We start from the raw sequence: 112,310 nt of genomic DNA on the forward strand, positions 1-112,310 counted from the left end.
GCTGCAGCGCTGGAAGCAGGGAAGCCGGGCATTGCCCGGCTTCTTCGTTCACGGCTTCGGTGATATCAGAACGTGACCTTCACCGAGTCGGCGCTGTAGTTCGCCGGACCGTGATAGACCACTTCGATGTTGTTGCCGTCCGGGTCGAGCACGAAGGCGCCGTAGTAGCCCGGGTGGTAGGGGCGTTCGCCCGGCGCGCCGTTATCGGTGCCGCCGGCGGCGATCGCGGCGGTATGGAAGGCATCGACGGTGGCGCTGTCGCGGGCCTGGAAGGCCAGATGGTGCCGGCCGGTCAGCTGGCCGGCGGCGGCCTCGCTGCTGGCGCTGGAAATGAACAGCTCATCGGCCCAGAAGTAATCATCGCCTTCGCCGGCGATCGGGATGCCGATGGTGTCGAACACCGCCTGGTAGAAGCGGCGGCTGGCGGCCAGGTCACGCACCACCAGCTGCAGATGGTCGATCAGTCGGCCGCGGTGCAGTTCCATCGTTTCCATACGAACCTCGCAAAAAAGGGGACGGAGGGGATTAAGTCGCTTCCGGCCAATAGTGCCAGAAATGACTTAATCCCCTCCGTCCCCTTTTTGTCAGTTGGCGATGATTTCGACCCAGTAGCCGTCCGGGTCCTTGATGAAGGCCAGGTTCTTCATGCGGCCGTCGGTCAGGCGTTTCTGGAAGGTCACGCCGAGGTCCTCGAAGCGCTGGCAGGCGGCCTCGATGTCCGGCACCGACACGCAGATGTGGCCGAAGCCGCGCGGGTCGCTGTTGCCGTCGTGGTACACCGCACCGGCCTGGGTTTCGGTACCGTGGTTGTGGGTCAGTTCCAGCACGCCCGGCAGGCCGGCCATCCACAGGCGGCGCTGGCTGTCGTCTTCCGGCACCACTGCGCCGGCCGGCACGTAGGCCAGGAAGTACAGGCTGAACTGGGCGTCCGGGAAGTCGCGCTTGTCGATCAGCTGGTAACCCAGTACGCGGGTGTAGAAGTCCAGCGAGGCGGTGATGTCCTTCACCCGCAGCATGGTGTGGTTGAACACGAAGCCGCTGGTTTCGGCCGGGGCCTGGGCGGCGACGCCGGGGACATCGCGCAGGGCGGGAATGGTCATGGGGGAGGTCCTTCAGACGGGGCCGTTGCCGGCCGGATGGCGCCATTCTACCGGCCCGCACCTGACGGCACCGCGACGTACAATGGCCGGATCGCACCGTTCCGTCCTGATAACGATTGCCCGCCATGTCGCAGCGTGAATGGGTGGCCGCCGCCATCCGCAAGATCGAAGCCGATTTCAACCGTTCCGCCGATACCCATCTGATCCCGCTGGCGCTGCCCGGGTTCGAGGGCATCGACCTGTACCTGAAGGACGAGTCGAGCCATCCCACCGGCAGCCTCAAGCACCGGCTGGCGCGCTCGCTGTTCCTGTACGCGCTGGCCAACGGTTGGTTGCGCGAGGGCCGGCCAGTGATCGAGGCCTCCAGTGGCTCGACCGCCGTGTCCGAAGCCTATTTCGCGCGCCTGCTGGGCCTGCCGTTCATTGCGGTGATCCCGGCCACCACCTCGCCGGAAAAGATCGCGGCGATCGAGTTCCATGGGGGCCGCTGCCACCTGGTCGAGCGCGCCTGCGACCTCAACTGTGATTCGGAAAAGCTGGCCCGCGAAACCGGCGGCCACTTCATGGACCAGTTCACCTATGCCGAGCGGGCGACCGACTGGCGTGCCAACAACAACATCGCCGAATCCATCTTCAAGCAGATGGCCGAAGAGCCCAGCCCGGTTCCGGAATGGATCGTGTGCAGCCCGGGTACCGGCGGTACCGCCGCCACGCTGGGCCGTTATGTCAGCTACCGCCGGCATGACACCCGCATCCTGTGCGCGGACCCGGAAGTGTCGGTGTTCTTCGACGGCTACAAGGCTGCCGTGGCCGGTGAACAGGACTGGCGTGGACTGACCTGTAGCGGTGGCTCGCGCGTGGAAGGCATCGGCCGGCCACGGGTGGAGCCGAGTTTCATCCCGACCAGTGTCGATGCGATGGTGAAGGTGCCCGATGCGCTGAGCCTGGCCGCGATGCGCCATGTCAGCCGCCAGCTCGGCCGCCGTGTCGGTGGCTCCACCGGCACCAACTTCATCGGCGTGCTGCAGGCCGCGCAATGGATGCGTGAGGCGGGCCACCAAGGCAGCATCGTCAGCATCCTGTGCGACAGTGGCGAGCGCTATGCGCAGAGCTATTACGACCCGGCGTGGTATGGGCGACAGGGGATCGATGTCGACGGCGCCGATGCGCAGCTGGCGGCGGCGGTGGCCGGGCAGGGGTTGCCCGAACTGCCGTGGTGCAGCCTGGAAGCGTTGTAACGCGGCAACGCACGGCCGGCTGTGCATCGGCTGGGTAGCGTCGACTGTTGGTCCACTGCTCCACGTTCAGGTCGCCAGAATCCCGCGCTGCGCGTGAAAGTCGACCCACAGTCGACTCCACCCGGTCGCCGGGGCGTCTCAATACCCCGCTGCGGTGAACGCATCCAGCACCGCATCGCGCAGCGCATCAGGCAACGCCTCGATGTCCATCGCGCGGTCATCCAGGTGCAGGCTGGGGTCCAGGATGCTGGCGCGTCCCTGGGCCAATGCCTGCAGCCACAGCAGCAGGCAGATCACGAACTCGCGCTCGTGGCCCAGCTGCAACTGGCTGGCGCCGCGCTCGATCACCTCGAACGGGTACCACTCCTGGGCATCGTTGAACGTGCCGCCCTGCTGCAATACCGCCTGCAGCTGCTCCAAATGGCGGGGGGCGTCGTCGCCGGCATCGCACAGCGCGGCGATCCAGGCCAGTTCTGCCGGGCTGGCGGACAGCGCCAGCGAGCGCGCCGGTGAGATGGATGCCACTGCAGCCAGACCTTCCATGTAGGGCCTCGTTCGGTAAGTACCGCTGCGGACTCCCCCGCAGCCAGAGCTTCGGTGCGCGGCCGTCAGGCCGACGTGAACGCCGGCGCATGCCCCCTTGTCAGCCGCGCCTGTCAGCGCCATATCTGGGAAGCTGCCCGCCCGCCGGGCCCGTTCCCTGGAGATCTGCCGTGACCGTTGCCAACCCCCTGCTCGATTTTTCCGGACTGCCGCGCTTTGACGCGATCCGCCCCGAGCACGTCGCGCCGGCGCTGGATGTGCTGCTGGCCGAGGCCGAAGCTGCCGTCAGCGCAGCCGAGCGGGTGCAGCCGGTGCGTTGGGACACCTTCGCCACCCCGCTGGATGACGCCACCGAGCGCCTGTGGCGTGCCTGGGGCCTGGTCGGTCACCTGCAGGGGGTGGTCAACACCCCGGAACTGCGTGAGGCCTACAACGGCAACCTGCCGCGGGTGACCCGTTTCGCCAGCGCGCTGGGCCAGAACCTGGCGCTGTATCGCCAGTACCAGGCACTGGCGGCCAGCCCGGAGGCGGCGCATTTCAATGAAGCCCAGCGCAAGGTGCTGGGCAACACGCTGCGTGACTTCCGCCTGGGCGGTGCCGAGCTGGCACCTGAGGCGCAGCAGCGCTTTGCGGCGATCAAGGAGGAACTGTCGGCGCTGTCGGCGAAGTTCTCGCAGAACGTGCTCGACGCCACCGATGCATGGTCGCTGTACATCGAGGACGAAGCGCGACTGCTGGGCCTGCCGGAAGACGTGAAGGCTGCCGCGCGCGCTGCGGCAGAGAAGGACGGCAGGACCGGCTGGAAACTGACCCTGCAGATGCCGTGCTACCTGCCGGTGCAGACCTGGGCTGAAGACCGCGACCTGCGCGAGATCCTGTACCGTGCCAGCGCGCAGCGTGCATCGGAGTTCGGCGATGACGCGCTGGACAACAGTGGCAACATCGACCGTATCCTTGCCCTGCGCGCCGAACTGGCCGCGTTGCTCGGCTTCGATTCGTACGGCCATTACTCGGTGGCGACCAAGATGGCGCAGGATCCGGCCGAAGTGCTGGGTTTCCTGCGTGACCTTGCCGCGCGAGCCAAGCCGTTCGCGGCCAAGGACCGCGCCGAGCTGGAGCAGTTCGCACGCGAGCAGCTGGGCATCGATGCCCTGCAGGCCTGGGACCTGGCGTTCGCCGCCGACCGCCTGAAGCAGGCGCGTTACAGCTATTCCGAGCAGGAAGTGAAGCAGTATTTCACCGAACCGAAGGTACTGGGCGGCCTGTTCTCGGTGATCGAGCAGCTGTATGGCCTGCATGTGCAGGAAGACAGCGCACCGGTGTGGCACGAAGACGTGCGCTTCTTCCGCCTGGTCGATGCGCAGGGCGCGCTGGTCGGCCAGTTCTACCTGGACCTGTACGCACGCGAGGGCAAGCGCGGCGGTGCGTGGATGGACGATTGCCGCAACCGTCGCGTGCGTGGCGACGGCAGCGTGCAGACGCCACTGGTCTACCTGGTGTGCAACTTTGGCCGGGGCGCCAACGGCAGGCCGGCGACCTTCAGCCACAATGAAGTGACCACGCTGTTCCATGAGATGGGCCACGGCCTGCACCAGCTGCTGACCCGCATCGGCGAACTGGGCGTGGCCGGCATCAACGGCGTGGAATGGGACGCGGTGGAGCTGCCCAGCCAGTTCATGGAGAACTTCTGCTGGGAATGGGACCATCTGCAGGGCATGACCGCGCACGTGGACAGTGGCGAGCCGCTGCCGCGCGCGCTGTACGAGCGCATGCTGGCGGCGCGCAATTTCCATAGCGGCATGGCCACGGTGCGCCAGCTGGAGTTCGGCCTGTTCGACATGCTGCTGCACAGCCAGTTCGAACCGGCGCAGGACAGCGTGCTGGCGCTGCTGGACCGCGTGCGCGCGGAAGTGGCGGTGAACCACCCGCCGGTCTGGAACCGCTTCCCGCACCAGTTCAGCCATATCTTCGCCGGTGGTTACGCCGCGGGTTACTACAGCTACAAGTGGGCCGAAGTGCTCAGCGCCGATGCCTACGCCGCGTTCGAGGAAGCGCCGCAGGCACTGGCTGAAACCGGTGCACGCTTCCGCGATGAAATCCTATCGCGTGGTGGCAGCCGCCCGGCGGCGGAGAACTTCAAGGCCTTCCGCGGCCGCGCGCCGCAGATCGACGCGCTGCTGCGGCACTCGGGCATGGCGTAAGCGAAAAAAAGGGGACGGAGGGGATTAAGTCGTTTGTGCACAAACGACTTAATCCCCTCCGTCCCCTTTTTCTATTCGGCGTAGATCATCTTCCGGGTCATGCCGCCGTCGACGATGAAGTCCTGGCCGGTGCTGAAGCCGGACAGCGACGACAGCAGGTACACCGCCAGCGCGCCGATGTCCTCGGGGCGGCCGACCCGGCCGACCGGGTGCTGTGCCTGGTCGATGGCCGAGTACTCCGGTGCGTGTCGCCGCGAGGGGGCCTGCCAGGCCGTGGTGCCGATCCAGCCCGGACTGATGCTGTTGACCCGCACCGTTGGGCCGGCACTGATCGCCAGCGCATGGGTGAACGCCACCAGCCCGCCTTTGGCCGCAGCATAGGCCTCGCTGTGCGCTTCGGATTGCCAGGCGCGGGTCGAGGCGATGTTGATGATTGCGCCGGCGGCGCTGGCCGTCAGCGCCGGTAGTGCGTGCTTGCTGCACAGGAAGGCACCGTGCAGCGAGGACAGGCGGCGCTGCCACTCGTCCCAGTCCATGTCCTGCAGCTGCGTGCCATGCGGTCCGGCGATGCCCGCGTTGTTGACCAGCCCGTCGATACGGCTGAAACGCCGCAGGGCCACGGCGATGAAGTCGCGCACGCTGGCTTCGTCGGTGATGTCCAGGCGCTGGAATGCGGCCTCGCCACTACGCTGCCATTCCGCCAGGCACGCCTCGCCGGCCTCCACGTCCAGGTCGCCGATCAGCACGCGTCCGCCGGCACCGAGCACGGCCTGTGCGATGCCACGGCCGATGCCGTTGGCGCCGCCGGTGACCAGCACCACCTTGCCCGACAGCGGCGCGGCCGGCCATGCGGCAATCGGCGGCACCGTGCTCACGTCAGGTCTTCGCCACGCAGGCGGCGATGCCAGCCGTCCACGCCGATGCGGTCCAGGGTCTGGATGTTACGCTCGACGATCACGTCCGGGTCCGGATAGACATCCACTGCGCGCGCCACGCTGTCTTCGCGCAGCAGGTGCAGGGTGGGGAAGGGCGCGCGATTGGTGTAGTTGCTGGCGTCGTCCGCTGCCACGCCGTCGAACTGGTAGTCCGGGTGGAAGCTGGCCACCTGCAGGATGCCCTGCAGGTCCAGTGCCTCGATCGCGGCGTCGGCGTTGTCGAGGAAATCGTTGTAGTCGAGGAAATCGGTCAGCACCTGCGGATGCACGATCAGCGTCGTGTCGATCTGCTCGGCCGGCGTGTCGCGCAGCAGCACCAGCTCCTCGGCCAGCTGTTCAACCAGCGCTTCTGTCGTGGTCGCATCGCTGAGCACGATGCGGACCTGATCCTTCACGTATACCGCCTTGGCGAACGGGCACAGGTTCAGGCCGATGACGATGCGCTCCAGCCACAGGCGGGTGGCAGCGATCGGGTCATCGGTGGGCAGGGGGGAATCGGTCATGGCGGGCACGTCGGCTGGCGGGGCCGCCATTGTAGGCGCGTCGTTGGCAACGCGCCGTCGTGCCTGCCGCTGGCAGCGCCGGGGCATGCCCGGCGGATGCCTCAGTCGCGGAAGTTGTTGAACTGCAGCGGCAGCTCGAACTTGCCGGCCTTGAGCACGGCGATGGCGTCCTGCAGGTCGTCGCGCTTCTTGCCCTGCACGCGCAGCTTGTCGCCGTTGATCTGGCTTTCCACCTTCAGCTTGGCATCCTTCAGCGCCGCCGCGATCTTCTTGGCGATCTTCTGCTCGATGCCCTGCTTGACGGTGATCTTCTGCCGGGCCTGGGCCAGGTTGGTCTCGATGTCGCCGAACTCCAGGCTGAGCACGTCGATGCCGCGTGCGGCCAGGCGAGCACGCAGGATGTCGTTCATCTGCTTGAGCTGGAATTCGGTCGGCGCGGTCTGGTTGATGACATCGCCGTCGCGCTCGAACTTTGCGTCCACGCCCTTGAAGTCGAAGCGGGTGGCCAGTTCGCGGTTGGCCTGGTCGATGGCGTTGGTCAGCTCGTGGGTGTCGACTTCGGACACGACGTCGAAGGAAGGCATGGGCGGTGCTCCGCAGGTTTCAGTGGCGATCATTCTATCGCGAGGGCCCGCATGCCCGCCCTTTGTAGCGCCGAGCCCACGCTCGGCGGCTTTGTGAAGGGCAGCCGAGCGTGGGCTCGGCTCTACAGAAAGCGACGACCGGGCGATAATGGGCCATGAACGTGCAACGCTCCCCTTCGCGTGCGGTGGCCTGGATGGTCGCTGCGGTCGCCTGTTTCTCGCTGATGGACGCTGGCATGAAGCAGCTGTCGGCCAGCTATCCGACCCTGGAAGTGACCTTCCTGCGCGGCGCGGCCTCGTTGCCGTTCGTGCTGGTCTGGGTGTTGGCCAGCGCCGGCCCGCGCTCGCTGGTGCCGCGTCGCTGGGGCCTGCACCTGCTGCGTGGCGCGCTGGGCATGGCGATGATCGGCTGCTTCGTGTTCGCCCTGCGCGACCTGCCGCTGTCCACCGCCTACACCATCTATTTCGTCGCCCCGCTGCTGATCGCCGCCTTGTCGGTACCGCTGCTGGGCGAGCGGGTCGGGCCACGGCGCTGGGTCGCCATCGGCATCGGCCTGGTCGGCGTGCTGGTGGTGCTGCGGCCGGGCGTGGACGGTTTCATCTCGGTGCCCGGCCTGATGGTGCTGGCTGCGGCCACCGCCTATGCCGTGGCGGCGATCACGGTCAGCCTGCTGACCCGCACCGATACCTCGCAGTCGATGGTGGTCTGGTTCCTGGTGATCATGGCCATCGGTGCCGGCCTGCTGTCCCTTCCCGGCTGGGTGCCGCTGCAGCTGGCGCATGCGCCGCTGATCGCCGGCATGGGCCTGGCCGGGGCGCTGGGCCAGATCGCCCTGACCAAGGCGTTCCAGCTGGGCGAGGCCTCGATGATCGCGCCGCTGGAGTACAGCGGGCTGGTCTGGGTGATCGGCTGGGACCTGGCCTTCTGGGGCCAGCTGCCTGATGGCTATACCTGGGTGGGCGCCGCGATCATCGTGGCTTCGGGACTGTACCTGCTGCATCGTGAGCGCCTGAACCGGGTGCAGCCACCGAAGCCGCTGGACCATCCCTGAGCCGGTTGGGCCTGGGAATGGGGTCAGAGCCCCTGCGGGGATCCGACCCCGGGGTCGGATCCCCGCAGGGGCTCTGACCCCAGCCAACACCTCGGCGCGGGCGGCTTAGAACCAAAAGGAATAACATTCTGGCCCATGGCGCGGGCGCGCGACCGCCTGCGCTGGTAGGCTGCACGCCCCCTTCCGTCACCCAGCCGGTGAGCCACGCCCGTGATCGAGTTCCAGCGCCTGCACAAATCCTATGCCGTTGCCGGCCGCGAAGTCAGCGCGCTGCAACCGCTGGACCTGACCATCGAGGCCGGTGAGGTATTCGGCATCATCGGCCATTCCGGCGCCGGCAAGTCGACCCTGATCCGCATGATCAACCGCCTGGAAGAACCCAGCGGTGGCCGGCTGCTGATCGGTGGCGAGGATGTCACCGCACTGGATGCGGACGGCCTGCGCACGCTGCGCCGGCGCATCGGCATGATCTTCCAGCACTTCAACCTGCTGTCGTCGCGCACGGTGGCTGGCAATGTCGCCTTCCCGCTGGAGCTGGCCGGCACGCCGCAGGCGGAGATCGACGCGCGCGTGGCCGAGCTGCTGCAGACCGTGGGCCTGGAAGCGCATGCGCAGAAGTATCCGGCGCAGCTGTCCGGCGGCCAGAAGCAGCGTGTCGGCATCGCCCGTGCGCTGGCGACCCGCCCGCAGATCCTGCTGTGCGACGAGGCCACCAGCGCGCTGGATCCGCAGACCACCGCCTCGGTGCTGTCGCTGTTGTCGAAGATCAACCGCGAGCTGGGCCTGACCATCGTGCTGATCACCCACGAGATGGACGTGATCCGCCGTGTCTGCGACCGCGTGGCCGTGCTCGATGCTGGCCAGATGGTCGAGACCGGACCGGTTACCCGGGTGTTCCTGCATCCGCAGCACCCGACCACGCGGCGGTTCGTCAGCGAATCGGAGCACGTGGACGAAGGGGCGTTGCACCGCGATTTCGACGTGGTCGGCGGGCGCATCGTGCGCCTGACCTTCCTCGGCGGCGACACCTACGAACCCCTGCTGGGCAGCGTCGCGCGCCAGACCGGGGTCGACTACAACATCCTGTCCGGCCGTATCGACCGGATCAAGGACACCCCCTATGGCCAGCTGGTGGTCGCCCTGGTGGGCGGTGACCAGTCCGCCGCGCAGGCGGCCTTCGTGGCTGCCGGCGTGCATGTCGAGGAGCTGCGTCGATGATCATCGCCACTGCCGGCGGTTTCTTCCGTCACCTGGATGCGGGCAAGTGGGCCGACATCGGCCAGGCCACCATCGACACCCTGCTGATGCTGCTCGGTTCGCTGCCGCTGACCCTGGCCATCGGCCTGCCGCTGGGCGTGCTGCTGTACCTGTTCGGGGCGCCGCAGATGAAGCGCCGGCCGTTTGCCTATGGCGTGCTGGCTCTGGTGGTGAACCTGCTGCGCTCGGTGCCTTTCATCATCCTGATGATCGTGCTGATCCCGGTCACGCTGTTCCTGATGGGTACCTCGCTGGGCGTGCGCGGCGCGATCGTGCCGCTGGTGATCGGCGCGGCGCCGTTCTACGCGCGCCTTGTCGAGACCGCGCTGCGCGAAGTGGATCGTGGCGTGATCGAGGCGACCCAGGCGATGGGCGCCACCACCTGGCAGCTGGTCACCCGGGTGCTGCTGCCGGAAGCACGACCGGGGCTGATCGCCGGGGCGACGGTCACCACCGTGGCCCTGATCGGCTTCACCGCGATGGGCGGTGCGATCGGTTCCGGTGGCCTCGGCGACCTGGCGTTCCGCGATGGTTACCAGCGTTCGCACACCGACGTGGCGCTGGTCACCGTGGTCCTGTTGCTGATCCTGGTGCAGCTGCTGCAGATGCTCGGCGACCGCCTGGTCGCGCATTACAGCCGCAAGTAACAGAATGCCGGGCGGCAGCCGGCCAGCGGCCGGCTCTACCCGATTGCCGGGAAAAAAACGGTAGTGCCGGCCGCTGGCCGGCAATTCCAGGTGCGGTCAACGCGCGTTCGGTACTTCGTAGCCCAGCTTGCCGACCTGTTCCGGATGCTGAGGCACGCGCTTGAGCTTGTCGGTGTTCACGCCGTACTCGTCGCGCAGGCGCTCGGCCAGCTCCTTGTACAGGGCTTTGTCCATGTCCGGCTTGCGCGCGAAGATCCAGGCCATTTCGCGGCCCGGATAACCGATCAGTGCCCATGAATAGTCCGGGGCCACTTCCAGTACCCGCGAATGGGTCGGCACCACGCGATAGAACCAGGTTCGCCAGCCATGGTTGCCGCTGTCCGGATCGACGCTGGCACGTGCGCGAATTTCCTGCAGTGGTTCGCCGAAGCCATCACGGTAGCGGTAGGTGATGGCGACCTTGTGCTCGTCGCGCAGCTCGTACTCGTTGACGCTGGCGACATGCCCGCGTTCGATGAAGTTCGGCACGCGGCCGATCACATACCAGGTGCCCATGAAGCGCTTCAGGTCGATCGGCGCCCCCGGGTCGGCCGCGTCGGTGGCGCTGGCGCGGGGCGACGGCGGCTCACTGGCGGCCATGGCAGGACCTGCCAGGGACAGAGCCAGCAGCACGGCGCAGAACGGGCGGATCGAAGTCATGCGGGAGCGGGCTCCAGTGGGCTTGCACGCGCATGGTCGACTGTGTGCACGCGATCCGTCAATGGTGTCGCATCCTGTGAGAAGGGGCTTGCCCAAGCTGTGTTGCATTGTCTACCGGAGAAGCCCCCATGAACGCTCGTTCCGTCCGTCGCCCTGCAACTGAACGCGTCATCGAACGCGCCGACCCGCGCCTGCTGCGCGGCGTGCGGCAGCTGGCCCTGGCTGGGCTGGCGCTGGTACTGGTCTGGCCGGCGGCGCGTGGCAGCAGCGCATGGCTGGGCTGGCTGCCGATGTGGCTGGTGGGCATGCCGCTCGCGGCCTGGTGGGCGCTGCTGCGCTTTCCGCTGCCGCACCCGTCATGGCGATGGCGGGCGCGGCGTACCGGTGGACAGGCGCGCCGTCGGCCGGCTTCCGCCGCACGCGGCCGGCGCGGTCCGGCGGCCACGGCCTGACCTTCGACACGGGGGAGGCCGCGACATTCCGTGCTAGCGTTCCCCGGCTTATGACTGCCTGGAGCTGCAATGTCACGACTCGCTTCCGCCTGCCTGCTGGCCGGCATGATGACCGCTGCCTCGGTGGGGACCGCCGTGGCCGCTGAAGACACCGATCGCTACGCTTGGCTGGAGGACGTCACCGGCGACAAGCCACTGTCCTGGGTCAAGGAACAGAATGCCAGGTCCGAGGCGCGCCTGGCGCAGGCCCCGGCCTTCAAGCAGATGGAGACCAGCATCCGCGAGGTGCTCGACTCCGACGCCAAGATTCCCGGCGTGCAGAAGATCGGTGACTACTACTACAACTTCTGGAAGGACCAGCAGCACGAGCGCGGCCTGTGGCGCCGCACCACCCTGGCCGAGTACCGCAAGGCCTCGCCGCAGTGGGAGACCGTGCTCGACCTGGATGCACTGAACAAGGCCGAGGGCGAGAACTGGGTCTGGCACGGCGCCGACTGCCTGCGCCCGGATTACAGCCGCTGCCTGATCGCGCTGTCGCGCGGCGGCGCCGACGCCGACGTCACCCGTGAGTTCGACCTGGCCAACAAGACCTGGATCAAGGACGGCTTCTTCCGTCCGGAGTCGAAGGGCGGCCTCAACTGGGTCGATCGCGACACCGTGTTCGTCTACACCGACTTCGGTGCCGGCTCGATGACCACCTCCGGCTACCCGCGCGTGGCCAAGCTGTGGAAGCGCGGCACGCCGATGTCCTCGGCCACCGTGGTGTACGAAGGCAAGCCGGAGGACATGTACATCGCGGCGATGCACGATGACACCCCGGGCTTCGAACGCAACCTGGTCAGCCGCACCCTGGCGTTCTACAACAACGAGCTCTACCTGCGTGGCGACGACGGCACGCTGACCAAGATCGACGCGCCGAACTCGGCCGAGAAGGGTTTGCACAAGCAGTGGCTGACCCTGGAACTGCGCGATCCGTGGACCGTGGGCGGCAAGACCTACGCGTCCGGTTCGCTGCTGGCGACGAAGCTGGACGACTTCCTGGCCGGCAAGCGCGACTTCGACGTGCTGTTCACCCCGACCGCGACCACCTCGCTGGCCAGTGCCAGCTGGACCAAGAGCCACCTGGTGCTGAATGTGCTGGACGACGTCAAGAACCGCCTGTCGGTGCTGACCCCGGGCGCCGACGGCTGGCAGACCAGCCGCTTCGTCGGCGCCCCGGCCTTCGGCACGCTGGGCGTGGCTGCGGTGGACAGCAATGACAGCGACGCGGTGTGGCTGACCGCCACCGATTACCTGACGCCGACCACGCTGGCCCTGGCCGAGATCGGCCAGGCACCGGAAACGCTGAAGACCATGCCGGCCTTCTTCGATGCCAAGGGCAAGGTGATCGAGCAGCACTTCGCCACCAGCAAGGACGGCACCCGCGTGCCGTATTTCGTGGTGCACGACAGGGCGATGAAGCTCGATGGCTCCAACCCGACCCTGCTGTATGGCTACGGTGGTTTCGAGATCTCGCTGACCCCGAGCTATTCCGGTGGCATGGGCCGCGCCTGGCTGGAGAAGGGCGGCGTGTACGTGGTCGCCAACATCCGCGGCGGCGGCGAGTACGGCCCGCGCTGGCACCAGGCGGCGCTGAAGCAGAACCGTCACAAGGCCTATGAAGACATGGCCGCGGTGGCGCGGGACCTGGTCAAGCGCAAGATCACCAGCGCCAAGCACCTGGGCGTGCAGGGCGGCAGCAACGGTGGCCTGCTGACCGGCAACATGCTGACCCAGTACCCGGAGCTGTTCGGTGCGGTGGTGGTGCAGGTGCCGCTGCTGGACATGAAGCGCTACAGCCACCTGTTGGCCGGCGCCTCGTGGATGGCCGAGTACGGCAACCCGGATACCAGCGACTGGGAATTCATCAAGACCTTCTCGCCGTACCACCTGTTCAACGCGAAGAAGAACTACCCGCCGGTGCTGTTCACGACCTCCACCCGCGATGACCGCGTGCACCCGGGCCACGCCCGCAAGATGGCGGCGAAGATGATCGACGCCGGCAAGGACGTGACCTACTACGAGAACATCGAAGGGGGCCATGGCGGCGCAGCCAACAATGCACAGGCCGCGCATATGTCCGCGCTGGCCTACAGCTTCCTGTGGGAGCGGTTGGGCGGCAAGTAAGCAGAACGGAAAACGCCGCCCCAGGGCGGCGTTTTTCTTTGCCGGTAGTGCCGGCCGCTGGCCGGCAACCGCATCATTCAGGCATTCCCGGGTTGCTGGCCAGCGGCCGGCACAACCCTCAACGTGATCCCTGCCAACGCTTCAACCCGCGCGCGATCCGCGCCACCGCCTCCTGCAACCGCGGTACCTGCTGGGTATACGCCAGCCGCACATGCTGGTTGGCGCGATGGAAGCCGAAATCCAGGCCCGGGGTGAACGCCACGTGCTCGGTTTCCAGGAAGTGCGCGCAGAACGCCTGCGCGTCGTCGGTGAACGCGCTGACATCGGCGTACAGGTAGAACGCGCCCTGCGGCTCGACTTCAATGCGGAAGCCGAGCTCACGCAACGCGGGCAGCAGGAAGTCGCGGCGTTGGCGGAACGCTTCACGGCGCTGTTCGAAGATCGCCATTGATTCCTCGCTGAAGCAGGCGAGCGCGGCGTGCTGGGCGATGCTGGAGGCGCTGATGTACAGGTTCTGCGCCAGCTTTTCCAGGTCCGGTACCGCTGCAGGCGGTGCCACCAGCCAGCCCAGCCGCCAGCCGGTCATGCCGAAGTACTTGGAAAAACTGTTCAGCACGAACGCGCTGTCGTCCACCTGCAGCACGCTGGGCGCATCCAGGCCGTAGGTCAGGCCGTGGTAGATCTCGTCCACCACCAAGTGGCCGCCCCGCGCGTGCAGGGCCTGCGACAGTGCCGCCAGTTCGTCGGCGGACAGCACGGTGCCGGTCGGATTGGCCGGTGAGGCGACCAGCGCGCCGACGCTGTCGTCATTCCAGTGCTGTTCCACCAGCAAAGGGGTCAGCTGGTAGGCGGTGTCCGGGCCGACCGGCACCAGCTGCGCGCCGCCCTCGACGAGGCGCAGGAAGTGGCGGTTGCAGGGGTAGCCGGGGTCGGCCAGCAGCCAGTGGCGGCCGGGATCGACCAGCAGGCTGCTGGCCAGCAGCAGCGCACCGGACCCACCCGGGGTGACCAGGATGCGTTCGGGATCGACATCCAGCCCATAGTGGCTGCGGTAGAAACCGCTGATCGCCTGGCGCAGCGCCGGCAGGCCGCGCGCGGCGGTGTAGCGGGTGTGGCCGGCGGCCAGTGCGGCCTGGCCGGCACGCACGACGGGTTCGGCGGTAGTGAAGTCCGGTTCGCCGATTTCCAGGTGGATCACATCGTGGCCTGCCTGTTCCAGCGCCTGCGCGCGGGCCAGCAGGGACATCACGTGGAACGGAGCGATTTCATGGCTGCGCCGGCTGTAGCCCGGCGTGTGGGGCGGGGTGCTCATGTGCCCATGGTACGCCGGCCGGCGCAACCCATGACGTTCCGCAGGGTTGCCGCATTGCCGAGATTGGGGTCAGATCCCTTTTCGGGAAAAGGGATCTGACCCCGTCGAAGACCATTGCATTGATGCGCCAGGAGCCTTATCTCATGAAGTCCACTCTCTGCCTGTTGCTCGCCAGCCTGATGACCACGACTGCTACCGCCGCCACGCCGCCCGTTCCGCCGGATGCCGCCAAGCATCCGCACGTGGTCAAGGCGCCGTTCGGCGCGACCCGCAACGATGACTATTACTGGCTGCGCGACGACAAGCGCGAGAACAAGGACATGCTGGCCTACCTGCAGGCCGAGAATGCCTACGCCGACCAGCTGCTGGCACCGCTGAAGCCACTGGAAGACACCCTGTACAAGGAGATCGTCGGCCGCATCAAGCAGGACGATTCCAGCGTGCCGGCGCGCGAGCGCGGCTACTGGTACTACAGCCGCTTCGAGACCGGCCAGGATTACCCCATCCACGCGCGCCGCAAGGGCAGCATGGAGGCGGCCGAGGAAATCCTGCTGGACGTCAACGCAATGGCCGCCGGCAAGGGCTACTTCAGCGTCGGCTCGATGGAAGTCAGCCAGGACAACCAGCTGCTGGCCTGGGCCGACGATGACGTCGGCCGCCGCCAGTACACGATCCGCTTCAAGGACCTGGCCACCGGCACGGTGCTGCCCGATGTGATCACCGGCAGCTCCGGCGACCTGGTCTGGGCCGACGACAACCGCACCGTGCTGTATGTCGAGAATGATCCGGAAACGCTGCTGACCGTGCGCGTGAAGAAGCACGTGCTGGGCACCCCGGCCAGCGCCGACACCGTCGTCTACGAAGAGAAGGACGACAGTTTCTACATGGGCATCGGCCGCACCCGCGACGATCGCTTCATCACCATCGGCGTGCACAGCACCGTGTCCTCGGAAGAGCGCTACGCGCCGGCCAGCGACCCGACCACCTTCACCGTGCTGGCGCCGCGCCAGCGCGATGTCGAGTACGACGCCGACCACCATGACGGCCGCTGGGTGATCCGCACCAATGATGGTGCCAAGAACTTCAAGCTGGTCACCGCACCGACCGATGCCACCTCGCGCGCGCAATGGAAGGATTGGATCGCGCATGACGATGCGGTCTTCATCGAAGGCTTCGAACTGTTCGACACGTACACTGCCATCGCCGAACGGTCCGAGGGCCTGGAGCGCATCCGCCTGCTGTTCAAGGACGGGCGCAGCGACTACGTGAAGGCCGACGAGCCGGCCTATTCGATGGGCCTGGGCGATAACACCGAGGCCGATACGCCGTGGCTGCGCTACGTCTACACCTCGATGACCACCCCGACCACCGTGTTCGAGCTGAACACCGCCACCGGCGAGCGTCGCCAGCTGAAGGTGCAGCCGGTGATCGGCTATGACGCGTCGAAGTATGAAACCGACCGCGTCTGGATCACCGCGCGCGATGGCGTGAAGGTGCCGGTGTCGCTGGTCTACCGCAAGGGCTACCAGAAGGACGGCAAGGGCGCGCTGTTCCAGTACGCCTACGGCAGCTACGGCATGTCGATGGATCCGTACTTCAACCAGACCGCGGTCAGCCTGCTTGATCGTGGCGTGGTGTATGCCATCGCCCACATCCGTGGCGGCCAGGAGATGGGACGCGACTGGTACGAGAACGGCAAGCTGCTGCACAAGCAGAACACCTTCAACGACTTCATCGACGTCACCCGTGGCCTGGTAGCACAGGGCTGGGCGGCGAAGGATCGCGTGGCCGCGTCCGGTGGCAGCGCCGGCGGCCTGCTGATGGGCGCGGTGGCCAACCAGGCGCCGCAGGATTACCGGGTGATGGTGGCGCAGGTGCCGTTCGTCGACGTGGTCACCACCATGCTCGACCCGACCATTCCGTTGACCACCAACGAATACGACGAGTGGGGCAACCCGGAGCAGAAGCCGTATTACGACTACATGCTGTCCTACTCGCCCTATGACAACGTGAAGCAGCAGGCGTACCCGGCGCTGTACGTGGGTACCGGCCTGTGGGATTCGCAGGTGCAGTACTGGGAGCCCGCCAAATGGGTGGCCAGGCTGCGTGATGACAACACCGGCCACTACCCGATCCTGTTCCGCACCAACATGGAAGCTGGCCACGGCGGCAAGTCGGGGCGCTTCCAGCGCTACCGCGAACTGTCCGAGTCGTACGCGTTCGTGCTGCAGCAGCTGGGCATCGCCCAGCCGTAACGGCGAAGGGGCGCCGGGCGCTGCCTGGCACCCCGAACCGGTATCCTTGCGGCCATGAGCCTGCCCGAGCCATCTGCACCCCGCGATAGCGCCACGCCGCCGCGCGTGGTGCGTTTCCGCTGGGCATGGTGGCTGCTGGCGTACGTCAGCCTGGGCACCGGCATCGTCGGCATCTTCGTTCCGGGGCTGCCGACCACCGTATTCATCCTGATCTCGGCCTGGGCCGCCTCGCGCGGTTCGGAGCGCCTGCATACCTGGCTGCTGCAGCATCCGCGTTTCGGCCCGGCCATCGCCAACTGGCAGGCACACGGGGCGGTTAGCCGCTACGGCAAGTGGATGGCCACGATCACCATGGCGGTATGCGCCGGCATCATGCTGTGGTGCGTGCCGATCGCCTGGGTGAAGTGGTTCTCGATCGGCAGCATGACCGTGGTCGCAATCTGGCTGTGGACGCGGCCGCTGCCACCACCGCCCGCGGATTGAGCGCCGGCGGTAGTGCCGGCCGCTGGCCGGCAACCCGATTCCCTGCACCAACCGCTCAGCCGCCAATGGCTATACTCGGGGCATGAAGATCCCCCATCGAAACGCCATCCTGATTCCGCTGGCAGCGGCCTCGCTGCTGCTCCTCGCCGCCTGCGGCAACAAGGGACCGCTGGTACTGCCGCAGAAGCCGGTGCCGGTGGAAGAAACCGTCGAACCCGCTGCCGAGCCCGCCACCGAGGCGACCGCGCCGCAGACCCAGGGCAGCGGCACCCCGGCCACGACCGTGGAGCCGGCCGCACCGGCCACCCAGCCGGCGCCCACGCCCGCGAAGAAGGCGGGCAGCGGGAATGAGTAAGGCCGGTTCCAGGGCCCTGCGTTTCAGCAAGATGCATGGCGCGGGCAATGATTTCGTAGTGATCGACCTGCGTGACGGCACCGCGCCGCCCACGCCCGAGCTGGCCGCGCGCCTGGCCGACCGCCACACCGGCGTTGGCTGCGACCAGATCCTGACCATCGAGGCACCGCGTGCGGACGGTTCGGTGGCCTCGTACCGCATCTGGAATGCCGACGGCTCCAATTCCGAGCAGTGCGGCAACGGCGCGCGCTGCATCGCCGCCTGGCTGGTGCGCGAGGGCAGTGCGCAGGGCGATGCATTCGTCATCGACAGCCCGCTGGCCAGCCATGAAGTGAAGGTGCTGGGCGAAGGGCAGTTTGCGGTGACGATGGGCGTGCCCGCCTTCGAGCCGGCCAACGTGCCGCTGATGGGCTTTGCGCACGCGCGCGAGGAATACCTGCTGCCGCTGCAGGGCGAGAGCGTACGCTTCGCCGCGGTGTCGATGGGCAACCCGCATGCGGTGATCGAAGTGGGCCTGGTCGATGCTGCACCGGTCGAGCGCGTCGGTGCGCTGCTGCAGCAGCATGCGTCGTTCCCGCGCTCGGTGAACGTGGGCTTCGCCCAGGTGATGAGCCCGGCCCACGCCCGCCTGCGCGTGTTCGAGCGCGGTGTCGGCGAGACGCTGGCCTGCGGCAGTGGTGCCTGTGCCGCCGCGGTGACCCTGATGCAGCGCGGCCGCCTGCAGCGCGATGCCCGCATCAGCCTGCCCGGTGGCGACCTGCGCATCCAGTGGCCGGGCGATGGCCAGCCGGTGGTGATGGCGGGCCCGACCGCATTCGTCTTCGAAGGGGAGTGGATCGCATGACCGAAACCGTCGACAAGCTCGGGGCCCATGAAGTCGCTGCCTGGTTGCGGCGTCATCCCGGCTTCCTCAAGCAGTTCCCGGACCTGGCCCTGACCCTGGTGGTGCCGCGTGACGACGGCCCGACCGCGTCGCTGGCCAGCTACCAGCTGGAAGTGCTGCGCGAGAAGAACCGCGAGCTGGCACGACGGTTGGCCGATCTGGGCGCGACCGCCCAGGTCAATGAGCGGCTGGCGGTGCGCACGCACCAGCTGACCCTGGCGCTGATGAAGCAGGACAACGCGGCTGACACCCTGCGCGCGATGGCCGCCTCGCTGCAGGAAGACTTCGCCGGCGACCTGGTGCGGCTGGTGGTGCACACGCCAGTGGCCGGGCTGGAACAGGCCGACTGGCTGCAGGTGATTGCCGCGGATGATCCGCAGCTGGGCCCGTTCCGCGATTGCCTGAACGATGGCGAGCCGATCTGCGGCCGCCTGCAGCCGGAAAAGAATGCCGTGCTGTACGGCGTGCGCAGCGAGGAAGTGCAGACCACCGCGCTGCTGCCGCTACCGGGCGTGGGCCTGATCGCGGTCGGCAGCCACGACCCGAACCGCTTCTACCCGGGCATGGGGACGTTGTTCCTGCGCATGATGGGTGACGCGCTGGTCACTGGCCTGAAGCGCTTCCCGGGCTGAGCAGGTTGCGACGACGATGAGCGCGGTACAGGCCTTCCTGCAGCACCTGCAGGTGGAGCGGCGGATGTCGGCGCATACGCTCGACGCCTACCGCCGCGACCTGGACGCGCTGTCGGCCTGGGCCGAGCCGCGTGGCGTGGCGGTGGAGGCACTGGATGCCGAGGCCGTGCGCCAGTTCGTTGCCGACGAGCACCGCCGGGGCCTGTCGGCCAAGAGCCTGCAGCGGCGCCTGTCGGCCTGCCGAAGCTTCTATGCCTGGCTGCTCAAGCACGGGCGCATCGAGGTCAGCCCGGCAGCGACGCTGAAGGCACCGCGCGCGCCGCGCCGGTTGCCACAGGTCCTCGACGCCGATGAGGCGGTGCAGCTGGTCGAGCTGGAGCCGGAGGGTGAGCTCGGCCGCCGTGACCGCGCGCTGCTGGAACTGTTCTATTCCTCTGGCCTGCGCCTGAGCGAAGTCTGCGCGCTGACCTGGCGCGATCTGGATTTCGACAGCGGGTTGGTGAACGTGCTGGGCAAGGGCAACCGCCAGCGCCGGGTGCCGTTCGGCCGGCCGGCGCGCGAAGCGCTGCAGGCGTGGCGCGCGGAAAGTGGCGGCGGCCCGGCCTCGCCGGTGTTCCCCGGCCGCAACGGGCCGATCAGCCAGCGCGCGGTGCAGATCCGCATCCGCCAGCTGGCGCAGCGCCAGGGCCTGTTCAAGCACGTGCACCCGCACATGCTGCGGCACAGTTTCGCCAGCCACATCCTGGAATCGTCCGGCGACCTGCGCGGTGTGCAGGAGCTGCTGGGCCACGCCGACATCGCCACCACGCAGATCTATACCCACCTCGATTTCCAGCACCTGGCCAAGGTCTACGACGCCGCGCATCCGCGCGCGAAGCGTCGACGCAGCAACGAGGGCAGCGGAGAAAGCTGAACGTTGCCCCTGCGGCAGCCGGTCGCGGGTGGCTTGAAGGGCGCAGCGCAGTCCCCACCTCTGGTTCTGTCACCCCGGAGGCATCATGGACCCCAGTCAGAACCCCAACGTTTTCCACGCCACCACCATCGTCTGCGTCCGTCGCGGCGAGCACGTGGCCATTGCCGGCGACGGCCAGGTCACGCTGGGCCACACCGTGATGAAGGGCAATGCGCGCAAGGTGCGCCGCCTTGGTCGTGATGGCCAGGTGCTGGCCGGCTTCGCCGGTGCCGCCGCCGATGCCTTCACCCTGTTCGAGCTGTTCGAGGCCAAGCTGGAAAAGCACGGCCAGCTGCAGCGTGCTGCGGTCGAACTGGCCAAGGATTGGCGCACCGAGCGCCGCCTCGGCAAGCTGGAAGCCCTGTTGGCGGTGGCCGACAAGGAAACCTCGCTGATCATCAGCGGCACCGGCGATGTGATCGAACCGGAGGACGGCATCATCGCCATCGGCTCGGGTGGCTCGTATGCACTGTCGGCCGCACGCGCCTTGATGGCGCACACCGAACTGGATGCGCGCACCATCGCCAGTGAAGCGATCGGCATCGCCGGCGACATCTGCATCTACACCAACCGCAACGTGGTGGTCGAGGAGCTGTGAGGGTAGCGCCGGCCGCTGGCCGGCAACCTCATGATCCCCCGCACGCGTGCCTGGTTGCCGGCCAGCGGCCGGCACTACCGACAAAGAATCCGTGAGCACATCCATGTCGAAGATCGAAGTTTCCTCCGCCACCATGACCCCGCGCGAGATCGTGCAGGAACTGGACCGGCACATCGTCGGCCAGCACGACGCCAAGCGCGCCGTGGCCATCGCCCTGCGCAACCGCTGGCGCCGCATGCAGCTGGTGCCCGAGCTGCGCAATGAAGTGATGCCGAAGAACATCCTGATGATCGGCCCGACCGGCGTCGGCAAGACCGAGATCGCGCGTCGCCTGGCCACGCTGGCCAACGCACCGTTCGTGAAGGTCGAAGCCACCCGCTTCACCGAAGTCGGCTACGTCGGCAAGGACGTCGAGCAGATCATCCGCGACCTGGCCGATACCGCGGTCAAGCTCTATCGCGAACAGGCCAAGGTGCGCGTACGCACCCAGGCCGAAGAGCGTGCCGAAGACCGCATCCTGGATGCGCTGCTGCCGCGCCGCAGCGGTGGCAGCGGCTTCGATCCGGAAGTCGCCCGCAACGAGCCGTCGGCGCAGGACAACGAGACCCGCATCAAGTTCCGCAAGATGCTGCGCAACGGTGAGCTGGACGAGCGCGAGATCGAACTCGACCTTGCCGCCAACGTCAGCATGGACATCATGACCCCGCCGGGCATGGAGGAAATGGGCCAGCAGCTGAAGTCGATGTTCGCCAACCTCGGCGGCGGCGCCAAGGCGCACAAGCGCACGCTGACCATCAAGGCCGCGCGCCCGCTGCTGATCGAGGAAGAAGCGGGCAAGCTGGTCAACGAGGACGACGTCCGCACCGCCGCGATCGAGGCCTGCGAGCAGCACGGCATCGTCTTCATCGACGAGATCGACAAGGTCGCCAAGCGTGGCGACAACGTGGGTGGTGGTGACGTGTCGCGCGAAGGCGTGCAGCGCGACCTGCTGCCGTTGGTGGAAGGCTCCAACGTGTCCACCAAGTACGGCACGATCAAGACCGACCACATCCTGTTCATCGCGTCGGGCGCGTTCCATCTGGCCAAGCCCAGCGACCTGATTCCGGAGCTGCAGGGCCGCTTCCCGATCCGCGTGGAGCTGGGTGCGCTGAGCAAGAACGATTTCGTGCGCATCCTGACCGAACCGAAGGCCGCGCTGACCAAGCAGTACGAAGCACTGCTGGCCACCGAAGGCGTCAAGGTCAGCTTCACTGCCGATGCCATTGATCGTCTGGCCGAGATCGCTTTCCAGGTGAACGAACGCCAGGAAAACATCGGCGCGCGTCGCCTGCATACGGTGCTGGAGCGCCTGCTGGATTCGCTCAGCTACGAGGCACCGGACCGCGACGGCGAAACCCTGGCCATCGACAGCGCCTACGTGGACAAGCACCTGGGTGAGCTGGTGCAGGACCCGGACCTGAGCCGCTACATCCTGTAATGCCCGGTGGGGTCGGATCCCTCGCCGTGGCGAGGGCGCTGACCCCGCCCACTGCAGCAGAAAAGGCCGCCGCAAGGTGGCCTTTTTCCTGTGCGGTCAGTGCGATTGCCGGGTGCGGTAGTCCCGCAGCACCTGGTCGATCACTGCACTGGTGCGGGCGGCGCTGATGCCGTTCGAGGGCGAGTGCCCGTTGCCGCGCAGTTCTTCGACGAGGGAGGCGATCAACGGCTGCTGGATCGACGACGGGTTCGGGATGTCGAAGGCCTGCACGCCCGCTTCGGTTTCCAGCTCCACCGGAACGTCCTCGAAGGTGGCAAAGCGCAGCTGCCCACGGTCGCCGGTGATCTCGATCTGATCCTGGCGGCGGAACGCGCAGAAGCTCCATTGCGCGATGCCGTGTGTCCCCGTCCCGGTGCGGAAGCACATCGAGACGCTGTCCTCGGCGGCGTAGGCGCCGGTCAACGAGCTGGCCAGGCCACGCACATCGCTCAGCGGCCCCAGCAGATGGTCGAGCAGGTCCAGGGTATGCGAGCCCAGGTCGACGAACAGCCCGCCGCCGGCGATCGCGGGGTTGGTCCGCCAGAAGTCAGGCGATGCGGCATCCACTGAATGCGGCCGGTGCAGGGTGGCGCGCACGGCGCGCACTGTGCCGATCGCGCTGTCGTCCAGCAGCTGCTTCACCTGTGCGAAGCGGGGCAGGGCACGGCGGTAGTAGGCCACGAACACGGGCACGCCGCTGCGGGCGCTGGCCGCGATGATGCGCTGGCACTCGTCGTGGTCCATGGCCATCGGCTTTTCGATGTAGACCGGCTTGCCCGCAGCAATCGCCTGCAATGCGTAGTGCATGTGCGTGGAGGGCGGTGTTGCAACGTAGACCGCGTTCACCTCCGGATCGGCGATGAGTGCATCGGCGTCCGCGTACCAGCGCGGAATCGCGTGGCGGCGTGCATAGTCTTCGGCCAATGCGGCATTGCGGCGCATGACCGCCACTACCCGTGAGCCCGGCGTGTTGGCCAGGGCTGGCCCGCTCTTCTTCTCGGTGACGCTGCCACACCCGATGAAGCCCCACACCACGTTGTCCAGGATCATCGATCTGCCCTTGCAGGGGGGGCCGCAGTGATGGGAGCAGCCTCGTTCACGCCTCGGGCAGCGGCTCGGGGACGGTGCCGGGAACGAACACACCATCCTTCACGTAGGCGGCCAGGGTCATGTCCAGCGCGAGCATGCCATCGCGCTTGAGGTCCATCAGTTCCGGTTCGACCATCGCGCCGTGCAGCACGCCCAGCACGGTGGCGTGCAGCATGCGCGCGGCGATTTTCGGGTCGGCGCCCTCGCGCAGCTGGCCCAGATCGCGGGCGCGGCGCAGGGCACGCTCCATCCGGTCCAGCGCATCGCGGAATCCGGCCTGCTGCATTTCGGTCAGCACCCTGGTGTCCGCCGACGCATCGCTGCGCAGCATGATCTCCATGGTCTTGCGCAGGCGCTCGTCCTCGGACAGCTCGATGAACGAGTGGATCATCACCGCGCGCAGGTCGTGCACCGGGGTGTCGCGCTGGTCGGTGGAGGTGCGCTCCAGTTCCTGCATGAAGGGCAGGTGCACGCGCTCGACGATGGCGGCCAGCACCTCGCTCTTGTTCTTGAAGTGCCAGTAGACCGCGCCACGGGTGTAGCCGGCGCGGGCACCGATCATCTCCAGCGTGGTACGGGCCACGCCGTGTTCATGGAAGCAGGCTTCGGCGGCGTCAAGGATGCCTTCCCGGGTTGCCTGGGTGTCCTCGTTGGTCTTGCGGGCCATGGGTGTGGGTACGAGTGCGGGTGAAACGTGGCTGAATTGTACCGGTTTACAAACAAACAAGCATGTATGTATATTTCGCACCCATCATTCCCGTCGTGTGCGTGGCAGGCCGGTCCGGCTCCCACTCCACCCGGGTGGGCGCGATCTGCGGGCTTTCACCGGAAGGGGAACGTCCATCGATATCAGCTCCCTCTGAGATTCCTTCCTCCAAGAGCCTTTCCGTCATGTTGCTGAGCCGAATCCGACCCTTTGCACTGTCGCTGGCAATCGCCGCGACCGTGGCTGCCTGCGGCGGCCAACCCCAGGCCCCCGAGCAGGGCCCGGGTGACGTCACCGTGGTCACGCTGAAGTCCGAGACCGTGGGCCTGACCCGCGAACTGCCGGGCCGTACCAATGCCTTCCTGGTCGCCGAAGTGCGCCCGCAGGTCAATGGCATCGTGGCCAAGCGCCTGTTTACCGAGGGCGGCATGGTCAAGGCCGGCGAGCCGCTGTACCAGCTCGACGATGCCAGCTACCGGGCCCAGGCCAACAACGCCCGCGCCCAGCTGGCCCGCGCCGAAGCCACCGCCAATGCCGCGCGCCTGAGTGCCAAGCGCATCACCGAGCTGGCCAAGGTCGATGCGGTCAGCCAGCAGGACCTGGAAAACGCCGTCGCCGCGCAGAAGCAGGCCGAGGCCGACGTCGGTGCCGCCAAGGCCTCGCTGGATGCGGCCAACGTCACCCTGGGCTACGCCCGCATCACCGCGCCGATCAGCGGCCGCATCGGCAAGTCCAGCGTCACCCAGGGTGCGCTGGTCAGCGCCGGCCAGGCCAACGCACTGGCTACCGTGCAGCAGCTGGACCCGATCTATGTCGACCTGACCCAGTCCTCGGCCGAGCTGCTGCAGCTGCGCCGCGAACTGGCCGCCGGCCGCCTGCAGGACAACCAGACCCTGCCGGTCAGCATCCTGATGGAAGACGGCAGCACCTTCGAGCACAAGGGCACGCTGGAGTTCTCCGAAGTCAGCGTCGATCCGACCACCGGCAGCTTCGGCCTGCGCGTGAAGGTGGACAACCCGGACGGCCTGCTGATGCCGGGCATGTACGTGCGTGCGGTGATCGGCGGTGGCGTGCGCAGCGATGCGGTGCTGGTGCCGATGCAGGGCATCGCCCGCGACCCGAAGGGCGACACCACCGCGATGGTGGTCGGCAAGGACAACAAGGTCGAAGTGCGCCCGGTCAAGGTCAGCCGCACGGTCGGCGACAAGTGGCTGGTCGAGGACGGCCTGAAGGCCGGTGACAAGGTCATCGTCGAAGGCCTGCAGAAGATCGGCCCCGGCATGCCGGTCAAGGCCACCGAGAAGGGCGACGCACCGGCCAGGCCGGCGGCAGCCGCCCAGCCTGCCGCCCCGGCCGGCGACGCGAAGTAAGCGGAGAACCCCATGGCACGCTTTTTCATCGATCGACCCATCTTTGCGTGGGTGATCGCCATCATCATCATGCTCGCCGGCGGCCTGGCCCTGTTCAAGCTGCCGGTCTCGATGTACCCCAACGTCGCACCGCCGGCGGTGGAAATCAGCGCCACCTACCCGGGTGCATCGGCCAAGGTGGTCGAGGACTCGGTGACGCAGATCATCGAGCAGAACATGAAGGGCCTTGATGGCCTGATCTACTTCTCCTCCAACAGCTCGTCCAACGGCCAGGCCACCATCACCCTGACCTTCGAGAGCGGCACCAACCCGGATATCGCCCAGGTGCAGGTGCAGAACAAGCTGCAGCTGGCCATGCCGCTGCTGCCGCAGGAAGTGCAGCGGCAGGGCATCAACGTGGCCAAGTCCAGCTCGGGCTTCCTGAACGTCATCGCGTTCGTGTCCGAGAACGGCAGCATGGACGCCAACGACATCGCCGACTACGTCGGTTCCAATGTCGTCGACCGCCTGAGCCGCGTGCCGGGCGTGGGCAACATCCAGGTGTTCGGTGGCAAGTACGCCATGCGCATCTGGCTGGACCCGAACAAGCTGCATACCTATGGCCTGTCGGTGCCGGAAGTGACCGCTGCGATCAAGGCGCAGAACGCCCAGGTGGCGATCGGCCAGCTCGGCGGTGCGCCGTCGGTGAAGGGCCAGCAGCTCAACGCCACCATCAACGCGCAGTCGCGCCTGCAGACCCCGGAACAGTTCCGAAACATCATCGTGCGCGGTGCGCAGGACGGTGCCGAGCTGCGCCTGGGTGATGTCGCCCGCGTCGAGCTGGGTGCCGAGTCGTACGACTTCGTCACCCGCTACAACGGCCAGCCGGCCAGTGGCCTGGCGGTCACCCTGGCCACCGGCGCCAACGCGCTGGATACCGCGGCCGGTGTGGATGCCGCGCTGGAAGACATGAAGGGCTTCTTCCCGGCCGGCCTGAAGGCCGAGATCCCGTACGACACCACCCCGTTCGTGCGCGTGTCGATCAAGGGCGTGGTGCAGACCCTGATCGAAGCGATCGTGCTGGTGTTCGTGGTGATGTACCTGTTCCTGCAGAACTTCCGCGCCACCCTGATCCCGACCATCGCCGTGCCGGTGGTGCTGCTGGGTACCTTCGGCGTGCTGGCGATGCTGGGCTTCTCGGTGAACATGCTGACCATGTTCGCGATGGTGCTGGCGATCGGCCTGCTGGTGGACGATGCCATCGTGGTGGTGGAGAACGTCGAGCGCATCATGTCCGAGGAAGGGCTGTCGCCGCTCGAAGCGACCCGCAAGTCGATGGGCCAGATCACCGGTGCGCTGGTGGGTATCGGCCTGGTGCTGTCGGCGGTGTTCGTGCCGATGGCCTTCATGAGCGGCTCCACCGGCGTGATCTATCGGCAGTTCTCGGCCACGATTGTCTCTGCGATGGCGTTGTCGGTGCTGGTGGCGATCGTGCTGACCCCGGCACTGTGCGCGACCATGCTCAAGCCGCTGAAGAAGGGTGAGCACCACGTCGCCCACCGTGGCCTGGCCGGTCGCTTCTTCAATGGCTTCAACCGTGGCTTCGACCGCACCAGCGAAAGCTACCAGCGCGGCGTGCGCGGCATCATCCACCGTCCGTGGCGCTTCATGGGCATCGTGGCGGCGCTGTTCGTGCTGATGGGCGTGCTGTTCGTGCGCCTGCCCAGCTCGTTCCTGCCCAATGAAGACCAGGGCGTGCTGATGGCGCTGGTGCAGGCGCCGGTCGGTGCCACCCAGGAACGCACGCTGGAATCGATCGCGGCACTGGAAAACCACTTCCTGCAGAACGAGAAGGATGCGGTGGACTCGGTGTTCTCCGTGCAGGGCTTCAGCTTCGCCGGCATGGGCCAGAACGCGGGCATGGCGTTCGTCAAGCTGAAGGACTGGAGCGAGCGTGACGCCGACAATGGCGTGATGCCGATCACCGGCCGTGCGATGGCGGCCCTGGGCCAGATCAAGGATGCCTTCATCTTCGCCTTCCCGCCGCCGGCCATTCCGGAGCTGGGGACCGCCTCGGGCTACACCTTCTTCCTGAAGGACAACAGCGGCCAGGGCCACGAGGCACTGGTGGCCGCGCGCAACCAGCTGCTCGGCCTGGCCTCAGGCAGCAAGAAGCTGGCCAACGTACGCCCGAACGGCCAGGAAGACACGCCGCAGTTCCGCATCGACATCGACGCGGCCAAGGCGACCTCGCTGGGACTGTCGATCGACCAGATCAACGGCACGCTGGCAGCCGCGTGGGGCAGCTCGTACATCGATGACTTCGTCGATCGTGGCCGCGTCAAGCGCGTGTTCGTGCAGGCCGACCAGGCGTTCCGCATGGTGCCGGAGGACTTCGATCTCTGGTCCGTGAAGAACGACAAGGGTGAGATGGTGCCGTTCAGCGCCTTCGCTACCAAGCACTGGGATTACGGTTCGCCGCGCCTGGAACGCTACAACGGTGTGTCGGCAATGGAAATCCAGGGCGAACCGGCCCCGGGTGTCGCCTCCGGTGATGCCATGGCCGAGATCGAACAGCTGGCCAAGCAGCTGCCGGCGGGTTTCGGCATCGAATGGACGGCGATGTCCTACCAGGAACGCCAGGCCGGCTCGCAGACGCCGCTGCTGTACACGCTGTCGCTGATGATCGTGTTCCTGTGCCTGGCCGCGATGTATGAAAGCTGGAGCGTACCGACCGCGGTGCTGCTGGCGGCCCCGCTGGGTATCCTCGGCGCGGTGCTGGCCAACACCTTCAAGGGCCTGGAGCGCGACATCTACTTCCAGGTGGCGATGCTGACCACGGTGGGCCTGACCAGCAAGAACGCGATCCTGATCGTCGAGTTCGCCAAGGAAAACCTGGAAAAGGGCGCCAGCCTGATCGAGTCGATCATGCACGCCGTGCGCGACCGCCTGCGCCCGATCGTGATGACCTCGCTGGCCTTCGGCATGGGCGTGGTACCGCTGGCGATCTCCACCGGTGCCGGCTCCGGCGCCAAGCAGGCGATCGGCACCGGCGTGCTCGGCGGCATGATCGTCGGCACCGTGCTCGGCGTGTTCTTCGTGCCGCTGTTCTTCGTGGTGGTGCAGCGCGTGTTCAAGCGCAGATCCACGACGTGACCTGTAGCGGTCATGCCGGCCTCAGGCTGGCGTTATCGAAACGGTAGTGCCGGCCGCTGGCCGGCACTGCCTCCTGCCATCCGGCAGTACCGATGGAAGTGATCCCCATGAAAAGTGCATCCCTGTTCCTCTCCATTGCCGCCACGCTCGCGCTGGCCGGCTGCTCCACCCTGGCGCCGAAGAACACCGCCGTCGCTCCGGCGATTCCTGCGCAGTGGCCGGCCGAGGCCGCGCAGGGCGAGGTGGCCGATGTCGCCGCCGTCGGCTGGCGCGATTTCTTCACCGATGCGCGCCTGCAGCAGGTGATCGAGCAGTCGCTGCAGAACAACCGCGACCTGCGCGTGGCCGTGCTCAATGTCGAGCGCGCGCGTGGCCAGTACCGCGTGCAGCGCGCCGATCGCGTGCCCGGCGTGGCCGTGACCGGCCAGATGGACCGCCGTGGTACCGATGCCGGTGTCACCGAGCAGTTCAGCGCGGGCGTGGGTGTGGCCGAGTTCGAGCTGGACCTGTTCGGTCGCGTGCGCAACCTCAGCGAGGCGGCGCTGCAGCAGTACTTCGCCGTGGCTGCCAACCGCCGCAACGCGCAGCTGAGCCTGGTGGCCGAGACCGCCACCGCGTGGCTGACCTATGGGGCTGATGCGCAGCGGCTGAAGATCGCCGATGCCACGCTGAAGACCTACGAGGATTCGCTGCGCCTGGCCGAGGCCCGCCACGAACGCGGCGGCAGTTCGGCGCTGGAGCTGACCCAGACCCGTACCCTGGTCGAGACCGCACGCACCGATGCCGCGCGCCTGCGCGGCCAGCTGGCCCAGGACCGCAACGCACTGGCGCTGCTGGCCGGTGGCCAGCTCGATCCGGCACTGCTGCCGGACAGCATCGAACCGCAGTTGCTGGCGCTGGCCCCGCCGCCGGCCGGCCTGCCCAGCGACGTGCTGCTGCAGCGCCCGGACATCATGGCCGCCGAACACCAGCTGCTGGCCGCCAATGCCAACATCGGTGCGGCACGCGCAGCGTTCTTCCCGAGCATCTCGCTGACCGGCAGCATCGGCAGCGGCTCCAGCGAACTGTCCAACCTGTTCGACAGCGGCACCCGTGTGTGGAGCTTCCTGCCGAAGATCACCCTGCCGATCTTCCAGGGCGGCAAGCTGCGCGCCAACCTGGCCATCGCCAACGCGGATCGTGATATCGCACTGGCGCAGTACGAGAAGTCGATCCAGGTGGGATTCCGCGAAACGGCCGATGCGCTGGCGTTGAATGTCAGCCTGGATGAGCAGGTGAGTTCACAGCAGCGCCTGGTGGAAGCGGCCGAACAGGCCAATCGCCTGTCGCAGGCACGCTACGACGCGGGGCTGGACAGCTTTGTCACCCTGCTTGACGCGCGGCGTACCGCCTACAACGCGCAGCAGACCCAGCTGCAGGCGCAGCTGGCGCAGCAGGCCAACCGCATCACCCTGTACAAGGTGCTGGGCGGCGGCTGGCACGAGCGCGGGTAAGCAGTGCTTCTGGTAGGTGCCAACCTTGGTTGGCACGGATGCGTCAGCGCAGGCGGCTGGCCATGTGCCAACCAAGGTTGGCACCTACCTGGAGATCGAGGGTAGTGCCGGCCGTTGGCCGGCATTGTCATTCGGAGGCCTGCTATACCGCTTCATCGTCGCGCCGCGCCGCATGGCAGGCGCGAACGCGCGCCAGCGCATCGCCGGCTTCGCGCGCCATCTGCTCGTACTCGGCGCGGATCTCTTCCAGGCGCGCTTCATCCAGTTCTTCCAGATCCAACAGTTCGTTGTTGGCTTCGGCCGTCGCCCGGATCAGCTCGTCCAGCTTGATCTGCATCGCGGCAGTATCCGCGTTCTGCGTGTGCTGGATCAGGAACACCATCAGGAAGGTGATGATGGTGGTGCCGGTGTTGATCACCAGCTGCCAGGTGTCGTTGAAACCGAACACCGGGCCACTGATGCCCCAGATCACCACGATCGCTACTGCAGCCAGGAAGGTCCACGGCGAGCCGGTGGCGGCCGCGGCCTTCTTGGCGATCGTATTGAACAGGTTGCGTGCTTTCATCGTCGTCGTCCCACTCAGGTGACGACGATGATCGGCAGTGGCCCGTGCAGGGGTTGTGCAGCGGCGGTCAGGCGCGCATGCGCTGCAGTCGTGGCGCCTGCAGGCTGCGCACCGGGCTGCTCTGGTAGACGTGCTGCCAGCAACGGTCGACGAACTCACGGGCCTGGGCTTCGCTCAGCCGCGGCATGATCTGCAGGGCGTATTGGGTCTGGAACATCTCGTCACGTTCGGCCTCGCTGGCGCGCGGCTGGGTGATCAGCGAATCACAGGCGAACTTGATCCACGGCACGTACGAGCCGAACGAGTTGTGCGGCAGTGCGCCTTCGGCATGTTGGCGGCGCCAGTGGTCAAGCTCGGCGTCAACGTTGATGACCGGAGGAATGGTGGGGACTTCAGCGTGCATGACAATCCAGTTCGGTTGAGTGGAAAGGGAGTGGGGGTTCATCCGAGTGTGGCGTATATGGCGGTGCATGCCGCGTCAGCGGGATGTGGAGCCTGCGTTGGCATGGCCGATCAACTGCGCATGTTCGACCGCACCGAGGTCTTCGGCCAGAGTGGCCATCGCATTGCACAGGCGTTCGTGGTCGAGCGGGTGGCGGCGGACCAGCTCCAGTTGCATGTGCTGATAGGCAGTCCAGAACGGCGCGCCGCGCCGGTGCAGCGCATATTGCTGCTGCAAGCGTTCGCGGATCGGATCGAGGATCGGGTCTGTCGTAGGGCGTGCGGCGTGCGCGCACATGGCTGGCTCCGCCGGGGAAAGGGTGCCCCGGTGACCCCACCGTAGGCGTGTCAGCCGCGTGGGGTGTTACCGCAATGTGTGCGCGTGGCCTGGCTGACTGTGCGCGCGGTCACGCCGATGCCCGCAAAGGCCGCCGGCACAAGGGCGCACCGGCGCTGAAGCGTTCATTAAATGTGTTGCAGAGACGAGCGCGCGTGGCTCATTCGCCGATGTCCTCGTTCCAGATGTCGGGATGACGGCTGATGAAATCGCCCAGCAGGTCCACGCATTCCTGGTTGTCCAGGTCGATCACGTTGACGCCGTTTTCGCGCAGCCAGTCGATGCCGCCCTGGAAGGTGCGCGATTCGCCCACCACCACGGTGCCGATGTTGAACTGGCGCACCAGCCCCGAGCAGTACCAGCACGGGGCCAGGGTGGTGACCATGATGGTGTCCTGGTAACGGCGCTGGCGGCCGGCCTTGCGGAAGGCGTCGGTTTCCCCATGCACCGACGGGTCGCCTTCCTGCACGCGGCGGTTGTGGCCGCAGCCGAGCAGGCGGCCGTCGTTGTGGTACAGCGCCGCGCCGATCGGCACGCCGCCCTCGGCCAGGCCCTGGCGGGCTTCGGCGATGGCGGTCTGCAGCAGGGCCTGGTAGTCGGGCGTGGTGATCATGCGGGGCTCCGGTAAGTCGTGGCCCGCCATCATACGGGCAGGGGGTGCCGCTGGCCCCCGGCGGTGCGATAATCGGGGCCATGAGCGAATCCCCCTACAAAGCCGGTACCACCCATTTCGGGTTCCGCGACGTCGCCGCCAAGGACAAGCAGAAGCTGGTCGGCCAGGTGTTCACCTCGGTCGCGCGCAACTACGACCTGATGAACGACCTGATGAGCCTGGGCGTGCACCGGGCGTGGAAGCGCTACTACGTGGCCACCGCGCAGGTGAAGCCGGGCGACCGCGTGCTCGACCTGGCCGGAGGCACCGGCGACATCGCCGCCCTGCTGAAGGAGCGCGTCGGCGCCGAGGGCTCGGTGGTGCTGGGCGACATCAACGCCGGCATGCTGTCGGTCGGCCGTGACCGCCTGACCAACCGCGGCCTCGTGCTCGGCCTGGACTACGTGCAGTGCAACGCCGAAGCCCTGCCGTTCCCGGACAACAGCTTCGATCTGGTCACCATTGCCTTCGGCCTGCGCAACGTGACCGACAAGGACGCTGGCCTGCGCGAGATGTACCGCGTGCTGAAGGTGGGCGGCCAGGCCCGCGTGCTGGAATTCTCCGAAGTCACCGCGGACTGGTTCAAGCCGATCTACGACTTCCACTCGTTCAAGATCCTGCCCAAGCTGGGCAAGCTGTTCGCCAACGATTCGGACAGCTACCAGTACCTGGCCGAGAGCATCCGCAAGCACCCGCCGCAGGACGAACTGAAGGCGATGATGGGGCAGGCCGGCTTCGAGCGCTGCCACTACAAGAACCTGACCGGCGGCATCGTCTCGATCCACTCCGGCTACAAGCTGTAAGCCCTGCTCTGGTGGGTGCCAACTTGGTTGGTACTCGCCCGCTGCGGTCATCCGTTCTGGTAGGTGCCGACCTTGGTCGGCACGGGCCTGCCGCGTGCGTTGATGGATCCGTGCCAACCAAGGTGGGCACCTGCCTGTAGATGCCAACCTTGGTTGGCATGCGCCGGAGGAGGCGCAGGAACGGCCCCGGCCTGCATTACCCCGCACCGCGCAACGCCTGCGCGGCCGGAGGGAGGTACCATTGGGGTTTGATCCCCGTAACGGTCCCGATTCATGCGTAATCCGCTGATGCTCCTTCCGCTGGCCGTGGCCCTGGCCGCCGGCTGCTCCCAGGAGGCGGCCGCGCCCGCCGCCGCCCCGACTGCCGCAAAGGCCCCCGCCGCCCCCGTGAACGCCGAGAACCGCAGCCACGACGAAAGCTCTTACGCCGAGCCGGACAAGGTCGTCATCAAGGACATCGCGCTGGATCTGAAGCTGGACTTCGACCAGAAGCAGATCGGCGGCACCGCCACCTACACCCTGGAATGGAAGCAGAAGGACGCCAGGCAGCTGGTGCTCGACACCCGCGAGCTGACCGTGTCCAAGGTCGAGGCCGTCGCCGCCGATGGCGCACGCAGCCCGCTGCAGTTCGCGCTGGCCCCGGTCGACAAGGTGTTCGGCAGCAAGCTGACCATCGAGGCCCCGGAACAGCCGGCCAAGGTGGAAGTGAGCTACCACACCGCACCGACCGCCTCGGGCCTGCAGTGGCTGGCGCCGTCGATGACCGAGGGCAAGAAGCTGCCCTTCATGTTCAGCCAGTCGCAGGCCATCCACGCCCGTTCCTGGGTGCCGCTGCAGGACACCCCGAGCGTGCGTTTCACCTACAGCGCGCACGTGGTCTCGCGCCCGGACGTGATGGTGCTGATGAGTGCCGACAACGATCCGAAGGCCGCGCGTGACGGTGACTACACCTTCAAGATGCCGCAGCCGATTCCGTCCTACCTGCTGGCCATCGCCGCTGGCGACCTGGTGTTCGAGCCGATCTCCGGCCGCTCCGGTGTCTGGGCCGAGCCGACCATGGTCAACAAGGCGGCCAAGGAATTCGAAGACACCGAGAAGATGATCGGTGCCGCCGAGAAGCTCTACGGCGAATACCGCTGGGGCCGCTACGACATGCTGGTGCTGCCGCCGTCGTTCCCGTTCGGCGGCATGGAGAATCCGCGCCTGACCTTCGCCACCCCGACCGTGATCGTCGGTGACAAGTCGCTGGTCTCGCTGGTCGCCCATGAACTGGCGCACAGCTGGTCGGGCAACCTGGTGACCAACGCCAGCTGGAAGGACATCTGGCTCAATGAAGGCTTCACCACCTACGTCCAGGGCCGCATCACCGAAGCCCTGTACGGCAAGGAGATGGCCGAGATGGAGAAGCAGATCGACCAGACCGACCTGCTGGCCGAAGTGAAGGACATGAGCCCGGCCGACCAGGCGCTGGCGCTGCCGCCGCTGAACGAGCGTGACCCCGACGAAGCCCTCAGCCAGGTCGCCTACGTCAAGGGTTCGTGGTTCCTGGAATTCCTGGAGCAGCGCTTCGGCCGCGAGACCTTCGATCCGTTCCTGCGCGGCTGGTTCGATGACCATGCCTTCCAGAGCGCGAACACCGACCAGTTCGTCGCGTACATGAAGAAGAACCTGCTGCCGAAGAATCCCTCGGCCGTGACCGAGGCCGAACTGAAGGCGTGGCTGGACGAGCCGGGCATTCCGGCGTTCGCGGCCAAGGCGCAGTCGCGCAACTTCAGCAGCGTCGATACCGCGCGCATTGCCTTCGCCAGCGCCGGCACCGTGCCGAGCAGCCAGGTCATCGCCGACTGGAGCACGCAGGAATGGGTGCGCTTCATCGACGGCCTGGGTGCGACCCAGCCGCTGGACAAGCTGGCCACGCTGGACAAGGCGTTCCACTTCACCGGCACCCCGAATGGCGAGATCGCCATGCGCTGGTACCCGCTGGCGATCCGCAGCGGCTACGAGCAGGCCAATGAAGGTGCTGCCGCGTTCATCGAGCGCGTCGGCCGTCGCAAGCTGATCCTGCCGATCTACGCCGAACTGGTGAAGACCCCGAAGGGGCTGGAGCTGGCCAAGCAGGCCTTTGAAAAGGCCAAGCCGGGCTACCACCCGATCACCACGGCCTCGGTCCAGGACATGCTGGCCAAGGCTGAAGCCAAGTAACCGGTGGTGCCGGCCGCTGGCCGGCAACCGGTCACTGCTTCACCAGCTACGGCGGGGAAACCCGCCGTTGCTGTATCCGCTTTTCGCTGCCGATAGAATCGGGATGCACTCGCATAGGACCTCCGCCATGAAACGACTGATCCTGCTCACCGCCTGCACCCTGGCCCTGGCCGCCTGCAGCAACCCCGAGGAAGAGCGCAAGGCGCAGGAAGCCGCCGCGGCCGCCGTGCAGGCGCAGAAGGAAGCCAAGGCCGAGGACGTGGCCAAGCAGTACGACATGGCCGTGGCCGCGCAGGACTGGGAACGCGCGCGCCTGCATGGCGCCTCGCTGCTGGACCAGTACAAGGACACCGCCGCCGCCGAGCGCATCGCCGCGGGCTTCGACGAGGTCAAGGCCAAGGGCGATGCCGCGCGCGACCTGCGCCGCATGCAGGCGCTGTGGCAGTACAACCAGATCCCGGTGGGCAACAAGGGCAATCAGGTTTCGGCGCAGATCTACAGCAAGGAACGGGTGGACGTGGATGGCAGCGGCGCCAAGCCGGTGCAGCTGGTGTTCCGCGATCACCCGGAGTGGAAGCGGCACGCTTACCTGGTGCTGCAGGCCGGCGATTTCCGCTGCCCGCAGTGCACGGTGAAGGTGACCGTGGACGATGGCAAGCCGGTGTCGATGGCGGCCTGGCGCCCGAAGACCGATGAAGCCATCGCCCTGTTCATCACCGACCAGAAGGCGTTGTGGAAGCTGGCGCGCAAGGGCAAGTCGATCAGCATCGAGTTCCCGGTCAAGGCTGGCGGCACGCGTACGGCCGTGTTCGAGACCGGCGGTGTCGACGCCAGTCGCATGCCGCAGTGGTGGCAGTGATGATCGCGACGGGCAGCGCAGTGCACGCGTTGTCCGCGATCCGGCACTGGGTCTTCGACATGGATGGCACGCTGACCGTCGCCGTGCATGATTTCGCCGCGATCCGCCGTGCGCTGCAGATCGCGGCCGAGGAGGACATCCTGGACCATATCGCAGCGTTGCCGGATGCGCCGGCGCAGGCCAAGCGTGAGTGGCTGCTGGATCACGAACGTGTGCTGGCCGAGGAGGCGCTGCCGGCGCCGGGTGCGGTGACGCTGCTGCGTGCGCTGGCAGCCGACGGTTGCCGGCTGGGCATCCTGACCCGCAACGATCATGCGCTGGCGAAGCTGACGCTGGACGCGATCGGGGTCGGGGAACTGTTCGATGATGCCGACATCGTCGGCCGTGATGAAGCGGTGCCCAAGCCCTCGCCGGATGGCCTGCAGCAGCACCTGCGGCGCTGGGGCATTGCAGCGAGGGAGGCGGTGATGGTCGGCGACCACGCCTACGACCTGGAGTGCGGCCGTGCCGCAGGCACGCACACCGTGCTGGTCAATCTGCCGGAAAACCCGTGGCCCGGCCGTGCCGACTGGCATTTCGCCGATTGCCGCGCGCTGTTGGCGGCCTGGCAGGCCGCATGACCGTGTAGAGCCGAGCCCACGCTCGGCTGCTCTGCGGTCAGATCGCGCAGGCGCGCGCAAGCCGAGCATGGGCTCGGCTCCACAGAGAGCAGGCAACGTGTCGGTCGGAAGTTCCGGTAGTGCCGGCCGCCGGCCGGCAGTGTCGACCCAGGTCGACACCCACCGAGCGATGCGCGGGCAGTTCGGTTTACGCGCCCAGCGCGTAACCGAACTGCTGCTTGAACTGCTCGTTGAACTCATCGAAGGTGAAGCGCTGGTTCTGCGTGCCCGGGTGCTCGACCTTCAGTGCGCCCATCAGGTTGCCCATGCGGCCGATGGTCAGCCAGTCGTAGCCCTTCTGGATGCCGTAGATCAGGCCGGCGCGGAAGGCGTCGCCACAGCCGGTCGGGTCGACCACGCGGCGCTCGTGCGCCGGCGGGATGTCGTAGCTCGTTTCCGGGGTGTGGATGACCGCGCCCTTCGGGCCGCGGGTGGTGATGTAGGCCTTGACCCGGCTGACGATCTCCTTTTCGTCCCAGCCGGTGCGTTCCTGCAGCAGGTTCGACTCGTAGTCGTTGACCACCACGTAGTCGGCCTGGTCGATGAAGGCGCGCAGCTCGGGGCCGTTGAACAGCGGCATGGCCTGGCCCGGGTCGAAGATGAACGGGATGCCGTCCTCGTGGAATTCCTGCGCGTTCTGGATCATGCCTTCGCGGCCATCCGGGCCGACCAGGCCCAGGGTCACGCCCGGCACGCCGCGCACATGGTTCTCGTAGGAACGCATCATCGCGCCCGGGTGGAAGGCGGTGATCTGGTTGTTGTCGTGGTCGGTGGTGATGAACGCCTGCGGGGTGAACAGCTCATCGATCACGCGCACGCGCGACAGGTCGATGCCCAGGCCTTCGAAATACTCGCGGTACGGGCCGAAGTCCGAGCCCACGGTGCCCATCGGGATCGGCTGGCCGCCCAGCAGGTGCAGGTTGTAGGCGATGTTGCCGGCGCAGCCGCCGAACTCGCGGCGCATGCGCGGCACCAGGAAGGACACGTTCAGGATGTGCACCTTGTCCGGCAGGATGTGATTCTTGAACTGGTCCGGAAACACCATGATGGTGTCGAAGGCAAGAGAACCACAGATCAGAGCGGACATCGATGTAAGCCTATGCGGTGAATTTTGGGGTGGGCCAGCCCGGTTCAGCGGGCAAGCAAACGGCGCCCTTGGGCGCCCGACGGCGCAAAGGTTACCCGCTGGTGCCGCTCAGGGCCAGAACCGGGTGATGCCCGATCAGGCCGAAAGCCTGTGAAGACGCGGGTTCAGCTAGTTTTTTCCTTGCTCGGCGGCAGGCGGGTTGCTAGGCTTGTCGGCCTCGATTTCTGCCCATTTTTTCGCCATCCCGCGGCGGGCACGACACCCCTCAGGACTCCTTCCTCAGATGTTCAAGAAACTCCGTGGCATGTTCTCCAACGACCTGTCCATCGACCTGGGCACGGCCAACACCCTCATCTACGTGCGCGGGCAGGGGATCGTGCTGAACGAGCCGTCGGTCGTGGCCGTGCGCCAGGACCGTGCCATCGGTGGCACCCGCTCGGTGGCAGCCGTGGGCGCCGAAGCCAAGCAGATGCTGGGCCGTACCCCGGGTCACATCACCACCATCCGCCCGATGAAGGACGGCGTCATCGCCGACTTCACCTACACCGAGGCGATGCTCAAGCACTTCATCAAGAAGGTGCACAAATCGCGCGTGCTGCGCCCGAGCCCGCGCGTGCTGGTCTGCGTGCCGGCCGGCTCGACCCAGGTCGAGCGCCGCGCGATCAAGGAATCGGCCGAGGAAGCCGGTGCCCGTGACGTGTTCCTGATCGAAGAACCGATGGCGGCCGCGATCGGCGCCGGCATGCCGGTCACCGAGGCCCGTGGCTCGATGGTCATCGACATCGGCGGCGGCACCACCGAAGTGGCGGTGATCTCGCTCAACGGCATCGTCTATTCGGCCTCGGTCCGCATCGGCGGCGACCGCTTCGACGAGTCGATCACCAACTACGTGCGCCGCAACCACGGCATGCTGATCGGTGAAGCCACCGCCGAGCGCATCAAGGTCGAGCTGGGCTGCGCCTACCCGCAGGCGGAAGTGATCGAGATGGAAATCTCCGGCCGCAACCTCGCCGAGGGCGTGCCGAAGATGATCAAGATCAGCTCCAACGAGGTGCTCGAGGCCCTGCACGAGCCGCTGTCGGGCATCGTCAGCGCGGTCAAGCTGGCGCTGGAGCAGACCCCGCCGGAACTGTGCGCCGACGTCGCCGAGCGCGGCATCGTGCTGACCGGTGGTGGCGCCCTGCTGCGCGACCTGGACCGCCTGATCTCCGAGGAAACCGGCCTGCACGTGCAGGTGGCCGACGATCCGCTGACCTGCGTGGCCCGCGGTGGCGGCCGTGCGCTGGAGCTGGTGGACATGCACGGCAACGAGTTCTTTGCGCCGGAATAAGCCGTCCCGGCCGTTCCTGCCTGCCGCGCCCTTCCGGGGTGCGGCCCGCCGTGATGGCGGGCCGGCACCGGCGGGGCGCCCGCGTGTTTCCCTTTCGCCTTCTGCCAGTTGAATCGTTGCCGTGCCGCCCTACGCCGGTCCTCCCGTTGCCTCCCGATCCGGTGATGCCGCCAGCCCCCTGCGGTTGCTGGCCTATCTCGCGTTGGCCATCACCCTGATCGTGCTCGATGACCAGGCCGGCTGGCTGGCGCGCCTGCGCGAGCAGGCCAACAGCCTGGTGCAGCCGGTATGGGCGCTGGCCGGCCTGCCCGGCAAGCTCGGCAACCAGGTCAAGGATTCCGCCGCCAGCCATACCCAGCTGGTGACCGAGAATCGCGAACTGCGCAACCAGCTGCTGCTGGCCAACGCGCGCCTGACCCGCCTGCAGACCGCCGCGCTGGACAATGCCCAGCTGCGCGAACTGCTGAACGTGGCCGAGCGCAGCGGCCTGGACGTGCAGCTGGCGCCGATCCTGGACATCGACCTGGACCCGGTGAAGCAGCGCCTGGTGCTCGACGCCGGCACCCGCGAAGGCGTGCACGTCGGCCAGGCGGTGATCGATGCCGGCGGCTTGATGGGGCAGGTGATCAGTGTCACCGGCGGCACTTCCACCGTGCTGCTGCTGACCGACCCCGACCACGCGGTGCCCGTTACCGTGGCCCGCAACGGCGTGCGCCTGATCGTCTACGGCCGCGGCGATACGCTGGAGCTACGCGACATTCCGCTCAGCGCGGGCGTGGAAGTGGGCGATGAGATCGTTACCTCCGGCCTCGGCGGGCGTTTCCCGGCCGGCTTCCCGGTCGGCACCATCACCGGCCTGCGCCCGGACGACACCCACGCCTTCCTGGTCGGCGAACTGAAGCCGGCGGCCCAGCTCGACCGCGGCCGCGACGTGCTGCTGCTGCGCCCGGGCGCGGCGATCCGCATTCCGCCGGGACTGCGCCTGCAGCTGGAAGAAACCGCTCCGGGGGGGCCGGCCACCGGCGCCAGCGTGCCTGCGGGAGCCGCGCCAGCGGCAACGACGCCGGCTCCGGCCAGCTCCCCGGTAGTGCCGGCCGCTGGCCGGCAACAGCCCTCGTCGCAAACGAGGACTGTTGCCCCCGCATCCTCCCTTACCCCCGCGCCGTTGGCGCGCCCCCCTCAACAAGAGGGGGGCTCCACCCCAGCCGGGTCCACGGTAGTGCCGGCCGCTGGCCGGCAACCGACCACGCCGGAGGCCCAGCGATGAGCCGCCTGCGCGACAACCCGTGGGTGCTGCCGGCCAGCCTGGTGGTGGCGCTGCTGCTGGGCCTGCTGCCGTTGCCGGCGCTGCTGCAGCCGCTGCGCCCGTACTGGCTGGCGCTGGTGCTGGCGTACTGGGTCATTGAAGCCCCCGAACGCGTCGGCCTGGGCATCGCCTTCGCCAGCGGCGTGGTTGCCGACCTGCTGTACGGCGGCGTGCTGGGCGAACAGGCGCTGCGGCTGGTGATGCTGGCCTTCATCCTGCAGCGCTTCCGCGCCCGCATCCGCTTCTTCCCGATGTCCCAGCAGATGCTGGCCATCGGCGGCCTGCTGTTCAACGACCGCATCGTCAGCGCGCTGGTCCACATCGTGGTGGATGAGCCGACCCTGCCGTGGTCGTACTGGTGGGCACCGCTGCTGGGCATGGGCCTGTGGCCGCTGGTGTTCGTGCTGCTGGATGCGGTGCGCTTCGGCAAGCGCGGGCGCTGAGCCATGATCCCGCGCCGCCAGGTCAAGAACCCGCACGCCGAAGCCGAACAGTTCCGCCGCCGCGCGGCGCTGGGCTTCCTGGGCGTGCTGGTCTGCCTGCTGGGCCTGGGCGGCTGGTACTTCAAGCTGCAGGTGCTGGACCACGACGTCTATGCCACGCGCTCGGAAGCCAACCGCATCAAGCCGCGGCCGGTGGTGCCCGGGCGCGGCATGATCTACGACCGCAATGGCCGCCTGCTGGCCGAGAACGTGCCGGCCTTCCGCCTGGACGTGACCCCGGACAAGGTCAAGGACATGGACGCCACCCTGGAAGGGCTGGCGAAGATCATCAACATCAGCCCGGAAGAGCTGGAAGCGTTCAACAAGTCGCGCAAGGCGCGCCGCAAGTTCCTGCCGGTCACGCTGAAGCTGCGCATGAGCGACGAGGAGATGGCGCGCTTCGCGGTCGACCGCTGGCGCTTCCCCGGCGTCGAGCTGGAGCCCTACCTGACCCGCCGCTACCCCTACGGCGATCTGTTCGCGCACATCATCGGCTACGTTGGCCGCGTTGATGACAAGGATCTGGAGATCCTCGGCGAAGGCAATGCCGCGCTGACCCACATCGGCAAGTCCGGCCTGGAGCGTTACTACGAGCAGCAGCTGCGCGGCAAGGTCGGCTACGAGCAGGTCGAGACCAACGTGCAGGGGCGCGCGATCCGCACCATCGGCCGCGTCGCCGCGCAGTCCGGCGCCGACCTGCGGCTGTCGATCGACGCCGACCTGCAGCGCGCCATGGTGGCCGCCTTCGGCGACCAGGAAGGCTCGGCGGTGGCGATGGACCCGCGCACCGGCGAAGTGCTGGCGATGGTCAGCCTGCCGTCCTACGACCCCAACCTGTTCGTCAACGGCATCTCGCATGCCGACTTCAAGGCGCTGAACGAAAACCCGTCGCGGCCGCAGTTCAACCGCCTGGTGCTCGGTGGCGTCGCCCCCGGTTCCACGCTGAAGCCGCTGATCGGCCTGGCCGGCCTGGATTCGGGCGTTCGACGCCCGGAAGACAAGGTGCTGTCCACCGGCATGTTCTATCTGCCGGGCACTTCCCGCGGCTGGGGTGACGCCCACCGTGGCGGCCATGGCTGGACCGACCTGCGCAAGTCCATCGCCGAATCGGTCAACACCTACTACTACAAGCTGGCGCTGGACCTGGGCATCGAGCGCTTCGACCATTACATGGAGTACTACGGCTTCGGCCAGCCGACCGGCATCGACCTTACCGGCGAGATCGGCGGTATCCTGCCGTCGCCGGCCTACAAGCGGAAGAGCCGCAAGGAAGCCTGGTACCCCGGTGATACGGTCAACATCAGCATCGGCCAGGGTGACTGGAAGGTCACCCCGCTGCAGCTGGCGCGCGGCGTCAGCGGTCTGGCCGATGGCCAGCTGCGCACCCCGCACCTGGTGATCCAGCAGCGCGAGGGTTTCGACAGCGACTGGTCGGCGATGCCGGCTGGCGAGAGCAAGCCGGTCAGCCCCAACCCCGCCAACGTGCAGGCCGTGCGCGAGGGCATGATGGCGACCATGCGGCCCGGCGGCAGCGGCTGGCGCGTGGCGGTGGGTGCGCCGTACGTGATGGCCGGCAAGACCGGTACCGCGCAGGTCATCAGCCGAAAGGGCACGGCGGCGGTGAATCCGAAGAGCCTGCCGATGCACCTGCGCCACCGCGCGCTGTTCGTCGGCTTCGCACCGGTGGAAAACCCGGTGATCGCGATCGCGGTGGCCGTGGAAGGCGGCGGCTATGGTGGTTCGGCGGCCGCGCCGATCGCACGCAAGGTGTTCGATGCCTACCTGCTGGGCAAGATGCCCGAAGGCATGCAGCCACTGGACAGCGAGCGCGGCACCACCGCCATCGGCGCCACCGCGTTCGACAACGAAGATGCCGGCGCGCGCCAGGCTGGCGACCTCGCCGCGGCGCAGCTGGGTGAACATCCGGTGCTGGTCGGCGTGCCGGCGCCGGAACCTGTACCCGCACCGCAGCCGGCGACGCCGGCCGCCGCCGTGTTGCCCGCCACGCCACGCCCGACCGTCGCGGAGCCCGTACGATGAGAGTGTTCCTGCGCTGGGCCGGCGACATGCTGCGCCGCTTCTTCAGCACGCTGGACTGGGTGCTGTGCCTGGCCCTGGGGACGCTGATGGTGATCGGCCTGGCCACCCTGAAGAGCGCCGGTGGCGACAGCCTGGTGATGGCCCAGGGCGCGCGCTTCGCTGTGGGCATGGCCGCGCTGTGGGGCATCTCGCGGGTGCCGATCCTGCGCATCCGCTCGGCTACGCCGATGATCTACGCGATCTCGATGATCCCGTTGCTGGCGGTGTTCGTGCTGGGCACCGGCAAGTACGGCCGGCAGTGGCTGGACCTGAAGTTCTTCTACCTGCAGCCGGCCGAGCTGCTGAAGGTCAGCCTGCCGATGATGGTGGCCTGGTACCTGCACAAGATGCCGCTGCCGCCGCGCTTCAACACCGTGCTCGTGGCCCTGGTCATCATCGGCGTGCCCACCGGCCTGGTGATGCTGCAGCCGGACTTCGGTACTGGTGTGCTGATCGCTGCCAGTGGCGTGTTCGTGCTGTTGTTGGCCGGCCTGCCGTGGTGGTGGGTCGGCCTGGGCGTGGGTGGCGTGGCCGCGGTCGCGCCGGTGGCCTGGTTCTGGTTGCTGCGGCCGTACCAGAAGGACCGCATCATGATGTTCCTGGACCCGGAGATGGATGCGCTGGGGGCCGGGTGGAACATCATCCAGTCGAAGATCGCGATCGGTTCCGGCGGCTTCGATGGCAAGGGCTGGGGCGAGGGCTCGCAGTCGCACCTGAACTTCATTCCCGAACAGACCACCGACTTCGCGTTCTCGGTGCTGAGCGAGGAGTTCGGCTGGATCGGCGTGGCCACCGTGCTGGCGCTGTACCTGGTGGTGATCGGGCGCTGCCTGTGGATCGCCAGCCAGTCGCGCGATTCGTATTCGCGCCTGCTGGCCGGCGCCACCGGCCTGGCGTTCTTCGTCTATGTGCTGGTGAACGGCGGGATGATTTCCGGCCTGCTGCCGGTGGTGGGCGTGCCGATGCCGCTGATCAGCTACGGCGGTACCTCGGCGGTGTCACTGCTGGCCGGCTTCGGATTGGTGATGGCGGTGCGCAGTCACAACCCGGTGCACGGCGGCTACGGCTGAGTACGGCGTCGGGGTCAGATCCCTTTTTCCACAGGGAAAAGGGAGCTGACCCCACAGCCCGGCTACGGAGATCAGAAGCACCCTGACAGCTTCACGCAAGCGCCCGTTGCTAGCGTGCTGCGCGTGGAATGGAAACGACTGTTTGGCGGCTGCCGTGAGGCAGTGCGCACGATCGATCTGCCGTTGCTGGTCGCATTGCTGATCCTGATGGGCGCGGGCCTGGCGGTGCTGCACAGTGTGTCCGGGCCGGTGGCCGGGCAGGCGGCGCGCTTTGCGGGTGGACTGCTGGCGATGTGGCTGCTGTCACGTGTTTCGCTGCTGCGCCTGCGCGCGTGGACACCAGCGTTGTACGCGCTGTCGATGCTGCCGCTGATGGCGGTGTATGTGATCGGCACCGGCAAATATGGGCAGCGCTGGCTCAACCTCGGCGTGTTCTACCTGCAACCGTCGGAGCTGCTCAAGCTCAGCCTGCCGTTGATGATGGCCTGGTACCTGCACCGGCAGCCGCTGCCGCCGTCGCCGCGCACGGTACTGACCGCCGCGGTGCTGATCGGTGCGCCGGCGGTGTTGATCCTGATGCAGCCCAACCTCGGCACCGCCACGCTGGTCACCGCCAGCGGCGTGTTCGCGTTGTTGCTGGCGGGCCTGCACTGGGGCTGGGTAGCGACCGGCGCGGCGGGGCTGGCAGTGGCCGCGCCGCTGGCGTGGTTCGGTCTGCTGCGTCAGTACCAGAAGGATCGTGTGTTGACCTTCCTCGACCCGGCGGCCGACCCGCTTGGCACCGGCTGGAACATCCTGCAGTCACGCATCGCGATCGGCTCCGGGGGATGGCAGGGACGCGGCTGGGGGCAGGGCACCCAGGCCACGCTGGATTTCCTCCCCGAATACACCACCGACTTCGCGTTTTCGGTGCTGGCCGAAGAGTTCGGCTGGATCGGCGTGGCGACGCTGTTCGCGCTGTACCTGTTCGTGGTCGGGCGTTGCCTGTGGATTGCCGTGCACGCGCGCGACACGCATGCACGGTTGCTGGCCGGCAGCCTGGGGCTGGCGTTCTTCGTCTACGTGCTGGTGAACGGCGGAATGATTTCCGGCCTGCTGCCGGTGGTGGGCATTCCGATGCCGCTGATCAGCTACGGCGGGACATCGGCGGTTTCGCTGTTGGCCGGCATCGGGTTGGTGATGGCGGTACGCGGGCACCGGCCCGTGCACGGGGGATAGGGTTTCCAGCCAACGGCGCAGCCCCTCGTGGGCGGTGTCTGGGTGGCTGCGGAAAGCAGAAGCCGCGGGTGGGCCGGTCGGGTTGGGTACGCGGGGGACGCCGTGAATCCGTCCCTGGAGGCTTGGCAGCCGCATCCATGCGGCTGACACCCCCGCGTACCCAACCCGACCGGCTTCTGACAGATTTCGGAGGTCTGCCACCCACGGAGAAGAAAAAGAAGATCAAAAGCGGATCGCGACGCTGCGCTTGCTCGTGAGCCGAGCATGGCTCGGCTCTACACACGGCAATGAAGCGACCCGCCAGGCCGCCTTTGCTTTTGATCTTCTCTTTACTTCGCCGTGGGTAGACGCGCACGGAACCTGTCCGTGGCCGGGTAGAGGGGCTGCGCAGGGGCGTGAGCCGCATGGATGCGGCGACCGAGCTTACATGGACGTACTTGCAGCGGCCCCTGCGCAGCCCGTCTACCCGGCCCCACCCATGAACTGCTTTTCGCGGCCACCCACGAGGGGCTGCGCCGTTGGCTGGAAACTTCCTGACTGCGCAACGCCCGTTGTGTAAGCGTTCTCACACCGATGCACGACAGCACGCCCGCTGACGAAAGTCCGCAAAAAACGTTAGCTGGTTCACACTTTTACACCGCGTTGATCTTGATCAATGGACTTGTCGTAATCGGCCTGCACAATGGCGGCCCGTTCGGCACGGCGCGCCGTCAATCGTTGCAGCGCGAGGGGGCGTCGGGCGGGAAGCAGTACTGATCCAACGGGTACAGGGAGCGCGGGGTACTGCCACTGGGGAGCGGCAGCCGCGCAGGTACCGACCGGATCCGGTCGCCGGTTGCGTCTGCGGGGATGGGGACGCAACCGGCAACCTCTATCTGAATGGGGAAGGGCGATCACGGTGCCTTCACATTTCCCGCTGGTCGCAGGCAAATCGTTGTGATTCATGGTGTTAGGGGTTTTAATTCATCCATGACCTGCTAACCTGCGACGATGATTCGACGCACTCTGGCCTGCATGCTCACCCTCGGCCTGGTCGCCTGCGCGACCCAGCCGAAGTCCCCACCGTCTTCGCCCCAGGCCAGCAGTACGCCGCGCCAGCCCGCCGCCAAGGCCCATGGCCCGGCCGAGGCCGCGCCTGAAGCCACCGCCGCCACCGCGGCGCCTGTCGATCTCACCCCGGTGCCGTTCGAGGTCGCACGGGCCCGCTTCATTGCCGATACCGCCAAGCGCTATGGCCTGAAGCCGGAGCAGATCAGCAGCGTGCTCGACCAGGCGCAGGTGCGCCAGCCGATCATCGCCGCGATGTCGCGCCCGGCCGAACGGGTCAAGCCGTGGAATGAGTACCGGCCGATGTTCATCAGCAAGGCGCGCATCGATGGCGGCCGCGCGTTCCTGGCCGAACACCGCGCCGAACTGGATCGCGTGCAGCAGCGCACCGGCGTGCCGGCCGAAGTGATCGTCGCGATCATCGGTGTGGAAACCAGCTACGGCAGGAATGCTGGCAGCCATCGCGTGCTCGATGCGCTGTACACGCTGGCGTTCTATTACCCGCGCAGCGGCGACCCGGCCAAGCTGGAACGCGAAGTGCGCCGCGAGCTGTTCTTCCGCGATGAGCTGGCCAAGCTGTTCGAGTTGGGCCACGAAGAGAAACTGGATATCACCACGCTCAAGGGCAGTTATGCCGGTGCGATGGGCATGGGCCAGTTCATGCCGTCCAGCTATCTCGACTACGCCGTGGACGGAAACGGTGATGGCCGCCGCGACCTGTTCACCAGCTACGACGACGTGTTCTCGTCCATCGCCAACTACTTCGTGAAGAAGGGCGGCTGGGTGCGTGGCGGGCAGGTGGCCGTGCCGGCCACGCTGGCGCCGGGCCGCGAGGAGTTCAACCCGACCGAATGGATGCCGACCTGGACGATGGCCGACCTGGCGCAGCGCGGCTACCAGCCGGGCGCGCCGGTGCAGCCGGGCGCCACCGCCACGCCGATCACGCTTGAAGGCAGCACCGGCAAGCAGTACTGGCTGGGCTTCCAGAACTACTACGCGATCACCCGCTACAACCTCTCGAAGATGTACGCGATGGCCGTGTTCCAGTTGTCCCAGGCCATCGCCGGACAGGAGCTGCCCCCGGCATGAACATCAGATGGCTGGTCCCAGGCTTGATCGTCCTCGCGCTGGCTGCCTGCAGCAGCGCGCCGAAGAAGCCGGCCACGGCCGGCCATGGTGGCAAGTCCGGCGGCACGCTGGTGCAGGGGCGTGGCTCGCGCCCGGCACACTGCCCGGAAGGGTCACCGTACGCGGCGGCCAAGGAAGACCTGAGCACCCGCGGCAACTACACTGCCGGTGGCCTGTACAAGCCGGGCGTGCGTGACAGCACGCCGGATTACATTCCCAACGTGGCCTGCATTCCCGAGCCGGAAGTGACCGCCGAGGAGCGCTCGGCGATCGGCAACAAGTCGCCGTACGTGGTGCTGGGGAAGTCGTACAAGGTGCTCGACGATACCCACGACTATGTCGAGCGCGGTACCGCGTCGTACTACGGCGCCAAGTTCCATGGCCGCCTGACCTCCAACCGCGAGGTCTACGACATGTACCAGTTTACCGCCGCGCACAAGACGCTGCCGCTGCCCAGCTTCGCCCGCGTGACCAACCTCGACAATGGCGAGTCGGTGATCGTGCGCGTCAACGACCGCGGCCCGTTCCACGATGGTCGCGTGGTCGATCTCAGTTATGCCGCCGCCGTGCGCCTGGGCATCACCCAGCGCGGTACCGGCAACGTGGAAGTGCGCGCGCTGCAGCCGGGCGAGAGCAACCTGCTGGCGCAGAAGCCGTCCCGCCGCGAGCGTCGTGCCGCCGAAGCGGCAGCTGCGGTGGCCAGTGCACGCCCGGCAGCGACCGCGCGCGCCACTGCCGACAGCGATATCGATCGCCTGGTCAAGCGCCTGCCGGCCGATGGCATGCCGGCACGCGGCCAGCCGGCCACCACCCAGGGCGTGGCCAGCACCGTGCCGGACGTGGCGGTCAGCAGCCTGCCGCCGAGTGCACCGCTGCGCAGCACCGCACCGGCGCCGGTTGCAGTCGCCAGCGCCGCGCCGCGCGCCGTCGCGCCGGCACCCGTGCGCACCGTCGCCGCCACGCCGGCGGCACCCAGCCTGTCGCAGCAGGTGGTGGGCGCGGTGATGGTGCAGGTCGCCAGCTTCTCCAGTCGCGACAACGCCAACCGTGCGATGGGCCAGCTCAACGCTGCCGGCATCGTCGGCGCGACCATCAGCGACATCGCCGCCGGTGGCCGCACCCTGTTCCGTCTGCGCGTTCCTGCCACCGACCATGCCAGTGCCGCGGAACTTGCCGGCCGCATCGCCGGTCTGGGCCTGGGTTCGCCGCAGATCGTCAAGGATTGATCCGCCCGGGCCGGTGCTGCCGGCCCAGGCTCCCCCGGCCTTACAATGGCCGTTACGTTCCACCCTCCATTCCCGGCCGTCCCCTGGAGCCTGCTGTCCAATGAATTTCCGTTCCGCCGCCACCGCCCTGGCCGCCACCCTGGTGGTGGGCCTGGCTTCCGCCCAGACGCCGCTGCCGACCCCGGCCACGCCGGCGCCTGCCGCCGCCGCTGCCGCCCCGGCCACCGTCGCGACCCCGCCGGCCCCGGCCCCGAGCGTGTCCAAGGCCTGGGTCCTGATGGACTACGCCACCGGCCAGGTGCTGGCCGGCGAGAACATCCACGAGCAGCTGGCCCCGGCCAGCATCACCAAGGTGATGACGTCGTACGTGGTTGCCGCCGAGGTCAAGAACGGCAAGGTCCGTGCAGATGACCAGGTGATGATGAGCGAGCGCGCCTGGCGCGAAGGTGGCGCCGGTACCGACGGCAGCTACAGCGGCTTCCCGGTCAACCAGACCGCACGCCTGGAAGACATGGAAAAGGGCATGGCGATCCAGTCCGGCAATGACGCCGCGATCGCCCTGGCCGAGCATGTGGCCGGCAGCGAAGAGGCCTTTGCGTCGCTGATGAACAGCTACGCCGCCAAGATCGGCATGAAGGACTCGCACTTCGTCAACGCCCACGGCCTGACCGCACAGGGCCACCACAGCACCGCCTACGACCTGGCGCTGCTGGGCCGCGCGATGGTGCGTGATTACCCGGAAACCTACGCGTACAACAAGATCAAGGAATTCCAGGTCGGCAACATCAAGCAGCCGAACCGCAACCTGCTGCTGTGGCGCGATGGCAGCGTGGATGGCATCAAGACCGGCCACACGTCCGAAGCCGGCTACTGCCTGATGAGCTCGGCCCAGCGTGGCGACCAGCGCCTGATCGCCGTAGTGCTGGGTGGTGCGTCGGAGAAGCAGCGTGCCGACGACAGCCTGGCCCTGCTGAACTGGGGTTTCCGCTTCTTCGAGACCCACCGCCTGTACGAGCCGGGCAAGGCCGTGGCCGAGCACAAGGTCTGGAAGGGCACCACCGACAAGGTACAGCTGGGCGTGGCCCAGCCGATGCTGGTGAGCGTGCCGCGCGGCCGCTACAACGACCTGAAGCCGAGCATCGACGTGCCCAAGACCCTGGAAGCACCGTTCACTGCCGGCCAGCAGATCGGCACCGTGAAGGTCACGCTGGATGGCAAGGTCATCGCCGAGGCACCGCTGGTGGCCGTGGCCGCCGTCGAGCAGGCCGGCTTCTTCAAGCGCCTGTGGGACAGCTTCTGGATGTGGTGGGAATCGGAATGATCCACGCCTTGGCGTGGTGAACGAAAAGGCCGGCAAATGCCGGCCTTTTCTGTTTCGGAAGGCCGCTTCCCCCCGCACGCGGGGGGTACAGCCGGCCGCTGGCCGGCTCCGCGTGAGCCCATCCGGATGCGGGTCGTGCCGGCCGCTGGCCGGCTCCCCATGAACCCACCCGGATGCGGGTAGAGCCGGCCGCTGGCCGGCTCCGCATGAGCCCACCCGGATGCGGGTAGAGCCGGCCGCTGGCCGGCTCCGCATGAGCCCACCCGGATGCGGGTAGAGCCGGCCGCTGGCCGGCTCCCCAGCAACTCATCCGGAACTGCCGGCATCCGGCCAGCGGCCGGCACCACCTGCAGCGCCTGACTTGCAGCGAGCGATGCGGTAACCGGTGTGCCGACCAACGGTCGGCACCTACCCGCTTCACCCTCAGCCCCTCGCCTACAGCGAGCGGCTGATGGTGAAACTGCCGAACACCGGCGATTGGCGCTGGCCGTTGAACTCCCGCGTGCTGTGGTAACGCGCAGCGGCGAACTTCCAGCGTCCGTACATCACGGCCACGCCATAGCCGCCGTAGGCCACCACATGGCGCTTGTCCACGCTGTGACTGTTGCGGAACGTGTTGCCATCCAGCGTGATGTCGCGGATCACCCAGGCCGCGTCCGAGGTCGCGAACAGGTGCCAGGACCAGCCATTGGGACGGCCGCTGCGGGTCGGTGCCGTGTTCTCACCGGCCGGGCGCAACGGCGTGCTGCCGAAGTCGTCCGGCAGCTTCCAGCCGAAGCGCACTTCACCGCCGAGGTTGGCCTTGGTTTCCAGGTTGCCGATCGAGCCGCCGTAGTGGCTGATCGCGTCCCAACCCCAGCCGTCGGCATTGATGCTGGCATCACCCGGCCAGCGGCGCATGCGCTCATGGGTCAGCATGAACAGCGGCTCGTTGTGCAGCTGGTTGTCCCAGCCCTTGAATTTCTCGTCGCCCAGCACTTCGTGCACGGCATTCTGCACCTGCTTGCCCTGTGCCCACGGGCCAACTACGCCCAACGTCAGCTGGGTGGTCTGCAGGCGGTCGCCGCTGCGCGCATTGAAACCGAAGTTTGCGATCAGTACGCCCGCGTAAGGGCGGTCGTCCTCGATCAGGTCCCTGCGGCTGAAATCGGTCGGGGTGAAGATGCCCTGGCCGATGCTGAAGATCATGTTCTGCTGTTCGAATCTGCCCGGATGCAGGCCTTCCAGGTACTGGTTCACCCAGCGCGCCATGCGCGGAAGGCACGGGTCGTCGGTGTAATCGACCAGATTGGGCGAGACCAGGGTCAACAGCGCACCGTTGGTATAGCCCTGGTCCTGGTGGCGGCCGCCGAACAGGTCGTTGTCGACGCGGAAATTGACCTGCGGCGGGTGATCGCGCATCGCGTCCGGGCCACATTGTTCGGCCGCCTGGGCGGCAAAGGGGAGGGCAGAGGCCAGCAGGCCGGCCAGCCCGAGGGCTGCGACACTACGCATGGATGGAATGCTCATGGGGAAGGGGGCGGTTTTCTGTCGTTTTCTGCAACGCTACGGTACTCGTGCCCGCGCGCCGGAACGAGCACGTTGGGATCACTTGTCTGTTCCGAAAACAACATTGTCCGGCGGACACAATTCGTTACCCGCGCACGCGCCGCAGGCCTGGCGTGAAGGCGACTGCAGGCCGCGCGCATGATGCCCCGGTCATTGAGGGGCCGAAAGAACCAGTCAGCTGCCGTTGGGCTCTCCGCCCGCGCTTTTGGGCCACCTGCAACGCAGCAGGCCGCCAGTGCTGTCTTTGACGTTGGTGAATACTCTTGGGTTTGTTGCCCTGCGGCCCGATAATGGGGCCATGGAAATCAAGTCCGACAACCCCGACCACGGCTTCCAGTTCCCCGGCCAGTTCGAGCTCAGCGCCATGGGCCCGGCCAACCGCGGCCTGGAGCATGAGCTTCCCCGTCTGCTGCTGGCTGCCGGCATCGATGTGGTGAACGAACGCATCAGCTGGAAGCATTCGTCCAACGGCAAGTACGTGTCCGTCCGCATCGTGTTCAAGGCCGAGAGCCGCGAGCAGTACGACCTGGCGCACCAGGCGCTGCGCGACCACCCGGAAGTGAAGTGGACGCTGTAGCCGACAGCTGCCCGGCCGAAGCCGCCCCGGAAGACCGCGCGCCGCGTCCGGCGGTGGTCCGCGACCTCGGCCGCCAGGCGTACGAGCCGGTGTGGCGCGCCATGCAGCGCTTCACCGACCAGCGCAGCGACGCCGACGCCGACGAACTGTGGGTAGTCGAGCACGATCCGGTGTTCACCCTGGGCCAGGCCGGCAAGGATGAGCACGTGCTGGCGCCGGGTGACATCCCCGTGCTGCACGTGGACCGTGGCGGCCAGGTGACCTATCACGGGCCCGGCCAGATCGTGGTCTACCCGCTGTTGCGCCTGCCGCGGCTGGGCATCGGTGTGCGCGACTACGTGTGCCGCATCGAGCAGGCCCTCATCGATACCCTGGCCGAGTGGAACATCGGCGCCGAACGCCGCGAGGGCGCCCCGGGCGTCTACGTCGGTGGCGCCAAGATCGCTGCGCTTGGCATCCGCGTGCGCCGCGGCTGCACTTTCCATGGCCTGGCCTTCAACGTGGCCATGGACCTGGAACCCTTCCACCGCATCAACCCCTGTGGCTATCAGGGGTTGCAGGTGACCTCGGTGGTAGACTTGGGCGGCCCCTCCGGGCTGGATGCCGTCAAGCCGGTGCTGCTGGACCACCTGGCCCGCCAGTTCGGCCTGCTGCTGCAGCACACGCCGGAACTGCCCGATCTTTCTGCGGCCGCCTGACCGCCCCCCGGAACTGCCATGACTGAAACCACCGCCCGTTCCATTCCCCTGCAGATCGTGCAGGGCGACTCTCCGTCCGCCGCGCCGTTGCAGGCCGGGGTCAAGCAGCTGGGCGGTGACAAGATCAACCGTTCGCCGGTGCAGTTCGCCGATGCGCCGGTGCTGCGCAAGCCGTCGTGGATCCGCGTGCGCATTCCCTCGGGCAACGCCGTGCAGAACCTGAAGGCCAAGCTGCGCGAGAACCGCCTGGTGACGGTGTGCGAGGAAGCCAGCTGCCCGAACATCCACGAATGCTTCGGCCATGGCACCGCCACCTTCATGATCCTCGGCGAGGTCTGCACCCGCCGCTGCTCGTTCTGCGACGTGGCCCATGGCCGCCCGAAGCCGCCGGATGCCAACGAACCGGCCAGCCTCGGCCAGACCGTGGCCGACATGGGCCTGAAGTACGTGGTGGTGACCAGCGTCGACCGCGATGACCTGCGTGACGGCGGTGCCCAGCACTTCGTCGACTGCATCACCGCCATCCGCGAAAAGTCGCCGGGTACCCGCATCGAAGTGCTGACCCCGGACTTCCGTGGCAAGGGCCGCATGGAGCGCGCGCTGGAGATCCTGGCGCAGAACCCGCCGGATGTGTTCAACCACAACATCGAGACCGTGCCGGACCTGTACCGCAACGTGCGCCCGGGTGCGGACTACCAGTGGTCGCTGAACCTGCTGAAGAACTTCAAGGCACAGCACCCGGACGTGCCGACCAAGAGCGGCATCATGCTGGGCCTGGGCGAAGACTTCGAACAGATCAAGGCCACGATGCGCGACCTGCGCGCGCACGACGTGGACATGATCACCATCGGCCAGTACCTGCAGCCGACCGCGCATCACCACCCGGTACTGAAGTACTGGACCCCCGAGGACTACAAGGCGCTGGAAGACTACGGCTACGCGCTGGGCTTCAGCCACGTGGCGTCCGGCCCGATGGTGCGCTCGTCGTACCACGCTGACGTGCAGGCCAAGGGCGCCGGCATCTCCTGAGGTGGGTGCGGACCGTTGGTCCGCACGCCTCTGCCTGCCGTAGAGCCGAGCCCATGCTCGGCTGCTTGCTGCCGGCCAGCCGAGCATGGGCTCGGCTCTACCTGCATTCACAATTTGCTACACCGGCCCGGCTAGGCTGGTTTTCCACCGAGCGCGGCCGGATGACAAACCCGGCAACTTTCGGCACTGTCGTGGTGTCTGAACACCCTGCAGTCTCCCCCTTGGCAAGGCGCCTTCGAGCACGTCAATGAAATTCAAAGCCCCCGCATTCCTGATGGCCCTGGCGCTGGTCGCGCCGCTGGCGCTGGCGGCCAAGGCCGACTCGCCCGCATTGCCCGCGGCGGCCACCGCCGATCAGGTGACCACCTCCAAGCTGGTGTACGGCCTGTTGTCCGACAGCCGCTACGCCTACCGCCCGCGCGCGCTGGACGAGGCCACCTCCAAGGACGTGTTCAAGCGCTACCTGGAGACCCTGGACGGCGGCAAGCAGTACTTCACCCAGGCCGACGTGGCGCGCTTCGCGCCGTTCGAAGCCAACATCTCTTCGGCCATCCGTGGCGGCGAGCTGGAGCCGGCGTTCCAGGTGTTCGCGGTCTACAAGCAGCGCGTCGGCGAGCGCGTGGCCTATGCGCGCAAGCTGCTCAAGCAGGAGCCGGACTTCACCACCGACGAGCGCTTCGAATACGACCGCAAGAAGGTTCCGTGGGCGGCCAGCAGTGCCGAACTGGATGAGCTGTGGCGCAAGTCGGTGAAGAACGACTGGCTGCGCCTGAAGCTGGCCGGCAAGAAGCCGGACGACATCCGCAAGACGCTGGACAAGCGCTACGCGACGCTGGAGAAGTCGGTCAACGAGCTGAAGGGCGAAGACGTCTTCCAGTTCTTCATGAACGCCTACACCAGCGCGGTTGATCCGCACACCGACTACTTCACCCCGCGCACCGCCGAGAACTTCAACCAGGCGATGTCGCTGTCGCTGGAAGGCATCGGTGCGCAGCTGCAGCGGCAGGACGACATGGTGGTGATCCGCGAGATCATCGCCGGTGGTCCGGCCGCAGTGGACGGCACCCTGAAGCCGGGGGACCGCATCGTCGGCGTTGGCCAGGGCAAGTCCGGCCTGGTCGAGGATGTGATCGGCTGGCGCATCGACGACGTCGTGGCCAAGATCCGCGGTGCCAAGGATACCCAGGTCAAGCTGGAATTCATCCCGGCCGCCGAGGGCGTGGACGGCAAGCACCACACGCTGGTCCTGACCCGCCAGAAGGTGCGCCTGGCCGAACAGGCCGCCAAGGGCGAGACCATGAGCATCCCGGCCGCCAACGGCGAACCGGCGCGCAGGATCGGCGTGATCAAGCTGCCGACCTTCTACCAGGACTTCGAAGGCCGTCGCCGCAACGCCGCTGACTACGCCTCGGCCACCCGCGACGTCGCCAAGCTGCTGGCCGGCTTCAAGAACGACAAGCTGGATGGCGTGGTGCTGGACCTGCGCAACAACGGGGGGGGCTCGCTGGATGAAGCGATCGAACTGACCGGCCTGTTCATTGAACAGGGGCCGGTGGTGCAGGTGCGCGAGTCCGGTGGCCGCGTTACCGTCAACAGCGACCGCAACCAGGGCGTGGCGTGGGACGGCCCGCTGGCGGTGCTGATCAACCGCGGTTCGGCCTCGGCCTCGGAGATCTTCGCCGGTGCCATCCAGGACTACGGCCGTGGCCTGGTGATCGGTGAAACCAGCTTCGGCAAGGGCACCGTGCAGAACATCGTCGACCTCGATCGCTGGCCGAGCGGCGAGACCCAGCGCTTCGGCCAGGTCAAGCTGACCATCGCCCAGTTCTTCCGCATCAGCGGCAGCAGCACCCAGCACAAGGGTGTGGTGCCGGACCTGGCCTTCCCGGCCAGCGTCGATGCCACCGAATTCGGCGAAAGCACCTACGACAACGCCCTGCCGTGGACCCGCATCGCCGCCGTGCCGCACACCCAGTACGGCAACTTCGCGCCGCTGCTGCCGAAGCTGGAGACCCGTCACGACGCGCGCATCGCCACTGACAAGGAATTCCAGTGGTGGAACGAGGACGTGGAGCAGTTCCGCACCGAGGCCGCGAAGAAGTACATCTCGCTCAACGAGGCGACCCGTCGTGCCGAGCGCGAGCGCCAGGACGCCCAGCGCAAGGAGCGCCAGGTGCAGCGCAAGGAACTGGGCCTGGCCCTGGACCCGCTGGCCGACGACAGCAGCGACGATGGCCTGACCGGCAACGAGCGCGACATCGTGAAGGATGCCGCCCGTGAGAAGGCCGCTGAAAAGCGTCCGGACCCGCTGCTGCGCGAGTCGGCCTCGATCCTCGCTGACGCGGTCAATCTGCTGGCCAATGACCGCCCGCTGTCGGCCCAGGTGCTGCCGCAGTCCACCGGCGCGGGGCGCTGGGCGGACTGAGCCGGCCACGGCATGTGACACCTCAGGGGCCGGCATTGCCGGCCCCTCGGCGTAAAAGGGGACGGAGGGAATTAAGTCGTTTGTGGCACAAACGACTTAATTCCCTCCGTCCCCTTTTTCGTGCATGAACCGGGAGCAACGTGGGAGGGTATGTCGACCTGCCGCACACGGGGGTGGGACTACCCTTGGTGCTTCCGTTCTCGCAGGAGTACCCATGCGGGCCTCCCGTCTTTCCAGCGCCGCCGTGGCGCTCACCAGCGCCCTGATCCTCTCGGCCTGCGGTGGCCGTGCCGCCGACAGCACCGTGTTGCGCGAGTCCTTCGATTCCGGCGATACCTTCTCGCGCACGGTCGATGGGCGCCCGGGCGAAGCCTGCGAAGCGGCGCGCCGCACGCTGCTCAGCCAGGGCTATGCCATCGCCCGTTCCGACGATGCACAGGTGGAAGGCAACAAGAACTTCCAGCCGCGCGAGGATGACCATGAGCAGCTGGTGCTGCGCATCTCCTGCGCCCCGCGTGGCGGCCAGACGCTGGTGTTCGTCAGCGCAGTGCAGGATCGCTACGCGCTGAAGAAGAGCCCGACCTCGGCCAGTGTCGGTGTGGGAGCGCTGGGTTCGGTATCGCTGCCCTTCGGCAGCAACGACGACTCGCTGGTGAAGGTGGCCAGCAGCACGGTCACCGATGCCGAGTTCTATCGTCGCTTCTTCCAGCGCCTGCAGCAGTACCTGCCGGCCGCGGCGGGCAAGCCGCCGCCATCGCCGGCGGCGGCACCGGAGCCCGCACCCGCACCGGCGGTCACGGACCAGGGCTGAGCGTGCGCGGCAGGTGGCTGATTGCAGCCCTGCTGCTGGCGCCCGCGTGGGTCGTCGCAGCGCCATCCCCGGGCTGTACGCAGGGTCTGCTGCAGCGGTTGGGGTGGCGCTTCGAGGATGCCGAGCTGCGTGCACCGCAGGTACACAAGGGCCCGGTGTGTACGCGTTCCTCGCTCGCCGCGGCACAGGCAGCGGGTGACCTGCGCGTACGCTGGCCGGCGGATCTGCCTGCAGGCGAACGACAGGCACTGCTGCAGCAGCTGCTGGAAGACCCTGCTACGGTCTGCGCCTATGCCTTCGAGCTGGGGGCGGCCACGCGGCGCGCGACCTCGGCATTGCAGGGCAATGCCACGTTCCGCTTCTCCGGCCCGCAACTGGGCTGGATCGGCTTTGGTCTGCGCGGCGCGCCGGCACAGGGCTGGCAGCGTACGCGCAGTTTCGGCCGTGGCTTCGTGCCCAGTGCGGGCAACAGCCATGCGCTGCAGGCGTTCTACAGCGGTGCCGTGCGCGCCGAGTGCGGTGTCGGCCGCCAGGTCGCGCAGCTGGCCACCCAGCGCGAGCTGTATGGCGATGCTGCGTTCGATACAGAGTTCGCAGCGGATGAACTGTCGATCGGCACCTTCCTCGCGCTGCACGCCACCGACAGCATCCTGCTTGGCGCGCACGCGGGCGAGTTCTTCGCCGACGGCAAGGCGGTGCGCACCTCGGCGATGGGGCGGCAGGCGTTCGTGGGTGTGCCCGGCTTCATCGAACATGTGTACGACAACGGTACGCTGGATGACCTGAGCAACCAGGCCGAGAACTTCGTGGTCGTCACTGTGGGTGAGGGCGCTGCGCAGGCCCTGGCGCAGCACGGCGGCCTGGCCTGGTACGACCAGCGCAATGCCGAACTCTGGAACCTGGCGCAGGACATCCCGCGCATCGGCCAGCGCTACTTCGAGCGCCTGCTGTTCGAGCGCGATCCGCAGTTGCGCGCACGGCTGGTGCCGCGCTACCACGACACGCTCGCGCGCATGGACCAGCTGCTGGACGATCCGTTCTACCAGCAGTTCGTGATCTATGTGCATCCACGCGGTATACGTCCCATCGGCTACCACGTCGCCCGCCTGCTCGATCGCAACCCGCGAACCCCGTTTTCAATCGACCTGGCGGTGCACAATCTGCATACCACGCTCTACCGGCGTTGGCGCGAGGCGCAGCTGCGCCACTGCGCGGCTACCGGCAGGCCAGGCAGCCTGACCCTAGACCCCAACTGAAGGTGAAACAATGGATATTGCAATGATCGGCCTCGGCCGCATGGGCGCCAACATGGCCCAGCGCCTGCATCGCGGCGGCCACCGCGTGGTCGGCTACGACCCGGGCGAAGGCGCCCGCCAGCGCGCCGCCGAGGCCGGCCTGGAGGTGGTTGATTCGCTGGCCGCCGCCGTGGCCGCGCTGCCGGTGCCGCGCGTGGTGTGGCTGATGGTACCGGCCGGCGAAACCGTCGACCAGACGCTGGGCCAGCTGGCCCCGCACCTGGCCGAGGGTGACATCGTCATCGACGGCGGCAACTCCAACTACCAGGACTCGATCCGCCGCGCCAAGGCGCTGGCCGAGGACGATCTGGGCTACGTCGACTGCGGCACCAGCGGTGGCGTGTGGGGCCTGCAGGAGGGCTACAGCCTGATGGTCGGTGGCGAAGCGTCGGTGGTGGAGCAGATCGCACCGTTGCTGCGCACGCTGGCCCCGGCCGAAGATCGTGGCTGGGGGCGCGTCGGCCCGTCCGGTGCCGGCCACTTCACCAAGATGGTCCACAACGGCATCGAGTACGGAATGATGCAGGCCTATGCCGAAGGCTTCGCGCTGATGGAGCGCAAGCAGGAGATGGAACTGGACCTGGCGCAGGTGGCCGAGGTGTGGCGCCACGGCAGCGTGGTGCGTTCGTGGCTGCTGGACCTGAGCACGGAAGCCCTCAAGCGCAATCCTTCGCTGGATGGCATTGCCCCGTACGTGGAGGATTCCGGCGAAGGCCGCTGGACCGTGGCCGAAGCCATCGCGCTGGATGTGCCGGCGCCGGTGATCACGCTGTCGCTGCTGGAACGCCTGCGCTCGCGCGAATCGAATTCGTTCACCGATCGCCTGCTGTCGGCGATGCGCAATGAATTCGGCGGCCACGCGATCAAGAAATCGTAAGCACGAAGCCGGGGTCGGATCCCTTTCCGCAGGAAAGGGCTCTGACCCCATGCAGGCAGTCGAGCATGGCTCGACTCTGCAAAAGCCGTCTCCGATGGCTTCCACGTCGATGTGTCGACCAAGGTCGACACCTACCGTCGGGCGCGGGACTCTGTCGAAGGCGGGGTGGGTCCGGCTCCCGCAACCGGACCCATCCTGCCATCTCACGGATTGCCGGTTTTTGCCGTTGCTGTTGAGGTTGCCGGCCAGCGGCCGGCACTACCACGGGTGCAGGGCGCAGCCCTGCCGATCACCCCAACGCGATCCGGCGCCCTTCGCGCGCGCTGTCCATGCCGGCCTGCAGCAACCGCATCAGCTGCAGCGCCTGCACCGGGCTGACCGTGGCTTCGCCCTCGCCGTGCATCGCCGCTGCGAACTGCGCATACAACCGGCGATAGTCGCCGGGCAGGTTGTCGACGGTGCTGCGTTGCACGTTGTCTTCGGTATCGCAGCGCACCAGCTCGCCATGCCGCGGATCGAGGCCCCAGCCTGGCGCACCCGGCGCCACGCCGCGGCGCAGCTGCGCCTCCTGCACGTCCAGGCCGTGCTTGATCCAGCTGGCGGCGCTGCCATGCACACTGAAGTGCGGCGTCTGCGCTGCCACCAGGGAACCGGCGTGGACGATCGCCCGATGCCGTGGGTAGTGCAGTATTGCGTGGAAGTAATCGATGCCGCCGCCACCTTCGCGCTGCACGGCCAGGTCGGCATCGATTGCCTCGGGCCAGCCGAACAGCACCAGCATCTGGTCCAGCAGGTGCGGACCGAGGTCGTACCACAGGCCACTGCCGGGCCCGCCCTGTTCGCGCCAGCGGTCGCGCACCTGCGGACGGTAACGGTCGAAGTGCGCGTGGCACTCGGCCACGTCGCCCAAGCTGCCTTCGGCCAGCAGCGACTGCAGGGTGAGGAAGTCGGCATCGAAACGCCGGTTCTGGAACACGGTGGCGATGCGCCTGGCATCGCGTGCCGCAGCCAGCACCGTTTCCGCTTCGGCCACATCCAGCGCGAACGGCTTGTCGACCAGCACATGCTTGCCTGCCGCCAGCGCCGCGATGGCCAGTGGCGCGTGCTGTTCGTTCGGCGTGGCGATCACTACGGCATCCACGGCCGGATCATCGAATACCTGCTGCGGCGTGGCACGCACGTGCACATCGCTGAACGTCCGCAGCAGGGTGTCGCGTTGTGAACTGACGATGCTGTGCAGCGCCAGCCCGGGGGTGTGCTGGATCAGCGGTGCATGGAAGACGCGGCCGGCGAGGCCGTAGCCGATCAGGGCCAGTTGCAGGTCGGGGCGCATGGCAGGGCTCCGGCAGTGGGAAGGGCAGGGTAAACGACGGGGACTGGCAGTCCAAAACTGAACGGTTGCCATTGGAAACGTTTCGATTCACGGCGGCATGACCGCAACGCCACGCCTGCTCTACGGTGGGTTGTCCAGACTGGCAGCACATTCCGAAGGAGTACGACACGATGAGCAATACCACCCGCACGCTGATTGCTTCCGCCCTGACCCTGGGCCTGGCGCTGTCCTCCTCGGCCGCATTCGCCAAGGACCCGGCCGCGAAGAGCCCGCCGACCAGCACCCATCCGACGACCCATGCTGATCGTCACGACTCCAATGAGCCGGTGACCGATACCTGGATCACCACCAAGGTGAAGGCCGATCTGCTGGCCAGCAGCAACGTTCCGGGCACCGAGATCAAGGTGGAAACCGTGAACGGCGTGGTCAGCCTGAGCGGTGCCGTCGCTACGCAGGCGGAGAAGGACAAGGCGGTCAACACCGCCAGGGGCATCAAGGGCGTGACCCGCGTCGATGCCGCCGCGCTTAAGGTCAGCGCCGCTGCCAAGCGCTGAGCATCCACCGACCGTTGAACAGGGTGGGCGCCCCGAAGGGGGCGCCCACTCGCGTATGGGGCCGGCTGCGGGGGCCCGTTCAGCCTGCCGCGCTTTGGACTCCAGAGTTGTGATTGCCTGCGCTATATTGCCGGTTCCGCCGCAGCCGGGCTCGTCCCGGGTCCCGCTCCGCGGCCGTGCTGACGAGGAACTATGGCGCTGGTTTTCAGTGACGACATCTGGGACCGCTGGCGGTTGCCGGCCCTGGCGCTGGCGGCTGCCGCGATCATCGTGGTGCCGTGGTTGACCCTGCGCAAACTGCAGCAGGACAGCGAAGAGGCGATGGCCTGGGTCAACCACACCCAGTCCGTTGGTGTGGCGCTGCAACAGCTGCAGGCCGATGTGCGCGACGTCGAATCCGCCGCCCTGACCCTGTCCAAGGGCGTGGATGCGCCCGGCCTGCGCGAGCGGATGGCCAAGGCCAACGAGATCCCCGGGCGCCTGGCCGAACTGGGCCGGATGACCCGCGACAATCCTGATCAGCTGATCCGCATTGGTCGGATCGAATCGATGCTCGAAGGCCGCATGGCGCTTGCCCGCGAGCTGGCCCGGTCCGAACCGAACTCCGACCAGCGTGAGCTGGTGCAGGACCTGAGCACGCGTTATCCGATCCGTGGCCTGGTGGAGGAGCTGCAGGCCAGCGAGCAGAATCTGCTGGCTCTGCGCGCCCAGCAGGCCGCGCGCCAGCGCAAGCAGACCGAACTGGTGTCGTGGAGTTCGCTGGCGATCCAGCTGGCCCTGCTCGGCCTGGTGCTGTGGCTGCTGCAGCGGCAGATCGGCCGCCGCCTGCATGCGGAACGGCAATCGCTGCGCTCGGCCGCACGCGCGGCGTCGGTGCTGCAGACCGTGCGCGAACCGATCGTGCTGCTCGACCGCGACCTGCGCGTGCAGCTGCACAACCCGGCGTTCGCCGAACTGTATGACCTGCAGGACGAGCGCGCCGATGGCCTGCTGCTGGAAAAAATCGGCGACGGCGCCTGGCGGGATCCGGTGGTGCGCCAGCGCCTGGCCGATGTGCTGTCGCGTGGCCGCGAACTCTGGGACTTCGAGCATGAGCAGCGTACCGCCGATGGCATGGTGCGCTACATGCTGCTCAACGCACGGCGCATGCCGCTGCCCGACACCGATGACGAAGTGGTGCTGCTGACCATCAGCGACGTCACCATGCAGCGCGCAGTGCAGCTGCGCGTGGAAGAGCTGAACCGCCAGCTGGAGGGCAAGGTCGCGCAGGTGTCCGAGGTCAACCGCGAGCTGGAAGCCTTCAGCTACTCGGTTTCGCATGACCTGCGTGCGCCGCTTCGCCACGTGGCCGGATTCTCCGACAAGCTGTCGCGCCACCTCGGCGACGCCGCCGATGACAAGAGCCGGCATTACCTGGAGGTGATCTCCAGTTCGGCCCGGCGCATGGCGGCGCTGATCGACGACCTGCTGGTCTATTCGCGGCTGGGCCGCGCAGCGATGCGCCAGCAGGCGGTGGACATGCAGTCGCTGGTGGCCGATACCCGCGCCATGCTCGATGCCAACCTGCAGGCCGAGGCCGAGAACGGCGGCCATGCGCACCACGTGGAGTGGAGCATCGCGCCGCTGCCGATCGTGGTGGGCGACGAGAACATGATCCGCCAGGTCTGGCTGAACCTGCTCGGCAACGCGGTGAAGTACTCGGGCAACCGCGAGCCGGCGAAGATCCGCGTGGACTACCAGCCGCAGCCCGATGGCGGCCATCAGTTCACGGTCAGCGACAATGGTGCAGGCTTTGACATGGCCTACGCCGGCAAGCTGTTTGGTGTATTCCAGCGCCTGCACAAGGCCAGCGACTACCCGGGTACCGGCATCGGCCTGGCCAGCGTGCGCCGCGTGCTGACCCGCCATGGCGGCCGTATCTGGGCCGAGGCCGAACCGGACGTCGGCGCCACCTTCCACTTCTACCTGCCTCCCGCGATCGACGCGGACAAACAAGGGCCTTCTGCATGACCACTCTGCGCACCATTCTTCTCGCCGAAGACAGCCCGGCGGATGCCGAAATGGCGATCGATGCCCTGGAAGAGGCGCGTCTGGCCAATCCCATCGTGCACGTCGAAGACGGCGTGGAAGTGATGGACTACCTGCTGCGCCGCGGCGCCTTCGCCAATCGCGAGGAAGGCCTGCCGGCGGTGCTGCTGCTGGACATCAAGATGCCGCGCATGGATGGCCTGGAAGTGCTTCGGCAGATCCGCGAGCATGAAGAACTCAAGCGCCTGCCGGTGGTGATCCTGTCGTCCTCGCGCGAGGAAAGCGATCTGGCCCGCAGCTGGGACATGGGCGTGAACGCCTACGTGGTCAAGCCGGTGGACGTGGACCAGTTCTTCGGCGCGGTGCAGACCCTGGGCAAGTTCTGGGCGTTGATCAACCAGGCACCGGAACTCGAGTGAGCCCATGCCCCTGACCGGTCCCGCCCTGGGGGCGCTGCGCATCCTGCTGGTGGAAGACTCACCAGAGGATGCCGAGCTGATGTCCGAACAGATGCTCGACGCGGGCCTGGACGCCCGCTTCGAGCGTGTCGAGAGCGAGGCGGAACTGCGCCAGGCACTGGCTGCGTTCCAGCCGGACATCGTGCTGTCCGACCTGAGCATGCCGGGGTTCTCCGGTGATGACGCGCTGCGCATCGTGCGCGAGACCTCGCCGGACGTGCCCTTCATCTTCGTCTCCGGCACGATGGGTGAGGAGAACGCGGTGGCGGCGCTGCAGAAGGGCGCCAATGACTACATCATCAAGCACCTGCCGGCGCGCCTGCCGTCGGCGGTGGCGCGTGCGATCCGCGATGCACGCAGCGCGGTGGAGCGTGCACGGGTGGAAACCGAGCTGATGCGCGCGCAGCGCCTGGAAAGCCTGTCGCTGCTTGCTGCCGGCCTCAGCCATGACCTGCGCAACATCCTGCAGCCATTGCTGATCATGCCGGACCTGCTGAAGGCGCGCACCGAGGATCCGCAGCTGCACCACCTGGCCGATGTCATCGCCGAGTGCGGTCGCCGTGGCCATGAGATGGCCGAATCGATGCTGTCGTTCGTGCGCGGTTCGCGCAAGCCGAGCGAGCGCATCGAGATCGATGGCTTGTTCGATGCGGTTGCACTGCTGTTGCGCAGCAACGTGCCCGATGCCGTGCGCCTGGAACTGCAGGTGCAGGACGAAGGCCTGGTGGTCGATGCCAACTACACCGAGCTGCAGCAGGTGATGTTGAACCTGGCGCTCAACGCGATCCAGGCGATGCCCAACGGCGGTCGCCTGAGCCTGACCGCCAGCCATGCCGGTCAGCGCGATGGCGTGGACTGGATGCGGATCTGCGTGGCCGATGAAGGCATCGGCATGGATGCAGACACGCTGTCGCACCTGTTCAATCCGTTCTTCACCACCAAGGCCGACGGCACCGGCCTGGGCCTGATTTCCTGCAAGCGCATCGTCGAAGGTGCCGGCGGCAGCATCCATGTCAGCAGCCAGCCGGGGCAGGGCACCTGCTTCGAACTGCACTTGCCGATGCACGAAGCCAGCGACGGTAGTGAGCCGATCGAGCAGCTGGTGGCCCTGGGCAGTGGCCAGTCGATCCTGGTGGTCGATGGCGAGGCCACGCGCCTGTCGTTGCTCGGCAATGCGCTGTCAAGCCAGGGATATCAGCTGCAGCTGGCCTCCGATGGCCCGGCGGCGCTGCGCTGGATGCAGCAGGAGGCAATGCCGGCGCTGGTGATTGCCGACGCCGGCTCGAAGTTGTTGCCGGCCAGCCAGCTGCTGGGCGAGATGGCCACGCTGGGCTATCGCGGCCCGGCGCTGGTGCTGGAAGACGCAGCGGTGGAGGTGGCGGCCGATGCATTTCCCGCTGGCGTGCAGGTGCACGTGCTGCGCAAGCCGCTGCAGATGCAGCAGGTGTTCCGCGCGGTGTCCGAAGCGCTGGGCTGATGTCGCGGTAGTGCCGGCCGCTGGCCGGCATCCCTGTGTGGTGGGATCAACGCGGTTGCCGGCCAGCGGCCGGCACTACCGTTCGGCAGGTTCCCAGGGGAAGCGCGGCAGGGCGTCCACTGCCTGTTCCAGCCGCCGCGACCAGTTCTGGTGGATGTCCGCATACAGCGTGGAATCCGCACCCAGCCGCAGCTGCTGGCCGATGCGCAGTTCGCCGTCGCGCAGCAGCGCCAGGTCGATCGGCAGGCCCACCGACAGGTTGGAACGGATGGTGGAGTCCAACGAGACGATCGCCGTGCGTGCGGCATCCTCCAGGCGCGTGGCCGGGCTGAGGATGCGGTCGAGGATCGGCTTGCCGTACTTGGATTCACCGATCTGCAGGTAGGGCGTCTCCGGCGAGGCGGCGATGGCGTTGCCGAGCGGATAGATCATGTACAGCCCGGGGCGCTCGCCGGCGATCTGCCCGCCGAAGATCAGCGTGGCCTGGGTATTGACCCCATCGTGGCCATGTTCGCTGTGGTTGCTGTGCACCTGGCTGTCCACCAGCAGCTGGCCGACGTACTCGGCGGCTTCGAACAGGTGGGTCATGTCGCGCAGGTTGGGCGCGCGCCGTTCGTCGGCATCGCGCCCCAGGCGCGACACCAGCAGCTGGGTGGTGGCCAGGTTGCCAGCCGCCATCAGCACGTAGGCTGCCTGGCCGGGATACTCGAACACGTGCAGCTTGCGGTGCACGCGCACATCGTCCAGCGAGGCATTGGTCCGGGTGTCGGCAGCGAAGACCAGGCCCTCGTCCACCTCGATTCCAACGCAATAGGTCATGTCGGTGCCCTATCATGTGCATCCCGGATTGTAGGCAGGCCGCCGTGACGACGGCATGTCCACGCCCCCATTGCTGCCACCTGAACCGCATGACGACCGTGCTCCTGAGCCTGGGCAGCAATGTCCAGCCCCGCCGCTACCTCCACGCCGCGGTGGCGGCCCTCCGCGAGCGCTTCGGCGCGCTGCAGGTATCGCCGGCCTACCGTACCGCCGCGGTCGGCTTCGATGGCCCGGCCTTCCTCAACAATGCGGTGGCGATCGAGACCGATCTGCCGCTGCAGGAGCTGGACGACTGGCTGCACGCGCTGGAAGACGCGCACGGTCGCGACCGCAGCGGGCCACGCTTCTCCGACCGGACCCTGGACATCGACGTGGTGTTCTATGGCGACCTGGTGCTGGAAGGCCCGGGGCACCTGCGCATCCCGCGGCCGGAGCTGAAGCACGCGTTCGTGCTGAAGCCGCTGGCCGACATCGCGCCGGGCTTCATCGACCCGGTCAGCGGGCAGGACCTGGCCACGCTGTGGCGCGCGCACCCGCAGTTTGGCGAGGCATTCGAGGTGGTGGATCTGGAGTGACGGGGTCAGATCCCTTTTCCCGCCGGGAAAAGGGATCTGACCCCGTTGTGGACCCCGGCAACCTTTCAGCTGACCGTACGCCCGCCATCCACGCGCAGGGTGTGGCCGGTGACGAAGCTGGCCTCGGCCACCAGCCAGTACACCGCCTCGGCGATCTCCTCGACGGTGCCGATCCGCGCCAAAGGCGTGCGTGCCAGCAGCGCCTCGCGGGCGAAATCATCCTTGCCCTGTTCCGGCCACAGGATCGCACCCGGCGCTACTGCATTGACCCGCACCTTCGGCGCCAGCTCCAGCGCCAGCGCGCGCGTTGCCATCTCCAGCGCGGCCTTGGCCATGGTGTAGGCGATGTGGTCACGCATCGGGTCGGTGCCGTGCAGGTCGGTGAGGTTGACGATGCAGCCCTGCTGGCGGCGCAGGTAGGGCGCTGCCGCCTGTGACAGCAGCAGCGGCGCGCGTGCATTGACCGCATACAGCGCGTCCATCGCCTCGGCGGTGACCTGGCCGAGCGGGGTGGGGAAGAAGTTGGAGGCGTTGTTGACCAGCGCGTCCAGGCGGCCGAAGTGGGTGACGGCCTGTTCGACCAGGTCGGGCAGGGCGTCGGCGTCACGCAGGTCGGCCTGCAGGGCCAGCACGCTGCCGGGGCGCACGTTGTCGAAATCGAACGCGGCCTGCTGCAGCTCGGCGCTGGAGGTATTGGCATGCAGCACCACCGACCAGCCACAGGCGTGGAACTGGCGGGCGATGGCCGCACCGATCCGGCGCGCGCTGCCGGTGATCAGGACCACGGGGTGGGTATCGCTCATCGAGGGTCCTCCAAGGCTCGGCTATCCTGTGCACCATTGTCACCGCATTCGAAGACGCCATGCAGCCCACCTTCCCCCTGCCCGAAGCCGATGCCCTGGCCCACAGCGACCAGCTGGCCGCTGCCCTGCGCGCCGAAATCCTTGCGCAGGGCGGGGCAATGCCGTTCTCCCGCTTCATGGAGCTGTGCCTGTACACCCCCGGCTGGGGCTATTACAGCGCCGGCGCCAGCAAATTCGGCGGCAGTGGCGACTTCACCACCGCGCCCGAGCTCGGCAGCCTGTTCGCCGGCAGCGTGGCCAACGCGCTGGCGCCGGTGTTCGCCCAGCTGGGTACGCAGGCGCGGATGCTGGAACTGGGCGGTGGTACCGGCGCCTTCGCCGAAGCGGTGCTGCTGCGCCTGGCCGAGCTGGACGCGCCGCCGTCGCGCTACGCCATCCTCGAACCCAGCGCCGACCTGCGCGAGCGCCAGCAACAGCGCCTGCAGCAGAACCTGCCGGCCGAGCTGGCCGCACGCGTGGACTGGGTCGATCGCCCGTTCGAAGAGGACTGGGAGGGCGTGGTGTTTGCCAACGAAGTGATCGACGCGCTGCCGACGCCGCGCTTCCTGATCCGGGATGGCGAGGTCTACGAGGAAACCGTGGAACTGGACGCCGAAGGCAACTTCATCCGTGGTGCGCAGCCGGCCGACATCCTGCTCAACGGTGCGGTGCGCCACATCGAGCGCTACCTGGAGCGCCCCTTCGCCGAGGGCTACCGTTCCGAGGTGCTGCCGCAGCTGCCGTACTGGTTGCAGGCGGTGGCGGGCGGCCTGCAGCGCGGTGCGATGCTGTTCATCGACTACGGTTACAACCGTGGCGAGTTCTACCAGCACGACCGCGATGAGGGCACCGTACGCGCGTTCTACCGCCACCACGTGCACAACGACGTGCACCGCTGGCCGGGGCTGCAGGACATCACCGCGTCGGTGGATTTCACCGCGATGGCCGAGGCCGGCATGCACGGCGGTTTCGAGCTGGCGGGCTACTGTAGCCAGGCCAGCTTCCTGCTCGGCAACGGCCTGGACCAGGTGCTGTCGCTGGCCGAGGAGCGCACTGATGAGGTCGGCCGCATCCAGCTGCGCGACCAGGTGAAGAAGCTGACCCTGCCGACCGAGATGGGGGAGCGCTTCCAGGCGATCGGCCTGCAGCGCGGCGTCGACTTCGAGCCCGCCTTCGAGCTGGGTGACCTGAGCTGGCGCCTGTGAACGATGCGCTGCCGCTGATCAAACCACTGCGGCGGCCGCGGCTGTGGACCGCACTGTGGTTCAGCGCGGTGTTGCTGGTGATCGTGGTCTGCCTGATCCCACCGCCACCGATTCCGTTGCCGGAAAACGGCGACAAGGGTGAGCACTTCCTCGCCTATTTCATCCTGGCTGGCAGCGCGGTACAGCTGTTCCGGCACGGACGTCCGCTGCTGTGTGTGGGCGTGGGCCTGGTGCTGATGGGGATCGGCATCGAGTTCGCGCAGGGCGCATTGACCGATGACCGCATGGCCGATCCGATGGACGCGCTGGCCAACACGATCGGCGTGCTGGCCGGCCTGGCTACGGCACTGACCCCGCTGCGCGATCTGCTGCTGCGCTGGCGCGGGTAAAGTTCCTGTAGAGCCGAGCCCATGCTCGGCTTCCTCCCAAAGGCAGCCGAGCATGGGCTCGGCTCTACAGTAGATCCACGCCATGCGTGGATCGATTGCGCCAGGACAGGCTTGGGGTCACTTCCCCAGCGTGACCTCATCCAGCACCCACATCGCCGGGCGCGTGTCGCCGGTGAAGTTGATGCACAGGTCACCGGTGCCCTGGGAGCCCTTCGGCAGCGTCGCACGCAGCGTCACGAAGCCATCGGCATCCGGCGTGGCCGGCAGCGGCACTTCGGCCAGCACCTTGCCGCTGCAGTCGCCGCGACGCACCAGCATCTCGCCATGCGCACGCTTGGCCTTCTCGAAGCGACGCTTGGGCTCGTCGTGGGCCAGCTGGAAGTAGTACGGAATACGCCCCGCGCGGACTTCCACGCTGCCGATGCCGTCCAGCAGTGCCTGTGGCCAGCGCCAGCATGGCTGGAAGATGTCCACGTTGAACACTGCGCGGTTTCCCTCGCGCGGGCCATCGTCTTCCAGGCGCAGCACCAGCCCCTTCTTGCCTACGCAGCTGAGCAGTTCGTCACTGCGGCGGCTGAGCAGCGATTGCGCACTGAAGTCCGCGACCGTCGGCTTCGCCGCCAGCATCTGGCCCTGGTAGAACGCGGCGGCCTGCACCGTGGTCGGCAGCGTACTGGTCAGCGGCTGCTGGTACAGCGGCGACTGCGCCGTCACCGGCTGGCCATCGGTGCTGTAGCGCACCTCATAGCCCAGCGGGTTGGCCAGCGACACGGTCACCGTGTTGGCGGCGCGGTTGTCGGTGTAGTCCACGCCCACTTCGAACGGGGTCTGCGCGTAGGCCAGGCCCCAGGCGCGGTAGCGTTGCAGCTGCGCGGGCAGGCGCGCGAGGAAATCGCGGAAGTCGCGATGCTCCGGCCTGCTCCAGCCGGTCTCGGCCACCGCGGCCAGGCGCGGGAACAGGTTGTGCTGCAGGCGCGCATAGGTGCGCGTGTGTTCGGTGAACATGTTGGCCTGCAGGCCGAGGATGTGCCCGCGCTTGTCAGCGGCCAGCTCGGCCGGCACGGGCTCGAAGTTGTACAGCTTGCCGAGGTTGACCTGGGCCGGGCGGCCCGGCGGTTCGTTCGGCGAGGCCGTCTGCAGGTAATCCAGATAGAGGTAGCCCACGGGCGACATGACCACGTCATGGCCAGCACTGGCCGCGGCCAGGCCACCTTCGGTGCCCTGCCAGGACATCACCGTGGCCTGCGGCGGCAGCCCGCCTTCAAGGATTTCATCCCAGCCGATCAGGCGCCGGTCGTGCTCCTCCAGGAAGGTCTCCAGGCGCTTGATGATGTGGCTCTGCATGGCCATTTCATCCTTGATGCCCAGCGCACGCATGCGCTGCTGCACCTGCCTGGAGGCTTCCCACTGGTCCTTGACCGCCTCGTCGCCGCCGACGTGCACGTACTTGGCCGGGAACAGTTCGATCACTTCCTCCAGTACGTTCTCGAGGAAGGTGACAGTACTGTCTTCCACGTTGAACAGGTTCGGGAACACGCCCCATTCGCTGAGCGGCTTCAGCGGGGTATTGATCGAACCCAGTTCCGGGTACGCGGCAATCGCCGCGGTCGCGTGCCCCGGCACATCGATTTCCGGAATCACCTGGATATGCAGCTTCGCGGCATAGGCAATCACTTCGCGGATCTGGTCCTGCGTGTAGAAGCCGCAATACGGATGCTCCTTGCCAGTGCCCGGATCGGTGCCACCGTCGCCGGCCGGCAGGCGGCAGCTGCCCACTCCGGTCAGCTTCGGATAGCGCTTGATCTCCATGCGCCAACCCTGGTCATCGGTCAGGTGCCAATGGAAGGTGTTGAGCTTGTGCGCGGCCATTGCGTCGAGCACGCGCTTGATCTCGTCCAGGCTCTGGAAATGCCGCGCCGAGTCGAGCATGAAACCGCGCCAGCTGAAGCGTGGCGCGTCCTGGATCTGCACCGCTGGCAGCACGCCGTTGCTGCCGCCGGTGGCGAGCTGGGCGAGGGTGGTTGCGCCGTAGAACAGGCCGGTTTCGTTGCCGGCCTGTACCACTACGCCCTGTGCGGTGCTTTCCAGCGTGTAGCCCTCGCCGCTGTCGCGGAAGGTGGGCACGATCTGGAAGCGGATGCCACCGGTCCTGGCCGCCGCCTTGCCCTTGGCCAGCCCCAGGCGCGGGCCGCCACTGCGCGCCAGCAGGTCGGCGAACTGGCTGGCGACGCGCTGTGCGGCCTCGCCTTCGGCCTGCAGCACGGTATCGGCGCGCACGGTGATGCCGCTGCCCTGGCCAGGCTGCACATTGCTGGGGGCGGGAATCAGCATCAGGCTGCCGGCACGCAGCTGCGGGCCGGGTGCCTCAGCGGCCGGCATGGGGTCGGTGGCAAGTGCCGGCAGTGCCGGCAACAGGGCGAGCAGGCTGCCCAGCAGCACTGCGCTGCGCATCCGGGCGCGGGAAGGCTTGACCATCGGTACGACTCCTTGGAACGGTGCGATGAACGCTATACATGAAAAACGCCGGGCCCGGAATGACCCAGGCCCGGCGTGCGTGCACGACTCGGCGATGTTGCCGCCGCTGGATCAGTACTTGAAGCGGAAGTTGAGGTAGTACTGGCGACCGTTGCTGTAGAACGAGGTCGGGATGGCCGCGGTCTGGTAGTACTTGTAGGTCGGGTTGTTGAGGTTCAGGCCATCCAGGGTGATGCTCAGCCAGTCGGTGGCCTTGTAGCTCAGCGACGCCGACAGCGTGCCGAAGTCATCCTGGTAGTACGGATTGGTGCCCGACAGGCTGATCAGGAACGAGGAACGGCGGGTATAGCTGACGCGGGCGCCAAAGCGCTCGTTCTCGAAGTAGGCACCCACGTTGTAGGTGTTCTTCGAGGTGCCCAGCAGGTTGTGCGAGCCGTCCGACCAGGTGTGCGAGGTGGTGCCGTTGGCGTAGGTGTAATTGGCATTGACGCCGAAGTACTCGCCGATCGGCTGTTCGTAGGCCACTTCCACGCCGGTGACCTTGCCGTCCGCATTGATCGGGGTGGAGATCTGGTAGGTCTCAAGCTGGTTGGTCAGTTCGCTGTACAGCTGGCGCGAGACCACGTCGAAGGCGATGTAGTCCTTCAGGTCCATGTGGTACGCGCCCACCGACAGCAGGCCGCGCGGCATGAAGTACCACTCCAGGTTGGCGTCCAGGTTGGTCGACAGGGTCGGCTTGAGGTTCGGATTGCCACCGCCGCCGGTGCGGTTCAGGTCCGAACCGTACGAGGAGGCACCCAGTGCCGAGTAGTCCGGCAGGGTCTGGGTCTGCGAGGCGGCGACGCGCAGCACCAGCGAGTCGTCCAGGTCGAACTTGATGTTGGCGCTGGGCAATACGCGGTTGCGCTTGTTCTGGAAGGCCAGGCGCTCCCACATGCCGAACAGGCTGCTGACATCGGCATCGGCGGCCTTGCTGACGGCGTTGTAGGTGTCGATGTCCTGCTTGATGTTGACGTAGCGCAGGCCGACGTTGCCGCTCCACCAGTCGCCGCGGAAGTTGGCCTGCACGTAGCCGGCGAAGTTCTTTTCCTTCACCTTCCACTCGGCGCCATAGTTGTGGCGACCGGTCGGGCCATCATTGCCGGCCAGCCAAGTGGAGTTGTTGGTCACCGCGTCCTTCAGCGCGCCCGGGGTGAAGTACCAGAGGTTGCGCGGGAAGGTGCCGCCGATGTCACCGGCAAAGCCGCTGGGATAGTTGGCCGTCGCGCCGTTCTTCAGCGCGCTCCAGATGTCACCCGGGGTTGCACCTTCCGGCGACAGCGCTTCGCGCTTGTGGTCGGCGAAACGCAGGCCGAAGTCGATCGAGCTCAGCACGCCGCCATCGTTGAAGTACTGGTTGAAATCGAGCGTGGCCCACTTCTCCTTGTCTTCAGCGGTGACCTGCTGGTTGCCCCAGGTGCCGAAGCTGGTCACGCCGTTGGGCGAGATGTCGCCGCCGACGTTCCAGTCGATCGGCGAGCCATTGCCGTGGGTAGCCCAGCTGGCGCCGCCGCCGTTGGCCAGGGTGACCTCGGCGATGTACTGGCGCGGCGTCTCGCCGGTACCCTTGGTGCTGCCGGCCTGGAACTTGGCGGTCAGGCTGTCGCTGATCTGCCAGTCGGCATCGAAGGTGACATAGCTCGACTTGGCCTTCGACTCGCGGTAGATCATGTCGTACACCGCATAGTCGGTGCCGGGCACGCCCTTGTAGTTGGCGTTGGTCAGCACGCCGTCCTTGACCACATAGCCCGGATCCGGCGCCTGCGACTTGGCGAAGCTGTTGCCGAACATCATGAAGTTGCGGTTGTAGTTGTTCGCCTTCAGCTCGGAGCTGAAACCATTGAGGCCGAGGGTGAGGCTGTCGCTCGGCTTGAACTGCAGCGAGACCAGGCCGCCCTTGCGCTCGCGGGTCTGTTCGAACAGGGTCGAACCCAGCAGGCCCGGAACGTTGACGCCGATCAGGTCCGGATTGGTCTTGGCGACCGGATCGTTTGCGCCGATCTTGAAGAAGCCACCCGGGATTTCCTGCGCTTCACGGCGCAGTTCGCGCTTCTGGCTGAAGCCCTGCACCATCACGCCGAAGGTGCCTTCGTCGTTCTTGTAGTTGAACAGCGCCGAATATTGCGGGTCGTTCGACTTGGCCTGGTCCGAGCGCACCAGGCCGATCGAGCCTTCCGCGGTGAACGGCTTGGAGAATTCCAGTGGCTTGCGGGTGATGATGTTGACGGTACCGGTGGTGCCGCCGTCCTGCAGCTTGGCCTGCGAGGACTTGTTCACTTCCACCGAGCTGACCAGTTCGGACGGCAGCAGCGAGTAGCTGACGCTGCGGCCGACGTTGTTGCCCTGGCTGAGCACGAACCAGTCGGCCGAACCGACGGTGTGGCCGTTGATCAGGGTCTGGGTCAGGCTCGGGCTGGTGCCGCGCAGGCTGACACGGTCGGCTTCGTCGAAACCGCCTTCATCGGCGCTGGACGAGCTGATGTTGACGCCCGGCAGGCGCTGCAGGGTGTCGGCGACGTTGTGCGCCGGCAGCTTGCCCACGTCCTCGGCGGTGACCACTTCCACGCGCGCATTGGCTTCGCGCTTGGTGTCCAGCGATTTTTCCATCGAACCACGGATGCCGGTAACGGTCACGGTGTCCAGGTCGGTGGCGGTCGGGGCAGCCTGCTGCGCGTGCGCACTGAAGGCGATGCAGCTGACGATGGCGGCCGAAAGCAGGGTCTTGCGGGTATTCATGATGTCTCTCCTCATCACTCGATTGGATGCCGGCGGCGGTGTTCGATAACGGTTGCGATGACATGCGCGGGGCGGCGGCGAAGTCCCGTGCGTTGGCGTGCCACGTACTGCGTGCTGCGATTGCGTTGAAGCCTGTTGCGGTGTCAGGCGGCCGACTGCTGCTGCAGGTACCAGCTGGCAGCGCCGACCACGCCCAGCTGGCCGTGTTCGACGACCTTCACCGGGATGCGTGCCAGTGCTTCGCCCATCGGCCCCTTCTGCAGGTAGCGTTCGACGAAGGTGCTGGCGTGCAGGTATTCGCGGATCTGCGGCAGGATGCCGCCGGCCAGGTAGACGCCACCGTGGGCACCATAGAACAGGGCCATGTCGCCGATGGTGCTGCCGAGCAGGCCGCAGAACACATCCAGCGCCTGGCGCGCGTGTGCATCGGTATCGGCCATGGCGGCGGCGGTGACCGCATCGGGGCTGGCCAGCGTCGGTGCCTGCCCCTGCAGCGCGCACACCGCGCGGTACAGGTTCATCAGGCCCGGGCCGGAGATCGCATGTTCGATCGACACGTGCGCGCGGTCGCGCTGCATGTGGCGGACGATGGCCATTTCCAGTTCGGTGCTGGCCGCCAGGGTCGGCTGGCCGGCTTCGGTCGGCAGGACCACCGGACCATGCGCAGTGGGGATCCACAGCGCGGCGCCGAGGCCGGTGCCGGGGCCGACCACCAGGGTCGGGCCACGCGTGCCGGTGTCCGGCCCGCACAGGTGCAGCACGCCGCTGGCGTCCACCTGCGCAGCGGCATAGGCCACCGCTTCGAAGTCGTTGACGATGTAGACCCGCTGCAGGCCGACATCGGCCTCCACCTGGCGCGCCGACAGTGGCCACGGCAGGTTGGCGGTGATCACCGTGCCGTCCTCGCGGGCGTAGCCGGCGCTGGCAACCACGCAGTGCGTGGGGCGTGGGCCTTCGCCCAGGAAGTCGGACAGGATCGCGCTGAGACCGGCGTGGTCGGCGTTGCGGTACTTGCGGTATTCCAGCACCTGCACCGGATGGGCGGCATCGCCGCTGGCCTGGACCCGGGCCACGCGCACATGGGTGCCACCGACGTCGGCGGCCAGGAACGAGGGCGCGACGCGGGACAGGACATGGGCCGGGGCGGGGTGGCTGGCGGTCACGCGGGCTCCTGCTGCAGGTGGGGCCGGCCCCGGGATCGGGAGCGGCGATTGGGCCGGAGTCTGTAACCGCGCTGACAACGATGTCAACGAGTTCGTGGCACTTTCGTTGCTGCGCCGCAACGAATGCGCCACGTGGTAAACGTTTACATGGCGTGAATGCGGGATTCACGCGGGAACCGTTGTGCCATGGGGCTCAAGCCGCGCAGCGCATTCAGCGAGATGCACGGCGACTGCCTTGCGCAGTGCAACATGAGGCGCAGGGGGCGTCGGACGGAAGTTGACAAACCGCCGTTGTCCATCGAAAGAATGTGACAACGTTGTTCCCAGCCACTCTCCGACGCCGCGTTCTGCGGCCGTCGCCGCAGGAGCCCTCCTGATGTCCGCCGTCCCCGCTGCAAGCGCGCGCCCGAACGTGGCCACCTCCATCGCCATCGTCGGCGTGCTGTTCTTCCTGATCGGCTTCTTCACCTGGCTCAACGGCCCGTTGATCACCTTCGTCAAGCTGGCCTTCGAACTCAGCGAGGTCGGCGCCTTCCTGGTTCTGATGGTGTTCTACCTGTCCTACTTCTTCCTGGCCCTGCCGGCGTCGTGGATCCTGCGCCGCACCGGCATGAAGAAGGGCCTGAGCCTGAGCCTGCTGGTGATGGCCGGTGGTGCCGCCCTGTTCGGCGAATTCGCCACCCAGCGCTGGTACCCCGGCGCACTGGGCGGCCTGTTCGTGATCGGCAGCGGCCTGGCCCTGCTGCAGACGGCCATCAACCCGTACATCTCGATCCTTGGGCCGATTGAAACGGCGGCACGCCGCATCGCGCTGATGGGCATCTGCAACAAGATCGCCGGCATGCTGGCGCCGGTGCTGATCGGCACCCTGGTGCTGCATGGCATCGGCGACCTGGACAAGCAGGTGCAGGCCGCCGACGCGGTCACCAAGGTCGCGCTGCTCAACGAATTCGCCGCCAAGATCCATGCGCCGTACCTGGCGATGGCCGCGCTGCTGGTGGTGCTGGCGGTGGCCGTGCTGTTCTCGCCTCTGCCGGAGATCAAGTCCTCCGAAGCCAATGCAACGCCGTCAGGTGCACCAGGAACCGCCGAGCGCCGCAGCATCTTCCAGTTCCCGCATCTGTGGCTGGGCGTGCTGTGCCTGTTCGTGTACGTAGGCGTGGAGGTCATGGCTGGTGATGCGATCGGCACCTACGGCCACGGTTTCGGCTTGCCGCTGGACCAGACCAAGATGTTCACCTCGCTGACGCTGGGTGCGATGTTGGCCGGCTACGTGGTCGGCCTGCTGGCGATCCCCGGCCTGGTCTCGCAGTCGCGCTACCTGACCATTTCGGCAGTGATGGGCGTGGTGTTCTGCCTGGGCGCCTGGGCTACGCACGGCTACGTCTCGGTGGGCTTCGTGGCGCTGCTGGGCTTTGCCAACGCCATGATGTGGCCGGCCATCTTCCCGCTGGCGATCCGCGGCCTGGGCCGCTTCACCGAGACCGGCTCGGCCCTGCTGGTGATGGGCATCGCCGGCGGCGCGATCATTCCGCAGCTGTTCGCCGTGCTCAAGCAGCACATCGACTTCCAGCTGGTGTTCGTGCTGCTGATGGTGCCGTGCTACCTGTACATCCTGTTCTATTCGGTGGTCGGCCACCGCGCCGGCCTGCCGCAGGACAAGGTCTGATCGGCGATGATGGACGGCAGCCAACCCCAGGGAAAACCGATGCGCAGAGCGACCATCAAGGACGTTGCCGAAAAGGCCAAGGTCTCGCTGAAGACGGTATCGCGGGTGATCAACAACGAGCCCTCGGTGATGCAGGCCACCCGCGCGCGGGTGCTGCGTGCCATCGCCGAGCTGGACTACGAGCCCGATCCTTCCGCGCGCAACCTGCGCAGCGGCACCACCTTCGTGATCGGGCTGGTCTACGACAACCCGAACCCGTACCACATCATCGGCGTGCAGAACGGCGTGCTCGCCGCCTGCCGCGAGACCGGGTTCGGCCTGCAGATCCATCCCTGCGATTCCAGTTCGCCGCTGCTGGCCGATGAACTGGCTGACTGGGTGCAGCGTTCGCGCCTGGCCGGGCTGGTGCTGACCGCACCGATGTCCGAGCGCCGCGACCTGATCCAGGCGCTGACCGCGCGTGGCATCAAGCTGGTGCGCATCATTGCGGCCACCGAAGATCCGGCCGACGGTGCCTGCGTGTTCGTCGACGACCGCGAGGCCGCCTACGAGATCACCGAACACCTGATCCAGCTGGGGCACCAGCGCATCGGCTTCCTCTGGGGCGGCAGCTCGCACCGCTCCTCGGGCGAACGCTATGCCGGTTATGAGGCCGCGTTGAAGGACTACGGCATGACCGTGGACAAGCACCTGGTGGTGCAGGGCGACTACACCTTCGACGACGGTTTCCGTGGCGCGCGCCGCCTGCTGGCGCTGCGCGAACCGCCTACCGCCATCTTCGGTTCCAACGACGAAATCGCTGCCGGCGTGCTGGCCGCCGCCAAGTCGGCCGGCATGAACGTGCCCTACGACCTGTCCATTGCCGGTTTCGAGGACAGCCCGTTCTCGCGCCAGTCGTGGCCGCCGCTGACCACCGCCAAGCAGGCCACCGAAGACATCGCCCGCCATGCCGCGCGCCTGCTGATCGCGCAGCTGCGCAGCGACGCCTACGACGATGCGCCGGCACCGCTGCACAACCAGGGCTTCGTGCCGCAGCTGGTGGTGCGCGGTTCGACCGCGCCGATGCGCCCGGCCGGCGCACGCCCCCTTCCTTCCGATCCTGCCTGAGCCTGCCATGTCGCTGTCAGACCCCACCGCTACCCTGATGTTCGCCGAGGCCGCTGAAGCGGCCGACGTGGTTGCCCGCCAGTTCTCGCGAAACCACGCCACCCTGGAAACCCTGGCCGCCAGCCTGCGTGCCGCGCCGCCGCCGTTCGTGGTCACCTGTGCACGCGGCAGCTCAGACCACGCCGCCACCTATGGCAAGTACCTGCTGGAAACCCAGCTGGGGCTGGTGGTCGCGTCGGCCTCGCCATCAGTGGGCTCGGTCTACGCCGCACCATTGCAGCTGCGCGGCGCACTGTTCATCGTCATCTCGCAGTCGGGCAAGAGCCCGGACCTGCTGCGCAACGCCGAGGCGGCCAAGGCCGCCGGCGCGCGCGTGATCGCGCTGGTCAACGTCGAGGATTCACCGCTGGCGCAGTTGGCCGACACGGTCATCCCGCTGCATGCCGGCCCCGAGAAGAGCGTTGCAGCGACCAAGAGCTACCTGGCCTCGCTGGCCGCATTGCTGCAGCTGGCCGCGTACTGGAAGCAGGACAGCAGCCTGCGTGCGGCGCTGGACCTGCTGCCGGACGCGATGCGTGAAGCCTGGCAGTGCGACTGGAGCGCGGTGACCGAGGGCCTGGTCGAGGCCACCAACCTGTTCGTGCTCGGCCGCGGCCTGGGCCTGGGTGCGGCGCAGGAAGCGGCGCTGAAGTTCAAGGAAACCTGCAGCCTGCACGCCGAAGCCTACAGCTCGGCCGAGGTCAAGCACGGCCCGATGGCGCTGGTCGGCCGTGGCTTCCCGGTGCTGGCCTTCGCCCAGCCGGACGAGACCGGCGCCGGTACCCGTGCGGTGGTCGATGAATTCACCGCACGTGGTGCGCAGGTGTGGATGGCCGGTGCCGGCGGCAACCTGCCGGTGGCCGCCGCGCCGCATCCGCTGTGCGCACCGCTATTGACCGTGCAGAGCTTCTATCGCGCCATCAATGCGCTGGCGCTGCGCCGTGGCTTCAACCCGGACCTGCCGCCGCATCTGAACAAGGTTACGGAGACGGTGTGATGGCGACGGTGCTGCGCAATGCCCGCATCCTGGCCGGCGATGAGTTCCGCGACGACCTGGCGGTGGTGATCGAGGACGGTCGCATCAGCGCGCTGCTGCCCGATGCCGCGCCGCAGCTGGGCCACGCGGCCGAGCAGGTGGACCTGGGGGGCGGCTGGCTGCTGCCCGGCTTCATCGATGTGCAGGTCAATGGCGGCGGCGGCGCGCTGTTCAACAACACGCCGGACGTGGCGGCACTGCGCACCATCGCGCAGGCGCACCGCCGCTTCGGTACCACCGCGATGCTGCCGACGCTGATCAGCGATGACGTGGCGGTGATGCGCGAAGCCATCGGTGCAATGCGCGAGGCCATCACGCAGGGCGTGCCGGGCGTGATCGGCATCCATCTGGAGGGGCCGTACATCGCGCCGGCGCGCAAGGGCACGCACGATGCCAGCAAGTTCCGCGTGCCGGACGAAGCGGAGATTGCGCTGGCCGCATCGCTGGATAACGGCGTGACCCTGCTGACGCTGGCGCCGGAGCGCGTGCCGCTGGAGACCATCCGTGCGCTGGTCGAGCGTGGCGTGATCGTCGCTGCTGGGCACACTGCAGGCACCTACGAAGAGATCCGCGCCGGCCTGGATGCCGGCGTGCGCGGCTTCACCCATCTGTACAACGCGATGTCGCCGTTGCAGGGCCGCGAGCCCGGCGCGGTGGGCGCTGCGCTGGAAGACCGCGACAGCTGGATCGGCATCATCGTCGATGGCGTGCATGTGCACCCGGCCAGCCTTCGCGTGGCGTTGGCGGCCAAGCCGCGCGGTCGCCTGCTGCTGGTGACCGATGCGATGCCGCCGGTTGGAGCCGACGATCCCAGCTACGTGCTGTATGGCGAAACCATCACCGCCATCGATGGCGTGGTGCGCAATGCCGCCGGTTCGTTGGCCGGCTCGGCGCTGGACATGGCCACCGCCGTGCGCAATACCGTGCAGCTGCTCGGCCAACCGCTGGCCGAAGCGGCGCGCATGGCGTCGACCTATCCGGCGCAGTTCCTCAACGCCGACGACCGCCTTGGCCACATCGCCGAGGGCTACCAGGCCGACCTGGTGCTGCTGGACGACGCCCTGCAGGTCCGTGGTACCTGGATTGCCGGACAGTACGAGGCCGCCTGATGAACAGTATGCCGCCACGCCGTCTGGGCTCGATCGATGCCCTGCGCGGCATCACCGTGGCGGCGATGCTGCTGGTCAACAATCCGGGCGACTGGAGTGCGGTGTTCGCGCCGCTGCGTCACTCGGAATGGCATGGCTGCACGCCCACCGACCTGGTGTTCCCGTTCTTCCTGTTCCTGGTGGGTGTGTCGATGGCCTTCAGCGTGGCACCGCGCGCGCTGGATGCCGCTGCACGGCCAGCATTGGCGCGCGGGGTGCTGGAGCGTGCACTGCGCATCCTGCTCGCCGGCGCGTTGCTGCACCTGTTGATCTGGTGGGCGCTGCATACCCATCACTTCCGCATCTGGGGCGTGCTGCAGCGGATTGCGGTATGCGCAGCGTTGGTGGGTGTTCTGGCGGTGTATGCGCGGCCGCGCGTGCAGGCTGGCGTGCTGGTCACGCTGCTGGTGGGCTACACCGTGCTGCTGCTGGGCATCGGTGATCTGGCGCCATGGACCAACCCGGCCAGCCGCCTGGACACCACGCTGTTCGCACCGTGGATCTACCAGTGGCACGCCGATACCGGACTGGGCCATGACCCGGAAGGATTGCTGAGCACGCTGGGTGCGCTGGCCAGTACCGTGCTCGGCCTGATTGCCGGTGGCCTGCTGCGCAACGGTCGTGCGGCGGCATTGGCTGGCCTGGGTGTGGCAACCGCCGTGCTGGGGCTGCTGCTGGCCACGGTGCTGCCGTTGAACAAGCAGCTGTGGACGCCCAGCTATGTGCTGTGGACCGGCGGCCTGGCCGCGCTGGCGCTGTGGCTGGGCCACGTGCTGATCGACCAGAAGGGATGGCCCGCACTGGGCCGCCGTTTCGGGGTCAACGCAATTACCGCCTATCTTGGCGCATCGGTGATGTCGGTGGCGCTGATGGCGACCGGCGCGTGGGGCTGGATCTGGCAGCAACTGGCCGCCGCGATGCCGCACGCGCTCGAGCTGGCGTCGATGCTGCAGGCGCTGGCGTTCGTCGCGCTGTGGTGGGGCGTGGCGTGGTGGCTGGACCGGCGGAAGATCTATCTGAAGATCTGACGGCTCCGGGTCGGATCCCTTTCCGCAGGAAAGGGCTCTGACCCAACCCGGGAGGCCACCTCATCCAGGCATGGGCATGACCCCGCAAAGATGAACGATTTCAGGCACGTAGAGGTGGGGTGATGCCCGATCAGGTTCGCATCTGAACTGTGATGATCGGCACGCAAATTCACCTGCCGAAACCGTTCACCATGGCGCAGACTTCGCTCGCAGTACCGCATATCCGCAGTTCCTGATCCCCTGTCCAGGAGTGCTGTATGTCCCGTGCCGTCCCGCGCGCAGTGCGTATGCGCCGCCTCACTGTTTCCGTACTGCAGGCTTTGGCTGTTCCCTCCGTCATGCTGTTGACCGCCAGCGCCGCCTGGGCCGGCTGTGACAGCGTCGCCCCCGTCGCCGGCCAGACGGTCACCTGCGATGCCAATGCGCCGAACCTGCAGACCGTTCCCGTCACCGCCAATGGCGCCGCCGGCATCACCGTCACTGTCGCCAGCACGGCGCAGCTGCAGCAAAGCGGTGGCAGCAGCGCGATTTCGCTTGTCGGGGCCGGTGGGCACCTGTTGTCCAACCTGGGCACGATCAGTTCGGTGGGCGGCGTGGCGGTCCAGCTCGGTGGCGGCAGCCGCGTCGAGAACTCGGGCAGCATCAGCACCGGCAACAACACCGCCCTGCAGTTCGTCGGCGCGGGCGACAGCGTGCTGGTCAACCGCGGAACGATCAGCGGGCGCACCGGCGTGCAGTTCGGTGCCGGCAATGATCGTCTGGACATGCAGGCTGGCAGCATCAGCGGCAGTGTGCTGCAGGGCGATGGCAATGATGCGCTGCTGCTGGGCAACGGTACGATCGACAGCGTCGACCAGGGCAGTGGCGATGACCAGATGACCGTCACCGGCGGCACCGTCACCGGCGTGGTGGCGCAGGGCAGTGGCCGCGATGATTTCGTCATGAGTGGCGGCACGGTCGGCGCGCTGCAGCAGGGCGACAACATCGATACCTTCCGCATGAGCGGTGGCCGCATCATCGGTGCGTTCGAGGATGGTGACCAGGTGTGGATGACCGCTGGCCGCATCGGCCGGGTCAACATGAAGCTGGACAAGAACCTGTGGGACCAGTCCGGCGGCACCGTGGACGGCAACGTGGTGACCGGCTTCGATACCGACACCATCATCATCTCGGGTACCGCCTACATCGGCGGCAACATCAGCGTCAGCGGCGGCAACGACAGCGTGACCATCACCGACGGCACCGTGCGCGGGCAGGTACTGCTCAGTACCGGCAACGACACCTTCAACTGGAATGGCGGCGGCATCGTCTACGGCGCGATCGACATGGGGCCGGACAGCGACGTCGCCAACCTCGGCAACCTCAACCAGGGCAACCTGGGGGCGGTGCCGCTGTTCGACGGTGGCGGTGGCATCGACCAGCTCAACTTCCACAACGTCAAGACTGCCGGCGTGGGTCGCTTCCAGAACTGGGAGACGCTGCGGCTGGCCAACAGCACCGAGCTGACCTTTGATGGCGACCTGGTGCTGGGCGACAGCAGTACCGGCACCGGAACGCTGACGGTGGATGACACCAGCACCGTCTACGCAGGCAGTGGCGGCCATGCAGTCCGTCCGTTCAACAGTGGTGCACTGGTGGAGATGGTCAATGCCGGGCGCATCGACCTGACCGGTACCGGCGCAGGCGACGTGTTCACCGTGCGTGGCAACTATCGTGGTGACGGCGGTGGCCTGTACCTGCGTACCGTGCTGGGCGCGGACAATTCCAGCAGCGACCGCCTGGTGATCGATGGCGGAACCGCCACCGGTACCACCGGCATCGGCGTGCTCAATGCCGGCGGCAGCGGCGCCGCCACGCTGGCCGATGGCATCCTGGTGGTGCAGGCCTTGAATGGTGGCCGCACTGCGCCGGGCGCGTTCTCGCTGTTCGCACCGGTTGCAGCCGGTGCCTACGAGTACTTCCTGTTCAAGGGTGGTGTCAGCGCCGGCACCAGCGAGAACTGGTACCTGCGATCGACGCTGGTGACCGGACCAACGCCGGCACCCAACGGCGGCGGCACTGCCACGCCACCGCCCCTGACGCCGCCGGTCGCACCGCCGCCGGCGATCACCCCGGCACCGCCGCCGCCGCCTGAAGGCGCTACCGATCCGAACCTGACCGCCGGCGAGGCCGCGCCGCCACCGCCGCCACCGGAACCGGCGCCGGTGGCGCCGCCCAGCGACCCGGCGGTGCCGGACGTGCCGGTGGCCGGCGGTGCGTTGCCCGGTACCGGCACCCCACCAACGCCGGGTGCACGCCCGGCCGAAGGCGCGGTGGTGCCGCTGTACCGCGTGGAGACCGCCGCCTACGCCGTGGTGCCACCGCTGCTGCGCGAGACCTCGCTGGCCAGCCTCGGTACCTTCCACGAGCGGCAGGGCGAACAGCGCCTGCTGTACAACCAGGGCACAGTCCGCACCGCCTGGGGCCGGTTGGTGGGGCAGAGCAGCGAGATCCACTGGAAGGGTGATGCGCAGCCGGGCTTCGATGGCGATGTGATGGGCCTGCAGGCCGGCCTCGACGTGTGGGCTGCGGCGTCTGAGAACCACCGCAACCAGATCGGTGTATTCGTTGGCCGCACCCGCGCGCAGGGCAAGACCACGGGTCTGGCACTGGGCTGGGTGAACGTGCAGGTAGGCCAGAACCGCCTGGATGACAAGCACGTGGGCCTGTACTGGACCTTCACCGACAGCAGTGGCGGCTACATCGACGCCGTGGCGATGCAGAGCCGCTACGACGGCCGCGTGCGTTCCTCGCGTGGGCTCGGCTTCGGCCTGAGCGGCGACGGTACCAGCGTGTCGGTGGAGGCGGGCAAGCCGCTGCTGCACTTCGGGCAGTCCGCATGGTGGCTGGAACCGCAGGTGCAGGTCATCTGGCAGCGCACTTCGCTGGATGACCGTCGCGATGAAGTATCGAGCGTGCGCTTCGACAACGACAACGCCTGGACCGGCCGCATCGGCCTGCGCCTGGCGGGCGATTACCAGTTGGCCGACAACGGCTGGCAGCCGTATTTCAAGCTCAATTACTGGCATGGCCGTTCTGGTGAAGACCGCATCCGTTTCGACGACGACGTGATCATCAATTCGCAGCGCTCACGCGCGCTGGAAGCCGGCGTGGGTGTGGTCGGGCGTTTCAACCGAACGATCAGCGCCTATGCCGTGGCCGACTACACGCGCGAACTGGGCGGCGACCGCAACGAGAAGCGCCGCGTCATCGAAGGCAACATCGGCCTGCGCGCGGACTGGTAGCGCCCGGTGCAGATGTCCGACCCGCTCTGGTAGGTGCCGACCTTGGTCGGCGCGGATCCCACCGGCGCCATGACGTAGCTCTGGCAGGTGCCGACCTTGGTCGGCACGAATCCCACCGGCGCCATGACGTTGCTCAGGTAGGTGCCGACCTTGGTCGGCACGAATCCCACCGGCGCCATGACACTGCTCTGGTAGGTGCCGACCTTGGTCGGCACGAATCCCACCGACGCCATGACCTCCGCGCAGCCGAGCATAGGCTCGGCTCTACAACAGCGGTGCGCATGCATCCGGTTCCACCAACGCCCCGGCATGATCGGCCAACACGACCACCGCATGTAGCAGCCCTTCCTCCACCTGCGGCGGACACTGCGCCTGCGCATCATCCATCTCGCGTGCCGACTGCGCCGCCAACAAGATGCCCCCACACGCAGACACTGCCGCCAGGCAGCGCGTCGCCTCGGCCAGGTGCCGGCCGCGCGCCTCGCTGAGTTGCCGTTCGCGCCATGCCTGGCCGTCGGCCGCGTGGCTGTGAGCGATGCCGCGCAGCCGCGCGAAGAATGCGGAGGGCGGCGCCTGTTCGTCGACTTCGGTGAGCGCATCTTCCAACGCTTCGGCTGCGGCGTTGGACAGCTGCAGGCCGGGCAGTGCAGCGCCGAGCAGTGCCTGCAGGCGTGGATAGGCGGGGTGGGGCGTGTTCATGGCGGCAACCTCACGAGGCAAGGCCACCTGCGAAGCGCAAGGTGGCGGGCGGTGCGGGTTGGCGTGCCGGTCAAAATCAAAGCGAAAAAGCCGACGGATCACGAGGATCCCCACGCACCGCCCACCATGGGCAAGCCGGTGCATTGTCGCGATTGCCGTTGATGCGGCAAATCGATCGCTTCGATGTTTGATTCAGGACGCCAATCCCGGTCAGCGCAGGAAGCGCCGACGGGGCCACCTTGGCGCGTTGTGCGCCGCGATGGCATGGGCAAAGTTGCAATGTGGTGACCGCACGCAAGCCGCCTTGCTGCAACCCGCGACTGGGCCGGATACGACAGTTCGCGCGTGGCGCAAGCGATCATGCCCCGGTTATGCTGCGGTCCTGATTCAACGACAAGGAAGCGTCGCATGCAGGTTCGCAAGGGAGTGCGTCGCATCGGCGCGCTGATGCTCGTGTTGCTGGCGACCGGCGCCATGGCCGATACGCCAGGCGCGGTCGAGATGCCCTCGCCGGAGGCCCAGGCTGAGATCCTCAACCTGCTTGAACGCCAGGCGCTGTATCGCGACCGGGTGGACTGGCCCGCCATCCGCATCCGCCTGCAATCGGCGCAGGGGGATCCCGCGCAACGGCTGGCCGTTCTGCGCGAAGCCATTGCGCTCAGCACCGGCCACCATGGTGCGTGGACCACGACCCAGCGTCAGCGCGAATCCCTCGCGCGTGCGCAGCAGGCCGGTGCCGCCGCCGTGGACCGGGCCAAGGCCGCTGATGCGGTGGATGCGCGCATCGGCTGGGTGGTCATCGAGGGCTATGCCTCCTCGCCGGGCGCGACGCCGCAGGAAAAATTCCGCCAGGACATCCAGCGTGCCGCGCGATGGCAGCAGGTCATCCGCAGCAAGGACGACGGCGCGCGCTGTGGCTGGATCGTCGACCTGCGGGACAACGGTGGCGGCTCCATGTGGCCGATGCTGCTGGGCATGGCCCCGCTGTTGCGCACCTCGGTGGTGAACAACGAGGACGTCGGCGCGTTCGAAACCGCGCAAGGGCCGCAGCGCTGGACGTTGACGGCGACTGCGGTGCAGCTGGCGGGCAGGCCGCTGCTGGACTTCGGCCAGTCCGGCCATGTAGTGCGGCAGCCTGGCGCACCGGTGGCGGTGCTGTTCGGGCCCCGCACCGGCAGTTCGGGCGAGGCCTCGGTGCTGGCGTGGCGTGGCCGCCCGCAGGCGCGGAGTTTCGGCCAGCCGACCGCGGGTGTCTCCACCGGCAATGTCGTGCACACCCTTGCCGATGGAAGTCGCCTGCTGCTGACCACCAGCGTGATGCGGGACCGCAATGATCGTGGCGATGGCTTGAAGATCGAACCCGACCAGCGCGTCGAGGGTGATGCCGCCACTGTGGCCGCCGCCCAGGCCTGGCTGCTGGCCCAGCCCGCCTGCCAGGGCAACCGGACATGATCCTGATCGGCCAACAGGAACGGGTGCTGATCGTCGGCCCCACCGAAGCGCACCACTGCCTGCGCTGCCAGACGGAAACCGAGTTCGCGCCGCAGCTGCGCTACAAGATGGCGCGCATCGACCTGCTGTTCGGCTTCACCTACCAGCGCCGCTACGAGCTGGCCTGCACCCGGTGCGAGCACGGCTGGGTGCTCGATACCGAGACCATGGACCAGCAGCTGGGCGGGGTGCCGATCCCGTGGCGGCACCGCTTCGGCCTGCCGTTGATGCTGGTGGGGGTCGCCGCGCTGGCGGTGGCCGGTTGGATGTGGCGGCACGGATACATCGGTTGAGGACCGGGCCTGTTAAAGTCTGCCCTGCAACCACGTACCGGAACCGACCATGGACCACGACACCCCGTTCGAACCCCTCAACGACCTCGAGGTGCGCCTGCTGCAGGCCCAGGACGGCACGCTGACCGCAGCGCAGTTCCTCGACGGCCTGCTGACCTCGACGGCGTTCGTGCTGCTGGACAAGGCCATTGGTGAGGATGGCGCCTGGGACGAGAGCATCTCGCCGCTGGTGCTGACCAGCGAGAGCGGCGAGCCGATGTTCGCGGTGTTCACCGCGCCCGAGCGCGCTGGCCTGTGGCACGAGCAGCTGCCGCAGTTTGCCCATGCCATGCCGATCGCGGTGCACGCGCTGCTGGCCGGTATCGGCGACGGCGTCGGCCTGGTGCTGAACCCGGGCCTGGACGTGGGCATGGAGATGATTCCCGATGCCGTGGCCCAGCTGAAGCAGCGTGCGGCGGCGATTACCCGTGGGATGGCGCACTGAAGCCAGTGATATAGGGGTGCCGGCCAGCGGCCGGCACTGCCCATAGCAGTGCGCGCGGACGTTGCGGATCAGCGGGCGGCGGCGATGGCTTTCACCCGCGCCTTGGCCAGCGCTTCGCCGATGGCCGGGCCCTTCAGATGCGTGGTATCCAGATCCCGCGCCTGCACTGACAGCGCCGCCTGGTGCAGGCGCTTGAGCGTTTCGCCCTGTGGGTAGTCGGCGTCCTCGAAGCCGAGCCGGCCGCGCTTGTCGGCCTCGCAGCACAGTGCGATGCGGGTCACGCGTTCCGGCCGGCGCAGCGCATCACAGCGGCCCAGCAGTTCCAGCACGGTGGCATCGCGCAGTTCATCGATGCGGTGCACGTTCAAGTGCTCGCGGCACACCGCTTCAGCCAGCTGCTGGTGCTCGGTGGGAATCTTCAACCGCGCGCACAATGCCTTCAGCGGCTTGATGCCACGCTGTTCGTGCATGATGTGGCGCGGCCATTCCTCCGGCGGGGTCAGGCCCTTGCCGAGATCGTGGGTGAGGGCAGCGAAGCCGACCAGGTCATCACCCGGTGCCAGTTTCGCGGCCATGTCGCTGACCATTTCCTGGTGGATGCCGGTGTCGACTTCCGGGTGGAATTCGGCACGCTGCGGCACGCCATACAGCGCTTCCAGCTCGGGCAGGATCGGGCCCAGGGCGTGCGCATCGTGCAGCGTACGCAGGAAGGCAGAAGGCCGCTCACTGACCAGCGCCTTGCGCAGTTCCTGCCAGACGCGTTCCGGCACCAGCGCGTCCAGTTCGCCACTGGCGGCGACCTCGCGCATCAGCGCCATGGTCTCTTCGGCGACGGTGAAGCCCAGTGGTGCGAAGCGCGCCATGAACCGGGCCGCGCGCAGCACGCGCAATGGATCTTCCACGAACGCGGGGCCGACATGGCGCAGCACGCGTTGCTCGATATCGCGCACACCGCCGTAGGGATCGACCAGCGTGCCGGTGTCTTCGTCGCAGGCAATCGCGTTGATGGTGAAGTCGCGGCGCTGCAGGTCTTCTTCCAGCGTCACTGCCGGGTCGGCATCGACCACGAAGCCGCGGTAGCCACGGCCGGATTTGCGCTCGGTGCGCGCCAGCGCGTATTCCTCAGCGGTCTTCGGGTGCAGGAACACCGGGAAATCGCGGCCGACGGCGGTGAAGCCCTGCGCTTCCATCTGCGCGGGCGTGGCGCCGACCACCACCCAGTCATGGTCGCCGGCAGGTCGCTGCAGCAGGCGGTCACGCACGGCGCCGCCGACAAGATAGATCTTCATGGCTGGAATCATCGCATGCCCGGCGCAGACGCACCGGTAGTGCCGGCCGCTGGCCGGCAACCGCAGTCACCCCGAAGCTGCCGGCCAGCGGCCGGCACTACCGATACAGCGTCCAGCCCGATCCAGGCCAGCAGGCTCATCGTTTCCCTCCCCAGGGAGTGGATGCCGGGGAATGCCGGCCAGCGGCCGGCAGTACTGTGTTGCGATCAATCGCCGCCCTGGTCGGCGTTGGCGGCGCAGCTGAAGCGCTTGCGCTTGTCCACCAGGCGGCCCATCAGGCGATCGCTCAGCGGCAGCGCATCACCATTGAGGCGCCAGTCGTAGATCACGCTGAAGGCCAGCACGCGGGCCACGTACTCGCGGGTTTCCTTGTAGCTGATGGTCTCGATCCACAGGTCCGGATCAAAGCCCGGGCGCTGGCTCTGCCAGCGTGCGGTCGGGGTCGGGCCGGCGTTGTACGCGGCGATGGTCACGTAGGGCAGGCCGTCGTACTTGTTCATCAGCTGGCGCAGGTAGGCGGTGCCGATGGCGATGTTGGTGTCCGGGTCGTACAGGCTGTCGGCGCCGCCGTAGCCGGTCAGGCCGATCGACTTGGCCACGCCGGCACCGGTGGCTGGCAGCACCTGCATCAGGCCCATGGCGTTGGCAGGCGAGCGCGCACGCGGGGTGAAGGTGCTCTCGGCGCGGATCTCCGCCGCCACCCAGGCCGGGTCGATTGCGTTGCGTGCCGATTCGCGGCGGATGGTGGCGTCGTGGTGCAGCGGGAAGCGCAGGTCGTACAGGCGCTGCTCCTGCGGCTGCTTGCCGAGCGCGAACACGGCGCGGTCGAACCAGCCGTTGTCCTGCGCCACGCGCACGGCGAGGCGACGCTGGGTGTCATCGAAGCGCGACAACGCGCTGTTCCATTCGGCCACGGCCCAGCCAGCGCGATCGATCTGGTACAACGCCATTGCGCGCTGGATGGCCGGGTCGCGCGCGATCACCGCCTGCGCCTGCGCGCTGTCGTTGGGCTGCCACGGGCACAGCGTGTAGCCCTGCTGCAGCTTGTCGGCGGCGAGGAAGCCGTGGAAGGTCGATGCACGCGCGGCCTCGCGGAACAGCGGCTGCGCCTGCTGGGCCTGGCCGGTCTTCTCCAGCATGCGGCCTTCGAAGTAGCGCCAGCGCGGGTCGCTGCGCTGCTTGCTGCCCATCTTGCGGATGGCGGTCAGCGCCGCGGGCCAGTCGCCGCGCGACATCGCTTCGCGCACGCGCCACTCGTGCAGGCGTTCGTCATAGGCCGACTCCGGCACCGCGTTGAGGCGGCGTGCCGAATCGGGCAGGTAGGACGCCACCGTCCACAGCGCGATCTGGTACAGCACCTGGCCCTGCTGGTCGGCACTCAGCCCCAGTGCCTGCGCGTACTGCGGCAGCTGCTGTTCGGTGGCGGCCGGGTCGGCCTTGGCCAGCTTGGCCAGGCCATCGGTGGCGATGCGCCGGCTGCGCTCGTTGCGGGGCCAGTTCAGGGCGCTGGCGTTGGGCTTGTCGACGAAGGCGGCGTAAGTGTTGGCCAGTGCCAGATCAGTGGCAGGCAGGCCGCGGGCCGCGCTGCGCATCACGGCGGGCTGCTGCGCGTCGGCGGCGGCATCGATCCGTTCCCAGCGCAGGGCGTCGCTCAGGCCGCCTTGTGCCTGCAGCACGGTGAACACCGTATCGCAGCTGTCCGGCAGCGGCTTGCCGTTCTTGCGCCACAGCTCCTGCGCTTCGCTGATCCACTGCGGATCGACCTTGCCGGTCACCTGGCGCGCGGTCAGCTGTGCACAGCGCAGGCCGGCATTGTCGGTGGGCGCCCAGTTGGCCAGCAGGGTCGGCCAGTCCTGGCGGCGGGCGAGCGAGGGCAGCCACACGCTGCGGAACGTGCTGGCCACGGCCTGGCCCTCATAGCGCTTGAGGAAGGCCTGTGCCTGCGCGGTATCGACGGTGTCGATGTTGCGGCGCAGGTTGGCGTACTCCAGCCAGCCATACGCCGGATGGCGGCTGAGCGCAGCGGCCTGGCCAGGATCGAACTGGCCGCGTTCGGCGGCCGCGATCGCGGCTTTCAACTGTGCGTTCTGGGCATCGAGGGACTGGGCATTGGCGCAGCCGATCAGCAGCGTGGTCGCCAAGGGCAGCAGGGACAGGGCGGTCGAAGAGCGTCGGGTCATGGCATGCAGCATAGCGGGCAGTGGCTGAATTCAGTTTCGCATTGCGTGCACGCAATGCGTGGGCAACGATAGCTGAATGACTCCGCACAGGCCCTGCCGCAGGCGGGCGCAGGCGTCGTAACGTCGGCCTTGGGCGAACGGCCCGGCTGCAGGGAGCGGCACATGGCGTTCAGTAGCGCAGGAAGAAGCGGCCCGCTGGCGGACATCAATGTCACGCCACTGGTGGATGTGATGCTGGTGCTGTTGATCATCTTCATCGTGACCGCGCCGATCGTGGCCCGGCCGATTCCCGTGCAGTTGCCACAGGCCACCGATCGCACGATCGATCGCCCCGAACCGCCGCCGCCGATCAAGCTGCGACTGGATGCGTCGAACCAGCTGAGCTGGGATGGCCAGCCGATGGCCATCGGCGATCTGCAGGGGCGCCTGCAGGCGCAGGCCGGCGAGCATGCCGGCAACCTGCCGGAGCTGCGCATCGCCACCGATCCGGCGGCCGAGTACGAAGGCATGGCGCGGATATTGGCTGCGGCCGAAGCCACTGGCATGGAGCGCATTGCCTTCGTGCGGTGAGTTTTGTGCGGTGAGTCCGGCAACGGGCGGCCTGCCATCGGCAGGCCGCTCTTCCAGCGAGGGAACGTGGCATGCGATACGGGACACAGCACGCGGCCTCACTGATGGCCGCCCCCAATCTGGCACCGCTGGTGGATGTGTTGCTGGTGTTGCTGGCGCTGGTGATCACCGCGCTGCCGATGGCGCAGGCGACCGGCCTCCTGGCGCTCCAGCAGCGCACCTCGTGCCCACCCTGGCCGGCGTCCTCACCCCAGCCGATCCACCTGCGCATCGACGCGGCGGGGGCGATGTTCTGGAATGGCCAGCCGCTCGACGCTGTCGCGTTGCAGCGGCACCTGGTGCAGGCGCAGCAGATGCCGCAGCAGCATCGCCCCTGGGTGCACCTGGCGATCGCCGACGACACCGACTACGAAGACATGGCACGCGTGCTGCTGGCCGTGAGCCAGCATGGGCTGCGCGTCGACGCGCCCGGTCACTAGCGCCCGCACCGACAAGTCCCCTTGATGAGCTGTGGCGGATCTCGGCGCGCGCTGACGCAGCCGGCATCAAAGTGGAGGGCGGTGAACAGTACCGTCCGGTTCTAAACGGTCCTCATCTGACGTAAATGGCTGTCAATTGCGTCAATTCCGCGTGAAAGAGTGTCGATCATCACGCCGTGATTTTTACCGCTTGTTTACAAAGGAGACGCTGCCGCCATGCAGGGGGGAGCGCGGCAGTCCATGTCCCGACATTCCTTTGGAGAGAGAGCGAATGAAGCACCTGCACCACCGCCCGTTGGCGGTTGCCGTCACGCTGTGCGTGATGGCCTTGGCACCCCTGGGTGCCGCTGCACAATCCACCACCAACCTCGACGCGGTGGAAGTCACCGGTACCCGCATCAAGCGCGCTGAAGTAGAGGGCCAGGTCCCGATCCAGACCCTGACCCGTGGCGACATCGAACGCACCGGCCTGACCTCGATCGGCGAAGTGCTGCAGCAGCTCACCGGTTCCGGCTCTGCGCTCAACGCCAAGTTCAACTCGTCCGGCAACTTCGGTTTCCCGCCCGATGGCAGTGGCGTGGGTGCCGGCTCGGCGCAGGTCGATCTGCGCCACCTGGGTGCCAAGCGCGTGCTGGTGCTGGTCGACGGCATCCGCTGGGTCAATGAATCGTCGGCGTCCGGTGTGGGCTCGGCCACCGACCTCAACACCATTCCGCTGGCGATCGTCGAGCGCATCGAGGTGCTGGAGGACGGTGCTTCGTCGCTGTACGGCTCCGATGCCATCGCCGGCGTGGTCAACATCATCACCCGCCGCGATTTCGATGGTGGGCAGGTGACGCTGAACTACGGCGAGTACAGCAAGGGCGACGGCACGCAGAAGGGCGTGGACCTGGCCTGGGGCAAGAGTGGCGATCGCTTCAGCCTGTTCCTGGGCGCCAGCTGGACCAAGCAGGACCCGGTATTCGCCAAGGATCGCGAGCAGTCGCGCTTCCCCATTCCCGGTACCGGCCTGGCGTTCGGCAGCGGTGGTATTCCGCAGGGCCGTTTCATGTTCACCGACCCGAACACCGGTGCGGTGCAGAACATCGTGCCCAATACCGGCGTGAGCAATCCGCGGTACGACGGCAGTGCCGGCTGCAGCCGCACGGATGACTATCACTGCTTCACCACCGCCGACCGCTTCAACTTCGCCGAATACAACATGGTGCTGACGCCGTCGGAGCGCAAAGGCCTGTTCGGCCAGTTCCGCTTTGACATCACCGACAACGTGCAGTGGTACATCAAGGCGCTGGGCAACCGCCGCGAGTCGACCAACCAGGCCGGCCCCGAGCCGCTGTTCTTCGGCCCCGATGGCGCCACCGGCAATCCGTTGGCCGACAACATCGTGGTCTCGCGCCTGAACCCGTACAACCCGTTCGGCTTCGATCTCGTCTCCGGCGACAACATGAGCCTGATCGGTCGTCGCCCGGTGGAGGGCGGTGCGCGCGTGTTCAAGCAGAAGGTGGACACCACCTACTTCGCCACCGGCCTGGTCGGTGACTTCCATGCCGCCGACCGCAGCTGGTACTGGGACGTCAACGGCATGTACAGCAAGAACAAGGCCGAGCAGACCAACTACGGCAGCTATGACATCTACAAGGTGAACATGGCGCTGGGCGATCCCGCGGTGTGCGCGGCCACGCCTGGCTGCGTGCCGTTGAACATCTTCGGTGGCGCCGGTTCGATCACCCCGGACATGCTGAAGTGGATCCAGCCGGTGGTGCGCGACCGCAGCCAGAACGAACTGAGCCTGTTCACCGCCAACCTGTCCAGCGAGCTGTTCTCGCTGCCGGCCGGTCCGGTGTCCTTCGCCACCGGCTTCGAGTACCGCAAGTACAAGGGCGCCTACCAGCCCGATCCGCTGACGGTGATCGGCCACTACAACGGCGTGCCGTCGCAACCGACCTCCGGTTCCTACGACGTCAACGAGGCCTACCTGGAGTTGAGCGTGCCGATCTTCGCCGACTCCTCGTTCGGCAAGAAGCTGGACCTGAGCCTGGCCGGCCGCTATTCGGACTACTCCACCTTCGGCGGCGAGTTCACGCCCAAGTACGGCCTGCGCTGGCAGGTGACCGATGACTTCGTGCTGCGCACCACGTACGCCGAGGGTTTCCGCGCACCGTCCATCGGTGAGCTGTACGGCTCTGCCGCACGTGCCGACCTGCAGCTGTTCGATCCGTGCTCGGTGGGCCTGGGCGGCACGCCGCCGCGTGGCAGCGCGGCCAACTGTGCTGCACTGGGCGTCCCGGCCGGCTTCCAGCAGGCCAACTCGCAGATCTCGGTGACCACCGGCGGCAACCGCGAGCTGGACCCGGAACGCTCGCGCAGCTTCAGCGCGGGCTTCGTGTGGAGCCCGTGGTTCGGCAACAACGCCTCGTGGTCGGAGCGCTTCGATGTGGAAGTCACTTTCTACCGCCATGCCATCGATGGTGCGATCCAGGCCATCAACGCGCAGACCCAGCTGGACCTGTGCGTGGATACACTGGACCCGATCTACTGCAACGGCATCACCCGTGCCAGCACCGGTGCGGTCAGCAGCTTCAACAACCGCCTGACCAACCTGGGTTCGATCAAGACCGACGGTTGGGACGTGGACCTGTTCTGGACGCTGCCGCAGACCTCCATCGGCCAGTTCAAGCTGGGGTGGAAGAACACCTTCGTCGGCCGTTACGAGGCCACTGGCGCGGCCGGGCAGAAGCAGCCGCAGAAGCCGGGCGTGGAAGTGGCCGACAGCTCCATCCCGGAGTGGACCAGCAATGCCAGCCTCGGCTGGACGATGGATCGCTGGAGTGCCAACTGGACGGTGCGCCACATCTCCGAGCTGACCGAGAACTGCGGCGATGCGGCGGCCTTCCCGGTGTGCAGCAACCAGGCTGCGGGCACCAACACGCTGTCGGCCACCACCTTCCACGACATGCAGGTGGGCTACAAGATCGACTGGATGAAGGGGCTGCAGCTGACCGCGGGCCTGAACAACGTGTTCGACAAGGATCCGCCGATCTGCCTGTCGTGCTCGTTGAACGGCTACGACGCTTCGACCTACGACATCCCGCGTGGCCGTTACTGGTACCTGCGCGCGGACCTGCGCTTCTGATGTGACGGTGGCAGCGCCGGTCAGTTCCGGCGCTGCCTTGCGGGTGTAGAGCCGAGCCCGCGCTCGGCTGATTCTCTGAGCCGAGCATGGGCTCGGCTCTACAGGTGCGGGGCGTGCGAACCCCGCGTCTGATCAGAACGCCCAGGTGAACGTCAGCGAGCCATTGCGGCCATCGCCGTACGCACCGTAGCCGGTGATCTGCGAGTAGTACTTCTTGTCCAGCAGGTTGTTGAGGTTGGCCTGCACGCTGAACTCCGGCGAGATGCGGTAGCGCACGAAGGCGCTGACCAGCGCGTAGCCGCTCTGTTCGATGCGGCCGTAGGCCGGCACCGGGTAGTAGATGCGGTTCTGCCAGTTGGCGCCGCCGCCGACGGTCAGTGCCTGCAGCGACTGCGGGGTGTAGCTGGTGAACAGCTTCAATGCGGTCTGCGGCAGGTTGGTGTTGATGTCGGCGCCGTTGATGTCCTTGGCCACATAGCGCGACGCACCGAAGGTCGCATTCCAGCCCGGGGCGAGTTCGCCGTTCAGCTCGAACTCGAAGCCGCGGCTGACGGTGCCGCGTGCAGCGCGATAGGCGAACTCGTTCTGGCTGCCCTGCACGGGTTCACCGGTGGCCTGGCCGACGTTGTCCTGTTCGATGCGGAACACGGCAAGCGAGGCGTTCAGGCGGTTGTCGAACCACGCGCCCTTGACGCCCACTTCGTAGCTCTTTCCATCGACCGGATCGAGGTAGCCGCCATTGCGGTCCTTCAGCGTCTGCGGCTGGAAAATCTCGGTGTAGCTGGCGTAGGTCGAGTACGTCCCGTTGATGTCGAAGACCAGGCCAGCGTACGGCGTGGTCACCTTGTGCGCGCGGTCGGCGCCTTCACCCTCGCTCTTCCAGTCGGTGTAGCGTGCGCCGATGATCAGCTTCAGCGGATCGGCCAGCGACAGGCGAGCGGCCGCGTAACCGGCCTTCTGCGTGATGGTGCCCTCGCTGGCCAGGGCCAGCGGGTTCCAGTTCGGCTCACCGATCTTGCCCGTCCAGTTCAGATAGCTGGCGAACGGATCCCAGGTCTGGCCCGGGCCACCGACCTGGTAGTCGCCGTAGTTGGCGTACTCGCGCCTGTTGTAGCTGAGGCCGGCCATCAGCTGGTGCTCGCGGCCAAACAGCTGGAACGGGCCATCCACGTAGCCGTCGACGCCAGTGACCTTGCGCTCGGTGTTGTACAGGCCTGCGGACGGCGAGATGCCCGCGCCAGTGTTCCGGTCGAAGTTCGAGGCGCCCGTGGTCCAGTCGTTGTAGGCGGGGTAGAACAGCTTGTCGTCGGCCCTGGTCTCATCGTGCGTGGCACCCACCTTGAACTTCCAGCCGTTGCTGAAGGCGTGTTGCAGGGTGGCGAAGGCCCGCTTGCTGGTGGTGTCCCAATAGGTCCACTCCGGGCTGGCGTTGAACGATCCGTCGTAGCCGGTGCGCGAGCCATCCGAATACAGCATCGGGAAGCCGCCCCAGGTCGCACCATTGGCGCGCTTCTGCTGGTAGTCGTAGCCCACGCTCAGCTGGGTGTCCGGGGTCAGGTCGGCATCGATGACGGCGTAGCCCAGCGTCTTGCGCTGGTTGTAGCGGTCCATCTGGCCGTCGGAGTCCAGGTAGCTGCCGATCACGCGCCCGCGCACGCTGCCGCTGGCGTTGAGCGCGCTGCCCACATCCACCGTGGTGCGGGTGCGGCCCCAGCTGCCGACGTTCACCGAGACGCTGCCGGTCAGCTCGGCGCTGTCGGCATGCTTGCGCACCAGGTTCACCGACGCCGACGGATTGCCGGCGCCGCTGAGCAGGCCGGTGGCGCCGCGCACCACTTCCACGCGGTCGTACAGCGCCAGATCCAGGCCGGAATCACCGTAGCTCCAGTTCTGCACCATCTGCGTCGGCAGGCCGTCGAACTGGTAGGCGTCGATGTAGAACCCACGCGCGTAGAACTCGGTGCGCTCGCTGTCGGACTGGGTGCTGGTCACGCCGGTGGTGTTGGCCAGCACGTCGATGATGTCGTCGAGCTTCTGATCTTCGATGCGCTGGTGGCTGATGATGCTGACCGACTGCGGGATCTCGCGCGGTGCCAGGTCGAAGCGGGTACCGGCCGAGGTGCGGCGCACCGAATAGCCTTCGGCGCGTTCGCCCTTGACCACGACCTTGTCCAGCGTGGTCGGGTCGGCGGCGGTGTCGGCGAAGGCGGCCGGGGCCAGGGCGCAGAGTGCAACGAGTACGGCAACGGACAGCCGCTGCGGCTGCGGGATACGGAAGGCGGAACAGGTCATGGGGGTCCTGGACGAGCACGCGCGCTCGGCCGGCATCCAGAAGGCGAGGCGCTACGGGTGGGAAACGGGCGGGCAGGCCGTCCTGGCACCACCGGAAACGAAAGAAATGGTAATACGAACTATTCCTATTTACAAATCATGAACGAGGTAGGCGCTCACGCGGGCCGCGACGCAGCGCATGGTGTTCAGCGCAGCAGCGGCAGCGGATCGCGCGCGCCATCGGCGCCGTAGATGCCCCAGTGCAGGTGGGGCGGCGTGCCTTTGGCATTGCCGCTGTCGCCTACATGCCCGAGCAGGTCGCCGGCCTGGACCACCTGGCCGCGCGCCAGGCCCTCGGCCCAGTCGTCCAGATGGGCGTAGTAGTAACGTTCGCGCCCGGGCCCGATCACCCAGACCTGGCGGCCACCGAGGCCGCGCTCGCTGACGTCCGCGATGACGCCGGCAGTGACGCTGCGCACCGCGGTGCCGCGCTTGGCGAAGATGTCGATGCCGGCGTGGGAGCGGTCACGGCCACGTGGTGCGCCGAAGGTGTCGGCGATCTGGCGTGGCCGCACGCCGTCCACCGGCACCGCCAGTTGCGTGGCCGGCGGCATACGAGAGAGTGTCCACAGCAGCTTCGGCGCAGCGGCCCATGGGCTGTTCCACAGCGCCATCGCGGCAATGAGGGCGATGGCCAGCCACAGGCCGCGCAGCAACCAGCGGCGCAGGCGACGGGCGGGGGAGGGCGATGTGTTCATGGTCTCCGACTGTAGCGCCGAGCCATCCTCGGCGGCTGTTGCTGTGCGGTCAAAGCGCAGTCGAGCATGGCTCAGCGCTACAGAACCGGGGCCAACGGCACCTCGAAACTGCGCTTCAACGTGCCCAGCGCCACCGATGTGCGGAAGCGCTCGATGTTGTCATCTGCGCCGAACAGCCGCTCGGTGATTGCCTCGTACTCTTCCATTGACGCGGCCGAGACCAGCAGCAGGAAATCGCCATCGCCGGTGATCGAGTAGCACTGCTGCACCGCCGGGTCGTCCTGCACGCGGCGCTTGAACGGTGCCACGCGGTCGCGCTGCTCGCTGACCACGCGCACTTCGACGATGATGGTCAGTGGCCGCCCGACCTGGGCGGCGGCGATCACCGCCACATTGGCCGCGATCACGCCGCTGTCCTGCAGGCGCTTGATGCGGCGCTGCACGGCCGGCGTGGACAGGTGCACGGCCTCGGCGATTTCGCGCTGCGGCAGGGTGTTGTCCCGCTGCAGCAGGTCGAGGATGGCGCGGTCGAAGCTGTCGAGCACGGGGGCGGTGGCCATGGCGAGCAGAAGTTGCACGAACGGGCCGTCAATTGAGCCAAGTGCTCGGCGCTGGCGCAATAGACTTTGCCCATGCAGACCCCACGACTCGCGCCGATGTTGCCGGCGCTGGCGGTGCTCGGCTCGGTCACCTCGCTGGCCATCGGCACCTCCTACGCAAAACACCTGTTCCCGCTGATCGGCGCGCAGGGCACCAGCGCGCTGCGCGTGGGCTTCTCGGCGCTGTTGTTGCTGCTGTTCTGGCGGCCGTGGCGCTGGAAGACCAGCCGCGCGGATGCCATCACCATCCTGCGCTACGGGCTCACCCTGGGCCTGATGAACCTGCTGTTCTACATGGCCCTGCGCACCATTCCCTTCGGCATCGCGGTGGCCATCGAATTCACCGGGCCGCTGACGGTGGCCATGCTGTCGTCGCGACGGCCGATCGATTTCCTCTGGGTGGGCTGTGCGGCGGTGGGGCTGCTGTTGCTGCTGCCGATCGGCGGCGGCCCGGCGCTGGATCCGGCCGGCGTGCTGTATGCGATGGGTGCTGCGGCGTGCTGGGGCCTGTACATCGTGTTCGGCAAGCGTGCCGGCCACCTGCACGCCGGGCATTCGGTGTCGCTGGGGCTGCTGGCGGCATCCCTGGTGGTGGTGCCGGTGGGCGTGGTGCATGCCGGTGCCGCGCTGCTCGACCCGAAGATCCTGGCCGCCGGGCTGCTGGTGGCGCTGGTGTCCAGCGCGATCCCGATGTCACTGGAGATGATGGCGCTCAAGCGCCTGCCGAAGGAGACCTTCGGCATCCTGATCAGCATGGAACCGGCGGTGGCCGCGCTGTGGGCCATGCTTCTGCTGCACGAGCACCTGCATGGGCTGCAGTGGCTGGCGATCGGCTGCACGGTGCTGGCCTCGGTGGGCAGCACGACGACCGCGCGGCGCCTGAAGGCACCCGTCACCGCCTGAAAAAAGGGGACGGAGGGGATTAAGTCGTTTATGCCCCGATTTAGGGGGGCGCCGGGCGGCGCCGGGCGCAGAGCGTGCGGACCAACGGTCCGCACCTACCGTAACGGCGAGTCAGCGCAGGGCGTCGGCCGGGACGTCGATCTGCATCGCCAGGGCGAGGTGATCGGAGAACGCGGCTGGTACGGCTTCCACGGTACGAGTCTGCAGGCCACTGCTGACCAGGATGTGGTCGATGGCGCGGTCGGGGCGCCAGCTGGGGAAGGTCGGCACGATGCAGCCCGGGGGCTGCAGCCGGGTCTTCTGGTACAGCACCTGCATTTCCGGGCGTTCGGCCAGGCAGTTGAAGTCGCCCATCAGCACCGCGTTGGGGTGGTCGGACAGCAGCTCGGCGATGAAGCCCAGCTGCGACATCCGCGAGCCCGCGCCCAATGACAGATGCGCCACCGCCACCGCCAGGCCATCGGTACCGTCGCCGAACTTGGCCAGCAGCACGCCGCGCCCGCCGATGCGGCCGGGCAGGGCATGGTCCTGCACTTCCACCGGTTCCAGCTTGCTCAGCAGGCCATTGGCACTGGACGCCACGCCGCCCATGCGCCGGTTCGGCTGGTGGCTCCAGTAGTTGAAGCCGGCGCGCTGGGCCAGGTAGTGGGTCTGGTTGGTGAAGCCCGAGCGCAGGCTGCCCGGGTCGGCCTCCTGCAGGCCGACGATGTCATGGTCGCGCGCCAGGGTGGCGATCGCGTCCAGGCTGCTGCGCTTGCGCCCCGCCGGCAGCGCATGTGACCAGCTGCGGGTCACATAGTCGCTGTAGCGGCGGGTACTTGAGCCGGCCTGGATGTTGGCCGTCAGCAAGCGCAGGGTCCGTGTACGGGGGGAATTCACGGCCGGGAAATGCTTCTCTTGGATCAGTGAGCCTGGGCCGCACCGCGTTCGCGGGCGATCAGGTGGTCGGCGATGCGCAGCATGTCCGGGAAGCTCTTGCCCTTCACCAGGTACTTGCCGTTGACGATGATCGACGGGGTGCCGCTGATCTGGCTGCGCTGGGCGAACTGCTTGGCCGAGTTGGTCTTGGCGTTCACCGCGAAGCTGCCCATGGTGGCGGCGAACTGCTTCGGATCCACGCCATAGGCGGCGTAGAACTTGGCGATGTCTTCCACCGAGTCACGGCCGCGCTCGCCCTTCAGGGTCTTCTGCGAGTGGATGGCGGCGTACAGCGCTTCGTGGGTCTTCTCCTGCACGCCCAGGGTCTGCGCGGCGTAGAAGGCACGGGCGTAGTCATCCCAGGTGCCGCCGAACATGGCCGGCACGTAGACGAAGTTCACGTCGCTCGGCAGGCCGGCCTTCCACGGGCCGACCAGCGGCTGGAACGCGGCGCAGGCCGGGCAGACGTAGCCGAAGATCTCGGTCACTTCGATCTTGCCGGCAGCCGGCTGGAACGGCTGGCCGTTCGGGATCACCTGGTAATCGGCGCCTTCCACCGGGGCCGGGCCGGTCAGCGCGGCGGTGGTCGGGGCCGGCGCCGCGGCGGGGGCGGCTTCGGCCGGGGCCTTTTCGCCTTCGGCGGCAGCCGGAGCGGTGCCTTCGCTGCCCGTGGCCGGCGCAGCGGCCGGTTCGGCGGTGGCCGGGGCGGCTGCCGGTGCGGCCGGGGCCGCGGTGGTGTTGGTGCTGCCGTCATCAGCCTTGCAGGCAGCCAGGATCGGCAGCAGCGCTGCGAGGGCGAGGGCGTAACGGATCTTCATGGAAACGTCTCCAGCATCTGGAAAGGTGGGGGCCGGCGCCAGGTGCCAGCCAGGGGGAAATGATGACATGCGGCGGCGACAGCGCCGTGTCGAGGGTGGGCGTTGGTTCAGCGGCCGCGGGCGGCGCGGGCCTGCGCGATCAGCGCCGAGGCGATGCGCAGCTGGTCGTCGAAGCTGTTGCCCCGCACCAGGTACTGGCCGTTGATGATGATGGCCGGGGTGCCCGGGATCTTGGTGCGCTGGGCGAACGCGCGCGCGGCCTCGACCTTCTTCTGCACGGCATCGCCGCGCAGGGCCTGGAGGTAGCGGTCCGGGGTCACGCCGTAGGCCTTGTAGAACGTGGCGAGCTCATCGGCCGAGACGTTCTGCATCGGCAGCGATCCCTGCTCGTGCAGGGCCTTGAACACGGCAGCGTGGCTGCGCTTGGCCACGCCGACTTCGTCGGCGGCGTAGTAGGCCAGTGCCCAGGCATCCCAGGCGCCACCGAAGGCCGCCGGCACCGGGGTGAAACGCACGTCGGCCGGCAGCTTGGCCGCCCAGGCTTCCAGCTGCGGTTCGAAATGGGCGCAGTGCGGGCAGGTATAGCCGAAGACCTCGACCACTTCGATCTTGCCGGCCAGCGGCTGGAACGGGCCCGGCTGGGCGATGCGCTCGTAGTCTTTGCCCTCGACCAGCGGGGCATTGGCGGGGGTGGCGGCGCAGGCTGCCAGCGGCAGCAGCACCAGCACGGACAACAGCAGGCGGGAAATCAACCTCATCGACACGCATCTCCGTTGAAAAAAGCAACGCCGGCGCAGCCGCCGGCGTGAAGGAAACATACCGCAGCCGTGGGCCGACGTCGCGGCCCGGGCCGACCAGTGGTGGTCAGGGGGCGGCAGCCGGTTGCGTCGGCGTGGCCGCAGCGGCTACATCGTCGGCCTTGTTGTGCAGGCCCTGCAGGTAGCTCGACAGCGCCTGCACCTCCTGCTCGCTGAGCTTCTGCGCGACCGTGGCCATGATCTGGAAGTGCGCCTTGTCGGTCTCGTTGGTCTGGCCGGCCTGGTACTCCTGCAGGCGGCGCGCGACATAGCTGGCGTGCTGCCCACCGAGGTGCGGATAGGCCGGGCCGGGATTGCCCGCACCGCTGGGGCCGTGGCAGGCCATGCAGGCCGGCAGGCCGCGCTTGGCATCGCCGCCGCGGTACAGCTGCTGGCCGATCTCGTAGAACTTCATGCCCTTGTAGGGGCCATCGGTCACTGCCGTGTCATCGGCGATGCCGGCGTTGGCCTTCTGCGTGGCGAAGTAGGCGCCGATATCGCGCATGTCCTGCGGGGTGAGGTTCTGCACGAACGGCACCATCGCCACCGCCGCGCCGGAACTGCGCTGGCCGTTGGCGATCAGGGCCATCTGCTGGGCCACGTAGCGCTCGCTCTGGCCGGCAATGGACGGGTACATCTCCACCGTGGAGTTGCCGTCGGCACCATGGCAGGCCGCGCAGGCCGTCGCCTTGGTCTGGCCGGCCTTGGCATCGCCCCAGTGGGTCTTGCTGAAGTCCACCTCCAGCGAGGCGGTATTGATCGGCCCGTTGTCGGGCAGCGGGGTCAACGTGGTCTGCGCGAACGCAGCAGCGGCAACGACTACAGCAGTGGCAAGGGCGGATACGGCAAGAACGCGAGCGTGGCGCATGCTGAAGCTCCGTATGGACCGGGCCGGACGGTGGCCGCCGGCATCGCCCGGATTATCAACGCCGTTTCCGCGCACGGTCAACGCAGCAGTGCAGCAAAATGGCCGCAGCGGCCGCCGGCACGGGCGCGCGGCGCCGCAACATGCGATCCTAGGCACATGTCATTGCTCATCGAACGCGCCCGTTACCACCTTTCGGCCCACAACGTGCGGCAGCTGCCGCCCGACGAAGGGGCTGAAGTGGCCTTCGCCGGCCGCTCCAACGCCGGCAAGTCCAGTGCGCTCAACGCGCTGACCCGCCAGAACGCCCTGGCCCGTGTCTCCAAGACCCCCGGCCGCACCCAGCAGCTGGTGTTCTTCCAGGTCACCCCAGAAGCGCATCTGGTCGACCTGCCCGGTTACGGCTACGCCAAGGTGCCGCTGGACCTGCAGGCGCACTGGCAGGCCTTCATTGACAAGTACTTCCGCACCCGCGAGGCGCTGAAGGGCCTGGTGGTGGTGATGGATATCCGCCACCCCCTGAAGGACTACGACCGGCAGATGCTGTCCTATGCCGTGCAGCGTGGCCTGCCGGCGCACGCGTTGCTGACCAAGGCCGACAAGCTCAGCCGCAGCCAGCAGATGCAGTCCCTGCAGAAGGTGCGCAAGGAGCTGCAGTCGGCTTACGGTGACAGCGTCAGCGTGCAGGTGTTCTCCGGCGAAGACCGCACCGGCGTGGACGAAGCCCGCGGCGTGATCGGCGGCTGGCTGGGGCTGGAATAAGGCATTTACGGTCGCCTGGCTGGCAGCCGGGCGCTACCGGGCAGCCGGCCGCTACCCGATCGGGTGGGTGCCGACCTTGGTCGGCACACCCTCACAACGGCGAATACTCCGCCGGCACCCACGCATAGGCCTGGCCCTCGCTGCGCACATGGCCCAGGCCCGGGAACGGCAGGTGCGCACCGGCCACCCACCAACCGTTGACGGTGGCCTGCTGCAGCAGCCCGCGACGGCTGGCGATGGCCGCCTTGCGGTCCGAATCGGCCTCGAATGCCGCTTCCGGGTGCGCGAACTGCACCGCATGGAAGTGCAGCACATCACCCCACACCAGCAGTGACTGGCCCTGGCTGTCGAACCGGTAGGAGACATGGCCGGGGGTATGGCCGTGGGTGTCCATCGCCACCGCGCCACCGGGCAGGGCATCGCCGGGGCTGAACGTGCGCAGGTGGCCGCTGGCCTGGTAGGGCGCGACCGCGTTGCGTGCCAGCGGGAAGGCGAAGCGCACGCCCTTCGGCGCCGTGGCCTCGCTGGCCGGGCTGAGCCAGTAATCGGCATCGGCCTTGGACAGCCACACCGTGGCATTCGGGTAGGCCGGCTTGCCCTGCGCGTCGAGCACGCCGCACAGATGGTCCGGGTGGGCGTGGGTCAGCAGCACCTCGTCCACCTCGGCCGGGTCCACGCCGGAGGCGCGCAGGTTGCCCAGCACCTGGCCCAGGCCGGGGCCGAAGCACTGCGCGGTGCCGGTATCGACCAGGGTCAGGTGGTTGCCCTGGCGCACCAGGAAGGCGTTGATCGCGGTCTGCAGGCCCTTCTTGTCTTCCGGTACGTAGCGGCCTTCCAACAGGCGGCTGACCAGTGTCGGCGGCACGTCGACCACTTCCTGCCGGCCCAGCGCGACCACGCCGTCGAACAGGGCGGTGACCTGCAGCGCACCAACGCGCTGGTGGTAGACGCCGGGCACCTGCTGGGTGGGAGCGGGCGAGGTGGCTTCGGCCAGTGCAGCCAGCGGCAGGGACGACAGGGCCAGCAGCAGGGCGCCGCGCAGCGGCAGGGGACGCAGGATCATGGCGGTTCTCGGTGGATGACGGGCGGTTCCGTTGTGCCCAGCGTGCCGTGGCCGGCGTGTGCACGGCGCTCAAACCACTGCGCGGAATGCTCAGGGAAGGGGGGGCTGCAGGGCTGCGCCCTGCACCCGCAGAGGCAACGGCAACGGCCGAAGCAACAGCAACAGCGACAGCGGGCTATCTGGGATGGCGGGGTGGGTCCGGTTGCGGGAGTGTCCGCGGCATGGATGCCGCGGCCAAGCCCCCATGGAAGGGTTTACGGCGTCTCCCGCAACCGGACCCACCCCGCCTTCGACAGTTTTCCGCGATCTGTCAGCTCGCGGGGTCAGATCCGTTTTCCGCAGGAAAACGGATCTGACCCCAGAGTTTCATTCGATATCTGACAGATGTGTCGACCAAGGTCGACACCTACCAACAGCCGCGAAGATCTGTCAGAGGTGGGGCGGTGTGGGTGGGCAGGACCGTTGGCGCCATGGATGGCGCCATCGAGCCCCCATGGATGGGTTTACGGCGTGTCCTGCCCACCCACATCGCCCCGCCCTCCCACGGATAGCCGCTGTTGCTCTTGCTGTCGCTTCGGCCGTTGCCCTGGCTCGTAGCGGGTGCAGGGCGCAGCCCTGCCGAACCCCCTCAAATATCTGTGGGAGCCAGCCCGTACTGCTCGGCGAAGCGCTTGCTGAAACTGGCCGCAGACCGGTAGCCCGCGCGTGCGGCCACGGTCTTCAACGGCAGGTCGGTGGTGTAGAGCAGCTGCATGCCATGCGCCAGCCGGGCCTCGGTGAGCAGCTGGCGCAGGCTGGTGTCCTCGGCCGCCAGGCGACGGCGCAGGGTCGCGCCGCTCAGCGCGAACTGTTCTTCCACATCGCGTGATTGCCAGTCGCGTGCTGGTTCGGCGGCGATGCGGTCGCGGATCTGTTCGCCCAGGCTCGGCGCCTGCGGCAGCAGCAGGTTGCCGTGGCCCTGTCGGCACAGGGTCAGCACCAGCGAGGCCAGGGCCAGCCGCGCGTCGCTGTAACGGCCGTCCTGCAGCGATTGCCGCCACTGGCGCAGCACCGCGCCATGGTCGATCAACGGCAGTCGCGCCATCGCCTGGCCGGGGGCGGGAAGCTCTTCATTCCAGAGCGTACGCGCCGCCGCCAGCACTTCGGTGCAGAGCGGCACGATGGCACTGAGGTAGCGGCCGCTGCAGGGATCGGGGGTGTTGACCACGTCGATGCGGCACCGCTGGGTCAGCAGCAGGATGTCGCCGGGAACGAACGTCAGCGACTGGTGTGCGGTACGTACCTGCTTGCGGCCTTCCAGCAGGATCGCGAACTGCGGTTGCGGAACCTCCACCGAGCTGGCGCCATGCTCGCGGCGTGCGGTGATGCAGGCATAGCCCTCGGCGCGCCTGCAGCCGGCCAGGCTGGCCATCTCGGCCAGCAACGCAGTGGCCGCTGGCAGCATGCCGGTCATGACACCTGGGCACCGAACAGGCGACCGACGCCGGCCGCCGCAGCCATCGCCAGCGCGCCCCAGAACATCACCCGGACCGCGCCGCGTACAGGCGGTGCGCCCCCGGCCTGGGCCGCCACCGCGCCGGTCAGGCACAGGCCGAGCAGGGTGCTGGCCGTGGTCATCAACGCAACCTTGTCGGTCGGCGCGAGCAGGGCGGTCAGCACCGGCAGCGCCGCACCGCAGGTGAACGCACCGGCCGAGGCCAGCGCCGCCTGCAGCGGGCGCGCGCGCAGGGTGTCAGTGATGCCCAGCTCATCGCGGGCGTGGGCACCCAGTGCATCGTGGGCGGTAAGCTGTTCGGCCACCTGCCGGGCCAATGCAGGCTCCAGGCCGCGGTGGCGGTAGATCGCGGCCAGCTCCTCCAGTTCGCTGTGCGGGTCTTCGCGCAGCTCGCGCTTTTCCATTGCCAGGTCGGCCGCTTCGGTGTCGGCCTGGGTCTGCACCGACACATACTCGCCGGCGGCCATCGACATCGCGCCGGCCACGGTGCCGGCCACGCCGGTGGCAAGGATAGTGGTGGCGGAGGCGCCGCTGGCCGCCACGCCGACCACCAAGCCGGCCACCGAGACGATGCCATCGTTGGCCCCCAGCACGGCGGCACGCAACCAGCCGACGCGCTCGGAGCGGTGCAGTTCGGGGTGTCGCGAATGACGGTTCATGACGCCGAGTGTACGAGGGTCAAGAGGGCGTCGGTAGGATGCTGAAACCCGTCACCGTCGCATGACGCAACGGGGTGCCACGCTATAGTGCGCCCTTGCGATGGAAGGCCGCGAGCCCCACATCCCCCGCCACCGTCCAGCGAGCCTTCCCCTTGTCGAGCCCCAGCCACGTCGCCGATACCCCCATTACCGACCGCTCGCAGCTGGTGGAGGTGATCGCCTCCGGCGAGAAGCCCCGCGCGCAGTGGCGCATCGGCACCGAGCACGAGAAGTTCGGGTTCCGCCTGGATGACCTGCGCCCGCCGACCTTCGAGGGCGAGCGCGGCATCGAAGCGTTGCTCAACGGCCTGGTCCGCTTCGGCTGGGAGCCGGTGCAGGAAAACGGCAACACGATCGCGCTGCTGCGCGACGGTGCCTCGGTGACGCTGGAACCGGCCGGTCAGCTGGAGCTGTCCGGCGCGGCGCTGGAGACCATCCACCAGACCTGCGTGGAGACCGGTACCCACCTCAACGAAGTGGCACAGGTGGCCGGCGAACTGCAGCTGGGTTTCCTCGGCATGGGCTTCCAGCCGAAGTGGAAGCGCGATGAAATGCCCTGGATGCCGAAGGGGCGCTACAAGATCATGCGCTCGTACATGCCCAAGGTCGGTTCGCTGGGCTTGGACATGATGACCCGCACCTGCACGGTGCAGGTGAACCTGGACTACGCCACCGAAGCGGACATGGTGAAGAAGTTCCGCGTGTCGCTGGCGCTGCAGCCGATCGCCACCGCGCTGTTCGCCGATTCGCCGTTCACCGAAGGCAAGCCGAACGGCTACCTGAGCTACCGCTCGCATATCTGGACCGACACCGACGCCGACCGCACCGGCATGCTCGACTTCGTGTTCGAGGATGGTTTTGGTTACGAGCGCTATGTCGACTACCTGCTCGACGTGCCGATGTATTTCTCCTACCGCGATGGCATCTACCACGACGCCAGCGGGCAGAGCTTCCGCGATTTCATGCAGGCCAGGCTGCCGGTGCTGCCGGGTGCGCTGCCGACGCTGCGCGACTGGTCGGACCACATGACCACCGCGTTCCCGGAAGTGCGCCTGAAGAAGTACCTGGAAATGCGCGGTGCCGATGGTGGCCCGTGGAGCCGCCTGTGTGCGCTGCCGGCATTCTGGGTGGGCCTGTTGTATGACGACACCGCACTGGATGCCGCCTGGGACCTGGTACGCGATTTCACCTTGGCCGAGCGCCATGCACTTCGCGACGGCGTGCCGAAGCATGCGATGAACCTGCCGTTCCGCAATGGTACGGTGCGCGACCTGGCCCGCGAAGCGGTGAAGATTTCCGTCGAAGGCCTCAGGCGCCGTGCGGCGCGCAATGCCGACGGCCAGGACGAGAGCAAGTTCCTGGACGTGCTGCAGGAGATCGTCGAATCCGGCCTGACCCCGGCCGAGCGCAAGCTGGCGCTGTTCCATGGCCGCTGGCACGGCGACGTCGATCCGGTGTTCCGCGAGTTCGCGTACTGAGTGGATTGCGGTAGTGTCGGCCGCTGGCCGGCAGATGTATGGGGTTGCCGGCCAGCGGCCGGCACTACCAGAAGAAAAACCCCGGCATTGCCGGGGTTTTTCTTTTTCGCATCTGCCCTGGATCAGGCGGCGTTCTGCATCGTCGCCATGTCGATCACGAAGCGGTAGCGCACATCGTTCTTCGCCATGCGTTCCCAGGCTTCGTTGACGTTCTTGATGTCGATGATCTCGACGTCGCTGACGATGCCGTGCTCGGCACAGAAGTCCATCATTTCCTGGGTTTCGGCCATGCCGCCGATTGCCGAGCCGGTCAGGTGCTTGCGGCCGAAGATCACGCTGCCGCCGGTCAGCGGCGGGTCCAGTTCGGTCAGCACGCCGACCAGGCACATGGTGGCCTCGCGCTTGAGCAGGCCCATGTACGGGTTGGTGTCATGGCCGACCGGGATGGTGTTGAGCAGGAAGTCGAAGCTGCCGGCGTGCGCCTTCATCTGCGCGGCATCGCGCGAGACCAGTACCTCATCGGCGCCCAGGCGCTTGGCATCGGCACCCTTTTCCGGCGTGGTGGTGATCATCACGACGTGCGCGCCCAGTGCCTTGGCGAACTTCACGCCCATGTGGCCGAGGCCACCGAGACCGATCACGCCCACCTTCTGCCCCGGGCCGACCTTCCAGTGGCGCAGCGGCGACCAGGTGGTGATGCCGGCGCACAACAGCGGGGCGGCCGCCTTCAGGTCGAGGGTGTCGGACACCTTCACCACGAAGCGCTGCTCGACCACCACGTGGTCGGAATAGCCGCCGTAGGTCGGCGCGCCGGTTTCGCGTTCACGGCCGTTGTAGGTCCAGGTCGCGCCTTCGGCGCAATATTGCTCCAGATCGTGCTCACAGGCGTCGCAGTGGCGGCACGAGTCGACCATGCAGCCGACGCCGGCGTGGTCGCCGACCTTGAAGCGGGTGACGTTGCTGCCGACTTCGGTCACCCGGCCGATGATCTCGTGGCCCGGCACCATCGGGTAGATCGAGCCACCCCAGTCATCGCGGGCCTGGTGCAGGTCGGAATGGCAGATGCCGCTGTAGAGGATCTCGATGCGCACGTCGTCCGGGCCGACCGCGCGGCGTTCGAACTCGTACGGGACCAGCGGGTCGGTATGGGAATGGGCGGCGTAACCACGGGCGAGGGACATGGGGAATCCTTGGCAGGGTTTATCGAAAGGCGTTTTACAATACGCCCCGCAACCAGCAGCAAGAAGCGCGGATATCGGCATGATTCATCAAGTGAAACTGCACAATGGCCACTGACAACCTGACCCATCTGGCCGCGTTTGCCGCAGTCGCCCGCCACCGCAGCTTCCGCCGCGCCGGTGCCGAACTGGCATTGTCGACCTCGGCGGTGAGCTATGCGATCCGCGCGCTGGAAGAACGGCTGGGCGTGGGCCTGTTCCATCGCACCACCCGCAGCGTGGCCCTGACCGAGGCCGGGCAGCGCCTGCTGGAGCGCCTGCAGCCGGCGTTGGGGCAGGTGCACGACGCACTGGAAGAAATGAACCACTTCCGCGCAGCCCCGGCCGGCCTGCTGCGCATCAACGCCACCCGCGCGGCGGTACCGACCCAGTTGGGGCCGAGGCTGGCGCGCTTCCTGCACGCCCATCCCGACGTGCGGGTGGAGCTGACCGAAAATGACGGCCTGGTCGACATCGTCGCCGAGGGCTACGACGCCGGCGTGCGCCTGCATGAGTTCGTGCCGGAGGACATGGTGGCGGTGCCGATGGGGCCGCCACTGCGCGGGCTGATCGTCGGCTCGCCGGACTACCTGCGGCGTCGGCCGGCACCGCAGCATCCGCGCGACCTGGCCGCGCACGAATGCATCCGCTTCCGCTTCGCCAGTGGGCACCTGTACAAGTGGCAGTTCGAGCGCGATGGGCAGGCGCTGGAGATCGACGTGCCCGGGCGGTTGACCCTGTGCGAGCAGGGCACGATCGTGCGCGCCGTTCTGGATGGCATCGGCCTGGCGTACGTGCTGGAAGACACGGCAAGGCCGTACATCGAATCGGGGCAGATGGTGGCGGTGCTGGAAGACTGGAGCGAGCCGTTTGCCGGCTTCGCGCTGTACTACCCGAAGCAGCGGCAGATGCCGGGCGCGTTGCGTGCGTTCGTGGATATGTTGCGCGAGTGAGTTGCGATGGATGACGTGGTGCCGACCAACGGTCGGCACCCACCGGGGCAGGGCGTTGCCGATCAACGAATCGACATCGGCCGGTAGATCCACGCCATGCGTGGATGGCACCACGCTATGGCCCTTGCAACACCGGCGCCAACAACGCCACGCACTCACGCAGATGCATCTCCACCGGCGCATCCTCGGCCACCACGCCGATCACGCGTTCGCGCAGCGGCTCGGCCACGGCCATCGCCAGGATCAGCCGCGCCATGCATGCGGAATCTCCCTCGCGCAGCAGTCCACGCTGCTGCTGACGTGCCAGCCAGTCGGCCAGCAGCGCACGGCCGCGTTCGATGCCGTTGTCGAGGTAGGCCTGCAGCAGCGCGTCCTTGCCGGGGAAATCGGTGGCCAGCAGGCGGAACACCTGCACCGCCTGCGCCGATAGCGCCTGCGTGCACACCGCGTGCAGGATGTCCTGCAGCAACGGCACGACCTCTTGGGCATTGCGCGCATCACGCTGCAGCTGTGGCGCGAAGCCGTCGGTCCACTCACGCACCGCCAACCCGACCAGCTCCTCGCGGTTGCTGGCATGGCGGTACACGGTCTTCTTCGCCACCCCGGCGTGCGCCGCCACCGCTTCAATGGTGGTGGCCTCGTAACCCTGTGCCAGCAGCAGCTCCAGCGTGGCCTGCAGCACCGCGTGGCGGACTTCGGCTTCCGGTCGCGCAGGGCGGCCACGGCGGCGGGTCGGTGATGTGGGCGCGGGCAGGGTGGTGCTGTTCATTGCGCCCATCTTACCGCATCCGGTTAATTGCGAAACGGAAATCGTTTCCGTATTTTCGGGTCTCCCAACCCGTAGGAGACCCCCATGGATACCGCTGTGAACGCTCGCCCCTGGCTGGACCACCACGATCTGCTGGACCCGGCGCCGATGCATCTGGAAACCGGCATCCAGCGCCGCGAAGACGGCACGCTGCTGGTGGCGGTGCGCACCGATCTGCACGGCTGCAAGGGCCGCATGCTGGACTGGTGGTTCACCTTCTTCGAGACCACCCAGCACATCCGCTGGTGGCATCCGGTCGATCATGTCGAGCATCGCGGCTGGGACGCGGCCTGGCAGCGCGGGCGCAGCTACCACGGCGCCAGCATCCATGCGGTGGAATCGCTCGCTGACATTCCGCCGGTGGCGGCGCGCCTGAAGTTCCATGACCCGCGCACCTTGCTGGTGCCCGAACGCCTGCAGGCGGCACAGGATGCAGGCCATGTATCGGCGGTGATCGCCGCGCGCATCGGCTTCGGTGATCACGTGCGTCTGGATGTACAGGGCGATCCCTGCGATGGGCAGATGCTGCATGTGGCGCGCGATACGCCGTTTGGCTGCGTGCTGCGCAGCCGCTTCGTGCTCGGCCTGGACAGCGCCGATCCGCGTCGCGATGCCGGCGACGCGGTCGGCCTGGGCCTGCTCAGGCACTGCTATACG

The 112,310-nt window shown here is 67.5% G+C and carries 100 protein-coding genes (1 of these 100 cut by a window edge); 62 read left to right on the top strand and 38 right to left on the bottom strand.

Going from position 1 to position 112,310, the window contains the following annotated elements:
* Nucleotides 1–65: 65 nt before the first annotated feature.
* Nucleotides 66–494: a VOC family protein gene (locus J3A72_RS05580; RefSeq protein WP_032961230.1), complete on the bottom strand. Its 429-nt coding sequence runs from the start codon at nt 492–494 to the stop codon at nt 66–68.
* A gap of 90 nt (nt 495–584) precedes the next feature.
* Entirely contained in the window at nt 585–1,100 is a 516-nt protein-coding gene (gloA, locus tag J3A72_RS05585) for a lactoylglutathione lyase (protein ID WP_014648479.1), read from the bottom strand.
* Nucleotides 1,101–1,225: 125 nt separating this feature from the next.
* On the opposite strand from gloA, the gene J3A72_RS05590 reads away from it, so the two are divergent.
* Nucleotides 1,226–2,338 carry a PLP-dependent cysteine synthase family protein gene (locus J3A72_RS05590; protein ID WP_014038552.1) on the top strand — a complete coding sequence of 371 codons (1,113 nt, stop codon included), beginning with the start codon at nt 1,226–1,228 and terminating at the stop codon, nt 2,336–2,338.
* Between the two features lie 138 nt (nt 2,339–2,476).
* Here the strand turns inward: J3A72_RS05590 and J3A72_RS05595 are convergent, their stop codons facing one another.
* On the bottom strand, nt 2,477–2,881 hold the full coding sequence (locus J3A72_RS05595) for a hypothetical protein (protein WP_053495317.1): 405 nt from the start codon (nt 2,879–2,881) through the stop codon (nt 2,477–2,479).
* Between the two features lie 170 nt (nt 2,882–3,051).
* On the opposite strand from J3A72_RS05595, the gene J3A72_RS05600 reads away from it, so the two are divergent.
* On the top strand, nt 3,052–5,082 hold the full coding sequence (locus J3A72_RS05600) for a M3 family metallopeptidase (protein ID WP_140222878.1): 2,031 nt from the start codon (nt 3,052–3,054) through the stop codon (nt 5,080–5,082).
* 71 nt (nt 5,083–5,153) lie between these two features.
* Here J3A72_RS05600 and J3A72_RS05605 read toward each other — a convergent pair whose 3' ends face one another.
* The 3 genes from J3A72_RS05605 to J3A72_RS05615 all read right to left on the bottom strand — a co-directional run bounded on the left by J3A72_RS05605 (nt 5,154) and on the right by J3A72_RS05615 (nt 7,104).
* Nucleotides 5,154–5,957: an SDR family oxidoreductase gene (locus J3A72_RS05605; protein ID WP_032961223.1), complete on the bottom strand. Its 804-nt coding sequence runs from the start codon at nt 5,955–5,957 to the stop codon at nt 5,154–5,156.
* Nucleotides 5,954–6,520, bottom strand: coding sequence for a DUF1415 domain-containing protein (locus tag J3A72_RS05610; RefSeq protein ID WP_032961282.1), 567 nt, complete (start codon nt 6,518–6,520; stop codon nt 5,954–5,956). The genes J3A72_RS05605 and J3A72_RS05610 overlap by 4 nt, the downstream gene beginning before the upstream one ends.
* Before the next feature lie 101 nt (nt 6,521–6,621).
* Nucleotides 6,622–7,104 (bottom strand): YajQ family cyclic di-GMP-binding protein, encoded by a 483-nt coding sequence (locus J3A72_RS05615; RefSeq protein ID WP_006471121.1) that lies wholly within the window; start codon nt 7,102–7,104, stop codon nt 6,622–6,624.
* 155 nt (nt 7,105–7,259) lie between these two features.
* Here J3A72_RS05615 and J3A72_RS05620 point away from each other — a divergent pair, with 155 nt between their 5' ends.
* The 3 genes from J3A72_RS05620 to J3A72_RS05630 all read left to right on the top strand — a co-directional run bounded on the left by J3A72_RS05620 (nt 7,260) and on the right by J3A72_RS05630 (nt 10,060).
* Nucleotides 7,260–8,156, top strand: a complete 897-nt coding sequence (locus J3A72_RS05620; protein WP_014648474.1) for a DMT family transporter — start codon at nt 7,260–7,262, stop codon at nt 8,154–8,156.
* Nucleotides 8,157–8,366: 210 nt separating this feature from the next.
* On the top strand, nt 8,367–9,374 hold the full coding sequence (locus J3A72_RS05625; protein ID WP_014648473.1) for a methionine ABC transporter ATP-binding protein: 1,008 nt from the start codon (nt 8,367–8,369) through the stop codon (nt 9,372–9,374).
* Nucleotides 9,371–10,060, top strand: coding sequence for a methionine ABC transporter permease (locus tag J3A72_RS05630; RefSeq protein ID WP_010481370.1), 690 nt, complete (start codon nt 9,371–9,373; stop codon nt 10,058–10,060). The genes J3A72_RS05625 and J3A72_RS05630 overlap by 4 nt, the downstream gene beginning before the upstream one ends.
* 96 nt (nt 10,061–10,156) lie before the next feature.
* On the opposite strand, the gene J3A72_RS05635 is transcribed toward J3A72_RS05630, so the two are convergent.
* Nucleotides 10,157–10,759 (bottom strand): lipocalin family protein, encoded by a 603-nt coding sequence (locus J3A72_RS05635; protein ID WP_014648471.1) that lies wholly within the window; start codon nt 10,757–10,759, stop codon nt 10,157–10,159.
* Between the two features lie 128 nt (nt 10,760–10,887).
* Between J3A72_RS05635 and J3A72_RS05640 the strand changes: the two genes are divergently transcribed.
* Together J3A72_RS05640 and J3A72_RS05645 are read left to right on the top strand one after the other, a co-directional pair.
* Complete coding sequence (locus tag J3A72_RS05640; RefSeq protein ID WP_049439992.1) at nt 10,888–11,211, top strand: hypothetical protein; 324 nt, start codon at nt 10,888–10,890, stop codon at nt 11,209–11,211.
* A 69-nt stretch (nt 11,212–11,280) separates the two neighbouring features.
* Complete coding sequence (locus tag J3A72_RS05645; RefSeq protein ID WP_053495424.1) at nt 11,281–13,377, top strand: prolyl oligopeptidase family serine peptidase; 2,097 nt, start codon at nt 11,281–11,283, stop codon at nt 13,375–13,377.
* A 118-nt stretch (nt 13,378–13,495) separates the two neighbouring features.
* Here the strand turns inward: J3A72_RS05645 and J3A72_RS05650 are convergent, their stop codons facing one another.
* Nucleotides 13,496–14,689, bottom strand: coding sequence for a pyridoxal phosphate-dependent aminotransferase (locus tag J3A72_RS05650; RefSeq protein ID WP_075076664.1), 1,194 nt, complete (start codon nt 14,687–14,689; stop codon nt 13,496–13,498).
* A gap of 143 nt (nt 14,690–14,832) precedes the next feature.
* Between J3A72_RS05650 and J3A72_RS05655 the strand changes: the two genes are divergently transcribed.
* The 8 genes from J3A72_RS05655 (at nt 14,833) to hslU (ending at nt 22,324) form a co-directional block, all read left to right on the top strand.
* Entirely contained in the window at nt 14,833–16,944 is a 2,112-nt protein-coding gene (locus J3A72_RS05655; protein ID WP_014648467.1) for a S9 family peptidase, read from the top strand.
* A 54-nt stretch (nt 16,945–16,998) separates the two neighbouring features.
* Entirely contained in the window at nt 16,999–17,427 is a 429-nt protein-coding gene (locus tag J3A72_RS05660) for a YbaN family protein (RefSeq protein WP_075076663.1), read from the top strand.
* Between the two features lie 82 nt (nt 17,428–17,509).
* Nucleotides 17,510–17,782 carry a lipoprotein gene (locus tag J3A72_RS05665; protein WP_014648465.1) on the top strand — a complete coding sequence of 91 codons (273 nt, stop codon included), beginning with the start codon at nt 17,510–17,512 and terminating at the stop codon, nt 17,780–17,782.
* A complete protein-coding gene (dapF, locus tag J3A72_RS05670; RefSeq protein WP_032961204.1) occupies nt 17,775–18,626 on the top strand; it encodes a diaminopimelate epimerase in 852 nt (283 codons plus the stop codon). Before J3A72_RS05665 ends, dapF begins: the two co-directional genes overlap by 8 nt.
* Nucleotides 18,623–19,297 (top strand): DUF484 family protein, encoded by a 675-nt coding sequence (locus J3A72_RS05675; RefSeq protein WP_014648463.1) that lies wholly within the window; start codon nt 18,623–18,625, stop codon nt 19,295–19,297. The genes dapF and J3A72_RS05675 overlap by 4 nt, the downstream gene beginning before the upstream one ends.
* 16 nt (nt 19,298–19,313) lie before the next feature.
* Nucleotides 19,314–20,210 (top strand): tyrosine recombinase XerC, encoded by an 897-nt coding sequence (xerC, locus tag J3A72_RS05680; RefSeq protein ID WP_032961202.1) that lies wholly within the window; start codon nt 19,314–19,316, stop codon nt 20,208–20,210.
* Nucleotides 20,211–20,295: 85 nt separating this feature from the next.
* On the top strand, nt 20,296–20,847 hold the full coding sequence (gene hslV / locus J3A72_RS05685; protein ID WP_005411093.1) for an ATP-dependent protease subunit HslV: 552 nt from the start codon (nt 20,296–20,298) through the stop codon (nt 20,845–20,847).
* A 103-nt stretch (nt 20,848–20,950) separates the two neighbouring features.
* Nucleotides 20,951–22,324, top strand: coding sequence for an ATP-dependent protease ATPase subunit HslU (hslU, locus tag J3A72_RS05690; RefSeq protein ID WP_075076662.1), 1,374 nt, complete (start codon nt 20,951–20,953; stop codon nt 22,322–22,324).
* A gap of 96 nt (nt 22,325–22,420) precedes the next feature.
* Here the strand turns inward: hslU and J3A72_RS05695 are convergent, their stop codons facing one another.
* Complete coding sequence (locus J3A72_RS05695; RefSeq protein ID WP_075076661.1) at nt 22,421–23,413, bottom strand: Gfo/Idh/MocA family oxidoreductase; 993 nt, start codon at nt 23,411–23,413, stop codon at nt 22,421–22,423.
* A gap of 46 nt (nt 23,414–23,459) precedes the next feature.
* A complete protein-coding gene (gene smeT / locus J3A72_RS05700; protein ID WP_075076660.1) occupies nt 23,460–24,119 on the bottom strand; it encodes an efflux transporter SmeDEF transcriptional repressor SmeT in 660 nt (219 codons plus the stop codon).
* Nucleotides 24,120–24,343: 224 nt separating this feature from the next.
* Here smeT and smeD point away from each other — a divergent pair, with 224 nt between their 5' ends.
* From smeD to smeF, 3 genes are all read left to right on the top strand, one after another.
* Nucleotides 24,344–25,528, top strand: a complete 1,185-nt coding sequence (gene smeD / locus J3A72_RS05705; RefSeq protein ID WP_075076659.1) for a multidrug efflux RND transporter periplasmic adaptor subunit SmeD — start codon at nt 24,344–24,346, stop codon at nt 25,526–25,528.
* A gap of 12 nt (nt 25,529–25,540) precedes the next feature.
* Nucleotides 25,541–28,663 carry a multidrug efflux RND transporter permease subunit SmeE gene (smeE, locus tag J3A72_RS05710; protein WP_075076658.1) on the top strand — a complete coding sequence of 1,041 codons (3,123 nt, stop codon included), beginning with the start codon at nt 25,541–25,543 and terminating at the stop codon, nt 28,661–28,663.
* A gap of 92 nt (nt 28,664–28,755) precedes the next feature.
* Nucleotides 28,756–30,156, top strand: a complete 1,401-nt coding sequence (gene smeF, locus J3A72_RS05715) for a multidrug efflux RND transporter outer membrane subunit SmeF (protein WP_115444190.1) — start codon at nt 28,756–28,758, stop codon at nt 30,154–30,156.
* Nucleotides 30,157–30,298: 142 nt separating this feature from the next.
* On the opposite strand, the gene J3A72_RS05720 is transcribed toward smeF, so the two are convergent.
* The 4 genes from J3A72_RS05720 to J3A72_RS05735 all read right to left on the bottom strand — a co-directional run bounded on the left by J3A72_RS05720 (nt 30,299) and on the right by J3A72_RS05735 (nt 32,112).
* The gene (locus tag J3A72_RS05720) at nt 30,299–30,721 is read right to left on the bottom strand and encodes a low affinity iron permease family protein (protein WP_032961193.1); all 423 of its coding nucleotides are present in this window, start codon (nt 30,719–30,721) and stop codon (nt 30,299–30,301) included.
* Between the two features lie 67 nt (nt 30,722–30,788).
* Nucleotides 30,789–31,124 carry a hypothetical protein gene (locus J3A72_RS05725; protein ID WP_005411085.1) on the bottom strand — a complete coding sequence of 112 codons (336 nt, stop codon included), beginning with the start codon at nt 31,122–31,124 and terminating at the stop codon, nt 30,789–30,791.
* A 75-nt stretch (nt 31,125–31,199) separates the two neighbouring features.
* A complete protein-coding gene (locus J3A72_RS05730; protein ID WP_075076657.1) occupies nt 31,200–31,460 on the bottom strand; it encodes a hypothetical protein in 261 nt (86 codons plus the stop codon).
* A 199-nt stretch (nt 31,461–31,659) separates the two neighbouring features.
* The gene (locus tag J3A72_RS05735; RefSeq protein WP_005419409.1) at nt 31,660–32,112 is read right to left on the bottom strand and encodes a nucleoside deaminase; all 453 of its coding nucleotides are present in this window, start codon (nt 32,110–32,112) and stop codon (nt 31,660–31,662) included.
* Between the two features lie 80 nt (nt 32,113–32,192).
* Here J3A72_RS05735 and ubiE point away from each other — a divergent pair, with 80 nt between their 5' ends.
* The 4 genes from ubiE (at nt 32,193) to J3A72_RS05755 (ending at nt 36,635) form a co-directional block, all read left to right on the top strand.
* A complete protein-coding gene (ubiE, locus tag J3A72_RS05740; protein WP_005411082.1) occupies nt 32,193–32,954 on the top strand; it encodes a bifunctional demethylmenaquinone methyltransferase/2-methoxy-6-polyprenyl-1,4-benzoquinol methylase UbiE in 762 nt (253 codons plus the stop codon).
* Nucleotides 32,955–33,227: 273 nt separating this feature from the next.
* Nucleotides 33,228–35,156, top strand: a complete 1,929-nt coding sequence (locus tag J3A72_RS05745; protein WP_075076656.1) for a M1 family metallopeptidase — start codon at nt 33,228–33,230, stop codon at nt 35,154–35,156.
* Between the two features lie 127 nt (nt 35,157–35,283).
* Complete coding sequence (locus J3A72_RS05750) at nt 35,284–36,015, top strand: hypothetical protein (protein ID WP_008265071.1); 732 nt, start codon at nt 35,284–35,286, stop codon at nt 36,013–36,015.
* Complete coding sequence (locus J3A72_RS05755; RefSeq protein WP_075076655.1) at nt 36,015–36,635, top strand: HAD family hydrolase; 621 nt, start codon at nt 36,015–36,017, stop codon at nt 36,633–36,635. Before J3A72_RS05750 ends, J3A72_RS05755 begins: the two co-directional genes overlap by 1 nt.
* Before the next feature lie 187 nt (nt 36,636–36,822).
* On the opposite strand, the gene J3A72_RS05760 is transcribed toward J3A72_RS05755, so the two are convergent.
* Nucleotides 36,823–37,761, bottom strand: coding sequence for a carbohydrate kinase family protein (locus J3A72_RS05760; RefSeq protein WP_075076654.1), 939 nt, complete (start codon nt 37,759–37,761; stop codon nt 36,823–36,825).
* Nucleotides 37,762–38,044: 283 nt separating this feature from the next.
* Here J3A72_RS05760 and J3A72_RS05765 point away from each other — a divergent pair, with 283 nt between their 5' ends.
* The 9 genes from J3A72_RS05765 to J3A72_RS05805 all read left to right on the top strand — a co-directional run bounded on the left by J3A72_RS05765 (nt 38,045) and on the right by J3A72_RS05805 (nt 49,968).
* Nucleotides 38,045–39,091, top strand: a complete 1,047-nt coding sequence (locus tag J3A72_RS05765; protein ID WP_005419402.1) for a rod shape-determining protein — start codon at nt 38,045–38,047, stop codon at nt 39,089–39,091.
* 121 nt (nt 39,092–39,212) lie between these two features.
* On the top strand, nt 39,213–40,358 hold the full coding sequence (gene mreC / locus J3A72_RS05770) for a rod shape-determining protein MreC (protein WP_049406769.1): 1,146 nt from the start codon (nt 39,213–39,215) through the stop codon (nt 40,356–40,358).
* On the top strand, nt 40,355–40,840 hold the full coding sequence (gene mreD, locus J3A72_RS05775; RefSeq protein ID WP_005419400.1) for a rod shape-determining protein MreD: 486 nt from the start codon (nt 40,355–40,357) through the stop codon (nt 40,838–40,840). Before mreC ends, mreD begins: the two co-directional genes overlap by 4 nt.
* 3 nt (nt 40,841–40,843) lie before the next feature.
* Complete coding sequence (gene mrdA, locus J3A72_RS05780) at nt 40,844–42,919, top strand: penicillin-binding protein 2 (RefSeq protein WP_075076653.1); 2,076 nt, start codon at nt 40,844–40,846, stop codon at nt 42,917–42,919.
* Complete coding sequence (rodA, locus tag J3A72_RS05785) at nt 42,916–44,028, top strand: rod shape-determining protein RodA (RefSeq protein ID WP_014648447.1); 1,113 nt, start codon at nt 42,916–42,918, stop codon at nt 44,026–44,028. Before mrdA ends, rodA (J3A72_RS05785) begins: the two co-directional genes overlap by 4 nt.
* Nucleotides 44,029–44,151: 123 nt before the next feature.
* Entirely contained in the window at nt 44,152–45,246 is a 1,095-nt protein-coding gene (gene rodA / locus J3A72_RS05790) for a rod shape-determining protein RodA (RefSeq protein WP_049406772.1), read from the top strand.
* 990 nt (nt 45,247–46,236) lie between these two features.
* Nucleotides 46,237–47,382, top strand: a complete 1,146-nt coding sequence (mltB, locus tag J3A72_RS05795; RefSeq protein ID WP_032957863.1) for a lytic murein transglycosylase B — start codon at nt 46,237–46,239, stop codon at nt 47,380–47,382.
* The gene (locus tag J3A72_RS05800; RefSeq protein ID WP_069117853.1) at nt 47,379–48,647 is read left to right on the top strand and encodes a septal ring lytic transglycosylase RlpA family protein; all 1,269 of its coding nucleotides are present in this window, start codon (nt 47,379–47,381) and stop codon (nt 48,645–48,647) included. Before mltB ends, J3A72_RS05800 begins: the two co-directional genes overlap by 4 nt.
* Nucleotides 48,648–48,747: 100 nt before the next feature.
* The gene (locus tag J3A72_RS05805) at nt 48,748–49,968 is read left to right on the top strand and encodes a D-alanyl-D-alanine carboxypeptidase family protein (protein WP_014648443.1); all 1,221 of its coding nucleotides are present in this window, start codon (nt 48,748–48,750) and stop codon (nt 49,966–49,968) included.
* A 435-nt stretch (nt 49,969–50,403) separates the two neighbouring features.
* On the opposite strand, the gene J3A72_RS05810 is transcribed toward J3A72_RS05805, so the two are convergent.
* Nucleotides 50,404–51,462 (bottom strand): lipid A deacylase LpxR family protein, encoded by a 1,059-nt coding sequence (locus J3A72_RS05810; RefSeq protein WP_080281880.1) that lies wholly within the window; start codon nt 51,460–51,462, stop codon nt 50,404–50,406.
* Nucleotides 51,463–51,814: 352 nt separating this feature from the next.
* Between J3A72_RS05810 and J3A72_RS05815 the strand changes: the two genes are divergently transcribed.
* The 7 genes from J3A72_RS05815 to gnd all read left to right on the top strand — a co-directional run bounded on the left by J3A72_RS05815 (nt 51,815) and on the right by gnd (nt 59,228).
* The gene (locus tag J3A72_RS05815) at nt 51,815–52,093 is read left to right on the top strand and encodes a YbeD family protein (protein WP_005411067.1); all 279 of its coding nucleotides are present in this window, start codon (nt 51,815–51,817) and stop codon (nt 52,091–52,093) included.
* A complete protein-coding gene (gene lipB / locus J3A72_RS05820) occupies nt 52,081–52,791 on the top strand; it encodes a lipoyl(octanoyl) transferase LipB (protein ID WP_014648440.1) in 711 nt (236 codons plus the stop codon). The genes J3A72_RS05815 and lipB overlap by 13 nt, the downstream gene beginning before the upstream one ends.
* Nucleotides 52,792–52,809: 18 nt before the next feature.
* On the top strand, nt 52,810–53,820 hold the full coding sequence (gene lipA, locus J3A72_RS05825) for a lipoyl synthase (protein ID WP_032960206.1): 1,011 nt from the start codon (nt 52,810–52,812) through the stop codon (nt 53,818–53,820).
* A 247-nt stretch (nt 53,821–54,067) separates the two neighbouring features.
* Nucleotides 54,068–56,245 carry a carboxy terminal-processing peptidase gene (locus tag J3A72_RS05830; RefSeq protein WP_014648438.1) on the top strand — a complete coding sequence of 726 codons (2,178 nt, stop codon included), beginning with the start codon at nt 54,068–54,070 and terminating at the stop codon, nt 56,243–56,245.
* Between the two features lie 214 nt (nt 56,246–56,459).
* The gene (locus J3A72_RS05835; protein ID WP_014648437.1) at nt 56,460–57,056 is read left to right on the top strand and encodes a DUF2242 domain-containing protein; all 597 of its coding nucleotides are present in this window, start codon (nt 56,460–56,462) and stop codon (nt 57,054–57,056) included.
* A gap of 2 nt (nt 57,057–57,058) precedes the next feature.
* Nucleotides 57,059–58,312, top strand: coding sequence for a hypothetical protein (locus J3A72_RS05840; RefSeq protein ID WP_080469273.1), 1,254 nt, complete (start codon nt 57,059–57,061; stop codon nt 58,310–58,312).
* A gap of 10 nt (nt 58,313–58,322) precedes the next feature.
* The gene (gene gnd, locus J3A72_RS05845) at nt 58,323–59,228 is read left to right on the top strand and encodes a phosphogluconate dehydrogenase (NAD(+)-dependent, decarboxylating) (protein ID WP_075076085.1); all 906 of its coding nucleotides are present in this window, start codon (nt 58,323–58,325) and stop codon (nt 59,226–59,228) included.
* A gap of 289 nt (nt 59,229–59,517) precedes the next feature.
* On the opposite strand, the gene J3A72_RS05850 is transcribed toward gnd, so the two are convergent.
* Complete coding sequence (locus J3A72_RS05850; RefSeq protein WP_075076086.1) at nt 59,518–60,561, bottom strand: oxidoreductase; 1,044 nt, start codon at nt 60,559–60,561, stop codon at nt 59,518–59,520.
* A 170-nt stretch (nt 60,562–60,731) separates the two neighbouring features.
* On the opposite strand from J3A72_RS05850, the gene J3A72_RS05855 reads away from it, so the two are divergent.
* The 4 genes from J3A72_RS05855 (at nt 60,732) to J3A72_RS05870 (ending at nt 65,078) form a co-directional block, all read left to right on the top strand.
* On the top strand, nt 60,732–61,115 hold the full coding sequence (locus J3A72_RS05855; RefSeq protein ID WP_075076087.1) for a BON domain-containing protein: 384 nt from the start codon (nt 60,732–60,734) through the stop codon (nt 61,113–61,115).
* A gap of 192 nt (nt 61,116–61,307) precedes the next feature.
* A complete protein-coding gene (locus J3A72_RS05860) occupies nt 61,308–63,125 on the top strand; it encodes an ATP-binding protein (RefSeq protein ID WP_075076088.1) in 1,818 nt (605 codons plus the stop codon).
* Nucleotides 63,122–63,562: a response regulator gene (locus tag J3A72_RS05865; protein ID WP_005411057.1), complete on the top strand. Its 441-nt coding sequence runs from the start codon at nt 63,122–63,124 to the stop codon at nt 63,560–63,562. Before J3A72_RS05860 ends, J3A72_RS05865 begins: the two co-directional genes overlap by 4 nt.
* 4 nt (nt 63,563–63,566) lie before the next feature.
* Entirely contained in the window at nt 63,567–65,078 is a 1,512-nt protein-coding gene (locus J3A72_RS05870) for an ATP-binding protein (protein WP_046432552.1), read from the top strand.
* A 75-nt stretch (nt 65,079–65,153) separates the two neighbouring features.
* Here the strand turns inward: J3A72_RS05870 and J3A72_RS05875 are convergent, their stop codons facing one another.
* Nucleotides 65,154–65,897 carry a 20S proteasome subunits A/B gene (locus tag J3A72_RS05875; protein WP_032960219.1) on the bottom strand — a complete coding sequence of 248 codons (744 nt, stop codon included), beginning with the start codon at nt 65,895–65,897 and terminating at the stop codon, nt 65,154–65,156.
* A gap of 89 nt (nt 65,898–65,986) precedes the next feature.
* Here J3A72_RS05875 and folK point away from each other — a divergent pair, with 89 nt between their 5' ends.
* A complete protein-coding gene (gene folK, locus J3A72_RS05880; protein ID WP_014648428.1) occupies nt 65,987–66,472 on the top strand; it encodes a 2-amino-4-hydroxy-6-hydroxymethyldihydropteridine diphosphokinase in 486 nt (161 codons plus the stop codon).
* 65 nt (nt 66,473–66,537) lie between these two features.
* On the opposite strand, the gene J3A72_RS05885 is transcribed toward folK, so the two are convergent.
* Entirely contained in the window at nt 66,538–67,275 is a 738-nt protein-coding gene (locus J3A72_RS05885) for a pteridine reductase (RefSeq protein WP_019660663.1), read from the bottom strand.
* A 59-nt stretch (nt 67,276–67,334) separates the two neighbouring features.
* Between J3A72_RS05885 and J3A72_RS05890 the strand changes: the two genes are divergently transcribed.
* Together J3A72_RS05890 and J3A72_RS05895 are read left to right on the top strand one after the other, a co-directional pair.
* Entirely contained in the window at nt 67,335–68,519 is a 1,185-nt protein-coding gene (locus J3A72_RS05890) for an SAM-dependent methyltransferase (RefSeq protein ID WP_075076089.1), read from the top strand.
* Complete coding sequence (locus J3A72_RS05895; RefSeq protein ID WP_046432545.1) at nt 68,516–68,908, top strand: membrane protein; 393 nt, start codon at nt 68,516–68,518, stop codon at nt 68,906–68,908. Before J3A72_RS05890 ends, J3A72_RS05895 begins: the two co-directional genes overlap by 4 nt.
* Before the next feature lie 117 nt (nt 68,909–69,025).
* Here J3A72_RS05895 and J3A72_RS05900 read toward each other — a convergent pair whose 3' ends face one another.
* The 3 genes from J3A72_RS05900 to J3A72_RS05910 form a co-directional block, all read right to left on the bottom strand.
* Nucleotides 69,026–71,383, bottom strand: a complete 2,358-nt coding sequence (locus J3A72_RS05900; protein ID WP_075076090.1) for a family 20 glycosylhydrolase — start codon at nt 71,381–71,383, stop codon at nt 69,026–69,028.
* Between the two features lie 111 nt (nt 71,384–71,494).
* Nucleotides 71,495–74,158 (bottom strand): TonB-dependent receptor, encoded by a 2,664-nt coding sequence (locus tag J3A72_RS05905; RefSeq protein WP_075076091.1) that lies wholly within the window; start codon nt 74,156–74,158, stop codon nt 71,495–71,497.
* A 143-nt stretch (nt 74,159–74,301) separates the two neighbouring features.
* Entirely contained in the window at nt 74,302–75,321 is a 1,020-nt protein-coding gene (locus tag J3A72_RS05910; RefSeq protein ID WP_049439954.1) for a glucokinase family protein, read from the bottom strand.
* Between the two features lie 376 nt (nt 75,322–75,697).
* Between J3A72_RS05910 and J3A72_RS05915 the strand changes: the two genes are divergently transcribed.
* The 6 genes from J3A72_RS05915 to J3A72_RS05940 all read left to right on the top strand — a co-directional run bounded on the left by J3A72_RS05915 (nt 75,698) and on the right by J3A72_RS05940 (nt 84,632).
* Complete coding sequence (locus J3A72_RS05915; RefSeq protein WP_032957346.1) at nt 75,698–76,990, top strand: sugar MFS transporter; 1,293 nt, start codon at nt 75,698–75,700, stop codon at nt 76,988–76,990.
* A 39-nt stretch (nt 76,991–77,029) separates the two neighbouring features.
* A complete protein-coding gene (locus J3A72_RS05920; RefSeq protein WP_005411045.1) occupies nt 77,030–78,097 on the top strand; it encodes a LacI family DNA-binding transcriptional regulator in 1,068 nt (355 codons plus the stop codon).
* A 7-nt stretch (nt 78,098–78,104) separates the two neighbouring features.
* Complete coding sequence (locus J3A72_RS05925) at nt 78,105–79,133, top strand: SIS domain-containing protein (protein WP_014648419.1); 1,029 nt, start codon at nt 78,105–78,107, stop codon at nt 79,131–79,133.
* Nucleotides 79,133–80,281, top strand: a complete 1,149-nt coding sequence (nagA, locus tag J3A72_RS05930) for an N-acetylglucosamine-6-phosphate deacetylase (RefSeq protein WP_075076092.1) — start codon at nt 79,133–79,135, stop codon at nt 80,279–80,281. The genes J3A72_RS05925 and nagA overlap by 1 nt, the downstream gene beginning before the upstream one ends.
* Nucleotides 80,281–81,348, top strand: coding sequence for a heparan-alpha-glucosaminide N-acetyltransferase domain-containing protein (locus J3A72_RS05935; RefSeq protein ID WP_075076093.1), 1,068 nt, complete (start codon nt 80,281–80,283; stop codon nt 81,346–81,348). The genes nagA and J3A72_RS05935 overlap by 1 nt, the downstream gene beginning before the upstream one ends.
* Before the next feature lie 257 nt (nt 81,349–81,605).
* Nucleotides 81,606–84,632 (top strand): autotransporter outer membrane beta-barrel domain-containing protein, encoded by a 3,027-nt coding sequence (locus J3A72_RS05940; RefSeq protein ID WP_209571978.1) that lies wholly within the window; start codon nt 81,606–81,608, stop codon nt 84,630–84,632.
* Here the strand turns inward: J3A72_RS05940 and J3A72_RS05945 are convergent.
* Both J3A72_RS05945 and J3A72_RS05950 read right to left on the bottom strand, forming a co-directional pair.
* Nucleotides 84,551–84,865 (bottom strand): hypothetical protein, encoded by a 315-nt coding sequence (locus tag J3A72_RS05945; protein ID WP_140222876.1) that lies wholly within the window; start codon nt 84,863–84,865, stop codon nt 84,551–84,553. The two genes, J3A72_RS05940 and J3A72_RS05945, sit on opposite strands and share 82 nt — an antisense overlap.
* Before the next feature lie 31 nt (nt 84,866–84,896).
* On the bottom strand, nt 84,897–85,331 hold the full coding sequence (locus J3A72_RS05950; RefSeq protein WP_075076096.1) for a hypothetical protein: 435 nt from the start codon (nt 85,329–85,331) through the stop codon (nt 84,897–84,899).
* 408 nt (nt 85,332–85,739) lie between these two features.
* Between J3A72_RS05950 and J3A72_RS05955 the strand changes: the two genes are divergently transcribed.
* The 3 genes from J3A72_RS05955 to J3A72_RS05965 are packed head-to-tail and all read left to right on the top strand — an operon-like array spanning nt 85,740 to nt 87,599.
* On the top strand, nt 85,740–86,783 hold the full coding sequence (locus J3A72_RS05955) for a S41 family peptidase (RefSeq protein ID WP_014648414.1): 1,044 nt from the start codon (nt 85,740–85,742) through the stop codon (nt 86,781–86,783).
* On the top strand, nt 86,780–87,115 hold the full coding sequence (locus J3A72_RS05960; protein WP_014648413.1) for a hypothetical protein: 336 nt from the start codon (nt 86,780–86,782) through the stop codon (nt 87,113–87,115). Before J3A72_RS05955 ends, J3A72_RS05960 begins: the two co-directional genes overlap by 4 nt.
* A gap of 49 nt (nt 87,116–87,164) precedes the next feature.
* The gene (locus J3A72_RS05965) at nt 87,165–87,599 is read left to right on the top strand and encodes an SseB family protein (RefSeq protein ID WP_005419309.1); all 435 of its coding nucleotides are present in this window, start codon (nt 87,165–87,167) and stop codon (nt 87,597–87,599) included.
* A 68-nt stretch (nt 87,600–87,667) separates the two neighbouring features.
* Here J3A72_RS05965 and J3A72_RS05970 read toward each other — a convergent pair whose 3' ends face one another.
* The gene (locus J3A72_RS05970) at nt 87,668–88,888 is read right to left on the bottom strand and encodes a multifunctional CCA addition/repair protein (protein WP_075076097.1); all 1,221 of its coding nucleotides are present in this window, start codon (nt 88,886–88,888) and stop codon (nt 87,668–87,670) included.
* A gap of 206 nt (nt 88,889–89,094) precedes the next feature.
* Nucleotides 89,095–91,080, bottom strand: a complete 1,986-nt coding sequence (locus J3A72_RS05975) for a transglycosylase SLT domain-containing protein (RefSeq protein WP_075076098.1) — start codon at nt 91,078–91,080, stop codon at nt 89,095–89,097.
* Nucleotides 91,081–91,230: 150 nt separating this feature from the next.
* Here J3A72_RS05975 and J3A72_RS05980 point away from each other — a divergent pair, with 150 nt between their 5' ends.
* The 3 genes from J3A72_RS05980 to J3A72_RS05990 all read left to right on the top strand — a co-directional run bounded on the left by J3A72_RS05980 (nt 91,231) and on the right by J3A72_RS05990 (nt 95,250).
* Nucleotides 91,231–91,638: a biopolymer transporter ExbD gene (locus tag J3A72_RS05980; protein WP_075076099.1), complete on the top strand. Its 408-nt coding sequence runs from the start codon at nt 91,231–91,233 to the stop codon at nt 91,636–91,638.
* A gap of 104 nt (nt 91,639–91,742) precedes the next feature.
* A complete protein-coding gene (locus tag J3A72_RS05985) occupies nt 91,743–92,117 on the top strand; it encodes a biopolymer transporter ExbD (RefSeq protein ID WP_080469274.1) in 375 nt (124 codons plus the stop codon).
* Nucleotides 92,118–92,388: 271 nt separating this feature from the next.
* Nucleotides 92,389–95,250, top strand: a complete 2,862-nt coding sequence (locus J3A72_RS05990) for a TonB-dependent receptor (protein ID WP_032957323.1) — start codon at nt 92,389–92,391, stop codon at nt 95,248–95,250.
* A 132-nt stretch (nt 95,251–95,382) separates the two neighbouring features.
* Here J3A72_RS05990 and fhuE read toward each other — a convergent pair whose 3' ends face one another.
* From fhuE to J3A72_RS06005, 3 genes are all read right to left on the bottom strand, one after another.
* The gene (fhuE, locus tag J3A72_RS05995; RefSeq protein ID WP_075076101.1) at nt 95,383–97,542 is read right to left on the bottom strand and encodes a ferric-rhodotorulic acid/ferric-coprogen receptor FhuE; all 2,160 of its coding nucleotides are present in this window, start codon (nt 97,540–97,542) and stop codon (nt 95,383–95,385) included.
* A gap of 185 nt (nt 97,543–97,727) precedes the next feature.
* A complete protein-coding gene (locus J3A72_RS06000; RefSeq protein ID WP_046432517.1) occupies nt 97,728–98,279 on the bottom strand; it encodes a M23 family metallopeptidase in 552 nt (183 codons plus the stop codon).
* Nucleotides 98,280–98,356: 77 nt separating this feature from the next.
* Nucleotides 98,357–98,839, bottom strand: a complete 483-nt coding sequence (locus tag J3A72_RS06005; protein WP_075076102.1) for an Lrp/AsnC family transcriptional regulator — start codon at nt 98,837–98,839, stop codon at nt 98,357–98,359.
* Nucleotides 98,840–98,911: 72 nt separating this feature from the next.
* On the opposite strand from J3A72_RS06005, the gene J3A72_RS06010 reads away from it, so the two are divergent.
* A complete protein-coding gene (locus J3A72_RS06010) occupies nt 98,912–99,781 on the top strand; it encodes an EamA family transporter (protein ID WP_075076103.1) in 870 nt (289 codons plus the stop codon).
* A gap of 111 nt (nt 99,782–99,892) precedes the next feature.
* Here J3A72_RS06010 and J3A72_RS06015 read toward each other — a convergent pair whose 3' ends face one another.
* The 4 genes from J3A72_RS06015 to J3A72_RS06030 all read right to left on the bottom strand — a co-directional run bounded on the left by J3A72_RS06015 (nt 99,893) and on the right by J3A72_RS06030 (nt 103,182).
* Nucleotides 99,893–100,630 (bottom strand): endonuclease/exonuclease/phosphatase family protein, encoded by a 738-nt coding sequence (locus J3A72_RS06015; RefSeq protein ID WP_021202520.1) that lies wholly within the window; start codon nt 100,628–100,630, stop codon nt 99,893–99,895.
* A 53-nt stretch (nt 100,631–100,683) separates the two neighbouring features.
* Complete coding sequence (locus tag J3A72_RS06020) at nt 100,684–101,517, bottom strand: thiol:disulfide interchange protein DsbA/DsbL (RefSeq protein ID WP_014648402.1); 834 nt, start codon at nt 101,515–101,517, stop codon at nt 100,684–100,686.
* 107 nt (nt 101,518–101,624) lie between these two features.
* The gene (locus J3A72_RS06025; RefSeq protein WP_032960695.1) at nt 101,625–102,275 is read right to left on the bottom strand and encodes a thiol:disulfide interchange protein DsbA/DsbL; all 651 of its coding nucleotides are present in this window, start codon (nt 102,273–102,275) and stop codon (nt 101,625–101,627) included.
* 106 nt (nt 102,276–102,381) lie between these two features.
* Nucleotides 102,382–103,182 (bottom strand): c-type cytochrome, encoded by an 801-nt coding sequence (locus J3A72_RS06030; RefSeq protein WP_014648400.1) that lies wholly within the window; start codon nt 103,180–103,182, stop codon nt 102,382–102,384.
* Nucleotides 103,183–103,338: 156 nt separating this feature from the next.
* Between J3A72_RS06030 and yihA the strand changes: the two genes are divergently transcribed.
* A complete protein-coding gene (gene yihA, locus J3A72_RS06035) occupies nt 103,339–103,941 on the top strand; it encodes a ribosome biogenesis GTP-binding protein YihA/YsxC (protein ID WP_005411022.1) in 603 nt (200 codons plus the stop codon).
* Between the two features lie 91 nt (nt 103,942–104,032).
* On the opposite strand, the gene J3A72_RS06040 is transcribed toward yihA, so the two are convergent.
* The 3 genes from J3A72_RS06040 to J3A72_RS06050 all read right to left on the bottom strand — a co-directional run bounded on the left by J3A72_RS06040 (nt 104,033) and on the right by J3A72_RS06050 (nt 107,158).
* Entirely contained in the window at nt 104,033–105,004 is a 972-nt protein-coding gene (locus tag J3A72_RS06040; RefSeq protein WP_075076104.1) for an MBL fold metallo-hydrolase, read from the bottom strand.
* A 628-nt stretch (nt 105,005–105,632) separates the two neighbouring features.
* Entirely contained in the window at nt 105,633–106,457 is an 825-nt protein-coding gene (locus tag J3A72_RS06045; RefSeq protein WP_075076356.1) for an AraC family transcriptional regulator, read from the bottom strand.
* Nucleotides 106,454–107,158, bottom strand: coding sequence for a VIT family protein (locus J3A72_RS06050; RefSeq protein WP_014648397.1), 705 nt, complete (start codon nt 107,156–107,158; stop codon nt 106,454–106,456). Before J3A72_RS06050 ends, J3A72_RS06045 begins: the two co-directional genes overlap by 4 nt.
* A gap of 152 nt (nt 107,159–107,310) precedes the next feature.
* Between J3A72_RS06050 and J3A72_RS06055 the strand changes: the two genes are divergently transcribed.
* Complete coding sequence (locus tag J3A72_RS06055; protein WP_014648396.1) at nt 107,311–108,675, top strand: glutamate--cysteine ligase; 1,365 nt, start codon at nt 107,311–107,313, stop codon at nt 108,673–108,675.
* Between the two features lie 122 nt (nt 108,676–108,797).
* Here the strand turns inward: J3A72_RS06055 and J3A72_RS06060 are convergent, their stop codons facing one another.
* Entirely contained in the window at nt 108,798–109,856 is a 1,059-nt protein-coding gene (locus J3A72_RS06060; RefSeq protein ID WP_014648395.1) for an NAD(P)-dependent alcohol dehydrogenase, read from the bottom strand.
* A gap of 104 nt (nt 109,857–109,960) precedes the next feature.
* Between J3A72_RS06060 and J3A72_RS06065 the strand changes: the two genes are divergently transcribed.
* Nucleotides 109,961–110,845, top strand: coding sequence for a LysR family transcriptional regulator (locus tag J3A72_RS06065; protein WP_032960689.1), 885 nt, complete (start codon nt 109,961–109,963; stop codon nt 110,843–110,845).
* A gap of 115 nt (nt 110,846–110,960) precedes the next feature.
* Here the strand turns inward: J3A72_RS06065 and J3A72_RS06070 are convergent, their stop codons facing one another.
* Nucleotides 110,961–111,623 carry a TetR/AcrR family transcriptional regulator gene (locus J3A72_RS06070; RefSeq protein ID WP_049440662.1) on the bottom strand — a complete coding sequence of 221 codons (663 nt, stop codon included), beginning with the start codon at nt 111,621–111,623 and terminating at the stop codon, nt 110,961–110,963.
* A 75-nt stretch (nt 111,624–111,698) separates the two neighbouring features.
* Between J3A72_RS06070 and J3A72_RS06075 the strand changes: the two genes are divergently transcribed.
* Nucleotides 111,699–112,310: the 5' portion of a hypothetical protein gene (locus J3A72_RS06075; RefSeq protein WP_049440661.1), read on the top strand. 84 nt of this gene lie beyond the right edge of the window; the window shows 612 of its 696 coding nt (coding positions 1–612); its start codon is at nt 111,699–111,701; its stop codon lies off the right edge, out of view.

Origin of the sequence: Stenotrophomonas sp. PvP093, from assembly GCF_017876915.1 — a bacterium.
Classification (GTDB): Bacteria; Pseudomonadota; Gammaproteobacteria; order Xanthomonadales; family Xanthomonadaceae; genus Stenotrophomonas; species Stenotrophomonas muris.

What these genes read in the sequence shown, in the direction of transcription:
- J3A72_RS05580 (WP_032961230.1), bottom strand. Translation starts at nt 494, where the DNA reads ATGGAAACGATGGAACTGCACCGCGGCCGACTGATCGACCATCTGCAG.
- gloA (WP_014648479.1), bottom strand. Translation starts at nt 1,100, where the DNA reads ATGACCATTCCCGCCCTGCGCGATGTCCCCGGCGTCGCCGCCCAGGCC.
- J3A72_RS05590 (WP_014038552.1), top strand. Translation starts at nt 1,226, where the DNA reads ATGTCGCAGCGTGAATGGGTGGCCGCCGCCATCCGCAAGATCGAAGCC.
- J3A72_RS05595 (WP_053495317.1), bottom strand. Translation starts at nt 2,881, where the DNA reads ATGGAAGGTCTGGCTGCAGTGGCATCCATCTCACCGGCGCGCTCGCTG.
- J3A72_RS05610 (WP_032961282.1), bottom strand. Translation starts at nt 6,520, where the DNA reads ATGACCGATTCCCCCCTGCCCACCGATGACCCGATCGCTGCCACCCGC.
- J3A72_RS05615 (WP_006471121.1), bottom strand. Translation starts at nt 7,104, where the DNA reads ATGCCTTCCTTCGACGTCGTGTCCGAAGTCGACACCCACGAGCTGACC.
- J3A72_RS05620 (WP_014648474.1), top strand. Translation starts at nt 7,260, where the DNA reads ATGAACGTGCAACGCTCCCCTTCGCGTGCGGTGGCCTGGATGGTCGCT.
- J3A72_RS05630 (WP_010481370.1), top strand. Translation starts at nt 9,371, where the DNA reads ATGATCATCGCCACTGCCGGCGGTTTCTTCCGTCACCTGGATGCGGGC.
- J3A72_RS05635 (WP_014648471.1), bottom strand. Translation starts at nt 10,759, where the DNA reads ATGACTTCGATCCGCCCGTTCTGCGCCGTGCTGCTGGCTCTGTCCCTG.
- J3A72_RS05640 (WP_049439992.1), top strand. Translation starts at nt 10,888, where the DNA reads ATGAACGCTCGTTCCGTCCGTCGCCCTGCAACTGAACGCGTCATCGAA.
- J3A72_RS05645 (WP_053495424.1), top strand. Translation starts at nt 11,281, where the DNA reads ATGTCACGACTCGCTTCCGCCTGCCTGCTGGCCGGCATGATGACCGCT.
- J3A72_RS05650 (WP_075076664.1), bottom strand. Translation starts at nt 14,689, where the DNA reads ATGAGCACCCCGCCCCACACGCCGGGCTACAGCCGGCGCAGCCATGAA.
- J3A72_RS05655 (WP_014648467.1), top strand. Translation starts at nt 14,833, where the DNA reads ATGAAGTCCACTCTCTGCCTGTTGCTCGCCAGCCTGATGACCACGACT.
- J3A72_RS05660 (WP_075076663.1), top strand. Translation starts at nt 16,999, where the DNA reads ATGAGCCTGCCCGAGCCATCTGCACCCCGCGATAGCGCCACGCCGCCG.
- J3A72_RS05665 (WP_014648465.1), top strand. Translation starts at nt 17,510, where the DNA reads ATGAAGATCCCCCATCGAAACGCCATCCTGATTCCGCTGGCAGCGGCC.
- dapF (WP_032961204.1), top strand. Translation starts at nt 17,775, where the DNA reads ATGAGTAAGGCCGGTTCCAGGGCCCTGCGTTTCAGCAAGATGCATGGC.
- J3A72_RS05675 (WP_014648463.1), top strand. Translation starts at nt 18,623, where the DNA reads ATGACCGAAACCGTCGACAAGCTCGGGGCCCATGAAGTCGCTGCCTGG.
- xerC (WP_032961202.1), top strand. Translation starts at nt 19,314, where the DNA reads ATGAGCGCGGTACAGGCCTTCCTGCAGCACCTGCAGGTGGAGCGGCGG.
- hslV (WP_005411093.1), top strand. Translation starts at nt 20,296, where the DNA reads ATGGACCCCAGTCAGAACCCCAACGTTTTCCACGCCACCACCATCGTC.
- hslU (WP_075076662.1), top strand. Translation starts at nt 20,951, where the DNA reads ATGTCGAAGATCGAAGTTTCCTCCGCCACCATGACCCCGCGCGAGATC.
- J3A72_RS05695 (WP_075076661.1), bottom strand. Translation starts at nt 23,413, where the DNA reads ATGATCCTGGACAACGTGGTGTGGGGCTTCATCGGGTGTGGCAGCGTC.
- smeT (WP_075076660.1), bottom strand. Translation starts at nt 24,119, where the DNA reads ATGGCCCGCAAGACCAACGAGGACACCCAGGCAACCCGGGAAGGCATC.
- smeD (WP_075076659.1), top strand. Translation starts at nt 24,344, where the DNA reads ATGTTGCTGAGCCGAATCCGACCCTTTGCACTGTCGCTGGCAATCGCC.
- smeE (WP_075076658.1), top strand. Translation starts at nt 25,541, where the DNA reads ATGGCACGCTTTTTCATCGATCGACCCATCTTTGCGTGGGTGATCGCC.
- smeF (WP_115444190.1), top strand. Translation starts at nt 28,756, where the DNA reads ATGGAAGTGATCCCCATGAAAAGTGCATCCCTGTTCCTCTCCATTGCC.
- J3A72_RS05720 (WP_032961193.1), bottom strand. Translation starts at nt 30,721, where the DNA reads ATGAAAGCACGCAACCTGTTCAATACGATCGCCAAGAAGGCCGCGGCC.
- J3A72_RS05725 (WP_005411085.1), bottom strand. Translation starts at nt 31,124, where the DNA reads ATGCACGCTGAAGTCCCCACCATTCCTCCGGTCATCAACGTTGACGCC.
- J3A72_RS05730 (WP_075076657.1), bottom strand. Translation starts at nt 31,460, where the DNA reads ATGTGCGCGCACGCCGCACGCCCTACGACAGACCCGATCCTCGATCCG.
- J3A72_RS05735 (WP_005419409.1), bottom strand. Translation starts at nt 32,112, where the DNA reads ATGATCACCACGCCCGACTACCAGGCCCTGCTGCAGACCGCCATCGCC.
- ubiE (WP_005411082.1), top strand. Translation starts at nt 32,193, where the DNA reads ATGAGCGAATCCCCCTACAAAGCCGGTACCACCCATTTCGGGTTCCGC.
- J3A72_RS05745 (WP_075076656.1), top strand. Translation starts at nt 33,228, where the DNA reads ATGCGTAATCCGCTGATGCTCCTTCCGCTGGCCGTGGCCCTGGCCGCC.
- J3A72_RS05750 (WP_008265071.1), top strand. Translation starts at nt 35,284, where the DNA reads ATGAAACGACTGATCCTGCTCACCGCCTGCACCCTGGCCCTGGCCGCC.
- J3A72_RS05755 (WP_075076655.1), top strand. Translation starts at nt 36,015, where the DNA reads ATGATCGCGACGGGCAGCGCAGTGCACGCGTTGTCCGCGATCCGGCAC.
- J3A72_RS05760 (WP_075076654.1), bottom strand. Translation starts at nt 37,761, where the DNA reads ATGTCCGCTCTGATCTGTGGTTCTCTTGCCTTCGACACCATCATGGTG.
- J3A72_RS05765 (WP_005419402.1), top strand. Translation starts at nt 38,045, where the DNA reads ATGTTCAAGAAACTCCGTGGCATGTTCTCCAACGACCTGTCCATCGAC.
- mreD (WP_005419400.1), top strand. Translation starts at nt 40,355, where the DNA reads ATGAGCCGCCTGCGCGACAACCCGTGGGTGCTGCCGGCCAGCCTGGTG.
- mrdA (WP_075076653.1), top strand. Translation starts at nt 40,844, where the DNA reads ATGATCCCGCGCCGCCAGGTCAAGAACCCGCACGCCGAAGCCGAACAG.
- rodA (WP_014648447.1), top strand. Translation starts at nt 42,916, where the DNA reads ATGAGAGTGTTCCTGCGCTGGGCCGGCGACATGCTGCGCCGCTTCTTC.
- mltB (WP_032957863.1), top strand. Translation starts at nt 46,237, where the DNA reads ATGATTCGACGCACTCTGGCCTGCATGCTCACCCTCGGCCTGGTCGCC.
- J3A72_RS05800 (WP_069117853.1), top strand. Translation starts at nt 47,379, where the DNA reads ATGAACATCAGATGGCTGGTCCCAGGCTTGATCGTCCTCGCGCTGGCT.
- J3A72_RS05805 (WP_014648443.1), top strand. Translation starts at nt 48,748, where the DNA reads ATGAATTTCCGTTCCGCCGCCACCGCCCTGGCCGCCACCCTGGTGGTG.
- J3A72_RS05810 (WP_080281880.1), bottom strand. Translation starts at nt 51,462, where the DNA reads ATGCGTAGTGTCGCAGCCCTCGGGCTGGCCGGCCTGCTGGCCTCTGCC.
- J3A72_RS05815 (WP_005411067.1), top strand. Translation starts at nt 51,815, where the DNA reads ATGGAAATCAAGTCCGACAACCCCGACCACGGCTTCCAGTTCCCCGGC.
- lipA (WP_032960206.1), top strand. Translation starts at nt 52,810, where the DNA reads ATGACTGAAACCACCGCCCGTTCCATTCCCCTGCAGATCGTGCAGGGC.
- J3A72_RS05830 (WP_014648438.1), top strand. Translation starts at nt 54,068, where the DNA reads ATGAAATTCAAAGCCCCCGCATTCCTGATGGCCCTGGCGCTGGTCGCG.
- J3A72_RS05835 (WP_014648437.1), top strand. Translation starts at nt 56,460, where the DNA reads ATGCGGGCCTCCCGTCTTTCCAGCGCCGCCGTGGCGCTCACCAGCGCC.
- gnd (WP_075076085.1), top strand. Translation starts at nt 58,323, where the DNA reads ATGGATATTGCAATGATCGGCCTCGGCCGCATGGGCGCCAACATGGCC.
- J3A72_RS05850 (WP_075076086.1), bottom strand. Translation starts at nt 60,561, where the DNA reads ATGCGCCCCGACCTGCAACTGGCCCTGATCGGCTACGGCCTCGCCGGC.
- J3A72_RS05855 (WP_075076087.1), top strand. Translation starts at nt 60,732, where the DNA reads ATGAGCAATACCACCCGCACGCTGATTGCTTCCGCCCTGACCCTGGGC.
- J3A72_RS05860 (WP_075076088.1), top strand. Translation starts at nt 61,308, where the DNA reads ATGGCGCTGGTTTTCAGTGACGACATCTGGGACCGCTGGCGGTTGCCG.
- J3A72_RS05865 (WP_005411057.1), top strand. Translation starts at nt 63,122, where the DNA reads ATGACCACTCTGCGCACCATTCTTCTCGCCGAAGACAGCCCGGCGGAT.
- J3A72_RS05870 (WP_046432552.1), top strand. Translation starts at nt 63,567, where the DNA reads ATGCCCCTGACCGGTCCCGCCCTGGGGGCGCTGCGCATCCTGCTGGTG.
- J3A72_RS05875 (WP_032960219.1), bottom strand. Translation starts at nt 65,897, where the DNA reads ATGACCTATTGCGTTGGAATCGAGGTGGACGAGGGCCTGGTCTTCGCT.
- folK (WP_014648428.1), top strand. Translation starts at nt 65,987, where the DNA reads ATGACGACCGTGCTCCTGAGCCTGGGCAGCAATGTCCAGCCCCGCCGC.
- J3A72_RS05885 (WP_019660663.1), bottom strand. Translation starts at nt 67,275, where the DNA reads ATGAGCGATACCCACCCCGTGGTCCTGATCACCGGCAGCGCGCGCCGG.
- J3A72_RS05890 (WP_075076089.1), top strand. Translation starts at nt 67,335, where the DNA reads ATGCAGCCCACCTTCCCCCTGCCCGAAGCCGATGCCCTGGCCCACAGC.
- J3A72_RS05900 (WP_075076090.1), bottom strand. Translation starts at nt 71,383, where the DNA reads ATGGTCAAGCCTTCCCGCGCCCGGATGCGCAGCGCAGTGCTGCTGGGC.
- J3A72_RS05905 (WP_075076091.1), bottom strand. Translation starts at nt 74,158, where the DNA reads ATGAATACCCGCAAGACCCTGCTTTCGGCCGCCATCGTCAGCTGCATC.
- J3A72_RS05915 (WP_032957346.1), top strand. Translation starts at nt 75,698, where the DNA reads ATGTCCGCCGTCCCCGCTGCAAGCGCGCGCCCGAACGTGGCCACCTCC.
- J3A72_RS05920 (WP_005411045.1), top strand. Translation starts at nt 77,030, where the DNA reads ATGCGCAGAGCGACCATCAAGGACGTTGCCGAAAAGGCCAAGGTCTCG.
- J3A72_RS05925 (WP_014648419.1), top strand. Translation starts at nt 78,105, where the DNA reads ATGTCGCTGTCAGACCCCACCGCTACCCTGATGTTCGCCGAGGCCGCT.
- nagA (WP_075076092.1), top strand. Translation starts at nt 79,133, where the DNA reads ATGGCGACGGTGCTGCGCAATGCCCGCATCCTGGCCGGCGATGAGTTC.
- J3A72_RS05935 (WP_075076093.1), top strand. Translation starts at nt 80,281, where the DNA reads ATGAACAGTATGCCGCCACGCCGTCTGGGCTCGATCGATGCCCTGCGC.
- J3A72_RS05940 (WP_209571978.1), top strand. Translation starts at nt 81,606, where the DNA reads ATGTCCCGTGCCGTCCCGCGCGCAGTGCGTATGCGCCGCCTCACTGTT.
- J3A72_RS05945 (WP_140222876.1), bottom strand. Translation starts at nt 84,865, where the DNA reads ATGGCGTCGGTGGGATTCGTGCCGACCAAGGTCGGCACCTACCAGAGC.
- J3A72_RS05950 (WP_075076096.1), bottom strand. Translation starts at nt 85,331, where the DNA reads ATGAACACGCCCCACCCCGCCTATCCACGCCTGCAGGCACTGCTCGGC.
- J3A72_RS05955 (WP_014648414.1), top strand. Translation starts at nt 85,740, where the DNA reads ATGCAGGTTCGCAAGGGAGTGCGTCGCATCGGCGCGCTGATGCTCGTG.
- J3A72_RS05960 (WP_014648413.1), top strand. Translation starts at nt 86,780, where the DNA reads ATGATCCTGATCGGCCAACAGGAACGGGTGCTGATCGTCGGCCCCACC.
- J3A72_RS05965 (WP_005419309.1), top strand. Translation starts at nt 87,165, where the DNA reads ATGGACCACGACACCCCGTTCGAACCCCTCAACGACCTCGAGGTGCGC.
- J3A72_RS05970 (WP_075076097.1), bottom strand. Translation starts at nt 88,888, where the DNA reads ATGAAGATCTATCTTGTCGGCGGCGCCGTGCGTGACCGCCTGCTGCAG.
- J3A72_RS05975 (WP_075076098.1), bottom strand. Translation starts at nt 91,080, where the DNA reads ATGCTGCATGCCATGACCCGACGCTCTTCGACCGCCCTGTCCCTGCTG.
- J3A72_RS05980 (WP_075076099.1), top strand. Translation starts at nt 91,231, where the DNA reads ATGGCGTTCAGTAGCGCAGGAAGAAGCGGCCCGCTGGCGGACATCAAT.
- J3A72_RS05985 (WP_080469274.1), top strand. Translation starts at nt 91,743, where the DNA reads ATGGCCGCCCCCAATCTGGCACCGCTGGTGGATGTGTTGCTGGTGTTG.
- J3A72_RS05990 (WP_032957323.1), top strand. Translation starts at nt 92,389, where the DNA reads ATGAAGCACCTGCACCACCGCCCGTTGGCGGTTGCCGTCACGCTGTGC.
- fhuE (WP_075076101.1), bottom strand. Translation starts at nt 97,542, where the DNA reads ATGACCTGTTCCGCCTTCCGTATCCCGCAGCCGCAGCGGCTGTCCGTT.
- J3A72_RS06000 (WP_046432517.1), bottom strand. Translation starts at nt 98,279, where the DNA reads ATGAACACATCGCCCTCCCCCGCCCGTCGCCTGCGCCGCTGGTTGCTG.
- J3A72_RS06005 (WP_075076102.1), bottom strand. Translation starts at nt 98,839, where the DNA reads ATGGCCACCGCCCCCGTGCTCGACAGCTTCGACCGCGCCATCCTCGAC.
- J3A72_RS06010 (WP_075076103.1), top strand. Translation starts at nt 98,912, where the DNA reads ATGCAGACCCCACGACTCGCGCCGATGTTGCCGGCGCTGGCGGTGCTC.
- J3A72_RS06020 (WP_014648402.1), bottom strand. Translation starts at nt 101,517, where the DNA reads ATGAAGATCCGTTACGCCCTCGCCCTCGCAGCGCTGCTGCCGATCCTG.
- J3A72_RS06025 (WP_032960695.1), bottom strand. Translation starts at nt 102,275, where the DNA reads ATGAGGTTGATTTCCCGCCTGCTGTTGTCCGTGCTGGTGCTGCTGCCG.
- J3A72_RS06030 (WP_014648400.1), bottom strand. Translation starts at nt 103,182, where the DNA reads ATGCGCCACGCTCGCGTTCTTGCCGTATCCGCCCTTGCCACTGCTGTA.
- yihA (WP_005411022.1), top strand. Translation starts at nt 103,339, where the DNA reads ATGTCATTGCTCATCGAACGCGCCCGTTACCACCTTTCGGCCCACAAC.
- J3A72_RS06040 (WP_075076104.1), bottom strand. Translation starts at nt 105,004, where the DNA reads ATGATCCTGCGTCCCCTGCCGCTGCGCGGCGCCCTGCTGCTGGCCCTG.
- J3A72_RS06045 (WP_075076356.1), bottom strand. Translation starts at nt 106,457, where the DNA reads ATGACCGGCATGCTGCCAGCGGCCACTGCGTTGCTGGCCGAGATGGCC.
- J3A72_RS06050 (WP_014648397.1), bottom strand. Translation starts at nt 107,158, where the DNA reads ATGAACCGTCATTCGCGACACCCCGAACTGCACCGCTCCGAGCGCGTC.
- J3A72_RS06060 (WP_014648395.1), bottom strand. Translation starts at nt 109,856, where the DNA reads ATGTCCCTCGCCCGTGGTTACGCCGCCCATTCCCATACCGACCCGCTG.
- J3A72_RS06065 (WP_032960689.1), top strand. Translation starts at nt 109,961, where the DNA reads ATGGCCACTGACAACCTGACCCATCTGGCCGCGTTTGCCGCAGTCGCC.
- J3A72_RS06070 (WP_049440662.1), bottom strand. Translation starts at nt 111,623, where the DNA reads ATGGGCGCAATGAACAGCACCACCCTGCCCGCGCCCACATCACCGACC.